The sequence below is a fragment of the Hymenobacter sp. GOD-10R genome (genome assembly GCF_035609205.1).
Taxonomy (GTDB): Bacteria; Bacteroidota; Bacteroidia; order Cytophagales; family Hymenobacteraceae; genus Hymenobacter.
In genome coordinates this window covers 57,672-166,025 of record NZ_CP141185.1, presented here as the reverse complement: position 1 = coordinate 166,025, position 108,354 = coordinate 57,672, and the positions used below count along the sequence as shown (strand labels likewise).

General features: G+C 63.0%; 118 protein-coding genes, 2 pseudogenes and 1 riboswitch (2 of these 121 running past the window's edge). Of the genes and pseudogenes, 66 read left to right on the top strand and 54 right to left on the bottom strand.

The window, feature by feature from the left end; all coding sequences use genetic code 11:
- From SD425_RS27440 to SD425_RS27420, 5 genes and pseudogenes are all read right to left on the bottom strand, one after another.
- On the bottom strand, positions 1-818 hold the 5' portion of the coding sequence (locus tag SD425_RS27440; RefSeq protein ID WP_324679786.1) for a YeiH family protein. It extends 295 nt beyond the left edge of the window; the window shows 818 of its 1,113 coding nt (coding positions 1-818); the start codon lies at positions 816-818; the stop codon falls past the left edge of the window.
- Between the two features lie 85 nt (positions 819-903).
- A pseudogene (locus tag SD425_RS27435) lies at positions 904-1,542 on the bottom strand (LysR substrate-binding domain-containing protein).
- Between the two features lie 117 nt (positions 1,543-1,659).
- Positions 1,660-2,037 carry a hypothetical protein gene (locus tag SD425_RS27430; protein WP_324679784.1) on the bottom strand — a complete coding sequence of 126 codons (378 nt, stop codon included), beginning with the start codon at positions 2,035-2,037 and terminating at the stop codon, positions 1,660-1,662.
- A gap of 142 nt (positions 2,038-2,179) precedes the next feature.
- Entirely contained in the window at positions 2,180-2,554 is a 375-nt protein-coding gene (locus SD425_RS27425; RefSeq protein ID WP_324679782.1) for a hypothetical protein, read from the bottom strand.
- A 169-nt stretch (positions 2,555-2,723) separates the two neighbouring features.
- Entirely contained in the window at positions 2,724-3,638 is a 915-nt protein-coding gene (locus SD425_RS27420) for a LysR substrate-binding domain-containing protein (protein ID WP_324679779.1), read from the bottom strand.
- 86 nt (positions 3,639-3,724) lie between these two features.
- On the opposite strand from SD425_RS27420, the gene SD425_RS27415 reads away from it, so the two are divergent.
- From SD425_RS27415 to SD425_RS27380, 7 genes and pseudogenes are all read left to right on the top strand, one after another.
- A complete protein-coding gene (locus SD425_RS27415; RefSeq protein WP_324679777.1) occupies positions 3,725-4,777 on the top strand; it encodes a sodium:calcium antiporter in 1,053 nt (350 codons plus the stop codon).
- Positions 4,778-5,041: 264 nt separating this feature from the next.
- A riboswitch (Fluoride riboswitch) is annotated at positions 5,042-5,115 on the top strand.
- Between the two features lie 75 nt (positions 5,116-5,190).
- Entirely contained in the window at positions 5,191-6,471 is a 1,281-nt protein-coding gene (locus tag SD425_RS27405; protein WP_416381046.1) for a voltage-gated chloride channel family protein, read from the top strand.
- Between the two features lie 79 nt (positions 6,472-6,550).
- A pseudogene (eno, locus tag SD425_RS27400) lies at positions 6,551-6,796 on the top strand (phosphopyruvate hydratase); the annotation flags it as partial.
- 71 nt (positions 6,797-6,867) lie between these two features.
- The gene (gene crcB / locus SD425_RS27395; protein ID WP_324679772.1) at positions 6,868-7,245 is read left to right on the top strand and encodes a fluoride efflux transporter CrcB; all 378 of its coding nucleotides are present in this window, start codon (positions 6,868-6,870) and stop codon (positions 7,243-7,245) included.
- Between the two features lie 26 nt (positions 7,246-7,271).
- The gene (locus SD425_RS27390; RefSeq protein ID WP_324679770.1) at positions 7,272-7,607 is read left to right on the top strand and encodes a DUF190 domain-containing protein; all 336 of its coding nucleotides are present in this window, start codon (positions 7,272-7,274) and stop codon (positions 7,605-7,607) included.
- Between the two features lie 10 nt (positions 7,608-7,617).
- Complete coding sequence (locus SD425_RS27385) at positions 7,618-8,007, top strand: DUF190 domain-containing protein (protein WP_324679768.1); 390 nt, start codon at positions 7,618-7,620, stop codon at positions 8,005-8,007.
- A gap of 13 nt (positions 8,008-8,020) precedes the next feature.
- Positions 8,021-8,194: a hypothetical protein gene (locus tag SD425_RS27380; RefSeq protein WP_324679766.1), complete on the top strand. Its 174-nt coding sequence runs from the start codon at positions 8,021-8,023 to the stop codon at positions 8,192-8,194.
- A 115-nt stretch (positions 8,195-8,309) separates the two neighbouring features.
- Here the strand turns inward: SD425_RS27380 and SD425_RS27375 are convergent, their stop codons facing one another.
- The gene (locus SD425_RS27375) at positions 8,310-9,347 is read right to left on the bottom strand and encodes a hypothetical protein (RefSeq protein WP_324679764.1); all 1,038 of its coding nucleotides are present in this window, start codon (positions 9,345-9,347) and stop codon (positions 8,310-8,312) included.
- A gap of 98 nt (positions 9,348-9,445) precedes the next feature.
- Here SD425_RS27375 and SD425_RS27370 point away from each other — a divergent pair, with 98 nt between their 5' ends.
- Positions 9,446-9,778 (top strand): YnfA family protein, encoded by a 333-nt coding sequence (locus SD425_RS27370; RefSeq protein ID WP_324679763.1) that lies wholly within the window; start codon positions 9,446-9,448, stop codon positions 9,776-9,778.
- Here the strand turns inward: SD425_RS27370 and SD425_RS27365 are convergent.
- The 5 genes from SD425_RS27365 to SD425_RS27345 all read right to left on the bottom strand — a co-directional run bounded on the left by SD425_RS27365 (position 9,758) and on the right by SD425_RS27345 (position 17,391).
- Positions 9,758-12,988, bottom strand: coding sequence for an efflux RND transporter permease subunit (locus tag SD425_RS27365; RefSeq protein ID WP_324679762.1), 3,231 nt, complete (start codon positions 12,986-12,988; stop codon positions 9,758-9,760). The genes SD425_RS27370 and SD425_RS27365 overlap by 21 nt on opposite strands.
- Complete coding sequence (locus SD425_RS27360; RefSeq protein WP_324679760.1) at positions 12,985-13,914, bottom strand: efflux RND transporter periplasmic adaptor subunit; 930 nt, start codon at positions 13,912-13,914, stop codon at positions 12,985-12,987. The genes SD425_RS27365 and SD425_RS27360 overlap by 4 nt, the downstream gene beginning before the upstream one ends.
- 56 nt (positions 13,915-13,970) lie before the next feature.
- Complete coding sequence (locus SD425_RS27355; RefSeq protein ID WP_324679758.1) at positions 13,971-15,314, bottom strand: TolC family protein; 1,344 nt, start codon at positions 15,312-15,314, stop codon at positions 13,971-13,973.
- A gap of 101 nt (positions 15,315-15,415) precedes the next feature.
- Positions 15,416-16,711: a sensor histidine kinase gene (locus tag SD425_RS27350; protein WP_324679756.1), complete on the bottom strand. Its 1,296-nt coding sequence runs from the start codon at positions 16,709-16,711 to the stop codon at positions 15,416-15,418.
- Positions 16,708-17,391 (bottom strand): response regulator transcription factor, encoded by a 684-nt coding sequence (locus SD425_RS27345; RefSeq protein WP_324679753.1) that lies wholly within the window; start codon positions 17,389-17,391, stop codon positions 16,708-16,710. Before SD425_RS27345 ends, SD425_RS27350 begins: the two co-directional genes overlap by 4 nt.
- Positions 17,392-17,540: 149 nt before the next feature.
- On the opposite strand from SD425_RS27345, the gene SD425_RS27340 reads away from it, so the two are divergent.
- Positions 17,541-17,972 carry a hypothetical protein gene (locus SD425_RS27340; protein WP_324679751.1) on the top strand — a complete coding sequence of 144 codons (432 nt, stop codon included), beginning with the start codon at positions 17,541-17,543 and terminating at the stop codon, positions 17,970-17,972.
- A 68-nt stretch (positions 17,973-18,040) separates the two neighbouring features.
- On the opposite strand, the gene SD425_RS27335 is transcribed toward SD425_RS27340, so the two are convergent.
- The 6 genes from SD425_RS27335 to SD425_RS27310 are packed head-to-tail and all read right to left on the bottom strand — an operon-like array spanning position 18,041 to position 22,772.
- A complete protein-coding gene (locus SD425_RS27335) occupies positions 18,041-18,775 on the bottom strand; it encodes a phosphatase PAP2 family protein (RefSeq protein WP_324679749.1) in 735 nt (244 codons plus the stop codon).
- A 14-nt stretch (positions 18,776-18,789) separates the two neighbouring features.
- Positions 18,790-19,815: a YncE family protein gene (locus SD425_RS27330; RefSeq protein WP_324679747.1), complete on the bottom strand. Its 1,026-nt coding sequence runs from the start codon at positions 19,813-19,815 to the stop codon at positions 18,790-18,792.
- Positions 19,816-19,858: 43 nt separating this feature from the next.
- Entirely contained in the window at positions 19,859-20,608 is a 750-nt protein-coding gene (locus tag SD425_RS27325; protein WP_324679745.1) for a hypothetical protein, read from the bottom strand.
- Between the two features lie 25 nt (positions 20,609-20,633).
- Entirely contained in the window at positions 20,634-21,449 is an 816-nt protein-coding gene (locus tag SD425_RS27320) for a phosphatase PAP2 family protein (protein WP_324679743.1), read from the bottom strand.
- 23 nt (positions 21,450-21,472) lie between these two features.
- Positions 21,473-21,886 carry an EamA family transporter gene (locus tag SD425_RS27315; RefSeq protein WP_324679741.1) on the bottom strand — a complete coding sequence of 138 codons (414 nt, stop codon included), beginning with the start codon at positions 21,884-21,886 and terminating at the stop codon, positions 21,473-21,475.
- A 13-nt stretch (positions 21,887-21,899) separates the two neighbouring features.
- Positions 21,900-22,772 carry an SdiA-regulated domain-containing protein gene (locus tag SD425_RS27310; RefSeq protein WP_324679739.1) on the bottom strand — a complete coding sequence of 291 codons (873 nt, stop codon included), beginning with the start codon at positions 22,770-22,772 and terminating at the stop codon, positions 21,900-21,902.
- A 268-nt stretch (positions 22,773-23,040) separates the two neighbouring features.
- Here SD425_RS27310 and SD425_RS27305 point away from each other — a divergent pair, with 268 nt between their 5' ends.
- The 3 genes from SD425_RS27305 to SD425_RS27295 all read left to right on the top strand — a co-directional run bounded on the left by SD425_RS27305 (position 23,041) and on the right by SD425_RS27295 (position 25,954).
- Positions 23,041-23,565 (top strand): hypothetical protein, encoded by a 525-nt coding sequence (locus SD425_RS27305; protein ID WP_324679737.1) that lies wholly within the window; start codon positions 23,041-23,043, stop codon positions 23,563-23,565.
- Entirely contained in the window at positions 23,558-24,256 is a 699-nt protein-coding gene (locus SD425_RS27300; RefSeq protein ID WP_324679735.1) for a hypothetical protein, read from the top strand. The genes SD425_RS27305 and SD425_RS27300 overlap by 8 nt, the downstream gene beginning before the upstream one ends.
- 834 nt (positions 24,257-25,090) lie before the next feature.
- Positions 25,091-25,954, top strand: a complete 864-nt coding sequence (locus SD425_RS27295; protein ID WP_324679733.1) for a sigma-70 family RNA polymerase sigma factor — start codon at positions 25,091-25,093, stop codon at positions 25,952-25,954.
- Positions 25,955-26,119: 165 nt separating this feature from the next.
- Here the strand turns inward: SD425_RS27295 and SD425_RS27290 are convergent, their stop codons facing one another.
- The 6 genes from SD425_RS27290 to SD425_RS27265 all read right to left on the bottom strand — a co-directional run bounded on the left by SD425_RS27290 (position 26,120) and on the right by SD425_RS27265 (position 30,573).
- The gene (locus SD425_RS27290; protein ID WP_324679731.1) at positions 26,120-26,791 is read right to left on the bottom strand and encodes a hypothetical protein; all 672 of its coding nucleotides are present in this window, start codon (positions 26,789-26,791) and stop codon (positions 26,120-26,122) included.
- Between the two features lie 48 nt (positions 26,792-26,839).
- Positions 26,840-27,526: a hypothetical protein gene (locus SD425_RS27285; protein ID WP_324679729.1), complete on the bottom strand. Its 687-nt coding sequence runs from the start codon at positions 27,524-27,526 to the stop codon at positions 26,840-26,842.
- Between the two features lie 27 nt (positions 27,527-27,553).
- The gene (locus SD425_RS27280) at positions 27,554-28,783 is read right to left on the bottom strand and encodes a hypothetical protein (protein WP_324679727.1); all 1,230 of its coding nucleotides are present in this window, start codon (positions 28,781-28,783) and stop codon (positions 27,554-27,556) included.
- A 41-nt stretch (positions 28,784-28,824) separates the two neighbouring features.
- On the bottom strand, positions 28,825-29,244 hold the full coding sequence (locus SD425_RS27275; RefSeq protein WP_324679725.1) for a hypothetical protein: 420 nt from the start codon (positions 29,242-29,244) through the stop codon (positions 28,825-28,827).
- 31 nt (positions 29,245-29,275) lie between these two features.
- Positions 29,276-29,413 (bottom strand): hypothetical protein, encoded by a 138-nt coding sequence (locus SD425_RS27270; RefSeq protein WP_324679723.1) that lies wholly within the window; start codon positions 29,411-29,413, stop codon positions 29,276-29,278.
- A 248-nt stretch (positions 29,414-29,661) separates the two neighbouring features.
- Positions 29,662-30,573, bottom strand: coding sequence for an ArdC family protein (locus tag SD425_RS27265; protein WP_324679721.1), 912 nt, complete (start codon positions 30,571-30,573; stop codon positions 29,662-29,664).
- Positions 30,574-30,999: 426 nt separating this feature from the next.
- Here SD425_RS27265 and SD425_RS27260 point away from each other — a divergent pair, with 426 nt between their 5' ends.
- From SD425_RS27260 to SD425_RS27250, 3 genes are read left to right on the top strand one after another with little or no spacing between them, the layout of a single operon-like run.
- Positions 31,000-31,302 (top strand): hypothetical protein, encoded by a 303-nt coding sequence (locus tag SD425_RS27260; protein WP_324679719.1) that lies wholly within the window; start codon positions 31,000-31,002, stop codon positions 31,300-31,302.
- Positions 31,299-31,628, top strand: coding sequence for a hypothetical protein (locus tag SD425_RS27255; protein WP_324679716.1), 330 nt, complete (start codon positions 31,299-31,301; stop codon positions 31,626-31,628). Before SD425_RS27260 ends, SD425_RS27255 begins: the two co-directional genes overlap by 4 nt.
- On the top strand, positions 31,510-31,800 hold the full coding sequence (locus SD425_RS27250; RefSeq protein WP_324679714.1) for a hypothetical protein: 291 nt from the start codon (positions 31,510-31,512) through the stop codon (positions 31,798-31,800). Before SD425_RS27255 ends, SD425_RS27250 begins: the two co-directional genes overlap by 119 nt.
- A 217-nt stretch (positions 31,801-32,017) precedes the next feature.
- On the opposite strand, the gene SD425_RS27245 is transcribed toward SD425_RS27250, so the two are convergent.
- The 9 genes from SD425_RS27245 to SD425_RS27205 form a co-directional block, all read right to left on the bottom strand.
- Positions 32,018-32,296: a DUF202 domain-containing protein gene (locus SD425_RS27245; RefSeq protein WP_324679712.1), complete on the bottom strand. Its 279-nt coding sequence runs from the start codon at positions 32,294-32,296 to the stop codon at positions 32,018-32,020.
- A 156-nt stretch (positions 32,297-32,452) separates the two neighbouring features.
- Complete coding sequence (locus tag SD425_RS27240; RefSeq protein ID WP_324679709.1) at positions 32,453-33,136, bottom strand: hypothetical protein; 684 nt, start codon at positions 33,134-33,136, stop codon at positions 32,453-32,455.
- Positions 33,137-33,261: 125 nt separating this feature from the next.
- Positions 33,262-33,675 (bottom strand): EamA family transporter, encoded by a 414-nt coding sequence (locus SD425_RS27235; protein WP_324679707.1) that lies wholly within the window; start codon positions 33,673-33,675, stop codon positions 33,262-33,264.
- Positions 33,676-33,738: 63 nt separating this feature from the next.
- Positions 33,739-34,911 carry an efflux RND transporter periplasmic adaptor subunit gene (locus tag SD425_RS27230; RefSeq protein ID WP_324679705.1) on the bottom strand — a complete coding sequence of 391 codons (1,173 nt, stop codon included), beginning with the start codon at positions 34,909-34,911 and terminating at the stop codon, positions 33,739-33,741.
- 5 nt (positions 34,912-34,916) lie between these two features.
- Complete coding sequence (locus SD425_RS27225; protein WP_324679703.1) at positions 34,917-38,186, bottom strand: efflux RND transporter permease subunit; 3,270 nt, start codon at positions 38,184-38,186, stop codon at positions 34,917-34,919.
- Positions 38,187-38,210: 24 nt separating this feature from the next.
- A complete protein-coding gene (locus SD425_RS27220; protein WP_324679701.1) occupies positions 38,211-39,674 on the bottom strand; it encodes a TolC family protein in 1,464 nt (487 codons plus the stop codon).
- Positions 39,675-39,754: 80 nt separating this feature from the next.
- A complete protein-coding gene (locus SD425_RS27215) occupies positions 39,755-41,137 on the bottom strand; it encodes a HAMP domain-containing sensor histidine kinase (RefSeq protein ID WP_324679699.1) in 1,383 nt (460 codons plus the stop codon).
- Between the two features lie 3 nt (positions 41,138-41,140).
- On the bottom strand, positions 41,141-41,815 hold the full coding sequence (locus tag SD425_RS27210; RefSeq protein ID WP_324679697.1) for a response regulator transcription factor: 675 nt from the start codon (positions 41,813-41,815) through the stop codon (positions 41,141-41,143).
- Between the two features lie 70 nt (positions 41,816-41,885).
- Positions 41,886-42,122 (bottom strand): hypothetical protein, encoded by a 237-nt coding sequence (locus SD425_RS27205; protein ID WP_324679695.1) that lies wholly within the window; start codon positions 42,120-42,122, stop codon positions 41,886-41,888.
- Between the two features lie 161 nt (positions 42,123-42,283).
- Here SD425_RS27205 and SD425_RS27200 point away from each other — a divergent pair, with 161 nt between their 5' ends.
- The 11 genes from SD425_RS27200 (at position 42,284) to SD425_RS27150 (ending at position 56,202) form a co-directional block, all read left to right on the top strand.
- A complete protein-coding gene (locus SD425_RS27200; protein WP_324679693.1) occupies positions 42,284-43,060 on the top strand; it encodes a DUF6577 family protein in 777 nt (258 codons plus the stop codon).
- Positions 43,057-44,172, top strand: coding sequence for a nucleotidyl transferase AbiEii/AbiGii toxin family protein (locus SD425_RS27195; RefSeq protein ID WP_324679691.1), 1,116 nt, complete (start codon positions 43,057-43,059; stop codon positions 44,170-44,172). The genes SD425_RS27200 and SD425_RS27195 overlap by 4 nt, the downstream gene beginning before the upstream one ends.
- A gap of 406 nt (positions 44,173-44,578) precedes the next feature.
- The gene (locus SD425_RS27190) at positions 44,579-44,905 is read left to right on the top strand and encodes a DUF6660 family protein (protein WP_416381044.1); all 327 of its coding nucleotides are present in this window, start codon (positions 44,579-44,581) and stop codon (positions 44,903-44,905) included.
- A 174-nt stretch (positions 44,906-45,079) separates the two neighbouring features.
- Positions 45,080-49,528 carry a CusA/CzcA family heavy metal efflux RND transporter gene (locus SD425_RS27185; protein ID WP_324679686.1) on the top strand — a complete coding sequence of 1,483 codons (4,449 nt, stop codon included), beginning with the start codon at positions 45,080-45,082 and terminating at the stop codon, positions 49,526-49,528.
- Positions 49,529-49,576: 48 nt separating this feature from the next.
- Positions 49,577-50,758, top strand: coding sequence for an efflux RND transporter periplasmic adaptor subunit (locus tag SD425_RS27180; protein ID WP_324679685.1), 1,182 nt, complete (start codon positions 49,577-49,579; stop codon positions 50,756-50,758).
- 13 nt (positions 50,759-50,771) lie between these two features.
- Entirely contained in the window at positions 50,772-51,443 is a 672-nt protein-coding gene (locus tag SD425_RS27175) for an HNH endonuclease (RefSeq protein ID WP_324679683.1), read from the top strand.
- 42 nt (positions 51,444-51,485) lie between these two features.
- Positions 51,486-53,609: a heavy metal translocating P-type ATPase gene (locus SD425_RS27170; protein ID WP_324679681.1), complete on the top strand. Its 2,124-nt coding sequence runs from the start codon at positions 51,486-51,488 to the stop codon at positions 53,607-53,609.
- Entirely contained in the window at positions 53,501-54,319 is an 819-nt protein-coding gene (locus SD425_RS27165) for a DUF305 domain-containing protein (RefSeq protein WP_324679679.1), read from the top strand. The genes SD425_RS27170 and SD425_RS27165 overlap by 109 nt, the downstream gene beginning before the upstream one ends.
- A gap of 122 nt (positions 54,320-54,441) precedes the next feature.
- The gene (locus SD425_RS27160; RefSeq protein WP_324679677.1) at positions 54,442-55,143 is read left to right on the top strand and encodes a ZIP family metal transporter; all 702 of its coding nucleotides are present in this window, start codon (positions 54,442-54,444) and stop codon (positions 55,141-55,143) included.
- Between the two features lie 25 nt (positions 55,144-55,168).
- Positions 55,169-55,435: a hypothetical protein gene (locus SD425_RS27155; protein ID WP_324679675.1), complete on the top strand. Its 267-nt coding sequence runs from the start codon at positions 55,169-55,171 to the stop codon at positions 55,433-55,435.
- Positions 55,436-55,440: 5 nt separating this feature from the next.
- Complete coding sequence (locus SD425_RS27150) at positions 55,441-56,202, top strand: DUF305 domain-containing protein (RefSeq protein ID WP_324679673.1); 762 nt, start codon at positions 55,441-55,443, stop codon at positions 56,200-56,202.
- 101 nt (positions 56,203-56,303) lie between these two features.
- Here SD425_RS27150 and SD425_RS27145 read toward each other — a convergent pair whose 3' ends face one another.
- A complete protein-coding gene (locus SD425_RS27145) occupies positions 56,304-56,906 on the bottom strand; it encodes a TlpA disulfide reductase family protein (RefSeq protein WP_324679671.1) in 603 nt (200 codons plus the stop codon).
- Between the two features lie 150 nt (positions 56,907-57,056).
- Between SD425_RS27145 and SD425_RS27140 the strand changes: the two genes are divergently transcribed.
- The 7 genes from SD425_RS27140 (at position 57,057) to SD425_RS27110 (ending at position 61,781) form a co-directional block, all read left to right on the top strand.
- Complete coding sequence (locus SD425_RS27140) at positions 57,057-57,377, top strand: metalloregulator ArsR/SmtB family transcription factor (protein ID WP_324679669.1); 321 nt, start codon at positions 57,057-57,059, stop codon at positions 57,375-57,377.
- Between the two features lie 71 nt (positions 57,378-57,448).
- Positions 57,449-58,267: a sulfite exporter TauE/SafE family protein gene (locus SD425_RS27135; protein WP_324679667.1), complete on the top strand. Its 819-nt coding sequence runs from the start codon at positions 57,449-57,451 to the stop codon at positions 58,265-58,267.
- Positions 58,268-58,325: 58 nt separating this feature from the next.
- A complete protein-coding gene (locus SD425_RS27130; protein WP_324679665.1) occupies positions 58,326-59,681 on the top strand; it encodes an MBL fold metallo-hydrolase in 1,356 nt (451 codons plus the stop codon).
- A 93-nt stretch (positions 59,682-59,774) separates the two neighbouring features.
- Entirely contained in the window at positions 59,775-60,116 is a 342-nt protein-coding gene (locus tag SD425_RS27125) for a rhodanese-like domain-containing protein (RefSeq protein WP_324679663.1), read from the top strand.
- A 30-nt stretch (positions 60,117-60,146) separates the two neighbouring features.
- Positions 60,147-60,707 (top strand): YeeE/YedE family protein, encoded by a 561-nt coding sequence (locus SD425_RS27120; RefSeq protein ID WP_324679661.1) that lies wholly within the window; start codon positions 60,147-60,149, stop codon positions 60,705-60,707.
- 19 nt (positions 60,708-60,726) lie between these two features.
- A complete protein-coding gene (locus SD425_RS27115) occupies positions 60,727-61,374 on the top strand; it encodes a class I SAM-dependent methyltransferase (protein ID WP_324679658.1) in 648 nt (215 codons plus the stop codon).
- On the top strand, positions 61,371-61,781 hold the full coding sequence (locus tag SD425_RS27110) for a DUF6691 family protein (RefSeq protein WP_324679656.1): 411 nt from the start codon (positions 61,371-61,373) through the stop codon (positions 61,779-61,781). Before SD425_RS27115 ends, SD425_RS27110 begins: the two co-directional genes overlap by 4 nt.
- Here SD425_RS27110 and SD425_RS27105 read toward each other — a convergent pair.
- A complete protein-coding gene (locus tag SD425_RS27105; protein WP_324679654.1) occupies positions 61,716-62,126 on the bottom strand; it encodes a hypothetical protein in 411 nt (136 codons plus the stop codon). The genes SD425_RS27110 and SD425_RS27105 overlap by 66 nt on opposite strands.
- A gap of 12 nt (positions 62,127-62,138) precedes the next feature.
- Between SD425_RS27105 and SD425_RS27100 the strand changes: the two genes are divergently transcribed.
- The 4 genes from SD425_RS27100 to SD425_RS27085 are packed head-to-tail and all read left to right on the top strand — an operon-like array spanning position 62,139 to position 66,258.
- On the top strand, positions 62,139-62,864 hold the full coding sequence (locus SD425_RS27100; protein WP_324679652.1) for a c-type cytochrome: 726 nt from the start codon (positions 62,139-62,141) through the stop codon (positions 62,862-62,864).
- Positions 62,865-62,874: 10 nt separating this feature from the next.
- On the top strand, positions 62,875-64,329 hold the full coding sequence (locus tag SD425_RS27095) for an OprD family outer membrane porin (protein WP_324679650.1): 1,455 nt from the start codon (positions 62,875-62,877) through the stop codon (positions 64,327-64,329).
- Between the two features lie 42 nt (positions 64,330-64,371).
- A complete protein-coding gene (locus SD425_RS27090) occupies positions 64,372-64,914 on the top strand; it encodes a DsrE family protein (protein ID WP_324679647.1) in 543 nt (180 codons plus the stop codon).
- A gap of 24 nt (positions 64,915-64,938) precedes the next feature.
- Positions 64,939-66,258 (top strand): MFS transporter, encoded by a 1,320-nt coding sequence (locus SD425_RS27085; RefSeq protein WP_324679645.1) that lies wholly within the window; start codon positions 64,939-64,941, stop codon positions 66,256-66,258.
- 240 nt (positions 66,259-66,498) lie between these two features.
- Here SD425_RS27085 and SD425_RS27080 read toward each other — a convergent pair whose 3' ends face one another.
- The gene (locus tag SD425_RS27080) at positions 66,499-68,064 is read right to left on the bottom strand and encodes a toprim domain-containing protein (RefSeq protein WP_324679643.1); all 1,566 of its coding nucleotides are present in this window, start codon (positions 68,062-68,064) and stop codon (positions 66,499-66,501) included.
- On the opposite strand from SD425_RS27080, the gene SD425_RS27075 reads away from it, so the two are divergent.
- Positions 68,020-68,613: a hypothetical protein gene (locus SD425_RS27075; RefSeq protein ID WP_324679641.1), complete on the top strand. Its 594-nt coding sequence runs from the start codon at positions 68,020-68,022 to the stop codon at positions 68,611-68,613. The genes SD425_RS27080 and SD425_RS27075 overlap by 45 nt on opposite strands.
- Positions 68,614-68,701: 88 nt before the next feature.
- Here the strand turns inward: SD425_RS27075 and SD425_RS27070 are convergent, their stop codons facing one another.
- Positions 68,702-70,906: a DUF3945 domain-containing protein gene (locus tag SD425_RS27070; protein WP_324679997.1), complete on the bottom strand. Its 2,205-nt coding sequence runs from the start codon at positions 70,904-70,906 to the stop codon at positions 68,702-68,704.
- Positions 70,885-71,085, bottom strand: coding sequence for a hypothetical protein (locus SD425_RS27065; RefSeq protein ID WP_324679995.1), 201 nt, complete (start codon positions 71,083-71,085; stop codon positions 70,885-70,887). The genes SD425_RS27070 and SD425_RS27065 overlap by 22 nt, the downstream gene beginning before the upstream one ends.
- Positions 71,086-71,106: 21 nt before the next feature.
- Between SD425_RS27065 and SD425_RS27060 the strand changes: the two genes are divergently transcribed.
- The 3 genes from SD425_RS27060 to SD425_RS27050 are packed head-to-tail and all read left to right on the top strand — an operon-like array spanning position 71,107 to position 72,384.
- The gene (locus SD425_RS27060; RefSeq protein ID WP_324679993.1) at positions 71,107-71,526 is read left to right on the top strand and encodes a metalloregulator ArsR/SmtB family transcription factor; all 420 of its coding nucleotides are present in this window, start codon (positions 71,107-71,109) and stop codon (positions 71,524-71,526) included.
- Positions 71,523-72,143 carry a mercuric transport protein MerTP gene (merTP, locus tag SD425_RS27055; RefSeq protein ID WP_324679991.1) on the top strand — a complete coding sequence of 207 codons (621 nt, stop codon included), beginning with the start codon at positions 71,523-71,525 and terminating at the stop codon, positions 72,141-72,143. The genes SD425_RS27060 and merTP overlap by 4 nt, the downstream gene beginning before the upstream one ends.
- 7 nt (positions 72,144-72,150) lie before the next feature.
- Positions 72,151-72,384: a GDCCVxC domain-containing (seleno)protein gene (locus SD425_RS27050; RefSeq protein ID WP_324679989.1), complete on the top strand. Its 234-nt coding sequence runs from the start codon at positions 72,151-72,153 to the stop codon at positions 72,382-72,384.
- Positions 72,385-72,466: 82 nt separating this feature from the next.
- Here SD425_RS27050 and mobC read toward each other — a convergent pair whose 3' ends face one another.
- From mobC to SD425_RS27035, 3 genes are all read right to left on the bottom strand, one after another.
- Positions 72,467-74,485, bottom strand: coding sequence for a conjugal transfer protein MobC (gene mobC / locus SD425_RS27045; RefSeq protein WP_324680001.1), 2,019 nt, complete (start codon positions 74,483-74,485; stop codon positions 72,467-72,469).
- A gap of 125 nt (positions 74,486-74,610) precedes the next feature.
- Positions 74,611-75,483, bottom strand: coding sequence for a relaxase/mobilization nuclease domain-containing protein (locus SD425_RS27040; protein WP_324679987.1), 873 nt, complete (start codon positions 75,481-75,483; stop codon positions 74,611-74,613).
- On the bottom strand, positions 75,480-75,803 hold the full coding sequence (locus SD425_RS27035; RefSeq protein ID WP_324679986.1) for a plasmid mobilization protein: 324 nt from the start codon (positions 75,801-75,803) through the stop codon (positions 75,480-75,482). Before SD425_RS27035 ends, SD425_RS27040 begins: the two co-directional genes overlap by 4 nt.
- A 718-nt stretch (positions 75,804-76,521) precedes the next feature.
- Here SD425_RS27035 and SD425_RS27030 point away from each other — a divergent pair.
- From SD425_RS27030 to SD425_RS26955, 16 genes are all read left to right on the top strand, one after another.
- On the top strand, positions 76,522-77,307 hold the full coding sequence (locus SD425_RS27030) for a ParA family protein (RefSeq protein WP_324679985.1): 786 nt from the start codon (positions 76,522-76,524) through the stop codon (positions 77,305-77,307).
- 62 nt (positions 77,308-77,369) lie between these two features.
- Positions 77,370-78,074 carry a hypothetical protein gene (locus SD425_RS27025; RefSeq protein WP_324679984.1) on the top strand — a complete coding sequence of 235 codons (705 nt, stop codon included), beginning with the start codon at positions 77,370-77,372 and terminating at the stop codon, positions 78,072-78,074.
- A gap of 172 nt (positions 78,075-78,246) precedes the next feature.
- The gene (locus SD425_RS27020) at positions 78,247-80,115 is read left to right on the top strand and encodes a sensor histidine kinase (protein ID WP_324679982.1); all 1,869 of its coding nucleotides are present in this window, start codon (positions 78,247-78,249) and stop codon (positions 80,113-80,115) included.
- Between the two features lie 32 nt (positions 80,116-80,147).
- Complete coding sequence (locus tag SD425_RS27015; RefSeq protein WP_324679981.1) at positions 80,148-80,912, top strand: LytTR family transcriptional regulator DNA-binding domain-containing protein; 765 nt, start codon at positions 80,148-80,150, stop codon at positions 80,910-80,912.
- Between the two features lie 223 nt (positions 80,913-81,135).
- Complete coding sequence (locus tag SD425_RS27010; RefSeq protein WP_324679980.1) at positions 81,136-81,963, top strand: hypothetical protein; 828 nt, start codon at positions 81,136-81,138, stop codon at positions 81,961-81,963.
- 51 nt (positions 81,964-82,014) lie between these two features.
- Positions 82,015-82,332, top strand: a complete 318-nt coding sequence (locus SD425_RS27005) for a DUF4134 domain-containing protein (RefSeq protein ID WP_305013227.1) — start codon at positions 82,015-82,017, stop codon at positions 82,330-82,332.
- Positions 82,333-82,342: 10 nt separating this feature from the next.
- Positions 82,343-82,675, top strand: a complete 333-nt coding sequence (locus tag SD425_RS27000; RefSeq protein WP_305021249.1) for a DUF4133 domain-containing protein — start codon at positions 82,343-82,345, stop codon at positions 82,673-82,675.
- A 26-nt stretch (positions 82,676-82,701) separates the two neighbouring features.
- Positions 82,702-85,188 (top strand): TraG family conjugative transposon ATPase, encoded by a 2,487-nt coding sequence (locus SD425_RS26995; RefSeq protein WP_324679976.1) that lies wholly within the window; start codon positions 82,702-82,704, stop codon positions 85,186-85,188.
- 29 nt (positions 85,189-85,217) lie between these two features.
- Positions 85,218-85,865, top strand: a complete 648-nt coding sequence (locus tag SD425_RS26990; RefSeq protein WP_324679974.1) for a hypothetical protein — start codon at positions 85,218-85,220, stop codon at positions 85,863-85,865.
- A gap of 31 nt (positions 85,866-85,896) precedes the next feature.
- The gene (locus SD425_RS26985; protein ID WP_324679972.1) at positions 85,897-86,544 is read left to right on the top strand and encodes a hypothetical protein; all 648 of its coding nucleotides are present in this window, start codon (positions 85,897-85,899) and stop codon (positions 86,542-86,544) included.
- Positions 86,545-86,580: 36 nt separating this feature from the next.
- The gene (locus SD425_RS26980; protein WP_324679970.1) at positions 86,581-86,967 is read left to right on the top strand and encodes a hypothetical protein; all 387 of its coding nucleotides are present in this window, start codon (positions 86,581-86,583) and stop codon (positions 86,965-86,967) included.
- A 45-nt stretch (positions 86,968-87,012) separates the two neighbouring features.
- Positions 87,013-88,125 (top strand): hypothetical protein, encoded by a 1,113-nt coding sequence (locus SD425_RS26975; RefSeq protein WP_324679968.1) that lies wholly within the window; start codon positions 87,013-87,015, stop codon positions 88,123-88,125.
- Between the two features lie 38 nt (positions 88,126-88,163).
- Complete coding sequence (traK, locus tag SD425_RS26970) at positions 88,164-88,778, top strand: conjugative transposon protein TraK (RefSeq protein ID WP_196288826.1); 615 nt, start codon at positions 88,164-88,166, stop codon at positions 88,776-88,778.
- A 9-nt stretch (positions 88,779-88,787) separates the two neighbouring features.
- On the top strand, positions 88,788-89,981 hold the full coding sequence (gene traM / locus SD425_RS26965; protein WP_324679965.1) for a conjugative transposon protein TraM: 1,194 nt from the start codon (positions 88,788-88,790) through the stop codon (positions 89,979-89,981).
- A 12-nt stretch (positions 89,982-89,993) separates the two neighbouring features.
- The gene (gene traN / locus SD425_RS26960) at positions 89,994-90,857 is read left to right on the top strand and encodes a conjugative transposon protein TraN (protein WP_324679963.1); all 864 of its coding nucleotides are present in this window, start codon (positions 89,994-89,996) and stop codon (positions 90,855-90,857) included.
- A gap of 150 nt (positions 90,858-91,007) precedes the next feature.
- On the top strand, positions 91,008-91,553 hold the full coding sequence (locus tag SD425_RS26955) for a hypothetical protein (RefSeq protein ID WP_324679961.1): 546 nt from the start codon (positions 91,008-91,010) through the stop codon (positions 91,551-91,553).
- A 30-nt stretch (positions 91,554-91,583) separates the two neighbouring features.
- On the opposite strand, the gene SD425_RS26950 is transcribed toward SD425_RS26955, so the two are convergent.
- The 8 genes from SD425_RS26950 to SD425_RS26915 form a co-directional block, all read right to left on the bottom strand.
- On the bottom strand, positions 91,584-92,291 hold the full coding sequence (locus SD425_RS26950) for a nucleotidyl transferase AbiEii/AbiGii toxin family protein (RefSeq protein WP_324679959.1): 708 nt from the start codon (positions 92,289-92,291) through the stop codon (positions 91,584-91,586).
- 8 nt (positions 92,292-92,299) lie between these two features.
- A complete protein-coding gene (locus tag SD425_RS26945) occupies positions 92,300-92,650 on the bottom strand; it encodes a DUF6922 domain-containing protein (protein ID WP_324679957.1) in 351 nt (116 codons plus the stop codon).
- A 174-nt stretch (positions 92,651-92,824) separates the two neighbouring features.
- Positions 92,825-93,148, bottom strand: a complete 324-nt coding sequence (locus tag SD425_RS26940) for an antitoxin VbhA family protein (protein WP_324679955.1) — start codon at positions 93,146-93,148, stop codon at positions 92,825-92,827.
- Between the two features lie 65 nt (positions 93,149-93,213).
- Complete coding sequence (locus SD425_RS26935) at positions 93,214-94,305, bottom strand: Fic/DOC family protein (protein WP_324679953.1); 1,092 nt, start codon at positions 94,303-94,305, stop codon at positions 93,214-93,216.
- Positions 94,306-94,392: 87 nt separating this feature from the next.
- Entirely contained in the window at positions 94,393-94,692 is a 300-nt protein-coding gene (locus SD425_RS26930; RefSeq protein WP_324679951.1) for an antitoxin VbhA family protein, read from the bottom strand.
- A gap of 63 nt (positions 94,693-94,755) precedes the next feature.
- The gene (locus SD425_RS26925) at positions 94,756-95,034 is read right to left on the bottom strand and encodes a hypothetical protein (RefSeq protein WP_324679949.1); all 279 of its coding nucleotides are present in this window, start codon (positions 95,032-95,034) and stop codon (positions 94,756-94,758) included.
- A 97-nt stretch (positions 95,035-95,131) separates the two neighbouring features.
- Positions 95,132-96,766 carry a DUF4942 domain-containing protein gene (locus SD425_RS26920; RefSeq protein WP_324679947.1) on the bottom strand — a complete coding sequence of 545 codons (1,635 nt, stop codon included), beginning with the start codon at positions 96,764-96,766 and terminating at the stop codon, positions 95,132-95,134.
- A gap of 99 nt (positions 96,767-96,865) precedes the next feature.
- A complete protein-coding gene (locus SD425_RS26915; RefSeq protein WP_324679945.1) occupies positions 96,866-97,189 on the bottom strand; it encodes a hypothetical protein in 324 nt (107 codons plus the stop codon).
- A gap of 163 nt (positions 97,190-97,352) precedes the next feature.
- Between SD425_RS26915 and SD425_RS26910 the strand changes: the two genes are divergently transcribed.
- The 9 genes from SD425_RS26910 (at position 97,353) to SD425_RS26870 (ending at position 102,641) form a co-directional block, all read left to right on the top strand.
- A complete protein-coding gene (locus tag SD425_RS26910; RefSeq protein WP_324679943.1) occupies positions 97,353-97,613 on the top strand; it encodes a hypothetical protein in 261 nt (86 codons plus the stop codon).
- Positions 97,613-97,963: an ArsR/SmtB family transcription factor gene (locus tag SD425_RS26905; RefSeq protein WP_196288698.1), complete on the top strand. Its 351-nt coding sequence runs from the start codon at positions 97,613-97,615 to the stop codon at positions 97,961-97,963. Before SD425_RS26910 ends, SD425_RS26905 begins: the two co-directional genes overlap by 1 nt.
- Positions 97,964-98,004: 41 nt before the next feature.
- Complete coding sequence (locus tag SD425_RS26900; RefSeq protein ID WP_324679939.1) at positions 98,005-98,469, top strand: DUF6428 family protein; 465 nt, start codon at positions 98,005-98,007, stop codon at positions 98,467-98,469.
- Positions 98,470-98,539: 70 nt separating this feature from the next.
- Entirely contained in the window at positions 98,540-99,313 is a 774-nt protein-coding gene (locus SD425_RS26895; protein WP_324679937.1) for a metallophosphoesterase family protein, read from the top strand.
- A 12-nt stretch (positions 99,314-99,325) separates the two neighbouring features.
- Positions 99,326-99,820 (top strand): GNAT family N-acetyltransferase, encoded by a 495-nt coding sequence (locus tag SD425_RS26890; RefSeq protein ID WP_324679935.1) that lies wholly within the window; start codon positions 99,326-99,328, stop codon positions 99,818-99,820.
- Positions 99,821-99,838: 18 nt separating this feature from the next.
- Positions 99,839-100,945, top strand: coding sequence for an ACR3 family arsenite efflux transporter (gene arsB, locus SD425_RS26885; RefSeq protein ID WP_324679933.1), 1,107 nt, complete (start codon positions 99,839-99,841; stop codon positions 100,943-100,945).
- Positions 100,946-100,970: 25 nt separating this feature from the next.
- Positions 100,971-101,402, top strand: a complete 432-nt coding sequence (locus tag SD425_RS26880) for an arsenate reductase ArsC (RefSeq protein WP_324679931.1) — start codon at positions 100,971-100,973, stop codon at positions 101,400-101,402.
- Between the two features lie 103 nt (positions 101,403-101,505).
- On the top strand, positions 101,506-101,688 hold the full coding sequence (locus SD425_RS26875) for a hypothetical protein (RefSeq protein WP_044518383.1): 183 nt from the start codon (positions 101,506-101,508) through the stop codon (positions 101,686-101,688).
- An 83-nt stretch (positions 101,689-101,771) separates the two neighbouring features.
- Complete coding sequence (locus SD425_RS26870; RefSeq protein ID WP_324679924.1) at positions 101,772-102,641, top strand: DUF4238 domain-containing protein; 870 nt, start codon at positions 101,772-101,774, stop codon at positions 102,639-102,641.
- Positions 102,642-102,728: 87 nt separating this feature from the next.
- Here SD425_RS26870 and SD425_RS26865 read toward each other — a convergent pair whose 3' ends face one another.
- The 6 genes from SD425_RS26865 to SD425_RS26840 form a co-directional block, all read right to left on the bottom strand.
- Positions 102,729-103,925 carry a restriction endonuclease gene (locus SD425_RS26865; protein ID WP_324679922.1) on the bottom strand — a complete coding sequence of 399 codons (1,197 nt, stop codon included), beginning with the start codon at positions 103,923-103,925 and terminating at the stop codon, positions 102,729-102,731.
- Positions 103,926-103,973: 48 nt separating this feature from the next.
- Positions 103,974-105,221: a hypothetical protein gene (locus SD425_RS26860; protein ID WP_324679919.1), complete on the bottom strand. Its 1,248-nt coding sequence runs from the start codon at positions 105,219-105,221 to the stop codon at positions 103,974-103,976.
- Between the two features lie 98 nt (positions 105,222-105,319).
- The gene (locus tag SD425_RS26855; protein ID WP_324679917.1) at positions 105,320-106,210 is read right to left on the bottom strand and encodes a DUF4396 domain-containing protein; all 891 of its coding nucleotides are present in this window, start codon (positions 106,208-106,210) and stop codon (positions 105,320-105,322) included.
- Positions 106,211-106,363: 153 nt separating this feature from the next.
- Positions 106,364-106,996: a DUF305 domain-containing protein gene (locus SD425_RS26850; protein WP_324679915.1), complete on the bottom strand. Its 633-nt coding sequence runs from the start codon at positions 106,994-106,996 to the stop codon at positions 106,364-106,366.
- Positions 106,997-107,193: 197 nt separating this feature from the next.
- The gene (locus SD425_RS26845) at positions 107,194-107,805 is read right to left on the bottom strand and encodes a DUF305 domain-containing protein (RefSeq protein WP_324679913.1); all 612 of its coding nucleotides are present in this window, start codon (positions 107,803-107,805) and stop codon (positions 107,194-107,196) included.
- A 97-nt stretch (positions 107,806-107,902) separates the two neighbouring features.
- Positions 107,903-108,354 carry the 3' portion of a hypothetical protein gene (locus tag SD425_RS26840; protein ID WP_324679911.1) on the bottom strand. Its footprint extends 1,303 nt past the window's final position, so the window shows 452 of its 1,755 coding nt (coding positions 1,304-1,755); the start codon falls outside the window, past its right edge; the stop codon is at positions 107,903-107,905.

Genomic DNA, 108,354 nt, shown 5'->3' with positions numbered 1-108,354 from the left:
GCCGTGCCGATGGCCACCGGAATAATCCAGAGCGCCCGCGCCAGCTTCACCGTCGTAGCTACTTCCAGGGCCTGGTTGCCGTAGGCCGCCGCCGCGCCCACTACCGAACTCGTGTCGTGGATGGCGATGGCGCACCAGAGGCCAAACTGGTTTTGGCTCATGTGCAGGGCGTGGCCAATGGGCGGGAAGGCGAACAGCGCAATGGCGTTCAGCACGAACACCGTGCCCAGGCCCACCGACATTTCCTCGTCCTTGGCCCGCAGCACCGGCCCGATGGCCGCGATGGCCGAACCGCCGCAAATGGCGGTGCCGCACGAAATGAGGTGCACCACGTGTTTGCTCAGCCCCAGCCACTTACCTACGAAGTAGCCCAGAAACAACGTACCGAAGATGGACACGACCGTGAACAGAATCCCTTCTTTGCCCGCCTGCACCGCCGCGTGGGCGTTCATGCCGAAGCCCAGGCCGATAACCGAGAATTGCAGCAGCTTGTGGGTGAAGGCTTTGGTGTGGCTGGTGAAGGGGTTACCCACCGTTTGGGCCAGCACCAGCCCCAGGGCAAGCGCAATGGGCGGCGAGGCCCAGGGCGTGAGGCAAAACACCAGAAACAGCCCGAACAGCACTTGCCGCAGCGTAAACGTGCGCCCAAACAGCTCGCGCGGCGTGTGCAGCGAGCGGAAGATGCCAGTGGTGGTTTCAGGCTCGTCGAGGGTGGCTTCGGCGTGCTCTATCTCGGCCGAAGAGGCGAAGAGCAGCGGCTCGGCGCTGTGCTCGGTGGCCGGCGCGGCGGGGGGAGTAGTATTAGGGTGCTGGGTCATGGGTGAGAGCTGGTTAACTGCTGCAAATTTACGGCAAAGCTCCCTGTTTAGATTATCCCATAATGTTATGAGCAATAACCATTGGTTATGAAAGGCAGTCGCAAGACAGGTCGCACAGCCGGATAAACTGTTGGGCAGCAAGCGGGAGCACCTCGCCCGTGCGCCACGCAGCGGCGAGCGTCCGCGCCAGGTACAGGCCCCGGATGGGTATTTCTTCCAGCTGCCCGCTCACCAGCTCGGCCATCAGGGCGCGGCGCGACAGAAAGCCCAGCGCGCCGGGCGTGGCCAGCAGGTGGGCTTTGAGAGCCTCGTTGCCGGTGAAGTAGCGCGGGGCGGGCAGGTCGGCCAAGCGCACGCCGTGGGTGAGCAGCGCGGCTTCGACCACGGCCAGCGTGCCCGAGCCGTGCTCGCGCAACGCCTAGGGGTGGCCCAGGGCCTCGGGCAATGCCAGCGGGGCGGCGGGCGGCCCGGCCGGCGTGGCCCCGCGCACGGCCACCAGCTCGTCGAATAGCAGCCGCTCGTAGCGCAGGCCGGGCAGCCGCTCGGGGCCTTCCACAAAGCCCAGCGCCAGCTCGCCGCGCAGCAGCGCCTGGGCTACCTGCGCCGAGTTGGCGGGGTGCAGCGCCACGGCTACCGCCGGGTGCCGGGCCCGAAAATCGGCCAGCAGCCGGGGCAGCACGTAGCGGGCCAGGGTGGCGCTGGCCCCGATGTGTAGGGTAGGCATAGTAGAGAAGAAAGAATAACTAGCTTTTTGCCAACTAGTTGCCGGCTGCTTAAAACTAGTAAAGGCACCGGAGGGTGCCTTTACTGCTGGCGCTAGCCCGGCCGGTTGGCCGGCCGGCTAGAGACTGGTTTGCTCGTTTTGCAAGTCGTACACGTCGCCCCCAGCGTAGCGCGGGTCGTCGGCCGCGTAAGCGGCGCGCTCCACGTCCTCGTCTTTGCCCTGGGCGGCCTCAATGGCGGCGGTGTCCTGGTTTTGCTCCACGTGGCCGCGCTGCTTGGCGGGGTCGGCCTGCGCATCGGTCATGCAGTAGTGCTCGGTGTGGGCAGCGTGCTTGCTTCGGAACGCACTGAACTCGTCGGGGTTATCATTCGAGCCATCGTAGGCGTTCTCGCGGTAAGTGCGGGGCGCGGCGGGGTCGGCGGGGTGGCCAAAGTCGCCGTACTGGGGCGTGCCGGCGTGGGCTTCGTCGGCGGGGTTTTCGGGGTGCTGGCTCATGCGAAAAAAAGTTGGCGTGAATGGTAAAGGTGGGGCTGGCATCGGGGCCGCTGAATCGGCCGGCTCCTGCCGTGGGTAGGGTGCGGCGGTGCCCGAGCCACGCGCCGGGGGGAAGCGCGGCCCCGGCGAGCGGCCCGGCCGGCTAAAAGCCGGTTTGCTCGTTTTGCAAGTCGTACACGTCGCCCCCGGCGTAGCGCGGGTCGTCGGCCACGTAAGCGGCGCGCTCCACGTCCTCGTCTTTGCCCTGGGCGGCCTCAATGGCGGCGGTAGCCTGGTTTTGCTCGGCGTGGCCGCGCTGCTGGCTGGGGTCATAAGGGCCGGTCTCGCAGCCGCCGTGGGTGCCTTCGGGGTCCATATAGCCGCCCACGTAGGGGCGGTTGGGATGATGCTCCGGGGTAACAGGCACGTTGGCCGGGTCGCCAAAGGTGCCGTAGTGCGGCGTACCGGCGTGGGCCGCATCGGCCGGCTGCTCGGCGGGAGTGGGCTGCGAATCGGGGGAATCGGCGGGCTGGCTCATGGCAAAAAGGGAAAAAGTGAAGAACTAATGTACAGCAAACTGGCGGCGGCTAGCAGCAAAAGCCACTGCCGCTGGAAAAGCCACTGCCGCTGGCAAGTGATACGGCAAAAGTAGCGGCCCTTATTGAATTTTGGTTATAGCAAATAGTTATTGCTAATAACCAAACTCGCTACCCTGCTTTGCTGACCGCCTGCTGCTGGGCAAAGCTCCAGAAGCGCTGGGCGGTGCGCGTCAGGGGCTGGCCCTGCACCCACACCGCCTCGAACTGCCGGGGCAGCGTGAAGCCTTGCACAGGTATTTCTTCGAGCAGGCCCGCCGCCAGCTCGCGCCGCAGCGCCTGCCGCGACACGAAGCCCACGGCTCCCGGCGCGGCCTCCAGGTAGGTCTTGATGGCCTCGGTGCTGTCCAGGTAAATCGCGGTTTTCAGCTCGCCGAGCTTGATTTTACGCTCGCGCAGGGCCATTTCCAGCACCTCCAGCGTGCCCGAGCCGCGCTCGCGCAGCACCAGGGGGCTGGCCAGTACTTCAGCCAGCGGCAGGGGCCTAGGGGGCGAGCCGGCGGGCGTAGGCTGGCGCACGGCCACCAGCTCGTCGGGCAGCAGCAACTCGTAGTGCAGGTCGCGGTTTTTGGTGCGGCCTTCCACGAAGCCCAAATCCAGCTCGCCGCGCAGCAGGGCCTCGGCGATGCGCTCGGAGTTGACGTTGAGCAAGCTCAGCTGCACCCGCGGGTAGCGCGCCTGGAAAGCGGGTAGCCAGGCCGGCAGCACGTACTGGGCCAGGGTGGTGCTGGCCCCCAGGCGCAGGCGGCCGGCGGCCTCGTCGGGGTCGCGCAGGCCGAGCAACTGCTCGTCGAGCTGCTGGGCCGAGGCGGCCACGGCTTCGGCGTGCAGCAGCAGCAGGCGGCCGGCTTCGGTGAGCAGCACCTTGCTGCCGCTGCGCTCCAGCAGGCGCTGGCCGTACTGGGCCTCCAGCTCGCGGATGTGCTTGGTGACGGCGGGCTGGCTCACGAACAGCTCCTGCGCGGCCTTGGTGAAGCTCAGGTGCCGCGCCACGGCGGCAAATACGCGAAGGCGAAAATCGGACATGGGCGCGAAGGTCGGGGCTGTAGCGCGGACTTTGCGGCGAAAAGGCCGGCCGGCCCGTATGGGCCTTCCACTTCATTCGCTGCTGCATGTTCGCCCACTTATCCATTCCCCTTTTGCTACTTGCCTTCGCGGCGGCCGGGGCGGCCGTCTGGGTGGCCGGCGTTTACCTTGCCAACGCTACCTCGGTGCTGGCCAAGCGCTTCGGACTAGGGCAGGCGCTGGGCGGCTTGCTGCTGCTGGCGGTGGTCACCAACTTGCCCGAGCTGGCCATCACAGTCAGCGCGGCCCTGAGCCAGCACCTGGAATTAGCCATTGGTAACATCTTGGGTGGCATTGCGATGCAGACGCTAGTGCTGGTGGTGCTCGACGTGTTTGGCCTGGGCAAAAAAGCGGCCCTCACCTACCAGGCCGCCTCGCTGGTGCTGGTACTGGAAGGCGTACTGGTGCTGGCCGTGCTGGCGGCCGTGCTGGTAGGCAGCCAGCTGCCAGCCGCCATTATCGTGGCCCGCATAACCCCGGCGGGCCTGCTCATCTTGGGGCTCTGGGTAGTGGGCCTATGGCTGATTGGCAAAGCGCAAAAGGGGCTACCCTGGCAGGCGCACGACGCGGCCCCGGCTGGCAGCCCGCCGCCCAAGCCAGCGGCTCCGGCCCAGCCAACGCCCCCGGCCAGCACCTGGCGCACGGGGCTGGTGTTCCTGGCTGCGGCCCTCGTGACGCTGGTGGCGGGCGTGGTGCTGGAGCGCAGCGGCGACGCGCTGGCCACGCATTGGGGCCTGAGCGGGCTGCTGTTTGGGGCCACGGTGCTGGCGGCAGCCACCTCGCTGCCCGAGGTTTCGACCGGCCTGGCGTCCATGAAAGCGGGCGAATACCAGCTGGCCATCAGCGATATTTTTGGGGGCAATGCCTTTTTGCCGGTGCTGTTTCTGGTGGCCAGCGCGCTCTCGGGCCAGGCCGCGCTGCCCCACGCCGGCAAGGCCGACCTCTATCTCACGGGCCTGGGCATGCTGCTCACCTGCGTGTACGTCTACGGGCTGGTTTTCCGGCCGCAGCGGCAGGTGGCCCGCATGGGCCTCGACTCGCTGGTAGTACTCGGGTTGTATGCCCTAGGTATGCTGGGACTGTTAGCTATCAGTCCCTAACGAATACTAGTGCCCTCCTCACCGCCCTACTCCATGCCCGACCTCGTATTGCTGCGCCACGGCGAAAGCACCACCAACCTGGCCAACGTCTTCACCAACTAGACCGACATGAACCTCACGCCCCAAGGCGTGGCCGAGGCCCACCGCGCCGGCCAGCTCCTGCTTCATTAGCGCCACGCCGGATTCGAGGTGGTCGTAGAAGTTGGCCCGCAGTTGCCATTTTGCCTCGTCACTATAACCCGCTCTTCGCCACTCCGTATAAGGGCGCAGTACGGTGATGGATTTCCACCGCGAACCGCCGGCGCCTGGTGCGCTGCGCTGATGATTCCTACGAGACGGCTGGCCCTAGTGGCTACGCCGAGTAGTTCATCTTAATGTTCGCTCCCGTGGCTTATCCCCCTATTTACTCCCGCTTGGTACCCGCCCGCTTACGGGCCCTCTCCCCTACCCCCACGGTTTGGTTTGTGCTACGCTGGCTGCTGCTGGCAAGCTTGGTCGGCGCGTTGGCCGGTACCGCCTCAGCAGGCTTTTTAGTCAGTCTGGAATGGGTGACGCGCTGGCGTGAGGCCCACTCGTGGGCCCTGGCCCTGCTGCCGGTAGGCGGTCTGCTAGTGGGCCTCGCCTACCACCGCTTCGGCAACCGGGTGGTGAAAGGCAACAACCTGATTTTGGATGAAATCCACGCCCCGAGCGAAGTGATTCCGCTGCGGCTGGTGCCGCTGGTGCTGGGCGGTACGCTGCTCACGCACCTGTTTGGCGGCTCGGCGGGGCGCGAGGGCACGGCCGTGCAGATGGGCGGCGCGCTGGCCGACCAGCTCTCGCGCTGGCTGCCCCGGCGCGAGCGGCACCTGCTGCTCATCGCGGGCATGAGCGCGGGCTTTGCGTCGGTATTTGGCACGCCGCTGGCCGGGGCGGTGTTTGGGCTGGAAGTGTTTTTACTCGGCTCGATGCGCTACGAGGCCATTTTGCCCAGCTTTCTGGCCGCCGTGGTGGCCGATGTGGTGACCCGGGCCTGGGGCGTGGGTCACACGCACTATCCCGAGCTAGCGGCCGTGCCGCTCACGGCCCTGGGGCTGGGCTGCACGCTGCTGGTGGGGGCCCTGTTTGGCCTTGCGGCCCGTAGCTTCGCTACCCTTACCCACTGGATAAGTAAGCAATTTGCTCGCATAAAGTACGCGCCGCTGCGGCCGGTGGTGGGCGGCGTGCTGGTAGCGGGCACCCTGTGGGGCCTGGGCACCATGCGCTACGCCGGCCTGGGCGTGCCGGTTATCGTGGAGGCGTTTGAGCACCCGCTGCCGCCCCAGGATTTTGCCTGGAAGCTGGCCTTGACGGCCCTCACGCTGGGGGCGGGCTTCAAGGGCGGCGAGGTCACGCCGCTGTTTTTCATCGGGGCGGCGCTGGGCTCGGCCCTGGCCGTGGTGCTGCCGCTGCCGGTGGCGCTGCTGGCGGGAATGGGCTTCGTGGGCGTGTTTGCGGGCGCGGCCAATACGCCGCTGGCCTGCCTTTTCATGGGCCTGGAGCTGTTCGGCATGCATGCGGGTATCTACCTGGGCGTGAGCTGCGTGGTGGCTTACCTGTTCTCGGGCCACAGTGGCATTTACACCGCCCAGCGGGTGGGCCAGGCCAAGCACCCGCTGCTGGGCCGGCACCTGGGCCGCCGCCTGGGCGAGCTGCACGCCGCCAAGCAGCCCTGACACCGCCCCGATGCCAGTCCGCCAAGGCTTTCCGCTTTCCACCCCTTCCCCTTCTTTTCTCCCCATGCTCGACCAGCTGCAAACCCTGGACACGCGCCTGCTATTGCTGGTCAACGGCCACCACCAGTTCGTGTCGCACCGCTCGGGCGAGACCGAGGACACCTTCGTGGCCGACCTCACGGTGGCCACCGGCGCGGGCCACCTCAAAACCGGCAGCGGCTCGCGCTCCGAGCGCATCGCCAAGTTCAACCAGCTGCTGCGCATCGAGCGCGAGCTGGGCCGCGCGGGGCGTTTCGCGGGTATTAAAGCCTTTAATAACCAATAAATTACGGCGGCTACCCCGGTGGGCTACTGGCACCAGTAGCCCACCGGGGCCGACTTCTCAAAGTGCACCTTATGTTTCGATTACTAGCCATTATCGCCGTGGGCGGGGCCGTGGGCAGCGTGGGCCGCTATTTGTTGCAGCTGCTGGTGGCGCGGTACTTCGTGCACCCGTTTCCGCTGGGTACGCTGCTGGTCAACGTATTGGGCTGCCTGCTCATTGGCTTTTTCTACGCGGCGGCCGAGCGGGGCACTATCGGCTCGCCCGAGCTGCGGCTGCTGCTCACCACGGGCTTTTGCGGGGGCTTCACCACGTTTTCGACCTTCTCCTACGAAACCATCAGCATGCTCACCGACGGCGAATATGGCTACGTGGCCCTCTACGTGGCCGGCAGCGTGCTGCTGGGGCTGGGGGCCACGTTTGCGGGCGTGGTGGCGGTGCGCTTTTTATAAACTTCTCTTCTTAACCCTTTTATCGCATGGCTACTTTGCAACCGGCGCAGCTGCTGCGCCTCTACGTGAGCGAGCAGGACAAGCACCAGCACCAGCCGCTCTACGAGGCCCTGGTGTACGCGGCGCGGCAGGCGGGCCTGTCCGGGGCCACCGTCACCAAGGGCGTGCTGGGCTTCGGGGCGCAGGGCCAGGTGGAGTCGGCCAAGCTGCTGACCCTGGCCGAAAACCTGCCCCTGGTGCTGGACTTCGTGGATAGCCCGGCTGCCATCGCCCGCTTTCTGCCCGAGGTCGAGCGCCTGTTCAGCGAGGCGGGCAGCGGTGGGCTACTCACGCTGACCGAGGTACAAGCCGCGCATTATTAAGTATTGACCAATGGCTCCTACCCCACCCCTCCCCCCCGCCGTGCGCGAGCTGGGCGAATTGCGTATCTACCTCACCCAGGCCGACAAGCACGCCGCGCCGGGCCTGCGCGGCCGCCTCTTCCCCGACCCGCTGGCCCATGCGCTGGTCGATAAGGCGCACGCTTTCGGCATCTTACAGGCCACTACCCACACCAGCGGCTACGGCTACGTGCTGGGCGGGGCCGTGCGCGCCCGCCACCTCGAAGTAGAAGCGGGCCAGCTGGCCCTGTGCGTGGAACTGCTTGATGAGCGCGCGCGGCTACTCGCTTTCTGCCAGCAGCAGCAGGAGCTGCTGCGGGGCAAAGTCGTGGTGTTTCGCCCCGTCGAGCAGTGGGAAATTGCCGGCAACTTGCCGGGATAGTTGATTTGTGGAGTTGCGCTCGCTCGTTAGCGGGCGGCACTCGGGTACCGAGTTTTTCTATTGCGTCAGGCGGCGCAATTATTTTCTGGGCCAGCGACTCGCCGAAGAAGCCTTGCTTGAGGTGTTGGTAGAGCGAGTGCGGGTCGACCAGCGCGGCGATAGCCTGCGTGAGCAATGCTCCGAGTAGCAATTGAAAGATGGCTGGGTGTTGGCTCTTCAGTTTCAGCACTAGCATGATGGCGGCCGTGAACGGCGAGCGCACGACGCTCGTCTGAAAGCCGACTATGCGCTAGTTTGAGAGGTTAAGGAGCAGGCTGGTACATACGAATGGCCGCCAACTGCCCGGCTCTTTGCGGGGTAGCTAGGAAAAGGCGGTCCAGGGCCGGCGAGTACAGCGAAGTGCCCGCCCCTGGCACCGTGGGCAAGGTTTGAAGCACGCGATAAGCATCGGGCGCTTGCTGGGCGATGACCACCAGGGCCCCGGCCCCGCAGGAAACGTAGAGCCGCGCCCGGCGCGGGTCATAGTAAATGCCATCGGCCGCCGCCGGGATGGGTAAGCTAGCCACCTGCTGGCCGCCAGGGGTAGCCAACACGACTAGCTGCCCCGGTGCGCAGGCCACAAACAGGCGGTGGTGCCCACGGTCCAGCGCCATCGGAATATTCTGGCTAGTACCGGCAACCGGCCAGGCGGCGACGCTTTTCTGCGTTCGGCGGTCGATGACTTCCACTTGATTCAGGGCGGGTTCGTTGACGTAAATAAGCGGGCCATCCAGCTCAAACTGCTTGGCGTAGCCAGCTAGCGGAATCTTGCCCACCACGTTATTACGGACCACATCAATTAAACCCAGGGCCCCGAAGCTTTTGCCAACGCCTACTACCAGTTGCTGGGCCGTGCTGTCGAAGCGCAGGTTGTTGCAGGCCGCGCGAAAGGCGTAGCTGCGCACCCGCCGGTAGGTGGTGCCGTCCAGCTCCGTCACGCGCCCGTCGCCACCCGTCGACACGAACAGGCGGTTGCCGGCGGGCCGGTACACCACCCACTTGGGCTCGTCGAAGCCCGGCAGGCTGGCCAGGGCCCGGCCCGTGCGCACGTCAATTACCTCGACGGTGTGGTTGTCTTCGGCCGCGACGAACAGCCGCTGCCCGGCTGCGTCGAGCGCCATCAGGTCGAAGCCGCCTTTGACGCGGGGCAGCGGCACCGAGCGTTGTAGCCGTAGCAGCGGGGGCGCGGTTGGCTGGGCAACGCCCGCGGGCGTATCGGCCGGGGGTGCGGACTGGCAACTGCTAACCAGCCAGATAAGCAAAACGGCGCTGGCTAGCAGCCGGGGACCTGCATAAATCATAAGCAACTGGGGGAGGAAGTGGCAGTGGGGAGCGTAGCGGGGCGGAAGTAGCGTTCTTTGCCGGGCCGCTGGCGGGTTGCCGGTGGCCCCCGCTGCCTATGCTCGTTCTTCTAAAGGCCCTGGGCCTGTTTCTGCTGGCGGGTTTTTGCGAAATCGGCGGGGGCTACCTGGTGTGGCAGTGGCTGCGGTCGGGCAAGCCGGCCTGGTACGGGCTGCTCGGGGCGGTGCTGCTGGTGGTCTATGGCGGCGTGGCTACCTGGCAGCCCACTTCCTTTGGCAAAACCTACGCCGTGTACGGAGCGCTGTTCATCGTCTTGTCCATTGCTTGGGCCTGGTATTTCGACGGGTTCCGGCCCGACCGCTTCGACGTTATGGGGGGCCTCATCGTCTTGGTGGGGGTAGGCGTTATCCTAGGCTGGCCCCGCAGCTAGGGCCGGGTCCGACTGGCTTTCTTCGGCCAGCTCGGGCGGGCGCACGTGGTGGTAAATCAGTCGCATGCCGGTGGGCAGCACGAACAGCAGCATGGGCAGCGCTACCACGAAGCCGCCGATGACGGCCACGGCCAGCGGCTGCTGCATCTGCGCACCCAGGCCGATGCCCAGGGCTAGCGGCGAGAGCGCCAGAATGGCCCCGATGGCCGTCATCAGCTTGGGCCGGATGCGCAGGGCAATGGCGTAGCGGATGGCCGTGTCCACGTCGCCGGTCTCGCGCAGCGACTCGTAGAACTGGTGCACCGTGAAAATGGCGTTTTCGGCGATGATGCCCACAATCATGATGATGCCGGTGTAGCTGCTCACGTTCAGCGGGATGCCGGCGAAGAACAGGCCCAGCACGCAGCCGGTGATGCCCATCACGGAGATGAAAAGGACCAGGGCCGAAATCAGCCACTCGCGGAACAGGAACAGTAGCACCGCGAACACCAACAGGCTGGCCGTGAGCAAAATCAGCAGCAGCTCGCGAAACGAGGCCTGCTGCTCGGCGTAGGCCCCGCCGTAGGCGATGGTATAGCCAGGCGGCAGCGCCACCTGCCGGCCCACCTGCTGGCGGATGTCCTGAATGGCCGAGCCCAGGTCGCGCCCGTCGAGGCGGGCCGTGATGAGGGCCACCGACTTGAGGTCTTCGCGGCGCAATTCGACTTCGCCGGGCACCACGTCAAGGGCGGCGAAAAAGGGCAGTGGGCGCACGCTGCCAGTGGGCAGGGCGATAACCTGCTTTTGCAATTGAGCCAGGCTGTTGTGGCTGAAATCGACGTAGCGCAGCAGCACCTGGCGCATCTGCTCGCCGTCCTGCACCTGCCCCACTTGGATGCCGCCCAGCGAGCCCGCCTGCGCCGGCGAAATGCTGGCCTGGGTGGTGCCGTTGCTCAGCACCTGCCCGCCCACCAGGTTGCTGAGCTGGGCCTGAAAATCGAGGGGCGTGAGGCCGTAGCGGGCCAGCTTGGCCACGTCGGGCCGGAAGACGATGCTAGGGCCAGCCGCCACCAGGCCGTCGTTGATGTCGGCCACGCCGGGCACCTTCGCCAGCACCTGGCCGAGGTGGGCCGAGAGCTTTTCGAGCGTGGCCTGGTCGTCGCCGAAAAGCTTGATTTCGATGGGCTTGGAGCTGCTCATGAGGTCGCCGAGCAAGTCGGCGATGCGCTGGCCAAAGTCCACGGTGAGGGCGGGCTCGGTGGCTTCGATGCGCTGGCGCAGCTGGGCGATGACTTCGGGCGTGGTCAGTTTGTGGTCGCGCCGAAGCTGGATGAGATAGTCGCCGTAGTTGGGCTGGCGGGTGTCGAAAGCCAGGCCGATGCCGGTGCGGCGCGAGTAGCTTTCGACTTCGGGGTGCCGGGTGATGATGTCCTTTTCGATGCGGCGCAGCACGCGGTCGGTTTCGGCCTGGTCGGTGCCCGAGGGCATGTGGTAGTCGAGCACGATGGTACCCTCGTCGAGGTCGGGCAAAAAGCCCGTTTCGAGCTTGCCCGAGGCTAGCCACGCCCCCACGCCCAGCCCCACCAGTAGCACCAGCGCCAGCAGCGGCCGGGCGAAGAGGCCCGTGAGCCAGCTCAACTTGTCGGCCTGCTCCTGGGCGGCGTTGTGGGCGTGGGCGTTTTTGCCGGCGCGGTAGCCGATGAGCAGGTGCAGCACTGGCAGCAGCAGCCAGGTCACCAGAAACGAGCAGACCATGGTAATCTGCATGGTGTCCGATAATTCCTTGAAGAAGCTGCCCGCCAGTCCGCTCATCAGCCGGAAGGGAAAGTGGATGACGATGGTGCTCAGCGAAGAGGCCACCATGGCCGGAAACAGGCTGCGAATGGCCACCTGCACCACCCGCACTTTGCTGTGCGCGGGGTGCTCCTCGTGGGTGCGGTAAATCTGCTCGATGATGACGATTGCATCGTCAATTATCAAGCCTACGGAAGCCGCGATGGCGCCTAGCGACATGATGTCCAGCGTGATGCCAAACAGGTAGAGCACCAGCAGTGTGAAGCAGACCGTGACCGGGATGGTGAGCAGCACCGCCAGGCTGGCCCGCCACGAGCGCAGAAACACTATCATCACCAGGATGGCTAGGCCCAGCCCTTCCACGATGCTATGCAGCACGCTGTCAATGCTGTCCGTCACGAACACCGACTGGTCGTAGTAGGGCTTGAGCGTCATGCCGGGGGGTAGGAGGCGGCGCAATTCGGCGGCCTTGGCGTGGGCGTCGCGGGCGAAGGTGGCCAGGTCCACGCCCTGCTGTTTCACGAGGTCGATGAGCACCGCGTCGTGGCCGTTGGCGTTGATGAGCACGAACTCCTGCTGCTCCTGAATGTCGACGGTGGCCACATCGCGCACCCGCACTACGCGGCCCGAGTCGGCGCGCACCACCACCTGGCGCAGGTCGTCGGCGGTGCCCAGGCGGGTATCGGTGAGGGTGAGGTAGAGCCGCCGGAAGCTGGCTAGGTTGCCGGCCGAGAGTACAAAGTTGGTACCCGCGAAAGCGGCTTGCAGCTGGGTGGCCGTGAGGCGCTGGCCCGCCAGCTTGGCCGCGTCGGGAATGACCACGAATTCCTTGGCTTTGCCGCCGCGCACTACCACGTTGGCCGCGCCCGGTACCTGCGAAAACAGCGGCCGGGCCAGCAGGTTGCCCGCGTCGCGCAGGGCGATGGGCGAGCGCGAATTGCTTTCCAGCGAGTAGCCCAGCACCGGAAACAGCGACTGGTTCATGGCCTCGGTAGCGATGGTGACGCCGGCCGGCAGCAGTCCTTTTATCTCGTTCACGCGGCTTTCGAGTTGGGCCTTGGTGCTGTACACATCCACGTCCCAGTTGAGGAACACCTGAATCACACACGAGCCGCGGCTGGTGCTGCTCTTCACCACGGTCACGCCTTTCACGCGCTTCACGGCGGCCTCCAGGGGCTTGGTCACGGTTAGCATCATCCGGTCGATGGGCTGCTGCCCGGCGTCGGCGATGAGCGTTATTTTGGGGAAGGTAACTTCCGGAAATAAAGCCGTTTGCATCCGCGAATAGGCAAACAGCCCCGCGGCCAGCAGCAGCAAGCCAATGAGTAGAATCGGCTTGCGGTAGGTCTGGAAATAAGATGTTTCGGCCGACTCGGCTGCCGGGGCGGCGGGCGGCGGCGCGGGCGCGGCGGCCGGGGTAGTGGTAGGCGCGCTCATCGGGTCAGCTTGATGTGGGCGGTGTCGGCTAGCCCGTAGTTACCCGCGCTCAGGATGCGGTCGGTCGGCCCGAAGGTGGGCGTTTTTATTTCGATTTCGGCGGGGTTTTGCACGCCCAGCGTCACGGGGATTTTGACGGCCGTCGAGTCATTGACCAGCTTCATTACCCAGAAGTGGTGCAGCGTTTCGTCGGCCAGCACGCAGGCGGCGGGCAGCGTCTGGGCGTTGGGCTGCCTGGTTTGGGTGAGGCGCACCTGCACGATGAGATTTTCGGGGATGACGCCCGGCGGGTTATTCGGCCGCACCAGGTACACCTCCGACTGGCCGGGGCTGACGCTGGCCAGCGGCGCGAGTACCGTGCCCGTGAGGCGGGTGCTGTCGGGCAGCACGATGGTGCAGCGCGGGTTGCCCTGCGCCAGGGCGTGGTACTCGTAGGGCAGGTTGAGCTGAAACACGAGCTGGCTGCTTTCGGCCACGGTGCACAACGGGGAGCCTTCGAGCAGGTAATCCCCCGACTGCTGAATATTGAGCACGCTCACAATGCCGCTGGCGGGGGCCGTAACGGACACCAGCCCGAAGCCTTTGAGCGAGGGGTCGACGCGCTGAATGGAACCCCCTAGGGCCCGGCGCTCCTTGGTTTCGAGGGTGAAGAGCACCTGGCCGGCCCGCACGCGGTCGCCGAGGCGCACCCGCACGCCCGTGACGTAAGCGGCCACCGGGGCCGTGACGGTGCTCTTGCGCGGGTAGGTGGAAGTGGCCGGAAACGTGCGGTACTGCGTCAGGCTTTGGGTGGCCACCGTGACGGCCTGCACCTGGGCGCGGGGCGGCGGGCCGGCGGCCTCGTCGGTGGGCGCGTTGGCGTGGCAGGCGACAAGCAGGCCAGCCGACAGCCCGCCGAGTAGTCGAAATAAGAGTCGAGAAAGCATAGGGAGAAACCAGATACCCGTGAGAAAATAGCCGGCCCGGTCCGGGCGCGGCCTGGCTACCAGGTCCAGTAGTTATAGGCGTTGATGAGCAGCAGCCGGTTGTTTTCGAGCAGCACCAGGTCGCGGGTGGCCACGGCGTAGTTTTTGAGCACCTGCACGTAGCTCACCACCGAGAGCTGTCCGGCAATGACCTCGCGCTTGTAGGAGTCGAGCACCTGGCGGTAGCTGGCGATTTGCTGGCGGGCCAGGCGCTGGCGCTCGTCCAGCTGGCGCAGCTCGTAGAGGAGACGCTGCTGGCGCACGGGGTTCACGGTGGCGAAGTTCTGGCGGTAGGCGCGGGTGGTTTCGAGCAGCACGCTGGTGCGGTCGCGGCTGAGCTGGCGCTGGTGGCCGTCGAAGAGGTAAAGGCTGAAATTCAGTCCCGCGCTCACCCCGAAGCGCTGCGGCAGGTCGGCCAGGGTCACGGCATTGAGGCCACCGTTGGCAAAGGCGTTGACCACCGGCCGGTAGCGCAGCTCAAACACGCGCTGGTTGGCGGCCAGCGTGAGGCTATCGAGCCGGTAGCGCTCGGTAAAGCCCGAGAGGCCGGGTGCCGGGCTGCCCGCGCGCAGGGGCAGATTGGGTGGGGCCAGCTGCACCTCCGTAGTGTCGCCCAGGCCGCAGAGCACGTTCAAATCGAGCAAGTCGCGGTGGTAGGCCGTGCGGTAGGTGTTGAGAAACAGCTGCTGGGTTTCGACCTCAATGCTGAGCAGGGCGTAGTCGGACTGCTTCAATAGGCTAGCCTCCACGAGCTTGCGCACCAGCAGGCGCTGGCGGTCGAGGATGCCGAGCAGCTCGCGCACGTAGCTGAGCTGGTCCAGGTCCTGCCGGCAGAGGATGTACTGGTCACCCACCAGCTTCTCCAAATCGTGCAGTGAGAGCCGCGCCAGGTTTTGCTGGCTGAGGGCCAGGCCCTGGGCCTGCTGGGCGTAGGCCGCGAAGCGCTGCTGGTTGAAGAGCGGCTGCGTGAGCTGGGCGTAGCCCTGGTAGAGCGCGCCGTTGCTCAGGGCCACGTCGTAGCCCACGTAGTTGGTGCTGTTGTCGGCCGAGTAGCTGAGGCGGGTTTGCCCGTTGTCGCGCGTCAGCACGGGCACGGCGGTGTAGTTGGCCACCAGCGTGCCCGTGGCCTTGGTGTAGAAGGCGCGCAGGCGCTCGGTTTCGAGCTGCGCGGCCTGGCCCTGGTTGCGCACGTCGTGGCTCAGGGGGCTATTCTGGCTAGCCTGGGTGAGGTAAAAATTCAGGTCACGGGTCGGCGCGGGCGGGGTAGGCAGCGCGGGCTGCGCCCAGCCCGCCGGACCGGCTAGCAGCAGCGCCAGCAGTAGCAACGGTCGGCACGACGCTCTGAAATAGCTGATTTTCAAGAATAACATCCGCATAGCAAAACCGGATTGACCGGTTAGGCCGGCAAGCTATCGGGCAATTCTGAGCAGCTTCGGAGCGGGGGCGCCGGAGTACGTGGTCACTACGCCCAGCCCACCGTGAAGCGGTGCCGGTTGGGCGGGGCAAACTCATAGGCCAGCGTCAGCCCGCAGGTATCGCAGATTTGGCGGCTGATGGCTAGCCCCAGCCCTACCCCACCGGCGGCGCTCAGCGCGTCCTTGCGGAAGCGGGCAAACTCGCGGCCAGCCGGCAGTGCCTCGGCCCGGCCGGTGTTTTCCACCGTGAGCTGCCCAGCGGTGAGGGTTACGGCTACCGTGCCGCCCGGCCCGTTGTGCCGGATGGCATTCACCAGCAGGTTACTAACCAGGATTTCTACTAAGGTAGCGTTGGCGCGCAGGGTTACCGGGGCCGCCAGGGCCAGGGTGAGGGAGAGGCCCGCCGCTTCGATTTGCTCTTGCACCTGGGCGGTCAGGCTGGTAAGTACCTGGCTCAGCTCCACCTGCTCGTCGGCGGCGAACTGCTGGTTTTCGAGGCGGGCCAGCAGCAGCAGGCTGCGGTTGAGGCGGGCCAGGCGCTGGGTCACGGCCAGCAGGGCGTCGAGGTGCTGGGCTTGCTCCTCGCTCAGGTCGGGCTGCTGGGCCAGTAGCTCCAGCTTGGTGTGCTGCACGGCCAGGGGCGTCTGCATCTCGTGGGCCGCGTTTTCGGTAAACTCCTTCTGGCTGTGGTAGAGGCGGCGGTGCTGGGTGAGCAGGTCGGTGAGAGCGGTGTTCAACTCCTGAAACTCCAGCGTGGGCGACGCCGCCAGCTCGACGGGTGCGCGCTGGTCGAGCCGGAAGCGTCGCAGCTGCGCCAGCGTTTGGTAAAACGGCTGCCAGAGCCGCCGCGCTACCCGCTGCTGCACCAGCACCAGCCCGCCCAGCAGCACCACCAGCAGCCCCGCCTGCGCCAGCCCGATGGCGACCAGCAAATCTTCGCTTTCCACCAATGAGCTGCGCAGCACCAGCCGGTAGGGCTGGCCCTGGTAGGGCACGGTGGTGGTGAGCGTGCGGTAGGGCTCCCACTCGTTGGCCGCTGCCAAGTAGCGCTTTTCGCCCACGATACGGGTAGGCGGCGCGGCCTCACCGGGGCGCAAAGGACGCAGTTCCAGGTCGCGGTCGAGGCGCTGCCACAGGGCCAGGTCGGCGGGCGAAGCCAGCAGCGGCAGCTTGGCGGCCACCTCGTCGCGGCGCAGCAGCAGGGCCTCGTCCACGTCGACGTAGTAGAGCTGTTGCAGCACGAAATAGAACACGAACGTGCCGGCCACCGACACTAGGCCGGCGTACACGAGCTGCGCGCGGAGCGTGCGCAGCAGCAGCTTTACGGGGCGCGGCGTGCTCATGCGGTGGGCAGCTCGAAGCGGTAGCCCAGCCCGTACACCGTGCGGATGCACTCGCCCAGGCCCACCTCGCCGAGCTTGCGCTTCAGGTTTTTGACGTGGGTGTACACCGGCTCGAACGAGTCGAAATGCTCGGCCAAATCGCCCGACACGTGCTCGGCGATGGTCGATTTCATCACCACCCGGCGCTGATTGGCCAGCAGCAGCAGCAAGAGGTCCAGCTCGCTGCGCGTGAGGGTTAGCGGCTGGCCGTGCACGGTAGCCGTGCGGGCCAGCACGTCCACGGCCAGCGGGCCGGCCTGCACCACGTTGGAGCCGTTGAAGCGCCGCCGCCGCACCAGCGCCGCGATGCGGGCGCTCAGCTCGGAGAGGTGAAAGGGCTTGGGCAGGTAGTCGTCGGCCCCCAGGTGCAGGCCCGCGATGCGGTCGTCGAGGGCATCGCGGGCCGAGGTAATGATGACGCCATCGGCTTGCTGGCGGGCTTGCAGCTGGCGCAGCAGCTCCAGGCCGTCGCCGCCGGGCAGCGTGAGGTCGAGCAGAATGCAGTCGTAGTCGAAGAGCAGCAATTTCTCCTCGGCGGCGGCGAAGGTGCGGGCCACTTCGCACACGTACTGCTGGCCTTGCAGGTGGCTGACGAGGCTGGCGGCCAGCTCGGCCTCGTCTTCTATGATTAACAGTTTCATCGAATGCGGGAGTAAGAAAAACAACGGGGCTAGGGTCTGCTACAGAGGCCGGCAACTAGGTTTCCGGATAACGCGGCATACTCCGATTATCCTCAACATCAGCGGGTAATCTTGGCAGGTAGTTTCTCAACCCCTACCCCATTACCCACATGAAAAAGACCTTGTTGCCAGTACTGCTGGCGGGCCTGGCCTACTCAGCCCAGGCCCAAACCCTCCAGCCAACCCAGGTGCCCGCCGCCGTGGTGGCCACCTTCAACGCAACATTCCCGGCGGTGAAAGCCCCCACCTGGGAAAAGGAAGGCGACCACTACGAAGCCGGCTTTACGCTGAACGGCGCCACCATGTCGGCGTTGCTGAGTCCGGCCGGGGCCCTGCTCGAAACCGAGACGGATATGGCCCCCAGCCATTTGCCCGCCCCGGTGCGCGCCACGCTGGCCCGCGCCTATCCAGGCTATAAAGTAACCGAAGCTGCTACCATCGTAGCGGCCAGCGGCGCTACTACCTACGAGGCGGAGCTAAGCAAGCACGGCAAGCGGCGGGACGTAGTGTTTCACGCCGATGGCACGCCCGCCAAAAAGTAGCCAACCTGGGTAAGCAGGCCGGGCCCGGATGGGCACGGCCTGTTAGGTGGTGTAGCGGCCTTCACCCCCTACCCCCCGCGAATGGTTGGCAGCCCCGGTTGCTGCCCCAACGGCCGTAAGGTGGGCAGATAGCGCGCAAATGCCAGGTAGAGGCTCCCCACCCAGCCGCCGGTGGCAAACCAGCCGGCCAGCACGTCGGACGGATAGTGGGCGGCCAGGTAAAGGCGCGACCACGCCACTCCCAGCGCAAACAGCAGGCCGATGCCCCACCCCACCCAGCGCCAGCGCGTACGCCAGCCCAGAATGCCGGCCGCACTAGCCAACGCCAGCGAAGCCATGACGTGGCCGCTGGGAAAGCTCGGGTCGGGCAGCTGCCGCAAGGCTTCCCCGCATACCTGGTGGTAAAAATCGGGCCGCAGCCGCTCGAAGTGATACTTGGCCAGCAGGTTAAAGGCCATGGTGCCGCCCACCGCGCCCACTGCAAAACCGACTTCGCGGTAGCGCCGCCGGTAGAGTCCCCAGCCCAGCCCGAAGGCCCCCAGCGCGTACACGCTCAGCCATACCGGGCCCTGGAGGTCACTGAGCTGGGCGGCCACCGCGCACAGGGCCGGCGTGGGGCGCTGGTGCAAAAAGTTGAGCACTGGCCGGTCAAACGGAAAGCCGTGGTCGGGCTGGCGGCGGTCTTCGCGCAGCTCGTGCGCCACCTCCAGAAATAGCCCCCAGCTAGCCGCCACCACGGCTAGCAGCAGCAGCAAGGGGCGATGGCGGCGCCACGCCGCAGCAAGGCTATGCAATGCATTCATTAACAGTAGCTAGTTTAGCGACCATATTCGAGCACCCGAAACGTACCGGGCACGATGCTTGGGCGCGGATGCGGGTTCTCGGCCGTGGGTGCCGGGGCGGGGCCCAAGTCGGCAGTGCAGGTGAAGAGGTGGTGCGTGGTGGGGCTCTGGGTCACGGTGCGGGCGCCGGGGGCGGTGGGGATGGTGGCCACCACCCGGTACTTGTCAGGTGCATCTTCGTGGATGACGGTGAGCGTACCCTCGCCGTTGGTGGTCACGATGTTGCCGGCGCTGGCGTCGAAGGCCACACCATCCACGCCCTGGCCGATGGGCAGCACCGCCACCTGCCGGCCGGTCTGGCTGTCGGTCACCACCAGCTTGCCGTTGGCGCAACCACTGAAGAGGCGATGCGTGCGCGGGTTGAAAGCCAGACCGGTAGGCTCGGCCCCGGGCGCCAGGGGGTAGCGGTGGCGCACGGCCAGCGACCGGGCATCGAACTCCACCACCTCGCTCTTGTCTTCCAGATTCACGAAAATGTGGCCCTGGCCGTCGCTGGCGGGCACTTCCACGTCGCCGCCCAGCGCGGCCGTGCCCACTACCCGGCCGCTGGCCGGGTCGAGCACCGAGCTTTGGCCCCCGGCGTTGCTGAAGGCAAATATTCGCTTCGCAAATGCGTCGTAGAACACGGCGTCGGGCTTGGGGCCGGTGGCGATGGCACCCAGGTTGCGGAAGGTTTTGAGGTCGAAGGCCACGCAGTAGTTGTTGCGCCCGCAGCTCACGTAGCCGCGGCCGGTGGCGGGCACCACGGCCACGCCGTGGGCGGCGGGCGTGCCCGTCACGGTGCCCACCACCCGGCGGGTGGCCAGGTCAATCACGTCGACCTGGGCGTTGTGGGCCACGTAGAGGCGTTTGCCGGCGGGGTCAATGGTCATAAAATCCCAGCCGCCATCGCCCGGCACCGGAATGGTGTGCAGCAGGCGGTAGGGCGCGGCAGGGGCTTGGGCGCGGGCCGCGGGCGCTAGCAATAGTGTAAGCGCGGCAGCAGCAAGCAAGTGTTTCATCGAAGATTTGAAAAAGGAGAACGCAGGAAAGACTACCTGCTTTTTAGCGGGCGGGTAGCTCGGCCGGGCGCGCCGCCGGGCGCAACGACTCGTAGGCTACCAGCCCGGCCAGGATGCCAAACAGAATCAGCGACGAGCCCGTGGTGCCAAAGCCCAAGCCGTGCTTTTCAGGCGTCTTGGTCAACAGGTCGCCAAACGTGGCCCCAAAGGGCCGCGTGAGCACAAAGGCCACCCAAAACAGCAGCACGCCCGGCACCCGCGTGACGTAGTGCGCCAGCACCACCACGGCCAGTAGGCTGCCAATGAGCAGCGCCCCGCCCCCAAAGCCCAGGCCCGAGTCGTCGGCCAGAAAATCGCCCAGTGCCGTGCCTAGGGTATTAGAAAATAAGATGGCCGTCCAGTAAAACAGCTCGCCCTTGCGCGTCTTGATGTCATTGACGGATAGGGACTTTTCGCTCTGCCACCACAACCCCAGCGTGAGTAGCAGCAGCGTCACGAGCAGGGCCGCGCCGGCGGCGTAACCCAGGCCCAGGGTGCGGTCCATGTAGTCGGAGAGCGTGGTGCCGGCCGTGCTGGTGGCCAGTATCACGGCCCAGTAGAGCACCGGCACGTAGCGGCGCACGGCCAGCTGCCCCGCCAGCACCACCAGAAAAATGCTGAATAGGATGAGCGAGCTGACGCCGTAGCCCACGTTCAGGGTCATGGAAAGCAGGTCGCCGGCTGTTTCGCCCAGCGTGGTGGCGCAGATTTTCATCACCCAAAACAGTAGGGTGACGGCGGGTATCTTCTTCATAACAAGCAGTCAATGAATAGGTAGCTTAGCGCAGCTGCCAGTGCAGCGTCAGGCCCGTGGCCCCGGCGTAGTAGAGCGGCGCTACCTGCCACGAGGCTGCGCCCAGCGGCTTGCGGCCCCAGCGGTGGCGGTGGGTGAGGTAGGCCAGGTGGGCCGAGAGAATGCCGAAGCCCGCCCCGGCAAACACGTCGGATTCCCAGTGCTTGTCGTTTAGCATGCGCAGGGCGGCCACGCCGGTGGCAATGGTGTAGGCCCCTACCCCGTACCACTGGCTCTTCTCGCGCAGCTCGGTGTGCACGATGCTGGCGGCCAGAAACGCCTGCGCCGTGTGCCCCGACGGGAAGGCCGTGGCCGTGCCATCGGGCCGGGTGATGTTGGTCAGGTTTTTCACCGCGAACACGCTGGCCAGCATAAATACCTCGCTCTTGAGGATGACCAGGCCCAGGTTCACGCGGTCGTTTTTGCTCTCGACGCCGGCCAGCAGCACCCCGCCCAGCTCGAAGTAGGGCGCGAATTGCAGGTAATCATCGACGTGCGTGTGGCGGCCGGGGCCAAAGAGGTGGTTGATGTCGCTCTTAGCATCGTAGCTGGAGTAGAAGCCGTGGCCGTTAATCGTGCTGATGCCGTAGCCGATGAGCACCGCCGGTACGACCGCCGCCCGGAAGCCCTTGCTTTGGAAAAAGCTGCGCTTTTCGTCGGCTGCTACGCCCACCGCCGGGCGCTCGTATTTGTGCAGGGTATCGGCCGCCGCCGGGGCGGGCACCTGCTGGGCGTGGGTCGCGCCCAGCGGGCCGGCCAGCAGCAGGGCCAGGCCCGCCGCTTTTAGAAAGGAAAAGCGCATAGGCTAAAAGGCTTGAAAAGAAGTCAGAAAATCAAGACCAGCGTGCCGCCGATAATCATTGCCGCGCCCAGGCCAGTGTGCCAGGTCAGCTTCTCGCCCAAAAACACTACCGACAGCACAATGGCAATGGCCACGCTGAGCTTATCGACCGGAGCCACCTGCGACACTTTGCCCAGCTGTAAGGCCCGGAAGTAGAATATCCACGACAGTCCCGTGGCCACGCCCGACAAGCCCAGGAAAATCAGGTTGGTGCGCGTGAGCAGGCCAATCTGGTCGAGCCCGCCCCGGAAATAGACAATGCCCCAGGCCAGCACCAGGATAACCACCGTGCGGATGGCCGTAGCCAGGTTAGAGTCGACACCCTTAATGCCAATTTTGGCCAGAATGGCCGTGAGCGCCGCAAACACGGCCGAGAGCAAGGCATAAATCCACCACATAGTAAGCTAATGATTAAGGGTTAGCTGGCAGCTCAGCGAAGCGATACAAGCGGCCCGGCCCGTGCTTGCTGCCGGCTTCGCTCGACACGAACAGGTCGCCAGTGGGCGCAAATGCTAGGCCTTCGGGCTGCGGAAACAGCGCCGGGTCCAGCGTGTGCGCGGCCACGAGCCCGCCCTGCGCATCCAGCTCCACTAGGTCGTTGCCGCGGGCCGAGAGCACGAACACGTGGTGGGTGCGTGGGTGCACCGCCACGGCCGAGGGCGCAAACCGACTCAGGCTACCGGCCTTTTGGGCGGTTTCGCCGGGGCGCACGGCGGCCGGCGAGCGGGCCAGGATGGCCGGAATATCCAGCACGTAGGCGGGGGCCGCGTCGATGTGGTAGGTGCGGGGATTGAGGCGGTACACCGCCCGCTGGGTGGCGGGCAGGCCCGCACCGGGCTCGCCCTTGCAGGCCACCAGCAGCGTCTGAGTGGCGGGGTCGTAGGTGAGGCCTTCCGGCTCGTTAGCGGCGCTCAGGCCAGTGTCGTACGTAGTAGTTACGTGGCCGGCGCGCTTAAACAGCCGGCCGTCGCTGCGCAGGATGAGCCAGCCGCTGGGCACCCGCGCCACGTCCTCGTAGTCGCCGGGGCCCGCAAACTGCACGGTGCTGTCGAGGCGCTGGGTGCGCAGGTTATAGAAAAATAGGCTGCCGGCTTCGTCCTCGATGCAGGCCAGCTGCTGGGCGCTGCCCCACGCCTGCCCGGATAGCTCGCGCAGCTCGGCCGGCACAGCATAGGTGGTGGCCGGGTGGGTAAAGTTGTAGGAGCTACCCGCCGGGGCCCCGCCGGTTGCCGGCCGGGGGTAGCCGGGAACCGCCAGCAGCGCCGCCAGCAAAAAATGTCGCATGAGCCTTACCAGGTAAGTGTGGGATGGTAAGGCAAGACTAGGAGGCAATTCTGAGCTTGTTCGGAGCGCCGCTCGTTACCTGCGCCGATAGTTTGGGCACGTAGGGTTTTTAGGTAGGGAAGGTTTAAGATTCCTAAGTTTGAAAAGTTTTTGCCAAGTACTCGGGCCCCCTAATCAATATGAGCTCAATCACTCAACCCTGCCAAGGCTGAAACTTGTCAGAATGATTTTCAGTTTGCAATTTGCAAACTGAAAATACTAACTACTCATGCGCCATCACAATGGAATGCGACCCCAAGACATAGTCATCCTCTTCAAGATTATGTTGCTGGAAGAGGGCAGCTGGCTCAGCAAGGATTTAGCCCGCTCCTTGTTTCTGAGCCCGACGGAAGTATCCTTTGGCATCAAGCGCTGCCAGTACGCTCGACTGCTGGATAGTACCGGGCGCCGGGTGGCCCGCCGCACCTTTACCGAGTTTGTCCTGTACGGCCTGCCGGTGGTGTTTCCCACCCAGCCGGGTGCCCAGGTCCGGGGCCTGCCCACGGCCCATAGCGCGCCGCCCTTGCTGGCGCAGATTGTGGCCGAACAAGCCTACGTCTGGCCTGATGCCGAGGGGGAGGTTTGGGGAGCAGCTATCGCCCCGCTCTACCCCAAGGTGCCGCAGGTGGCCCGGGAAGATGCGCAACTCTATGAGTTGCTGGCCCTCACCGATGCCCTGCGGGTCGGTCGCCCGCGCGAGCGTCGGCTGGCTATGGATATGCTAAGCGAGATTACCCTCCTGAATCATGTCTAACCAGGTAAATCTGGCGGCCTTGCAAGCCGTGGCCCGCGCTTTGGGGCCGGTGCTGAGCCGGGTGGTATTCGTGGGCGGTAGCACCGCTGGTTTGTACAACACCGTTCCGAAAGCGCCCGAGTCTCGCTTTACGAATGATGTGGACTGCATCATCGAAGTCGTCCCGCGCATGGCCTATTATGCCCTGGAAGAAGAACTGCGTGCCTTGGGCTTTGTCAATGACCAGACGGCAAAAGTTATCTGCCGCTGGCGGGTGGGCAGCCTGGTGGTAGATATAATGCCCCTCAACGAGGACAATATTCTGGGCTTCTCGAATCCCTGGTATCCGGAAGGCTTCGCGCACGCGCTCCCTTACACGCTGCCCGATGAGACGGTTATTCAGATTATGCCAGCCGTTTACTTCGTAGCCACGAAGCTGGCAGCTTTGCGCAGTCGGGGCATGCAGGACATTCGCCTCAGCAATGATTTAGAAGACATCGTGTACCTGGTTGACAACCGCCCCGAATTAGCCACGGAGGTTGCTACCGCTTCTGAGGCGGTGCGGGCTTATATCGCCGCTGAAGTTGGGCAGCTGCTCCGGCACCCAGAAATGCGGGAAGCCATAGATGGCCACCTGCCCTACGGGTCGGGTGATGCGCGGAAGTATCTGATAGAAAAGAGATTGGCCGCCCTAGCAAATACAACACAGTAGGAATGGATGATAAAGCAGCCGTCCTGATAAAATGCAAGGGTTGTACTCCTTGGTCGGGGAACTACGCTTCAACCATCAAATACCTGTTAAACTAAAAAGAAGCGTAGAAAACAGGTTTTAATCTACTAAACTTAACACTCCACTGCCGTCAGCACTTCTTAAGGGAAAAGAATGTGCGTTAGCCCCTGCTGCTATTCGGCATTTCCAACCCGGCTCTGAACCGGCAGATTCGGGTTGCTTGGCAGCGAAGAAATTGCGCGAGGTAGCCTCCCGTATCTACTCCGCAGACTTGGCCACGGCGGCGGAAGTACTGATTCGCAAGAACTGCTGCCAGTGGTGCAGTACCCGTTGCGCCACTGGAGGGCTTAGCGTATAAACCCGCCCTTGTATCAACGGCTTATTCCAGCCTGACTGACTGGGTGAGACAAATCAGCCCATTTTTAGTGGTAAGGTAGGCTTGGCGTTGTTTTCCGTTCCTACTATCGTACGCCCCCTTACTCTGCATCGCAGACCTAGGGCCCCGATGGCACTGGCCGTGTGATGCCTACCACAAAAGCCTGAGGTGGCCGGCCTCTGACCATACTTTTTGAAGCAAGAGGCCTGCACCCATCGTCAGCACTAAGGCCCGCACCGCTAGGCACGCACTCCGCAGTCCTTCGTTGATTTAGTGGCCTACCTGCACCGGCAGTTGCTGGCCGGGACGGGACTTTGCCCCTCACCGTGAACCTTTCCGCCGGCCAGCATCTTGATACCCATTAGACCCGGCCGCAGCGCCAAGTGCCAGGGGTGGGTTCTTCCCCATTCAGAAACCAGAATAAGTAGTAGCGTTACCGCATGAGACAGCTTAAAATCAGCAAACAGATTACCAACCGCGAAAGCCAGTCCCTGGATAAGTACCTGCAGGAGATTGGCAAAGTGAGCCTGGTGACAATTGACGAGGAAGTGGACCTGGCCCAGCGCATCCGCGAGGGCGACCAGATGGCCCTCGAAAAGCTGACCAAAGCCAACCTACGTTTCGTCGTATCGGTGTCCAAGCAGTACCAGAACCAGGGCCTGACCCTGGGCGACCTCATCAACGAGGGCAACCTGGGGCTGATTAAAGCGGCCAAGCGCTTCGATGAGACGAAGGGCTTCAAGTTCATCTCTTACGCCGTGTGGTGGATTCGCCAGAGCATCCTGCAGGCTCTGGCCGAGCAGAGCCGCATCGTGCGCCTGCCCCTGAACCGGGTGGGCTCGCTCAATAAAATTAGTCGCTCATTTTCCGAACTAGAACAGAAGTTCGAGCGGGAGCCCTCCCCCGATGAGATTGCTGAACTGCTGGAACTGAGCACCTCGGAAGTAGTGGACACGCTCAAAATCTCGGGCCGACACGTCTCCATGGATGCACCCTTCGTGCAGGGCGAGGAAAACCGCCTGCTCGACGTAATGGAGAATGAGGACGCGGAAAGCCCCGATGCCGGTTTGCTCAACGACTCCCTGCGCCGGGAAGTCCAGCGGGCCCTCTCGACCCTCACTATGCGCGAGGCCGATGTCGTAACGCTCCATTTTGGGCTGAACGGCCACACGGCGCTGACCTTGGAAGAGATTGGCGAAACGTTTAGCCTGACCCGCGAGCGGGTTAGGCAGATTAAGGAAAAAGCCATTCGACGCCTCAAGCATACTACACGCTCGAAGGCACTGAAACCGTACCTGGGCTAGCGGTTCCGTTCTGCCCGCTGGCGCACTTCAGTAATAGGGATTGAATAATACCCTGGCTTCTCCTTTTGTCGGCGGCCACCGGTTCCCGAGCGCAAGCGCCCCGGTCAGCTGACCGGGGAACTTTTAACCGAGGCCAACTTTCTTTTAGTGCTCAGGCGGGCGGGGCTACCGGCCCTGGGCCTGCTTCCTGGCCTGCATTATGCTACCCACCATCGGGGCCAGTTCGGTAGCACAACTGAACAAACCTAAGTCTACCATTGTGGGCTTAGGGCCGTAGATGCGCTGCATTTCCTTGAACAGCTTCGCTGCTTGCTTCGTGTCGGCATCGAGCCAGTGCGCCACGTCGGCTGGTGTGACCGACTGGCCAGCCAACAGAAATTCCATATTTGGGCTCAGTTCTGCGAAGGGTGCCGGCGCGGGCTGTAACCGTAAGCTCCGGTAAACCGAGCCCTCGTGCTCGGGGCGGGGGTCGGTAGTTACCCACGTATCCGCGGCCTCGGTGCCATAGCCCTTCACCCTGACGGCGGTGAAAGTGCCGGTGGCCGTGCTGCCGGTCTGGCGGCTGGCCTCGGCTACGAGCTGCGGGCTGGTCAGGAAGTCATAGCCGGCCGGGAACTGGTAGGGCAAGCGGTGCTGGGCACTCAGGCGTAACTCGCCCAGCAGGGTGCGGCAAGCACCGTTCATCCAAACGGCCTGCACTTGGCCGTTGATGCTGCTGAACTCGCGGATGGGCGCGGCCGTGTCGGCGTTCCGGGTGCTCATGTGAACGTAAGCGCCAACGCGAAAACCTTTGGCAGCGGCCTTCGCCGTGATTTCCTGGGGGGTTGGGTAAGCCATAACAAAAGGGGGAAAAGAGCTGCTGATTTTGCAATTGTAAAACGATGGCTACGCAGCCAAATCTGCCGGCGCGGCCGTGGTGTTGGCCTCGCTCATGGGGTGATGGGTACCCTTAGCTCCTTCGTAGAAGTAGTGCCACTGGGTCTGGCCGTAGTTCAGGCGGTCCTTGTACAGAGCCAGCCCGCTAACCGTGTGGATGGTGTGGGGGCTGAAAAAATGCACCTGCTGGCCCACCAAAAACCTGGGCGCGGGATGCTGCTTGCCGGTACCGGTGCTCACGTAAGCGAGCTGGCCAACGAAACTGCCCACGGCCTGCCCGCGCCAACGCAGTTCGTCCACCGGGCCGGCCGCGGCCCGCTGCTTCAGGTACTCGACTTCGCGGGCCTGGTCACGCAGACCGATGGTAGCCGCCAGCAGGGCAATGGCCTGCTCGGCGGAGTCGGCAAAATATATCCGGTCCCCCTGCCCCGGCAGCAGTACCTCGAACTGGCCGCTTAGGACCTGCTGGGTATTCGGATTGACGTAGTTAAAGCCCTGGTGTGTATTTTCAGAAAGCAGCTCGTACTGGCCCGCGTCGTCGCTGTGGCGGTCGTTTACCTGGATGGCGTAGTGGTAGCCGTTCCAGTAAATGGCGGTCACCAGGCCCTGCACGTTGCGGTAGCGGGTGCTGCGGACGGTAGCCCCAATGGCAATGCGGCCGGCGTGGGTTTCGATGGCGGGGAGGTTCGGTAACATAAGATTTTGCAATTGTAAAAAGTGAGGCTAGTCGCGCAGCTCGTCGGCCGGGTACTCCGGGTACTCGGGGCTGTCCTGATTGTCGGCCAGCTCGTCTTCCTGCTGGGGCGGGTACTCGGGAATCCAGTCGCCGTGCTCGGCCGGCGCGGGCTCCTGGCCGTTGGGCGTGAACTCGAAGGCATACCGCGCCTGCACCTGGGTCAGCGTTAGCGGGGTCAGGGTGGGGTAATTGTGCCCATAGTGAAAGCGGGGCTCGGTTTCCACGTAGTACTGTCCGCTGGGCTGCTGCCAGAGCGTTACCCGGCCGTTGCCCTCGCCTTCCTCGGCCGTGGCCCGGCGGCCCGAAATGTAGGCGTAGCTGTCGAGCGGCAGCTGGCCCAAATCGAGCTGTACCCGTTCCCACGGGCACTCCCCGCTGCCGTCCATTTCTTCCTCAAACGCTACCCACGTCCGCCACTCGTTTTTCTCCACGATGCGGCCCCGGAACTGTTGGCCCTGCTCCTTCATGGCCTCGGCCAGGGCGCTCAGCGTGTCATACTGGTCGAACGTGTACGCCTCGCGGCCGGGGAGGCGGAACGGGCCAGGGAACTGCGCGGTCAGGTAGTCCACCTGGTCGGCCGTGCCGGCGCGAAGGGCGAAAATCTGCGGGCCCTTGCGCTCGTGGCTGGCCTCGTGAACCTCTAGCTTATGGTGCTCAGGAATCTCCTGCCAGTTGGCAGGGTCGGCCAGCTGGGCGGCGTTCTGCCTGTCCGTGCCGATGAATGCTTCTACTTCATAGAAACCGTAATAGTCGGCCAGTCCACCGTACACCACCGTAATGCGGCCGGTGTGCAGGTGGCGGTAATAGAGCGGGGCCGGAATCACCCGGTACTCCTGCGAGCTGATTCCTACCACTTCGGGGACCTGGGCCGGCGCAGCAGGGCCGGGCGTGTAGGGTTCCAGCTCCCGGCCGAAAAAATGCCCCAGCGTTACGCCGTGCTTCGCCAGATGTTCCGGCATCTTATCCGGCTGGCAAAGCACCCCTAAATAGCCCTCCGCGTGAAAGTACGCTTTCACCTCGGCGGGGCCGATGCCATTCATGTAGATGTGAACGCGGGTACCGATGGCAGGCACCTCGCCCCTACCCGACCATTGGAGGCCAGCCGGTAAGCCGGCGCGGGTGGAGAATCCTACCCACTGCGGGCACTGCTCGGGGGCGCCGGCCCAAGCAAGGGGGCTAATTTGGGGCTGCTTGGCGGCGGGGGCTGGGATTATCATATCGAAGGGGAAAAGGGAGTAGGGAGAAGTTGGGCCGGGGGCTAGGCAGCCAGGGCTAGCTGGCTGCCAAATACCACGCCGGCGCGGGGGCTGCTGCGCTTCCGGCGGCTGGCAGTTTTGGCGTGATGGGTGGTTTCGGTGACCAGTCCCAGAAAGCCGGCGGCGTGGGTGTAGCCTTTCACCTCGGCCCGCTCCGGGTGGCCGTCGCGGTTCACCGTTACCGTCGTCCCGACTGCTGGCACGGGTTGCTGAGCCGACCAATGCAGCCCACCGGGTAGCATCGTTAAGCGGGGCGCGGCCTCAAACTCAGGCACCGGATTGGTCAGCTGCGCCGTGGCATCCTCCCGGGCTTGCCAGGCATCCTCGCGGGCCTGGCGCTGAGCGGCGTGGGCAGCGCGGAGCCGGGCTAAGCGGGCGGCGGGAATGCGACGGGCGGGGCGAAAAGGGGCGGGAGTGTTCATACTAAAAAGGGGTTTGAGGTGAAAAGACCGGCTAAAACCAGGGGGCGGCCTCCCATGCCGCCAGCTCAGCGGCGGATACTACCGGAGGTGAACTGGGCGCTTCGTCGGCGGGGTCAAACCGGTCGGCCCATACTTCACCGGGGGCTAAATCAAAAGCTTCGTCAACCATGGATAAAGAGCTGTTTTATCGTTCGTTGCTTATACTTATTAAACGCAAAACCGTGCAATAATGTTTCAATTTTATTTAAATTAAAGTGATAATTATTGACCATATAAGCAACCACGATGGGTATTGTAGCAGACCAATTTTTCCCTTTTGTATAGCCTTAACAATTGCCTTTTTGCAATTGCAATTTCCTTTTGTTGCCCGCTCCGGTGGCCGCCCGACGGAATAGCTCCACCGGGCGGCCATTGGCCTTACTCCGAAGCGACTTCGGCACTGGGGGCTTCCTCCGTTTCGTAGCTGGGCACGATGCCCAGAATGTGGTTGGCAGCTTTCTGGCCCTGACTGGCGGCGGAAATTATCAGCTGTTTGTCGTTGCGCAGGGCCTGCAGCCAGTTGGCGAGGTAGCTGGCGCTGCTGGGCTCGGTGCGGGTTAAGTCCAGCCCGGCCGCGTGGCTCAGGAAGGAGGCCCCCAACTCGGCCACCAGCTCTTCCTTGGCGTAGGTTTCGCTGCCAAAGGCGGCTAGTTCGGTGAGCGTGGCCCGGTCCAGCCGCTTGGCGTGGCCGGTGGAGTGAGTCAGCTCGTGAAACAGGGTGTGGTAATAGTCCTCGGCCGTGTGGAAGTCGCTGGCCTCGGGCATGGTCACGGTGTCGGTGCTGGTGCGGTACATGGCTTCGCTGCCCTTGTGCAGCACGCGGGGGCCCCCCATGTAACCGGCCAACACCTGCTCGGCGGCCTGCTCGGGCGTGTGCTCGCGGCTGGGCAGCTCGGGAAAACTCCACGCCACGCCGTCAATCTGGGCCACGTTGAACACCGTGGAATATTTCAGAAAAGCCTTTTTCTTCTCCTCGCCCTTACCGTCCTCCTTTTTGGTCACGGTGAAGAAGACCACCGGCATGCCCTTCTCGCCCCGGCGCACCTGCCCGCCCAACTCCTTGGCTTGATTGTAGGTCAGAAAATACGGGTGCTCATACTCCAGCATTCCCAGCAGCAGGGCATTAACGCCCTGATACACGTGCTTGCTGCGGTAGTTGCGCGGCGCGCCGTGGGCGGCATTCCACGGCTGTTTCCACGGGGTAACGCCGTTTTCCAACGCCAGAATAATGCGGTTGGTAATGATTTCGTACACGTCGGGGCGGGGAGCGAAAGGAGCGGGCTTTTTCATGGCTTAATAGGTTGATTTTATGCTTGCTGCTTATACTATTTAAACGCAAAAACCCGCATTAATGTTTCAATAATATGTAAATTAAAGCGTCAATTATTGCGTTTTATATCGGTCTTTTTGGCATGGATTCTGATTTTTCCCTTTTGTTCTTTATTCGTCCCGCTCAGGTATTTTCCGCCCGCTGTCCGCTGACATCGCCATGAATTGGCCGCCCGGCTTTTTTCTTTGGTTCGCGAAAGGGATGGAAGGGGTTCAGTCCGCAGGACCGAAGTCATCGCCGGAGCCCCGCACAGCCCGGCCCAGAGCGGTTCGCCCCACTATCTTCTCTCCGTAAAAGCGGCTACCGCATCGCTCAGCATGGGCATTAGCCGTGGATTTGCTACTTTTGGTAACGCTTTCAGCCGCGTGCTCACTATCCATTAATCCATGACTTCTGCCAGCCAAGCTGCATATCAGGCCCTGCGGGATTACCTGAACTCGCTGCTCAGCCCCACCCATCCCGACCAGGCACTGGTGGAGGTGCCGGCGGCGCTACGGCCGAGCCTGGAAGCCTTCATGCGCGGCAAAACCGAGTACCAGGACGAGGCGAGGCGGCGCATGATTTACGCCCACGACCTGGCGGCCTGGGCCAGCGACCTGATTCACGGTGCGGGCCTGGCCACGCCCCCGCCCCTAGCCACGGTGGACGTGGCGGCGCTGCGGGCGGCCACCTGGCGGCAGGCCGCATGACGTGGGACGAGATTGAGCGCCTGACCCAGCAACTCAGCCAAGTGATGGTTACGGCGCATTCGACGATGATTGAGGGCTCTCGCGTGACGGTGCTCGAAGCCATGGATTTTCTGCTGGGCGACCACGCCTGCGCCCTCGACTTAGCCCGGGAGCGGGCCGACGCGCGGCAGCTGCCCGGCCTTTCTGCGGAAATTGGCGGGGCCTGTCATGCGCAGCACCGGCCGGCTCACCAACACCGCCCTGGGCACCGTGGACCCCACACAGGGCGATTTCCGCCGCAGCAACGTGTTCAACGTCGGGGGCAGCTCGTTTCCCAATGCGCATAACGTGCCCGCCCTGGTCGCGGCCCCAATCGGGGAGTTGCGCGAGATGCTGAAAAAGAACCTCGAAGGCACTTATAGCCAAAACCCGCTGCACCAGATGGGCGGCTACGTGAAGCGCTCGTTAGGGCTGAAAGCCTATTTCAAGGCCGAAAACCCCAAGGGCCGCCGCCTGTAAACGGCGTTCGTGCAGGACCAGCCCCTGGACCCGGAGCGGACCTACACGGCCGCCTTCATCACCTCGCAGGGCGTGCCGCCCCAGTTTGGCTGCAACCGCCAAAAACCGGCCGGCACGCCGTGGCCGCCATGCGCGCGTTTCTGAAGCAGCACCGCCCCCTGGTGGTGCATCCGCACGATACGTTCGTGGTGGTGTGAGCCAGCGCGGTTTATGCTGGCTAGCCCGCCAGCGACTGGCAGGCGGTCAGCTGCCGGCGATGCACCCGAAAGCGCAGCAAGCCTACCGTCAAGACCACTGTCGCGACGGCCAGTGCCGTGTAGCCGAGCCGGCCACCCCGCTCCGGGTGAAACTGTAATAGTGCCAGCCCAAAGCCCACCAATGCCAAGCTGGTGCGCACGTAGGTGAGCAAGGTTCGCTCATTGGCTAGCCGGGTGCGTTGCAGCGCCAGTCGGTCGGAAAGCGAGAGGTGGTCAGTGAAGGCAGGAGTGGGTGGCATAGGAAGGAGGAAAGCATGCAGAGGCCTTGTGCTCAACAACTCAACGGCAGGCACAGTCGCTAGCCAGCTACTGCTCGAAAGTCAGCAGCGCTACTGCTTGCTGTGGCAGAAAGGGCAAGCGCACTAGCCGCTGGGTAGCAAACGCAGCATACCAACTCACCGCACAGCCAAGTGCCCTATGCGCAGCGACAGGGCGAGCGAAAGCTCCAGGCTATTGGGGCGGCGGGTAGCCACAACGGCCCGCATGCCTTCGGTAGGATAGGCGCTGCTCAAGTACTGCACGGGGTCGGGCCCTAGCACCAGGCCGTAGCCCAGGGCCGTGGTGAGGCCCAGCCGCGCGCCCGGCTGCCAGTGCAGGCCAGCGCGCAGGCGGCCCACCACGCAGGAGCGAATGCGGATTTGGGCGGTATCGTCGCGGAAATACAGGTGGTCCTCGTGCGTTAGCAGGGCCAGGGACCCGCGCCCGGCGCAGTAGCTCACGTTGGCCCCGACAAACGTAGCAAATTTTGCTTCCCGCGCTGCGCCCCACAGGTAATACCTCGCCCCGATACCGGCCTTGAAGCCGCTCAGGTCATAGCCCGCCCCCACGGTAGCTTCCAGGTTCCGGACGACCAGGCGGCCGTAGTCCAGGCCGCACCCGTAGGGGGCCCCTACTCCCCCCGTGAGGGTCAGGGTACCCGAGTAAGCAGTAGTCGGGCCAGCGGCCGGCCCGGCTTGGGCCCGGCAGGGTTCGCCGGCCAATACAAAGAGGATGACGGCAAGCCCCCCCACCCAGGCACTGCCCAGGGGACTACCTAGCGGGTGGACCGTGCGCTTGGCTACTACTGCTCGCGAGCACATAGAAAACGCTGAAAAATGGCCTTCATTAAAAATTTTGTACAGAAGGTAAGCGAGTTGCTTCCAAACAGGGCTGCGGCGCGCTAAAATCATAACTAGTAACCAGGGCCACCTGATTTAGTAATAAATCAGATAATCATCAACACCGTGCCAGCCACAATCAGGAGCGCGCCCAGACTGCTGAGCCGACTCAGATTTTCTCCCAGCAGAAAGGCGCTCATCACCAGGGCCAGGGCAACGCTAAGCTTGGTGACCGGCACCACCTGCGATACCTGCCCCAACTGCAGGCCTTTGAAATAGCAGAGCCACGAAATCCCCAGTGTCAGCCCCGAAGCTCCCAGAAACAGCCAGTTGCTGCGGGTGAGGCCCCCCAACTGCCCCAGGCTGCCCCGCCAGTAGACTACCCCCCAGGCCATCACCAGCGCCACGACCAAGCGAATGGCGGTGGCTAGACTCGAATCGATGCCGCGCATACCCACCTTAGCCAGTACGACGGTCAAAGCGGTAAAGACAGCGGAAAGTAGGGCGTAGGTCCACCACATGGTCGGGGCGAGAAGTGTTGGTAGTTAATAGGATTAGCATTGGGGGGCGGAAGTATCCATCTCTTAATGGTTGGCCATGGCTACCTGCACAGGCTCGTTCTTACCGATTTCCTCATTGCCGGCTTTCAGCACTACATCCCCGGCTTTCAGGGAGCCAAATACCTGCACCTGGCCGGCGTTTTCGTCGCCCTTCTGCACGTCAACCAACTCAGTTTTACCACCCGCTACCCGGATGACGTAGGTACGCTCCGCCGTGCTTACCACGGCCGACTTGGGCACGTACAGGCTGCTCTTCGGCGACTTGATGGGGATGTTGGCCGAGGCGAACATCCCCGGCTTCAGCTTTTCGCCGGGGTTGGCAATATCGATTTCGACCGTTTCAGCACGGGTGCCGGGCGTCACGTTGCCGGCCACCCGGTCAATCTTGCCGGTAAAATTCTGGCCCGGAAACGTGCGCACGTTGAACTGCACCGGCGAGCCGGCGTGAATATCCCCCACGTAGGCTTCGGGCACGGCCACGCGCAAACGCAGGCGGCTGAGCTGCTTGAGCCGAAACAGAGGGATAGTGCTCTGCCCACCGGGCCCCACCAGGGCCCCCGGCGAGGCCGTGCGCTCGGTAATCACGCCGGCCATGGGGGCCGTAATGCGCAGATAGGCGGCCATCTGGGCGGCGGCCTGGTAGTGCGAGCGGGCAGCTACCACATTCAGGCTGTCGCTGGTGGCCTGGGTCCGGGCCTGGTCGAGGGCTAGTGGCGACACGGCCCCGGCGGTACGGGCCGTTTGGCGCAGGCGGCGGAAGGTGCCGCGGCTGGCCTGGAAGCTGGCCTGGGCTACGCTTTGCTTAGAGCGCGCCTCACTCAGGGCGGCGGTCAGCTCGGGCGCGTCCAGCTCGGCCAGTACCTGGCCCTGGCGCACGTGGTCGCCAATGTCAGCGCGCAGCACTTTTACGTAGCTGCTTACGCGGGGGAAGATGTCGGTCTGGAAGTAGCTGTCCAGCTCGCCGGGTAAGCTCAGGCTCTGGGCGGGCTGGGTGGCCGTGACGCGCACGGCGTCGTAGCGCACATCGGCCGACACCGGCGAGGTCGTTTTTTCAGTAGCCGCCGACTGGCCCTCCTGGGTGGCATCGGTCGCGTTGCAGCCCCCGAGGGTAGCGGCGGCGGCCGTGAGGCTCAGGCCGGCCAGCCAGCGCAGGGAAAAAGCGGGGAAGTTCATATCAGGGAAAGAATACTGGTTCAAAAAGATTAGGCAAGCACCGGCTGCTCGCGCAGGCTGTGCTCGGTGGCGGGCGCCTCGTTGCCGTCGAAGTTGGCGCTCTCCGGGTCGTCGGGGTCGAGCGACACCGACACGAAGGTGGTTTTGCGCTGCACGGCGGCGAACACGACCGGCAGAATAAAGAGGGCAGCCACCGTGGAGGCCAGCAGGCCGCCAATCACGGCGCGCCCCAACGGGGCCGACTGCTCGCCGCTCTCGCCCAGGCCGGAGGCCATGGGCAACATGCCGGCCACCATCGCAATTGAAGTCATGAGCACCGGGCGCAAGCGGGCGGCGCCGGCCAGGCGGGCGGCGGCCAGGGCGTCGCGGTAGCGCAGACGCAGGCTCTCGGCGTTGGTGACGATGAGCACGGCATTAGCCACCGACACCCCCACCGACATGATGATGCCCATGTACGATTGCAGGTTCAGGGTCTGGCCCGTGACGAGCAGCAGCAAGAGCGAGCCCGCCAGCACCGCTGGTACCGTCACGAGTACTACCCCCGCCACTTTGAGTGACTGGTAGTTGGCGGCCAGCAGCAGGAAAATCACCACGATGGCTAGCCCCAGGCCGGTTTGCAGGCTGCTTAGCGTTTCGGTCAGCAGCTGGGCCAGGCCGCGTAGCTGCACCACCGAGCCCTTGGGCGGCTCACCTACGGCCTTGATGGCTTTTTGCACGTCGCGGGTGGCGGTGCCCAGGTCTTTATGGTCGATGTTGGCCGAAACGGTCACGATGCGGCGCGGGCCGATGCGGTCGAACTCGCCGGGCACGTTGGCGGTGTGCAGGGTGGCCACGTCGCCCAGCGTGGGGCGCAGCTGGCCCGGCACCAACGGCAGGTTTTGCATGTCGGCCTGGGTTTTCATGTCCTGTGAGGCCAGCTGGACCTGCACCTGGTAGGCAAAGCCTTTGCTCTGGTCAAGCCACAGGTTCTTGGCCGTGAAGCGGCTGGAAGAAGTGGCCGCCACCAGCGACTTGGCAATCTGGTCGGGGGTAAGGCCGAACTGCGCGGCCCGCGCCCGGTCCACGTCAATCTGCACCGTGGGGTAGCTAAGGGGCTGGTTTACCCGCACGTCGCGCAGGTAGGGAATCTGCTTGAGCCGGGCCACCAGCTTATCGGCGTAGCCTTTGCCGTCCTGCAGGCTCTTCCCTCCTACCAGGATTTCAATCGGCGTTTGGGCACCCTGGCTCATGATTTTATCGGTCAGCTCGATGGGCTCGTAGCTGAGCTGCACGTCGGGCAGGTGCTGGTGCACGGCCTGGCGAATCTTGTCCTTAAGGTCGTCGAGGTTCTGCACTTTATAGTCCTCGGCTAGGTTCACCTGCAAATCGGCTTCGTGGGGGCCGGCATTGAAGACGTAGAGCGCCGAGGTGCCGTAGGAACTCGGCGTCATGCCCACGAAGGCCGAGGTAATGGCCACGTTCTTCGGCCCCACAATCTGCTGAATGAGGCTGATAACCTCCTTGGTGCGCTCCTCCGTACGCTCGATGCGCATGCCCTCGGGCGCAATCAGGCGCACCTGAAACTGCTTGGAGTGGGTGATTTTGGGCATCATGTCCTGCCCGATAAAGTAGAAGCACACCCCAATGACGGCCGCGCAGACCACGCCGTATACCGTGCCCACCAGCGCCCGATGGCGCAGCAGCCGGTCCAGAATGCCCAAATAGGCCAGCTTGACGCGCTCGAAGCCTTTTACTTCTTTTTGGTGGTGCACCTCGTAGCCTTCCTGGCTTACCTCGCGGGGCTGCTTCAGGTCGGGCAGCAGACTCAACTCGTGCTGGGAGGTGTGCTCGTGACCCTTGAGCCACCAGTTGGCCACTACCGGCACGAAAGTTTGCGACAGGGTATAGGAAGCAATGATGGCAAAACCCACCGAGAGCGAGAGCGGGATAAACATGCCGCGCGGCACGCCATTCATCAGGAAAGCCGGCGCGAACACGGCCAGGATGCTGAGCGTGATGAGCAGCAGTGGAAACGACACTTCCTGGCTGGCGTCCAGAATGGCCCTGGACTTGGTTTTACCCATTTCCTGGTGCTGGTGAATGTTCTCAATCACCACCGTGGCCTGGTCTACCAAGATACCGATGGCCAACGACAAGCCCGAAAGGGTCATGATGTTGATGGTCTGCCCGGTGAGCTGCAACAGCAGAATGGCCGTCAGAATCGACACCGGAATGGTGAGAATCACGATAATCGACGAGCGCAAATCGCCCAAAAACAGGAACACCACCAGGCCCGTAAGCAGGGCCCCTAGCCCCCCTTCAAAGGCCAGGCTGTGCACGGCCTGGCTCACGTACACCGACTGGTCAAACTCGTAGCTGAGCTGGATATTATCGGGCAGCAGCGCCCGCATTTCGGGCAGCTTGGCCTTGAGCGCGTTCACCACGCTCATGGTGGAGGCATCGGCCGACTTCGTGACCGGGATGTAGACCGAGCGCTTGCCGTTCACGAGGGCGTAGCCCACCGGAATGTCGGTGGCGTCCTCCACCGTGGCCACGTCGTGAATGAACACCGTGGGCCCTACCCCCTGCCGCAGCGGGATGTTGAGAAAGTCCGGGATTTTGTCCAACACCGTGTTGCTGGGGGTCATCACCATGTAGTCGCCCATGCCCACCGAGCCGGCCGGTGACACCTGATTGTTCTTGACGATGGCCGACACGATTTCGTCGGGCGTGAGCTGGTAGCTCTTCATCTTCTCGGGGTCGACGCGCACCACCACCGTGCGCTCGTTGCCGCCGAAGGGCGGCGGGGCCGAGGCGCCCGGAATCTGCGAGAACAAGGGCCGGATGCGGGTTGAGGCCAAATCCTGCATCTGCCCCAGCGAGGCCGAGGTGCTGCTGAACACCAGCTCGCCCACCGGCAAAGACGAAGCGTCGAAGCGCACCACCGTAGGCGGCTGGGTGCCGGGCGGCATGTAGGTCATCACGCGGCTCACTTGGTTGGCAACTTCGCCGGCGGCCTGGGCCATGTTCATGTCCTCATAGAAGGTACACTTGACCAGGCACAGGCCCTGCACGTTCTTCACTTCCACGTCCTTGATGCCCGACACGTAGAGCATCTGGTTCTGGTAGCGGGTGGCGATGAATCCTTCCATCTGGGCCGCCGTCATCCCGCCGTAGGGCTGGGCAATGTAGATGGTGGGCAGGTTGAGCCGCGGAAAAATGTCAATCGGGATGCGCCCCAGCGACATCGCTGCGAAGACGATGACCCCCAGCAGGGCCACGATAACGGCAATCGGGCGGGCTAATGCGGTTTTTATCATGAGTAGGTGTTAATAGCGAGTAGCTTATAATTGACCCAGCAACCCGCCCAGGTTGCCGCTGGCGGCGCCTTGCAGCAGCACGGCGCGCCAGAGATTATTGGTGGCCAGGGCTTGGTCGGTTTCGGCCCGATTAAGTACTTCGGTGGCCTGGGTGAGCACGAGCAGGTTGTCGAGGCCGGCGTCGTAGCGGGCGCGGGCCTGGCCGTAGGCCTGGCGGGCGGCCGCCAGCTGCAGCGGTGCTTCCAGGGCCGTTTGGCGGGCTATTTCCACTTGCAGGGTAGCATTGCGCACCTGGGTTGCCAGCTGCAGGGCCTGCTGGTCGTAGTCAGCGCGGGCCTGCTCGGTGCGGATGCGCTGGGCCTGGGCTGCCCGGCCGGAGTGAATCAGCTCGGTGGCGCGCCAGGTAAGGGTAGCGCCCAGCATGTAGTCGTAGGCCTTGAGGGGTAGGCCTGCCCCCGGCGAGGAGTCAATGATAAAATTGCCGTGGTCGTCGGTGGCGTCGTGCACGCCCGAGCCCCGGCCCCAGGTCGAGGCCAGCAGGTTCAGGCTAGGGCGCTTATTGGCGCTGAACAGCTTTTCCTGGGCCTGACTGGCGGCGATGCGGCGGTCGTAGGCGCGCAGCAGCGGGTTGTTGGCGCGGGCCGTGTCGCCAGCCGGCGGGCCGGCCGCCGTCTGGGGCAGGTGGGCGTAGAACTGCATCGAGTCAAGCTGCACTTCCTGGTTAGGCTGGCCCAGCAGGCCGGCCAGGCGGGTGCGCTGCTCGCGGGCCTGCTGCCGGGCGGCCAGCACCTGCAAGCGGGCGCGGGCTACCTCCGCGTTGGCCGTGGCCGAATCGATGCCGGCGCGGATGCCGGAGCGCGTGCCGGCCCGGATGACCGTGGCCAGGGCCTCGGCCCGCTGCACGTTGGCGCGCTGCAGGGCTACCGACTTTTCCGCGCCCAGCGCAAGTAGGTAGGCATCGGCCACTTGGGCTTGGTACTCGAATACGGCCTGGTCGTAGTCGGCCTGGGCCGCCGACACGGCCGCCTCGGAGCGGCTTTCGTCGGCCCGGTAGCGGCCAAACGTCACCGCCGGCCACTCAATGGTGAGGGCGGCCAGGCTCGAAAAGTTGGTGGTCCCGCTGTAGGAAGTCGTCTTAATACCCCCCGAAATCGGAATCGCTACCCCCCCGATAAACGCTCCCCGCACCTGGTTCATGGTCGAGTTCACACCCTGGGCCTGGGCTGTAACCTGCGGTAAAAAGGCCGACCGGTTGGTGCGTACATCAGCCTGGGCGGCGCGCACGGCGGCTTGCTTGGCGCGCAGTGCCGGGTAGTTGTCCTGGGCCAGTTTCAGGGCCACCGGCAGGGTCAGGGGCCGGGGCAGCTGCGGCAGTTCGCGGGGCTGCTGCGCCCGGCTAGGCTGGCTCAGGGCCAGCAGCCCGGCCAGCAGCAAGCCTGGTCCGGCCAGCCGGCAGCCGCGAGAAAAAAAGGCAGAAGTCAGATTCATGCCCCAAACGTCCCCCAACCCTATTATACTGACATTAAAACTAAATTAAAAGTTATTAAAGCCTACTGGTAGCGAGCAGCCTACACGCCCTGGGCGGGCCGCAGGGGTAGCTGCACCTCGGCCACGGTGCCACCGCCAAGCCGGGGCCGCAGCTGCAGTTGCCCCTGGTGCAGCAGTATAATCCGCTGGGCCAGCGTCAGCCCGATGCCAAAACCGGGCACCTCGCCCACGGCGCGGCCCCTGGTGAGGGGCTGAAAGATGCGCTCCTGCTCGTCGGACGCAATACCGGGGCCCCGGTCTTCGATGAGCAGCCGCACGGTGGCGGGGCCTTCCATTTCTAGGCACAGCGTCACGGGCTGGCCACTGGAATACTTGGCGGCGTTATCCACGAGGTTGCCCAGGGCCGTGCGCAGCAGTTGCGCATTACCCAGCAACTGTGGCGTGTGGGGCTGCGCATCCACTTCGGGGCTGATGTCAAGGTCCACGGGCTGGCCGGGGTGCTGGTGCTGGGCGCTACTCACTACGTCGAGCAGTACATCGACCAGCTCCACGGGCTGGCCGTCGAGGGGGGTAGCGCTGTCCAGCCGGGCCAGGTAGAGCAAGCCGTTGGCTAGGGCCGTGAGTCGGTCCAGCCCCGCCACGGCCAGCCCGATGCCCTTCTTGAGGCTAGCCACCTCCGAATCGTAAGCCAGCGACGTTTCCAGCCAGCCTTTGATAGTCGTGAGCGGCGTGCGCAGCTCGTGCGAGGCGTGCGAGATGAAGGCCCGCTGGCTCTCGACCAGCTCTTCCTGGCGGGTTAGCAGGTCATTGAAGGCTGCCGCTAGAGTTCCGGCCTCGTCGCGCGGGTTTAGGGGCCGCAGCCGGAAGGGCTGCGCCCGCGCAGTATCAGCCCTCAGCTGCCGGAGCAGGAAATTTAGCGGCGCCAGCGCCCGCGTGGCAAAAAACAGCCCCAGCGCTGCCACCAGCGCCACGGCCGCCAGGTTGCCATATAGAAAAGAGTTAAAGAGCATTTGCTGCTGGGCGTAGCCTTCTTGGTCGTAGGCCGTGACTATGGCCACGTACTGCCCCTCGGCGTCGGGGCGGCGGTACGCCAGGGCTACCCCTTCTTTGGGATGCGCATGACCGGGGAGCTGGTAGGTAAAGCTCATCTGGCCCCGCTGCCGCACCCGCACCAGCAACCCAGCCGAGGGGGCGTAATCGGTGCCGGGGCTGGCGTAGAGGCGGCGGCCCGCCGGGGTATACACTTGCTCAGCCTGCTCGGGTAGTGAGGCCAGCATGCTACCGGCAATGGAGTCGTCGAGGGCCACAATCTGTCGCGTCACGGCCGCTTTGCGGGCTAGCCGCTCCACGAAGGAGTGGTGCCGAAACTGGGCCGTATTCACATAAACGTAGTACGAGAACGTTAGCAGCAGACCGCTGACCAGTGCCGCGAACCAAAGCAGGAGCTTGTGTTTTATCTGCATTGCCTAGCCCTGCAATAAGTACCCTGCGCCTACCACCGTGTGCAGGAGCTTCTGGCCGAAGCCCTTGTCAATCTTTTTGCGCAAAAAATTGATGTACACGTCGATGACGTTGGTATTGGTGTCGAAGTGCAGGTCCCACACTTTCTCGGCAATGTCGATGCGGCTCACGGTGCGGCCCTTGTTGGTCATCAGGTATTCGAGCAGCGAATACTCGCGGGTGGTGAGTTCAATGCGCTGGCCGGCGCGCGTCACGGTGCGCGCGTCAGTATCCAGCTCCAGGTCGGCCACGCGCAATACCGCGTGCAGCCCACCATAAGCCGCTCCCCGGCGCGCCAGGGCCCGGATGCGCAGCAACAGCTCCCGAAACTCGAAGGGCTTGGTGAGGTAATCATCGGCCCCCGCGCCGAAGCCGGTTTCCTTGTCCTGCAAGCCATCGAGCGCCGTGAGCAGCAGCACTGCCTGACGCGGAGAGTGTTGCTTGATGTAGCGGCACAGCTCAAAGCCATTCATTCCGGGCAGGTTCACGTCGAGCACCACGACGTCAAATGGCTGCTGGTCGAAGAGGCGCTGCCCAATCAGGCCATCAAACGCCACTTTGATATCGTAGCCCTCGCTTTCAATTCCCTTGCGAATGAACGAGGCCAGACTGGTTTCATCTTCTACGAGCAGAATAGTCATCGGGCAAAGGTGCGGCGAACTCGGCTAAGTTCAGCAGATTTTCCAGCCCCGGATTACTCTAGGAACCGCGCTACGCGGCAGGTACCGGGCCCAGAATTTCGCGCAGCTTGGTTTCTTCAAAAGGCAGTCCGTGCAGCGGGGCCAGCGGGCACAGGTCAGCGCCTCCCATGGCCCGGGGTAGCAGTCCCAATGCACTCAGGCACCAGTTTTTGCGAGCCCGCAACAGCCCAGCCTCAATCAATGAAGTACCTGAATAAGGACGATACGAGCCGTCCGGCGAGGCGATATGACGCAAAAAATTATTCATAACGGCCTGAGCCAGCGATTTACTTTGTGCGGCCGACCTGGCCGCTTCCCTATCCTTTACCACGCTGGACCTAGCCGCATTGCGGGTAACCACTCAGCGCATAGGCTTAAAGTGGCCTGAAAGATATGCCACTTTTTGGCATTATTGGCTTATCTTGCATCATGCATTCGTCTGACGAGCACTTCCTGGCAACCGTAGAGGCTCGGCTTCCGGATTGGTTCGGCACTCAGCCCGTGCTTTCCCGTAAGGAGCTGCTGGCGCGGGTGGCCACGCTGAACCCGACGCTTAAGCAGGCCACGCTCGACGTGTACCTGCATCGGCTGACCCAGCGCAACCAGCTGGCGCACGCGGGCCGGGGCGTATATGCCCTACCGGGTGGGGCCTTGGGAGCCGACTTCACCCCGACGGTGCCGCCGGAGCTGGCGAGCCTGTGGCAGGCCGTGGCGACCGAGTTATTCCTAAGCAGTGGCTGCGCGTGGACCACGCAGTGGCTGAACGACTTCGCCACCCACCAACTGATGCGCACGGTGCAGCTGGTAGAAGTGGAGCCCGAGGCGCTGCAATCAACTTACTACGCCCTGAAAGACCGGCTGGGGGGGCGCGTGTTTTTGCAGCCCGATGCCCGCGTGCTGGAGCTGTACGTGGCCGAAACCCCCGACGCCGTACTGGTGCTGCCGCTGGTGAGCCGCGCCCCCGTGCAGCGCGTGGCCGACGTGCCCGTGCCGCGCCTGGAGAAGCTGCTGGTGGACCTACTCAGCGACCCCACGCTATTTCCGGCCTACCAGGGCGAGGAGCTGCGCACCATTTACCGCACGGCCGCCCGCCAGTACCGGCTCGATGCCCGCACCTTGTTTTCCTACGCCAAGCGGCGGGGCAAAGCGCCGGCCCTGCGCGAGCTGCTGCTGGCCATGGGCCTCTCTTCGCTGCTTCCCACATGATTACGACGACTTCTTTTACCCGCGAGTGGATGATGGACCACTGCCAGCAGCGCCCCGGCCTGGACCCTTCCATCCTGGAGAAAATGATTCTGGCCCTCACCCTGGTCGAGCGGTTGGTCGAAACCGGGCTACCCTTCACATTTAAGGGCGGCACCTGCCTGGTGCTCGTGCTGGGCCAGGCCCGGCGCTTTTCCGTCGACGTGGATTTAGTTACCCAGGCCGAGCTGGCGGCCATTGAGGCGGCCCTGACGCAGGTTTGCGCGCAGCCCCCGTTTCGCTCGTTTGCCTACGACGCCACCCGCAGCCACAAGGACGATGTGCCGCGGGGCCACTATTACGTGTTCTACGACTCGGCCCTGGACCAGCAGCTGCTGGCCGAGCACCCGCAGCGGTCCATCGCCATCGATTTGCTGTTTGAGGAGCACAACTACCCGCAGGTGCTGCAAGTGCCGGTAGCCTCCCCCTTCCTGCACCAGGCGGGCGAGCCCCTGCGCGTAGCGGCCCCGAGCGTCGAATCCATCGCCGGCGACAAGCTCACGGCCTTTGCCCCGCGCACCACCGGCATTCTCTACGGCAAGGGCAAGGAGTTGGAAATCATCAAGCAGCTCTTCGACGTAGGGGTGCTCTTCGACCAGGTGCAGGACGTAGCCACCGTGGCCGAGTCGTTTGCCGCCACCGTGGCCAAGGAGCTGCGCTACCGCCACCTGACCGAAACCAGCGCGGCCGATGTGCTGGTAGACGCCCTGCAAACGGCCCTGCTGCTGGCCCAGATGAAACTCAACCGGGCCCCGGCCAAGGAACTGGCCCCGGCCGAGCTGCGCCGGGGCATTGCCGGCTTCCGCAACTTCGTTATCGACGGGGCGTTCCGCGAAGACCAAGCCGTGGCCGCCGCCGCCCGCGTGGCCCATCTCGCAGCCCGGCTGCTCACCCAGGACTATTCCCCCTTACCCCGGCCAGTGCCCGGCGCTGACCCGCGCACCTTCTTCGTGCCGCATCCCGACTTCAACTACCTCAACAAGCTGCGCTCGGTGCCGGGAGACGCACTGTTCTACTGGCACCACACGGTGGTCCTGCTGGAAGGGCACGGAAGCCTGGCGTGGCTGGTTGCGTAAAACCAAGCGCACCCAAGCTGGTAGAGCCAGAGTTCCCATTAAATAACGCCGGGCAGCTAACGCCTTAGTTGAAGTTTTTACCTTATGGTCCGGTTGCAGTAGCTATTTGGCTTGCCGTATTTTCAGGTAACGGGCAACCACCCTGCGGCAGGCCGCATGACGTGGGCCAAGATTGAGCGTCTGACCGAGATGGTGTAGCAACTGCCCACCGTGGACCCCACACAGGGCGACCTGCGCCGCAACAACGTGTTCATCGTCGGGGCCCGCACGGGAAATCCCTGACGTATCAGCTGTCCGCGACGCCCCCCCTGCCTAGCAACTAAAGGCCAATGGGGTGCGTTAATCGGCCAGAATCCCGGCCCCAAAATCCCGGCCTTATACCCGGATTCGCTACCTTTGCCAGCACATGCGCCTGCTAGCCCTGTTTTTTGCCTTCTACTTCGCCTGCCTCTCGTGCCTTTCCTGCACGGACGAAGTACCTGCGTGCAAAGACCAGCTGCAAACCACCGTGGCCGCTTCGCACTCCGACTGCGGGGCCGGCGCGCTGGGCGACTGGTGCTCGCCGCTGTGCCAGTGCCACTGCTGCGGTGGGGCCCTGGTGCCCCTGCCCCTGGCAAACCAGGTGGTGTATTCGCCGCCCGCCGAGTGGGCCACCAGCCTCCGGCACGGCCGGCTGGTCGTGGCTGCCCCGACGCGGGCGCTCGGGTCCGTGTGGCAGCCGCCCCAGGCCTAACCCTTCCCCTTTTTTCCTGCTGACCACCTTCTTCGGGTGGCCCGTCGCCGCGCGTGACGGGCAATTTGGCGCTTGGCGCTGAATCGGTTATGCCCCTGTTGCTCCCGCCGCCCGTGCCGGAGCCAGCGGGCCGCAGGGTTTCACGGAAGCGTTAGACCTAACCCCAACCAGCGGATGTTCGACCGGCTGATTCATTTTTCCATTCACAACAAGCTCATCATCGGGCTGCTGACCCTGGCCCTGGTGGCCTGGGGCGGCTACTCGCTCAGTCGGCTGCCGATTGACGCGCTGCCCGACATTACCAGCAACCAGGTCGTGGTCTATACGGTGGCCCCCTCGCTGGCCGCCCAGGAGATTGAGCGGCTGGTATCTTTTCCCGTGGAGCAGGCCATGGCCACCATCCCCGGGCAGGTCGAGGTGCGCTCCTTTTCCCGCTTCGGCCTCTCGGTGGTCACCGTCGTGTTCGAGGACCAGACCGACATTTACTGGGCCCGCACGCAGGTTTCGCAGCGGCTGCAGGAGGCCGAAAGCCAGATTCCGGCCGGCACGGGCCGCCCCGAGCTGGCCCCGCTCAGCACCGGCCTGGGCGAGGTGTACCAGTACCTGGTGCGCGCCAAGCCGGGCTTCGAGAAGAAGTATAACACCACCGAGCTGCGAACCATTCAGGACTGGATAGTGCGCCGGCAGCTGCTGGGCACGCCCGGCGTGGCCGACGTGAGCAGCTTCGGCGGGCTGCTCAAGCAGTACGAAGTGGCCCTGGACCCCGAGCGCCTGCGCTCGCTGGGCGTCACCGTCAACGAGGTGTACCAGGCCGTGGCCAGCAACAACCAGAACGCCGGCGGGGCCTACCTCGACCAGAACCCCACGGCCGCCTTCATCCGCACCGAAGGCCTGGCCACCTCGCCGGCCGACATCGGCAACATCGTCGTCCGCAGCACGAGCACCGGCCTGCCCGTGCTCGTGCGCGACGTCGCCGAAGTACGCTACGGCGCGGCCGTGCGCTACGGGGCCATGACGCTGAACGACCAAGGCGAAGTGACCGGCGGGCTGGTGCTCATGCTCAAGGGGGCCAACGCGGCCGAAGTCATCCAGGACGTGCAGAAGCGCATGGCCACCATCCGCAAAACGCTGCCCGAGGGCGTGAGTGTCGAGCCCTTTTTGGACCGCTCGAACCTGGTGGACCGCGCCATTCATACGGTAAGCAAGAACCTGCTGGAAGGGGCCCTGATTGTGGTGTTCGTGCTGGTGCTGTTTCTGGGCAACTGGCGCGCCGGCCTGGTGGTGGCCTCGGTCATTCCGCTGGCCATGCTCTTTGCCGTGAGCATGATGCGCCTGTTCGGCGTGTCGGGCAACCTGATGAGCCTGGGCGCAATTGACTTCGGGCTGATTGTGGACGGGGCCGTCATCATCGTCGAGGCCATCATTCACCGCCTGCACGGCGGGCAGTTGCAGGTGCCGGGCAACCGCCTGAGCACCGAGCAGATGAACGACGAAACCTACCACGCGGCCAGCAAAATCCGCTCCTCGGCCGCGTTCGGGGAAATTATCATCCTCATCGTGTACCTGCCGCTGCTGGCCCTGGCCGGCATTGAGGGCAAGATGTTCCGGCCCATGGCCGAAACCGTGGCCTTCGCCATTCTCGGGGCGTTTATCCTGAGTTTGACCTACGTGCCGATGATGTCGGCGCTGGCCCTGAGCCGCTCGACGGAGAACAAAAAGACCTTTTCCGACCGGATGATGGACTTTTACACCCGCCTCTACCACCCGCTGCTCAAGGGGGCGCTGCGCCACCAGGCGGCGGTGCTGCTCACGGCGGCGGGCCTGCTGGTGGGCGGCTTTTTCCTGTTTCGCACCTTGGGCGGCGAGTTCATCCCGACCCTGAGCGAAGGGGACTTTGCGGTGGAGATGCGCGTGCTGACCGGCTCCTCGCTGAGCTACACCATTGAGCAGGCCCAGAAAGCCGGCGGCATCCTCAAAAAGCAGTTTCCCGAAGTCAAGGAGGTCGTGGCCAAAATCGGGGCCGGCGAGATTCCCACCGACCCCATGCCGGTGGAAGCAGCCGACCTGATGATTATTCTCAAGGACCAGAAGGACTGGACCTCGGCCCCTAACCGCGAGGAGCTGGCCGATAAGATGGCGAAGGCTTTGAGCGTGATGCCGGGCGTGACCTTCGGCTTCCAGCAGCCCATTCAGATGCGCTTCAACGAGCTGATTTCGGGGGCCAAGCAAGACGTGGTGCTCAAGATTTACGGGGAGGACCTGCAGCAGCTGGCCGACTACGCCCAACAGGCCGGCCGGCTCGTGCGCCAGGTGCAGGGGGCCGCAGACGTGTACGTGGAGCAGGTCACCGGCCTGCCCCAAATCGTGGTGGCGCTCGACCGCAACCGCCTCGCCCAGTTCGGCCTCAACGTCTCGGACGTGAACCGCACCGTGCAAACGGCCTTCGCCGGCGAAACCGCCGGGCAGGTGTTCGAGCAGGAACGCCGGTTTGATTTGGTGCTGCGCCTGCGCCAGGATTTGCGCAAGGACATCAACAGCGTGCGCCGCCTTTTCATTGCCGCTCCCAACGGCCGCCAGGTGCCCCTGGAGCAGGTGGCCAATGTCGAGCTGCGCGAAGGCCCCAACCAGATTCAGCGCGACGACGCCAAGCGGCGCATCAGCGTGGCCTTCAACGTGCGGGGCCGCGACGTGGAAACCGTCGTAAAGGAACTACAGGGGAAAATAGACCGCCAGCTCAAGTTCGCCCCCGGCTACTACACCACCTACGGCGGCCAGTTCGAGAACCTGCGCCAGGCCACCGACCGCCTGAGCGTGGCGGTGCCCGTGGCGCTGGTGCTGATTTTCGTGCTGCTGTTTTTCACCTTCCGCTCCTTCAAGCAGTCGGTGATGATTTTCACGGCCATTCCGCTCTCGGCCATCGGTGGCATCGCGGCGCTGTGGCTGCGCGGGATGCCGTTCAGCATCTCGGCCGGCGTGGGCTTCATCGCCCTTTTTGGGGTGGCCGTGCTCAACGGCATCGTGCTCATTGGCTACTTCAACCAGCTCAAGGCCGAAGGCGTGACCGACCTGATGGAGCGCATTCTGCGCGGCACCGAAGTACGCCTGCGCCCAGTGCTCATGACCGCCACCGTGGCATCGCTCGGCTTCCTGCCCATGGCCCTGGCCACCTCGGCCGGGGCCGAAGTGCAGCGCCCGCTGGCCACCGTGGTCATCGGCGGGCTGGTGTCGGCCACGCTGCTCACGCTGCTGGTGCTGCCGGTGCTCTACGCCCTTTCGGAACGTGTTAAAGCTGGCGGCCCACCGGTTGAATCGCCGCCCGAAACCGCCCCGATGGCTTCCGCGAAGAGCCTGCCCGTGGCCTCAGTACTGCTGTTGCTTCTGCTCGGCCTGCCCCTGCTGGGCCGGGCGCAGGGTTCGCTCAACGCCGCGCAGGCCGTGAGCCAGGCCCTGCAAACCAACGGCACGGTGCTGGCCGGCACCCGGGCGCTGGAAGCCCAGCAGGCCATTCGCCGCACGGCCTACGACTTCGGCCGTACCACGCTCACCGGCAGCTACGGGCAGTACAACTCCCAGAACCGCGACAACCAGTTCACCCTCACCCAGTCGCTGGCCCTGCCCGGCGTGTACCGCAGCGCCGCCGGCCTGGCCGACGCCCGCATTGCCGGGCAACAGGCCCAGCTGGCGCAGGTGCAGGCCGAATTGCGCCGGCAGGTGCGCCTGAGCTACGAGCAGGCCGTGCACGCCCGCCATCGCCTGCGGGTGCTGCGCGGGCAGGACAGCCTCTACTCGGAATTCCTGCGCTCGGCCAACCTGCGCTTCAAAACCGGCGAGGCGGCCCGCCTCGAACCCGCCACGGCCCTGGTGCAGCAGGGCGAAGTTCGCACCCAGCTGCGGGCGGCCCGCACCGACTTCCGGGTAGCCCAGCGCCAGCTGCAGGCGCTGCTGCAAGTGCCGGCCGCCGTAGCCCTGGCCGACAGCGTGCTGCGGCCGCTCACGCTGCTGGGGGCTGCCCAACTCGCCGACACTGCGGCCCCGGCCCTGGCCGACACGCTGCTCCAGCGTACCAACCCGCAGGCGCGGGTGCTGGCCCAGCAGGTAGCCGAGCGGCGGGCCGAAACCCGCGTGGCGCAGGCGGCCGGGCTGCCCGAATTCACCGTGGGCTACTTCAACCAGAGTATCATTGGCTACCAGCGCCTCGACGCGGCCGGCACGGAGCGCTACTTCGGCGGGGGCTCCCGCTTTCAGGGCGTGCAGGCTGGCGTGGCCGTGCCGCTGTGGCGGCGGCCCCAGAAAGCGCGGGTGCAGGCCGCCCGCCTGCAGGAGCAGGTAGCCCAGGCCGGCTACGAGCGCTACCGGGCCGAGCTGGCCGGCCAGCTCGATGAACTGCTGCTGCGGCGCACCGAGCAGCAGCAGCGCCTGGCCTACTTCGAAAGCACGGCCTTGCCGCAGGCCACGGTCATCACCCGCCTGTCCACCATTGCATACAAAGCGGGCGAAACCGGCTACTCCGAATACCTGCTCAACCTGGAGCGCGCCCGCCGCCTGCGCCTCGACTACCTCGACGCGCTGCTGCAACACAACCAGACCGTTATCGAGCTGGAATTCCTGCTGGGCAGCCAGTAGCCCGGCCCGCGCCGCGCGCCGCCTTTTCCCTTCAACTTCAGAATCATCATGCGCTATATCCCCCTCTCCCTGGTGCTGCTCGGCCTGCTAAGCGGCTGCGGCTCCCCGGAAGCCCCCACGGAAAAAGAAGAAACGACCGCCGCCGCGCCCGGCGGGGAAGCGGCCGAGAAAGGCCCCGCCGACCGCGTCACGCTCACCACTGCCGAGCAGCAGGTGGGCGGCGTGCGCCTGGGCAGCATCACCCAGCGCCCCATGAGCGGGGGGCTGAAAGTGAACGGCGTGCTCGACGTGCCGCCCGAAAATCTGGTATCGGTCAGCGCCCCGCTCGGTGGCTTCGTGGACCGGACCGACCTGCTGCAGGGCTCGCGGGTGCGCGCCGGCCAGGTGCTGGCCGTCATCCGCAACCCCGATTTCGTGCAGCTGCAGCAGGACTACCTCGAAACCCGCAGCCAGCTTAAGCTGGCTCGCGCCGAGTACGAGCGGCAGGGCGAGCTTTACCGGCAGGAGGTCGCGCCCCAGAAGAACTTCCAGCGCGCCCAGGCCGAGTACGAGGCTCTGCAAGTGAAAACCAACGCCCAGGCCGCCCGCCTGCGCCTGGCCGGCCTGCCCATCGGCGGGGCCATCGTGAGCACGGCCACGCTGCGCGCGCCCAAGGGCGGCTTCGTGAAGGCCGTGAACGTGAGCATCGGCCAGAGCGTGACCCCCACCGATGTGCTGTTTGAAATCGTCAACCCCGAGCACCTGCACGTGGAGCTGACGGTGTTTGAGAAGGACATTCCGCAGGTGAAAGAGGGCCAACTGGTGCGCTTTTCCCTCGGCAACGACTCCCTCAGCCGCGAGCGCACCGCCCACGTCTACCTCATCAGCAAGTCCATCAGCTCCGAGCGCACCGTGCGCATCCACGCCCACCAGGACCGCGAGGACGAGCAGCTGCTGCCGGGCACCTTCGTGCGGGCCGTTATTGAAACCAACCGCGTCACCGTGCCCACGCTGCCGGAAAAAGCGGTGGTGCAGTACGGCGCCCAGTCCTACGTGTTCGTGGCCGCCGATTCGGCCGCCGCGGCCGGCCGGGCCACCTACCGTCTCGTGCCCGTGACGCGGGGCGTGAGCGAAGACGGCTACACCGAGTTTCACCTGCCGGCAGCCGAACAGGGCAAACCGCTCCGCTTTGTCGTAGAGGGAGCTTACGCCCTGCTCGGCAAGCTCAAAAACGCCGAGGAGGAAGAATAATACCCTATTCAAAATGGCCAAGAAACACACCAACAGCAGCCGGAAAATCGCGGGCATCAAGCTGCCTGCCCGCATGAAAATAGATAGTTTAAAAACGTCTATCAGGCGGGCTTTTATCAACACCATCGTCCCAGAAGTCCGGCCCACGGCCGCCGAAGAGGCAGCTTGGCGAGTGCAATTGGGCATTGCCCCATTAGCAGTTGATAGCATCGGCTGCATGTACTGCGGCCAACCCGCCACGCAATTCGACCATTTCCGAAACTTAACTGCGACGGACGGCCGCCCCACTGGCTACATCACAGACATCTATAACCTAGTGCCGTGCTGTAGTACCTGCAACAGCTCTAAGGCGGGTACGCGCTGGAAAACATGGATGACGGGTAATGCCGCCAACGCGCCCAATAAACGACTTAGCGCAACCGAACTGGCAGACAGAGTGGCGGTGCTGGACCGGTTTGAGGTGTGGTCAACGCCGCTAGCGACGCAGCTCGATGTGCTGGCCCTTGTTGGAGTAACCGAATGGCAGCAGTACGAAGCTGATGTTGCCGCCGTGGTCGTGCTACTGCAAGCCGCTCGCCAACGCAGCGACCAGTTTCACCTTCGCTTGCAGCAGGCTTACGCCGAGGCGCTGATGCCGACCGTGCAGCTAAACCCAGCCGCTGCAAGCCCGACAGAGCTTCACTAACCATCAAGTTTTGTCCTTACCCTTTCTCACGTGCCTGCTACTATGCCTGAACCTACTTCTTCTAACACCGATGAGCCGTTGAACACGGCCAAGCAGGCGCAGCCCGAAAACGTGGGCGCGCTCAGCCGCGACCAGCTCACGCCCGAAGCCGCCGCCGCGCCCCAGGGCCACGACGTGCCGGGCCACGACCACGCCCCCGCCGACGACGAGGACCACGCCGGCCATGACCACGACCCCGGTGAGTTGGACATAGACGACGACGAGCACGACCACGGCCCGGCCGACAACAACCCCTACCTGGTGCCCGGCATCAGCTTCGCGCTGCTACTCATTGGCATCGCGCTGGACTACTACAAAGTGGGCTTTTTCAGCGGGTACGTGCGCCTGGCCTGGTACGGGCTGGCCTTCGTGCTGGTGGGCTGGAAGGTGGTGAAAGCCGCCGTGCTCAGCATTCCCAGCGGCAACATCTTCAACGAGTTTCTGCTCATGAGCCTGGCCACGCTCGGGGCCTTTGCCATTGGTGAGTACCCGGAGGGCGTGGCCGTGATGCTGTTCTATACCGTGGGCGAGCTGTTTCAGGACGCGGCCGTGAACCGCGCCAAGCGCAGCATCCGGGCCCTGCTCGAAATTCAGGCCACCGAAGTGACGGTGGTGCGCGACGGCAAACCGCTCGTGCTCGACCCCAAAGCGGTGCAGGTGGGCGACGTGATGGAAGTGCGGCCCGGCGAGAAAGTAGCCCTCGACGGGACGCTCAACACCACGGCCGCCAACTTCAACACCGCCGCGCTCACCGGCGAATCAGCTCCCCAAACCAAGCAGCCGGGCGAGGCCGTGCTGGCCGGCATGATTAACCTGGAATCCCTGATTCAGGTGACTGTAACGGCGGCTTTCAAAGACACCAAGCTCTCGAAAATCCTGGCCATGGTGCAGGACGCGGTGGGCCGCAAGGCCAAAACCCAGCAGTTCATCACCAAGTTTGCCAAAATCTACACGCCCATCGTGGTGGGGCTGGCCGTGCTGCTCATCGTGGTGCCCTACTTCGTGGTGGGCGACTACGTGTTCCGCGACTGGCTCTACCGGGCGCTGGTGTTTCTGGTCATTTCCTGCCCCTGCGCGCTGGTTATCAGTATCCCGCTGGGCTACTTCGGCGGCATCGGCGCGGCTTCCAAAGCGGGCATCCTCTTCAAGGGCTCCAACTTCCTCGACGTGCTGCGCGAAATCGACACGGTGGTAATGGACAAGACCGGCACGCTCACCCAGGGCATATTTGCCGTGCAGCAGGTGCAGCCGGCGGCCGGCACCACCCCCGAGCAGCTGCTGCGCCTGGTGGGGGCACTGGAAACCAAATCGACGCACCCCATCGCCAAGGCGGTGGTGGCCCACGTCGGGGCGGCCGCGGCGGGCGTGCCCGTCGATAACGTGGAAGAAATCGCCGGCCACGGCCTGCGCGGCAAGGTGGACGGCCGCGACGTGCTGGCGGGCAACACCAAGCTGCTGGCCAAGTTCAACGTGGCCTACCCGGCCGAAGTCGACCAGGTGGTGGACAGCATCGTGGTGGCGGCCGTGAACGGCCAGTACGCCGGCTACCTCACCGTGGCCGACGCCCCGAAAGAGGACGCGGCCCGCGCCGTGCAGGAGTTGAAAGCCGACGGCATCACCAAGCTGGTCATGCTCTCCGGCGACAAGGACAGCATCGTGCAGCGCGTAGCCAAAGAACTGGGCATCACCGAAGCCCACGGCGGGCTGCTGCCCGAAGACAAGGCCAAATACGTGCAGCAGTACCTCACCGAGGGCCGTAAGCTGGCCTTCGTGGGCGACGGAGTGAACGATGCCCCGGTGGTGGCGCTGGCCGACGTGGGCATTGCCATGGGCGGGCTGGGCTCGGATGCCACCATCGAAACGGCCGACGTGGTGATTCAGACCGACCACCCCAGTAAGATTGCCACCGCCCGCCGCATCGCCCGCGCCACCCACAACGTGGTCTGGCAGAACATCTGGCTGGCCTTTATCGTGAAGGGCATCGTGCTGGCACTGGGGGCCGGCGGCGTGGCCACCATGTGGGAAGCCGTGTTTGCCGACGTGGGCGTGGCCCTGCTGGCCATTCTCAACGCCGTGCGGATTCAGCGCATGGACTTCACCAGCAAAGCAGCAAGCGCCAAACCATAGGCCATCAGGCACTCACTGAAGCACGAAACATGAAGCTTCCACCCTTTTTACTGGTCCTGCTGCTCGGTGTCAGCCTGTTCATCGGCAGCTGCAACTCCAAGCACGACACTGATAAGCACGAGTTGGAGGTGCACGCCGGCGCGAAGCCCAAGCCGGCTCCCGTGGCCGCGCCCCCGGCCCTGGGCGACACCCTGCGGCTGCTCGCGCAGCAGCTCGATACGGTGCGCCGCCTCGGGTGCTGGGACGAGGACTTTGCCCGCTTGATGAGCGTGCACCACGCCGGAGCCCAGCGCCTGGCCGCGGTAGAAGTCGCCAGTGGCAAAGATTCCACCCTGCGCGCCCTGGCCCAGCACGTGCTCAAAGGGCATGAGCGCGACAACCACGTGCTGACGCTGGCCCTGACCCGGCAGCCGCCGGCGGGCCAGGAGTACCGGCCGGGCAACGCCCGGGACCCGTTCGTGCGCCGCATCACGGCCGCGCTGGCTCCCCTGCGCCAGCCGCCGCCCCTGCCCGGCACCGTCGATGCCGATTTTGCCACGCTTATGCAGGTGCACCACCAAACCGGGGTGGCCCTGGCCCAAACGGAGCTGGCCTTTGGCAAGGACGCGGAAGTGAGAAACGCCGCCCGCCAGATTGTGCGCGACGAGCAGGCCGAAATCAAGCAGTACCAGCGCTGGCTCAAGACCCACGCGGCAACTCCTATTCCCTAACACTTTAACCTGCTGCTTCTATGCTGCTTACGATTCCCACCGCCGTCACGCCACCCTGGTCCACCATGCTGGGCTTCTCGCTGCTGCCGGCCGTGGTCATGATTGCCGGCGCCGCCCTGGCCGTGTGGCGGGCCCCGGGCCCGAAGCTGCGCAGCGCCATTCTGCACTTCGCGGCGGGCGTCATCTTCTCGGTTGTGGCCGTCGAGCTGCTGCCCGACATTGTGCAGCACCACGCACCCTACGAAGTGGCGCTGGGCTTCGGGCTGGGCGTGGCCACCATGCTGGGGCTGCGCTACTTCACCCAGCGCCTCGAAAAGAAAGAGGAGCCCGGAGAAGCCGGCAATGAGCCAGCGGCTGGCGCTAGTGCTACGGCGCTACCCGGCGCGGCCTCCCTACCTTGGGGCCTGCTGGTGGCCATCGGCATCGATATTCTCATTGACGGACTGCTGCTGGGCATCGGCTTTGCGGCGGGTGCGAAGGAAGGCACCCTGCTGGCCATTGCCCTCACCATCGAGCTGCTGTCGCTGGGCCTGGCCACGGCCATTGAGTTGCGGCAGGACGGCCACGGCAAGGGCCGGGCCGTCGCGATTGTGGCCGGCACTTCGCTCATGCTGCTGGTCGGGGCGGGCATCGGCACCACGGTGCTGCGCGGGGCCACCGGCAATATGCTGGAAATCGTGCTTTCCTTTGGCCTGGCCGCGCTGCTGTTTCTGGTCACCGAGGAGCTGCTGACCGAAGCGCACGAGGAAACCGAAACTCCGCTGCTCACGCTGGCCTTTTTCGTGGGCTTTCTTCTGTTTCTGATTCTGGGCATGGTTGCCTGACCCACCCTTTTCGAATACGCTACGCATGCACACCGCCAAAATTGACCTGACCCTGGAGCCCACCGGCCGCCACCTGGCTTTCTCGAAGGAAATGCTGGAAGTCGCCCACGTTTTTCGCCGCGTCGGGGGCGAAGCCTCCACCTGGCAGCGAGTTGCCGTTAATGCCCGCTCACCCTTCCTTGACAACGATGCGTTTGCGCCCGGCACCTTGCTGGAATACTACGTGCAGCACGAAACCCAGCAGGGCGAGCCGGAAGCCCGCAGCCACATAGTCAGCACCACCGCAGCCTAATGTTGTTGGGTCAGCGTCCCCCTGTTTTCACCAGGCAGCGCCTATGCGCCGCGCTGCACAAAGCGGCATATCCCGTGCTCTTGGCAGGCGGCCTGCTGTTGGGCAGCTGCCGCAGCGGCCCCGAGGAACCGGCCGACATTCACGCGGCCGGGCCCCCGGCCACCATGATGGCCGCCCTGCACACTATGGCCGCGCATTCCAAGGCCCTGCCGCCCGGTACCGACCTGGACCTGTACTTTGCCCGGCTCATGCGCGAAAACCACCGCGCCGCCGTGGCCATGTCCGCCCTGGAACTGCAGCAGGGCCACGACCCGGAACTGCGGCGCATTGCGCAGGACATTCACCAGGCCCACCAGCAACTCATTTTCGGCCTCGACTCGGCCATTCGGCGCATCCGGGCCCAGCCCCCCGCGTTTCCCACGCACACCATGCAGTCGGACGAGCTAGCGAAATTGCTGGAGGCGGCCACCAATGGTCTGCATCCGGCGGCCCATCGCAGCATCGCCAAGGTAGAAGCTGGCCCCGACTCTCTCAACCACCACCACACCCCCAAGCAGGAAGATGCCGGCACCGGTAGCATCGACCACGACTACGCCGCCCTGCTCATACCCCACCACCAGAACTCCATCACGCTGGCCCACGCCGAGCTGGAGCTGGGCCGTGACGAGGGTCTGCAAAAAATAGCCTTTCTTGTCCTGAAAGACCAGCAGCGAGAAATTGAACTGGTGCGGGCGGGGCGGCAGCATCCTAACCAAGCTAAGCCTTGATGTTGGCGTTACCCTTGCAGGGTATGTCCCTGGCTTATCAGCTTCCGGCGACGTCACAATGACTCACCTCTGAGGAATTCCCCACAGGTGCGTCCGATGGGTTAACGCACCGACTTCGCCAGCTTATCCAGCGCCGCTTTGAACTCGGGCGTGTCGTACTCCGCCATGCCGTCGTGGCGGGCTGCCACCTGCCCGTCAGGGCCGAGGATGACGGTGGAAGGGATGGAGTTGGAATCGAACGGGGCGGGCAGATTGCCGGTGCGCAGGTACACGGGGAAGGTGTAGCCCTGGGCCTGTACGAACTTGCGGGCTTTGGCCGTGTCGTCGTCGAGCGAGAGCATCACGAAGGCCACTTTCGAGTGGTCGACCTTCTTGTACAGCGCTTCGATGCCGGGCATCTCGGCGCGGCAGGGCGGGCACCAGCTGGCCCACAGGTTCACGAATACCACCTTGCCTTTCAGGTCGCTCAGGTTCACGGGCTTGCCGTCGAGGGTGACCATCGGCAGATTGTGCGGGTAGGCGGGACTGCCGGTGAGCAGCACGGGCATTTCGGTGGTAGACTTGACGGGCCCGGCAGCGTTCCAGAGGCCGGTGGCCAGCAGGCCGCGCTGCATGGCCCCGAGTACGAGGGGGCGCAACGGAGTGAGCAGAACCAAAGCAAACAGTACTATTGGCAGCCAGGAGGTGAGATTCTTGCGGGTCATTGCCGGCCAATGAATAATTGAACTGAAAATCCGTAGTGATATTTATGCTGCCGGAATGGGGACGGAGGCAGTAAAAAAATACACTTGCGGGAACAAATGTAAGGACAACACTTGTATGAATGAACAAATGTTCATAAGTTTGTACGAGTTATGACTGCAGCTACCGCTCCTTCCGTTGATATGGGCCTCTCCGTCGAGAAGATGGAGAAGGTGGCCTTCATTCTCAAAACCACGGCCCACCCCACGCGCATCGCCATTGTGCAGCTGCTGGCCGCTCACGATGGTCTCTCGGTGACCGATATCAGCGAGCGGCTGAACGTGGAGCAAAGCCTGCTTTCCCACCACCTCTCGGGCATGAAGCTCAAGGGCATTCTGAGCAGCCACCGCGACGGCAAAAACATCTTCTATTCCCTGAAAATGCGCGAGGTCATCGACGTGATACAGTGCCTGGCCGCGTGCACTTTCCTGTAAAGAGCGCGGCTTTTTTTTGCTGCAACACATGAACAAACTATCATAATTTCATACGTTTCCTCCCACCCGCCATGCTCCATTACTTCGGCTACTTTGCCGCCATCTTCATTGGCCTCTCGCTCGGCATCATGGGCGGGGGCGGCTCCATCCTCACCGTGCCGGTGCTGGTGTACCTGATGGGCGTAAGCCCGGTGCTGAGCACGGCGTACTCGCTGTTTGTGGTCGGCAGCACGTCGGTAGTCGGCGCGTCGGGCTACTTCCGCAAGGGGCTGGTGTCGCTGAAAACCGCCATCGTCTTTTTGATTCCTTCCCTCATGGCGGTGTTTGCGGTGCGCAAGGTGCTCATGCCGGCTATTCCGCACGAGTTGTTCACGGTGGGCGGCATCGTCTTCACCAAAGACCTGCTGGTGCTCGTGGCCTTCGCGGTGCTGATGGTGGTGGCGGCCACCTCCATGATTCGCAGCAAACAGGCTGAAGAAGTACTCGATGAGGAGCTGCACCACAAGCATAAATTCAACTATCCGCTCATTCTCACCATTGGCCTAGTGGTGGGCACGCTCACGGGCTTCGTGGGCGCGGGCGGCGGCTTCCTCATCATTCCGGCCCTGGTGCTCGGGGCGCGCCTGCCCATGAAGCTGGCCGTGGGCACCTCGCTGGCCATCATTGCCCTGAACTCGCTCATCGGCTTCACCGGCGATTTGAGCGCGGGCACCCCCATCGCCTGGTCGTTTCTGCTGGGTTTCCTGGCCTTTGCCCTCGGCGGCATCGTGCTGGGCACCTACCTGGCCCGCTTCATTCCGGGCGCTAAGCTCAAGCCGGCCTTCGGCTGGTTCACGCTGGCCATGGGCACGTTCATTCTGACCAAAGAGCTGCTGTTTCACCACGTTTAATCAATCAATTACCGCTTTTCCGCTCCCGTTTCTTTCACCCGTTTTTTCGTTGCCAACCATGAAAATCGAACAGTTTGAAGACAAGGGCCTGGCCCACTTCTCCTACGCCATCCTCAGCGAGTGCGCCCGCGAAATCGTCCTCATCGACCCGGCCCGCAACCCGCAGCAATACTACGACTACGCCAAGGCCAACGAGGCCAAAATCGTGGCCGTCATCGAAACCCACCCCCACGCCGACTTCGTGTCGTCGCACCTGGAAATCGCGCAGGCCACCGGGGCCGTTATCCGCGTGAGCCAGCTGCTCGGGGCCGATTATGCCCACGAGGGCTTCGACGAAGGCCAGGAGTTCACCGTCGGCAAACTCACCTTCCGGGCCCTGAACACGCCCGGCCACTCGCCCGATTCGCTCAGCATCGTCCTCAGCCGCGAGGGCAAGGACGTGGCCGTGTTCACCGGCGATACGCTCTTCATCGGCGACGTGGGCCGGCCCGACCTGCGCGAAAAGGCCGGCAACGTGACCGCCAAGCGCGAAGAGTTGGCCAAGCAGATGTACCACAGCCTACGCGAGAAGCTGATGCCGCTGGCCGCCGACGTACTGGTGTACCCCGCCCACGGCGCGGGCTCACTCTGCGGCAAGGCCCTGAGCGGGGCCAACAGCAGCAGCATCGGGGCCGAGAAAATCGGCAACCCCATGTTGCGCCCCATGAGTGAGGAGGAGTTCGTAAAAGAGCTGCTGGCCGACCAGCCGTTCATTCCCAAATACTTCGGCTACGACGTGGCCCTGAACAAGGCCGGCGCGCCTGCCTACGCGCCGAGTGTGCAGCAGGTGCAGCGCCTAGCCCCCGGCACGGCACTGGAAGCGGGTGCGGTCATCATCGACTCCCGCCCCGAAGCTGAGTTCAAAAAAGGCCACGTGGACGGCGCTATCAACATCCAGCAGGGCGGCAAGTTCGAAACCTGGCTGGGCTCCATCGTGGGGCCGGAAGAGTACTTCTACCTCATTGCCCCCGACGAGGCGACGCTGGAAGACCTGATTCAGAAAACCGCCAAAATCGGTTACGAGCCGCTGATTAAAGGCGCGCTGGTAGGCACACCGGCCACCGAGGCCACCCTGCCGGTGCTAGACGTGCCGGCCTTCCGCGAGCACCCGGAAAACTACACCATCGTGGACATCCGCAACCGAGTGGAGCACCGCGACGAGCCCATTTTCGCGGGGTCTATCAACATTCCGCTGCCCGAGCTGCGCGAGCGGGCCGGCGAGATTCCGACCGATAAGCCGGTGGTGGTGCACTGCGCCGGCGGCTACCGCTCGGCCGCCGGCAGCAGCATCGTGGCCGATGCCCGGCCCGGCACCGAAGTGCTCGACTTGAGCGAGGCCGTGAAGTCCTTCCAGTTGGCTTCGGCGGCCCACTAATCCCTTTGACGGGTTGGCTCCGGCAGCCGTGCCGGGGCCCCTATCCGCTCATTCTCAAGCTTTCCTTTTCCCTCCCACTCAAATTCCTCCGCCATGTTCGGTTTCAATAAAACTTCCGCCCCTGCTTTTCAAAACCTGACGCCCGCGCAGTTTGCCGAGGGCCTGCGCCAGCCCAGCGCGGTGCTCGTGGACGTGCGCCGGCCCGACGAATTCGCCGCCGGCCACCTGCCCGGCGCGGTCAACATCGAAGTCACCGCGCCCGATTTCGGCCAACGCGTGGCGGCCCTCGACAAAACCAAGCCCACTTACGTGTACTGCCGCAGCGGCGCGCGCTCGGCCAACGCGGCCGGCCAGCTCACCACCGCCGGTTTCGCGCAGGTCAGCAACCTGCTCGGCGGCGTGATGGATTGGCCAGGGCAACTGACGACTAAATAATTAAGCCTCTTCATTTCGACTTCTGTTTTCATGCTTGAACTCCTGCAACAACCCTGGCCCTGGTACGTGGCCGGCCCTTTGATTGGCCTCACGGTGCCCGCGCTGCTGCTCGTGGGGAATAAGGCGCTGGGCATCAGCTCCTCGCTGCGCCACGTGTGCGCGGCCTGCGTGCCGGCCGGCATTCCCTTTCTGACTTATAACTGGCGGGCCGAAATCTGGAACTTGGTGTTCGTGCTCGGCATCGCGCTGGGTGGCTTCATCGGCTACCGCCTCATGGGCCACCCCGACGTTATCGGTATCTCGGCCGCCACGGTGCGGGACCTGAAAGCCGAAATGCACCTCACGGACTTCACCGGCCTGCTGCCCCGCGAGCTGTTTGCCCTCGACAACCTTGCCAACTGGAAAGGCTGGGTGTTCCTGGTGCTGGGCGGCTTCCTGGTGGGCTTCGGCACGCGCTACGCGGGCGGCTGCACCTCGGGCCATGCCATATCGGGGCTTTCTAACCTGCAATGGGTGTCGCTGGTAGCCGTCATCGGCTTCTTCGCCGGCGGCCTGCTCATGACCTGGGTGATTTATCCGATGATGTTTTAATCCCTTGAATCACCGTTTTATGGAAGCACTTGCCCCCACCGCCGTTGATTTCTGGGATGCCCGCTATGAGGGCGAAACCTACGCCTACGGCACCGAGCCGAATGCCTATTTCCGCCAGCAGCTCGATGCGCTGCCGCCCGGCCGCCTGCTGCTGCTGGCCGAGGGCGAAGGCCGCAACGCCGTGTACGCCGCCAAGCGCGGCTGGCAGGTGACGGCCGTGGATTTCAGCGACGAGGGCCGGGCCAAAGCCCTGCGCCTGGCCGTGGCCCAGGGCGTGCGCCTCGACTACCAGGTGGCCGACCTCACGGCCCTGAGCTGGCTGCGCCCCGGCCACTACGACGCCGTGGGCCTCATCTACGCCCACCTAGCCCCGGCCGACCGCCAGGCGGTGCACGCTGCGGCCGCCGCCAGCCTGGCTTCCGGCGGCCACCTCATCCTGGAAGCCTTCAGCCCCCGGCAGTTGGGCCTGCCCTCGGGCGGCCCCAAGACCGCCGAAATGCTCTACGAGCCGGCCACGCTGGCCGCAGATTTTGCCGGGCTGAACATCTTGGAAAACCACGCGCTGGGCGTGGTGCTGCACGAAGGCAGCTTCCACGCCGGCCCGGCCAACGTGGTGCGCCTGCTGGGCGTGCGCGATTCCTCCTCCGAACTCACTTACTGCATATGAAATATTTCAAATACCTGGTGCTGGGCACGTTGTTCGGCATCATTCTCACCAAAAGCGAAGTCATCAGCTGGTTTAGGATTCAGGAAATGTTCCGGTTCCAAGCCTTCCACATGTACGGCGTCATCGGCTCGGCCATTCTGGTGGGCATGATTTCCATTCAGCTCATCAAGCGCAACCGCCTCAAGTCGATGGACGGTGAGCCCATCGTGCTGGCCGACAAGAAATTCAACCACGGCATCTGGATTGGCGGCTTCATCTTCGGCCTCGGCTGGGCGCTGACCGGGGCCTGCCCCGGCCCGCTGTTCGCACAGCTGGGCAGCGGCATCGGCTCGGCCGCCGTGCTAATTCTGGCCGCGCTGGCCGGTACCTGGACCTACAGCGCCCTGCGCGAAAAGCTGCCTTACTAACCGCTTCACTTTTAACGCCTCCCCGCCATGAAACCCACCGATGAACGGGTGCAGCAGCTGCCCCACCTGGCGCGCCTGCTGATGGTGCTGACGGCGGCCGTGGTGCTGGTCATCGTGGTCGTGGTCACGCAGCTCTATGCCCCGCCGGCCGCGCCCGCGCCCGTGGCGGCGGAGGATGAAGCCACCCAGGGGCCGCCCCCGGCGGGCAGCTACCACCGCCCGGTCCCCCCGGCCCCGGACACGGCCACTATTCCGCGCACGGCGGCGGGCCGCCAGATTCGCTACGGCCGGGAGCTGATTGCGCACACCGCGCAGTACCTGGGGCCGCAGGGCTCGGTGGCGCACCTGACCAACGGCATGAACTGCCAGAACTGCCACCTGCAGGCCGGCACCCAGGGCTTCGCCAACAACTATCTGGCCGTGGCTTCGACGTATCCCAAAATGCGGGCCCGCTCGGGTTCGGTCGAAGGAATTGAAAAGCGCGTGGCCGACTGCATGGAGCGCAGCCTCAACGGCCGGGCCGTGCCCGACAGCAGCCGTGAGATGAGGGCCATCGTGGCCTACATCCAGTGGCTGGGGAAGGGCATTCCCAAAGGCAAGAAGGTGTACGGCACGGGCTTTATGCAGCTGGCCTACCTCGACCGGGCCGCCGACCCGGTGATTGGCAAGGCCGTGTTCGCAGCCAAGTGCCAGAGCTGCCACGGCCCCGCTGGCCAAGGACAGCAGCTGGCCGATAACAGCGGCTACCAGTACCCGCCGCTGTGGGGACCGGCCAGCTACAACGACGGCGCGGGCCTGTTCCGGGTCTCGAACTTTGCCAAATACGTGAAGGCGGCCATGCCCTTCGGGGCCACCTTCGACCACCCACAGCTAACCAACAAGCAGGCCTGGGACGTGGCCGCGTTCGTGAATTCACAGCCACGCCCGCACCTGGCGACGCCCCGCGACTGGCCCGACATCCGCAAAAAGCCGGTGGACCATCCCTTCGGGCCTTACGCGGATAAGTTCTCCGAAAAGCAGCACAAGTACGGGCCGTATCAGCCCATCGAGGACGCCCACCCGCAGCCGGCTAAGGCGCAATAACTCCCTGCTCATGTCTCGTTTCGCATGCCTTTTAGGGGCCGGCTTGCTGCTGGCCCCGGCCGCCGCGTGGGCACAACACGCCGAGCCGGCCCTGGCGCGCCCCGTGACCGGCCGCACCCAGCTCACCCCCTACCCCACCCCCGCGCTGGCCGATACCGTGCGGGCGCGCACCCTGTCCGAAGCCTTTAGCCGCGGCCGCTGGCACGGCCGCCTGCGCAACTACACCATGGCTACCTGGAACCAGGGCACCCGCCCCGACTATTTTGCCAACGGCCTGGGCACGGGCCTGCGCTTCGAGACGGCTCCACTTTATGGCTTTCAGCTAGGGGCCGGTGGCTTTGCCTGGGCGAGCGTGGGCTCCGACAACATACTGACCGCCGACGCGGCCACCGGGGCCGTGAGCCGCTACGAAATAGGCTTGTTCGACGTGGCCGACCCCAGCCGGCGCCAGCTCGCCGGGCGGGCCGAGGAGCTGTTCGTGCGCTACCGGTTCCGGCAGTCGGCGGTCACCTTCGGCCGGCAGCTGCTCAACACCCCGCTGCTCAATGCCCACGACGGCCGCCTGAGCCCCGGCTACGCGCAGGGCCTGTGGCTGGAGTTCCGGGAGCTGCCGGCCACCACCCTCACCGGCGGCTGGCTTACGCACATAGGACCCCGGTCCACCACCGGGTGGTATTCGGTGGCCAACGCCCTCGGGCTCTACCCCATGGGCGTGACCGAAGCCGGCCAGCGTGCCAGCTACGCCGGCAACCTGAGTAGCCGGGGCCTGGGCGTGCTGGCCCTGAGCCGGCAGTGGAGCCCGCGCACCACCACCCAGGTCTGGAACTACTACGCCGACAACCTGTTCAACGCCACCTTTGCCGAGCTGACCACCGGCCGGGCCGTGGGCGTGGGGCAGCTCACGCTGGGCGCGCAGTACCACTACCAGCGCACCGTGGGCACCGGCGGCAACGCCGACCCGCGCCTAGCCTACAGCGTCCCCGGCCGCCAGGCCCACGCCCTGAGCGCCCGCCTGGGCTACCAGCGTGGCCCCTGGAGCCTGAGCGCCAACTACACCCGCATCACCCGCACCGGGCGCTTCCTGTTTCCGCGCGAATGGGGCCGCGAGCCGTTCTACACCTTCCTGCCCCGCGAGCGCACCGAAGGCCTGGGCGGCCTGGATGCCGCCGCCGTACTGGGCGGCTATACCTTCGCCCGGGTGCCGGGCCTGAAAGCGGAAGTCGGCTACGGCCACTACTACCTGCCCGACGTGCGCGACACCCGCCTCAACAAGTACGGCCTGCCCTCCTACCAGCAGCTCAACGCCTCGCTCACCTACCCGTTTGCCGGCTGGGCCCGGGGCCTGCGCGGGCAGCTGCTCTATGTGTACAAGGGCGCGCTGGGCAACACCTACGGCGAAGACCGCTACATCGTGAACAAGGTGGACTTCCACCAGCTCAACGTCATTCTGAATTACGACTTTTAGGGCCGCTAGGCCGCTCCCATCCACTCCCAATCCCCTGCTTTCATGCTGACCCTTCGCCCCCTGCTCACCGCGCTGCTACTCACTGGCGCGGCCCTCACAGCCACTGCCCAAACACCCGCTACGATGCCCGCTACTCCCCCCGCCACCGCGCCGGCTACCACTGCCCCCGTGCTCACGCCGCCTAACGCCGCCTTTGCGGCCAAAGCCGCGCAGTTTCAGGGGGCACCGGCCACCAAAGCCCACTACCGGGCCGTGTACCAGCTCGATAGCAGCGACCCCAAGCTCATCAACCAGACGCTGCACAACATGAAAAATGCGCTGGAAGACCCACGCCTGAAGGGCAAGCTGGAGTTGGAGCTGGTGGTGTTCAGCGGCGGCACCGTGGTGTTCAGGAAAGACCAGCCCTACGAAGCCGACGTGCTGGCCCTGCAACAAGCGGGCGTCGTGCTGGCACAGTGCGCCAATTCGCTGAAAGCCTACAAGCTGACCAAGGACGACATGCTCCCCTACATTTCCATCGTGCCTACCGGCAACGGGGAGCTGATTATTCGCCAGGCCGAGGGTTGGGTGCTGGTGCACCCCTAACCAAATCCATTGCCCACTCTTCCAATGAAGACTCCTCAACTCGGTTTGCGCGAAAACTGGCGGCAATTCAGCCTGCTGGTCCTTGTTAACGCCTTCGTGGGCGGCATGGTGGGGCTGGAGCGCAGCATCCTGCCCCGGCTGGCCGAGCAGGAGTTCCACCTGGTGGCGCGCTCGGCCATTCTTTCCTTCATCGTGGTGTTCGGCCTCACCAAGGCCGTGGCCAATTACTACGCCGGGGCCTGGACCAACCGGATTGGACGCAAAAACCTGCTGGTTATCGGCTGGCTCTTCGGGCTGCCGGTACCGCTGCTGCTGCTCTGGGCGCCCACCTGGGGCTGGGTGATTGCGGCCAACGTGCTGCTGGGCCTCAATCAGGGCCTGGCCTGGTCGAGCACAGTAGTGATGAAAATTGACCTCGTCGGCCCGAAGCAGCGCGGCCTGGCCATGGGCCTGAACGAGTCGGCCGGCTACCTGGCCGTGGCGGCCACGGCCTTCGCCTCCGGCTGGCTGGCCACCGAATACGGGCTGCGCCCCTACCCGTTTTACCTGGGCATTGTATTGGCAGTGCTGGGCCTGCTGGGCTCACTGCTGGTGCGCGATACCCGCCACCACGTGGCGCTGGAAGCGGCGCAGGCCCCGGCCACGCCGGCTGGCCCGCCGCTCTCCTTCTGGGACGTGACGTGGCGGCACCCCAACCTGGGCTCAGTCACGCAGGCCGGGCTGGTGAACAACCTCAACGACGGCATGGTGTGGGGCCTGCTACCGCTGCTACTGGCCAGCAAGGGCTTCACCCTGACGCAGATTGGCACCGTGGCGGCCGTGTACCCGGCCGTGTGGGGCCTGGGCCAGCTGCTCACCGGCCCGCTGGCCGACCGGCTCTGTAAGAAAGACCTGCTATTCTGGGGCATGCTGCTGCAAGGGGCGGTGCTGCTGGCCATGCTCTTCACCGATACCTACCCAATGTTTGTGCTGCTGGCGGCGCTGCTGGGCGCGGGCACGGCGCTGGTGTACCCCACGTTCCTGGCCGCCGTGGCCGAGTACGCGCCCCTGACCCAACGGGCGCACAGCGTGGGCATTTTCCGTTTCTGGCGCGACGCGGGCTACGCCATCGGCGCGCTGCTCACGGGCATCTTGGCCGATGCCTTTGGGCTGGGGGCCGCGCTGGCGGCCATTGGCGGGCTCACGGTGCTCTCGGCCCTGGTCATCCAGCGGCGCATGTATTGCTTACCCGTAGCGGATGAAGCCGACCCCGCCCGAAGCTGTTCCCGGCCAGTGCCCGCTGCGAATTATGAACCTGGCCGCGGACCAAGCAATAGTTTCAGGACCAGCTTCAGCGTAGCCTGATACTAGTCAAATAGGCTACTGCCCGGCTGGCTAACGGGCCATGTAGCCGTACTGCGATTGGCTCGCGCCATTCCAAGCCAACAGCGAGTAGCTGCTGACTTGAACCAGTCAGCAGCTACTCGCTGTTGGCGGGCTATGTGTGAGCACCATAAACCAGCGCAGAAACTCCAACGCTTTGGCATTTATTTCGCCGTTGGCATTCTGCTGGTAATAAGCCAATATTACTATCCGTGAGCCCACTTATATGCGGGGGCCAGGCCGACGATTTTCTGGGGGCTGGGGCGTAGCCTCATGCTTCGGGGCAGTGCTTGGGGTGGGATTGCCTAATACCTGCACCGCCTGGCGCAGCTGCTGCACGGCGGGAGAATCTTTCAGATTCACCAGCTTGTCCACCACGGCCAGCACCTTGTCCACGTTTTCGCGGTTCAGGCCCGAAAGCTCCGGTTTCTTCACCAGTTGCCGGCTGACTTCCTGCAACCGGGCCGCGTCCAGATTCGCCGCACTCTCCCGCAGGTCATGCACCAGCTGGCCAGCAGCCTTGATAAATGTTTGCCGGGCCAGGTCGTGGGTCGGGGAATCACTCGGCACCAGCGGTGGGCCGGCCTGGCGCTGCTGCTCCTGCGCGATGGCAAGTTGCCGCCGCTCCGCCGCATCCGCTACCGGCTCGATGACCGTGGCCTGGGGATTTTGCCGCAACGCATCGAGCGCGTCGCTGATGGCGGGCAGTTGCGGTGAATCCAGCCGGTAGCGCAGCGTGAGCTCCGTGGCAATTTCGCGGGGCACATTTGATTCCAGCTTGATGGCGTGGTGTATGGTGAGGCCGACCCGTTCAATATTTTCTCTCAAAGCGGGGAGCAGCGCCACGGCATCGCGGCTTTCCCGCAGTTCTACCACCAGCAGCCGCTCTCCCTGGCTCCGGGCCTGGGCCTGCGCCTCGTGCAGCTGCGTGATTTTGCCGCGGCCCTCGATGGGTGGGTTGTCCCAGTGCTGCTGGCCGAAGCCGTACTGGTCATCGTCGACGCCACCGAGTTCGCGCAGCACCACCCGCTGCAGCTGGTCTTGCTTAAGGTCCTGGTTCCAGTCTTTGCCTTGGCTCTTCACAAGCTCCACGCGGTGCTCAAAGGCCAGCGCCTGGCTGGCCGCCTGGTTGAAAGCGCCCAACGCCTCGCGGCTCATCGGCACGTGAAACTGATAGGTATGAGCTCCTAGCTTGTTGGAGTGAATCAGCTCGTCGCGCAGGGTCTGGCTGCTGGCCGGATTGCCCGGCTCCCCGTTTTCCTGGGCGTACTGCCGGGCCGTCTGGTCGTTGTAGCTTTTGAGGTGTTGGCTGAGCGCCTGCACGCCGGCCGGGTGGGCCGCCGTGATTTCGACGGTCAGCCGGTGCTCGTGTTCCCGGACCACTTTCATCGGGTTCTGCTCGCTGGCCAGACCCGCCAGCAGGCGGGTATCGAAGTGGTGGCCCTGGGTATCGTTGTCAAACGCGGCGCGGACAGCCGGAATATGCTCCTCGCTGAGCAGCCGCTTCAACTCGAAAATCTTGTTTTGGGTGAGCGTGCCGGCCGTCGAGGCATACAGGGCGCTTTCGCCGGGGTGCAGTTGCGCGTAGGACAGCGTATCGAGGGCCGATTCACTAACTACCAGCACCGCCGCCGGCCGGCCCTCGGGCGGCTTGCTCAGCCACAGCGAGCGGGTGAACTGGCTTTCGGGAGCCTGGCCCTTGAAGCCCTCGCCTTTCAATTCCAGCCCCACCACCCGCCCCTCATGGTAAGCTGGGAAAGCGGTGTTGACGTAGGTTCTGGCCGGCATTCCCTCCTTCTGCACCGTGTAGAGCTGGTTGAGAATGCGGCCCGCGAACTGCGGGTTGGCAATCGTGCTTTTGGTAATACCGCGCCCTTCCAGGTAAGCCGTGTTTTCGAGCGGCCGGCAGTGCTGGGTGTAGATGCTGTGGAATTTCTCGCCCGGCGCGGTTTCAGCGATGGGCGGCAGGTCGAGCCGGGGCCGCTGCGCCTCGGGCAGGTTGAGATAGGCGCGAAAATGGTCGTTGACCGACTGCCAGAGGTTGCGGCCCGGCAGCGGACCAAGGCCGGCAATACGGTCGGAGCTGACCCGGTTTTTCATCCAGTCGATGACGCTGCCCTTGTCGCGGTCGTCCTGGGCGTTGAAGTACATCCAGTCGCCGCCCCGGCCTTTGAACACCACCAGCGTGTCATCGCCCTCAAAAACGTGCCATTTGCCTTTGCCCAGGTGCTCGCCTTTTCGGAGGTTGTAGCCGAAGTGGCTCAGAAGCTCGGGCAGCTCAACCTGCTCCTTAATCTTCTGGAAGGTGAGTTCGTGTTGCATGGTAAAGCGGAATAGTTCGGAGAATGGAAGGCAGAAAAAAGAAGCCCGGAAGAGGGCTTCCGGGCTTATAGGGTGAGAAATAGAGGTTTGGAGGGAGGCCCGGCTAGTGGCGGGGTCCCCGGGTTTTCACCTGGGGCGCTTCGGCTTTCACGGGGGCCGGGGCCACGGTCGGGGTGGTGGCTTTCACCGTCTGCTCGGCCCGTGGGGCCTGGCGCTGGCCCAATTCGTGGGCGGCCGGTTTCACCTCGATGCAGGCCTTGGCGGCATTCACCTGCACGGTGCCGTCGAACTTCTGCCCGCCGTTGCCGCTGGCCATGTTGGCCAGCGCAACCACCTTGCCTTCGCGCAGGTCGTGGCTCTGCTCGGGCGTGAGTTTGACGCCGGCCACGATGTCGTGCAGCGTCACTTTGTCTTCGGGCAGCACCACGACCTTATTCATGGCCTTATCCACGGCCACGTAGCCGTTGAACTCGCGGCCCTGCTCGTCCTTGAGGCCCCGAATCAGGCCGGCGTTGCCCTCGGTTTCGAGCCGCTGGCGCTGCTCGGGCGTGAAGGGCTGCCCGCCAATCTCGTTGGGAATAACCAGCTTTTCCTGGGGCAATTCCATTTTAAGCGTGGCCGTCCCGTCGGCCTCGCGATGGAGCACCATCTTGCCCTCGAACTTCACCGGCTCCTGGCCTTCCTTGCCCACTACCTGCATGGGCAACAGGTCAGTTTTCTCGCCGCTGAGCAGCTTTTGCAGCTGCCCGCTGCCCGTTAATTCGGCCAGATTCAGCCCGAGGGAGGCCAGTACTTTCTGTGGCACTTCATCGGCTTTGAACAGTACCACCGGCGGGGCCGGCACCGCAACGGTCTGGCGGGCGGCCTCCACGCCGGGTTCAGCAGACACGGCCGGTGTCTTGGCACCCAGGGCCGGCGAGGCGGGCGAAAGCTCCGGCTGGGCCGCCCCGGCGTGCCGGGTCAGGCGGGCCTGCAAGTCCTGGCGGGTTTTCTCGTAGTCGACTTCCAGATTCTGGCGGGTCTTCGGGCCGCCGTTCAGGTGGGCGTAGAAGTTCTTGAGAAAAGCCGACGCGGGGTTGCCGCTGGTGTCGATGTCAAAAATGCTCTTGCCGTCGCGGATGACCTGCTCGGTGGTTTTGCCCTGCTGCTGGGCCAGCTGCTGCACCCGCTGCCCGGCCGCCGCCTGCTGCACCTGCTCCGGGGCCGTGAGGGCATGCTTGGGCACGGCCGATAGCTGAGCACTGAGCGCGTCCCACTGCTTCACCCCAAAAGCTTCACGCACCTGCTTGCTGCGTTGCGGCTCGTAGTCATCATCGTAGCCCACTTCCTGCCGTCGGGCGGCGGCCTGCTCGGGCTTCTCGACCACGGCTACACCATTCCCCACTTGCCGGAAGCCCTGCAGAGCCGCTTCGAGTTGGCCCAGCTTGTGCGACTCCGGGTCGTAGCTCACCGCGAAGCCGCCGCTGAGCTTGCCGGCCGGGTCGCGCTCCAGCTGCAAAGCGCCCACTGCCACGCCGGCTTCCTTGAGCTGGTCGAGGTAGGCCCGCATTTCCAGCAGCGGGGCCACTTCGTCGCCCTTCTGCTGCCAGGTAATGCGCATTTCCCCAACCGGCTCCGAGCTGGCCGCGGTATCCGGGGCTGGCGCCACGGGCGGCTGCTCGCTGCTTTGCCCCTCCCCTACCGACTGTTGCCGCTCCGGCGCGTCGGTGCTTTCGCCTAATTCCGCTCGGGCTTCACCTCGTAGGGAATCCGCGTAAGTGGCCCGGCTCTCGTCGGGTCCTTGCTGCGCGCGGTTGGCTACCCCTTCCAGTTCCGCTTCCGCTTCGGTGCGAACAGTGCCGGTAGTGGTGGCCACCTCGCTGGCCAGCTCCTCGGCCCGCGTTGTTAATTCGGCTTGCTGGGTAGCTGGTGGGGGCACTTGGCCAAATACCTGCAACCGCTGTTCCGGCTCGGTGGCACTGTAGCCCACCCGACCCTGCTCGGTGATTTTCCAGTTATCGCCCACCTTTTCCAGCAGCGTAGGCTTTTCCACCGTGAGAAACTTGTCCTCCCGGCCGGGGAGCCGGTTGGTGGTAAAGGCCCGCATCAGGGCGTGGTCAAAGGCATTCAGCAGTCGACCATCCGCGCCGGGGGCCGGCAGCAGGGCCGCCTGGTTGGGATTGGCGGGATTAATCTGAATCTCATAGAGGGAGTGCCCGGCGGGTTGCCGCTGCAGGCCCTGGCCGCTGAGGTTGCCGTTGGAAGTCGGCACCGCACTCATGTACCAGCGCTCCGGGGTGGGGGTATTCACTTCATCTTGCTCAGCCATAGGAGGAATGGGTAGGTGAATAAAAGCTGCCCTTCCGGCCGGCGCAGGCGCTGCCAGCCCGGAATTCGACGCTGCAAACCTACCGGCCCCCACCAGGCGCTGGGGAGAAAGTTGACGAATGGTCGGAAATGGGTCACGAGGTGCCGGCACACCACACGAACGGCGGAATGGCGCTGCAAAAACTTCGCTTATTTTAGCACTTGCTTAAACACGCAAGTACTACCTTTGCGAAAACTGTTTTTATGGAAACCAACGCCTGCATCCGGGTTTTTGCCGATGCTGACTACATCCGGCAATGCCAGTCACGCCTGGCACTGGCCGGGCCGTCCCTGCAGGCCACGGCCAGTATCCTGGCGCTGGCGGGCAACGAGGTGCGGCTCAAGCTGCTGTATTTGCTGGCGGCCGAGCAGCAGCTGTGCGTGTGCGACATCGCCGACGTGCTCGGCATGACGGTATCGGCCGTTTCGCAGCACCTGCGCAAGCTAAAAGATGGCGGTGTGGTAACCGCCCGCAAAGTCGGCCAAACGGTTTTCTACGCGCTCAGCGAGCTGCACCTGCCCATGCTGCGCCCGCTGTTATCCGAACGCACCGCCTCCCCTACCCTCCAGCCCGCCCCATGAATTCGCCCCCCTCCACCAGCAAGCCCCTGCTCGGCGCGGGGCTACTCACCGCCCTGGCTGCCTCCCTGTGCTGCATCACGCCCCTGCTGGCCCTGGTCGGAGGGTTGGGCGCTTCGGCAGCGGCCTTTTCCTGGCTCGAACCTTTCCGCCCCTACCTGATGGCGCTCACGGTGGGCGTGCTGGGCTTCGCGTGGTACCAGAAGCTCAAGCCGGCCTCCGCTACCGATGACTGCGGCTGCGCGATAGATGCCAAGCCGGCATTCACCCAATCCCGGCTTTTTCTGGGAATAGTTACCGGGCTGGCGGTGCTGCTGCTGGCCTTTCCCTACTACGGGGCGCGCCTGTACCCGACCTCGCCTGCCGCCGCGCCGGTCCCAGCAACAAACGGGGCCACGCCGGCCTGGCAAACGGCTAATTATCGCATCAAGGGCATGACCTGCGAGGCCTGTGCCCAACACGTCGAGCACGCGGTGCAGCAGCTGCCGGGCGTGCAGGCCGTCACCGTGTCGTATGCGCAGGGCACCGCACAGGTGCGTTTCGACGCGCACAAAAGCCCGACTGCGCAGGTGGAAAAAGCCATCAACGGCACCGGCTACCAGATTGTCACCCGCAACTAATTCCCGTATGCTCTCCCCCGCACTCAAATCCCCGCAGCTTACTTCCACGCTCACCTGCCCGGTCTGCGCGCACCAGCAAACCGAACAGATGCCCACCGACGCCTGCCAGTACTTTTATGAGTGCCCGGGCTGTCATACCGTGCTCAAGCCCCTGGCCGGCGACTGCTGCGTGTACTGCTCCTACGGCACGGTGCCCTGCCCGCCCATCCAGCAGCAAGGTCCGGGCAACTGCTGCGGCTAGATGCCCCCGGATACACGAACGGCACGAAGCCGGGGCGCAAAACCCGACTCCGTGCCGTCCAAGCGGGCCACCTGTCCAGGCCTTACTTTTCTACTTTCTCCTTAATGAGGTGCCGCAGCGTGGGGTCCTGCCCGATGCGCAGCAACTCGCGGGCGCACAGCTCCTTCACTTCAGTTTTCACGCGGTTGAAATTGGCCTTTATCATTTCCTCGGCCTCGTCCTTACCGGTGGCTGGGTTAATAAAGCTGGTGATATCGGGGATGGGTTGGTAGGCCTGGGCTTCGGCAGTCACCGCCTTCACGTCCACCTTGATGCGAGCGTGGAACACCTTCTGGTCGATTTCCTCGCCGAAGTTGTCGGCCACCGCGCCCACGAAGTTGCCCTGCGTGAGGTTGGCAATGGTGCTGGCCGGAATCATGCTGTCCATCTGGGTGGAGAGGCTGGTGCTGGTTTCGCGCATGTTGATGCTCAAACTCTGGCGCTGCTGCAGAATCTTGCCAAACCGCTCGCTCAGCCACTTGCCGCTGTTGCCCGATACCTGCCCGCTGAACACGTTTCCCACCGTGTTCTTAATGACCTCGGCCTCCTTCTGGCCGTAGTCCCGTTCCAGCTGCGAGAAGTCCTGGAAGCCCAGGCAGGTGCTCACCTTGTTGCTCCGCGCCGTAGCAATGAGGTTATCTAGCCCCTTGAAGTAGATGGTGGGCAGCTCGTCGATGATGATGGACGACTTGCGCTTGCCCTTCTGGTTCACCAGCTTCACCAGCCGGGCATTGTAGAGGCCCAGCGCGGCCCCGTAGATGGCCTGCCGCTCGGGGTTGTTGCCCACGCACAACACCTTGGGCTCCTCGTTACTGTTGATGTCGAGCGTAAAGTCATTGCCCGACATCACCCAGTAGAGCTGCGGCGAGGCCAGCCGGCCCAGCGGAATCCGGGCGCTGGCAATCTGCCCTTCCAGCTGCTCGATGGCGTCTTTCTGGAAGGCCGATACGAAGGGCTTCACCAGGTTCTCAATCTCGGGGTACGAGGCCAGCACCGGGAAAATCTCCTCATAGTCGCGGCTCAGAAACTCGATGACGTGCGGGAAGGTGCAGTACTTGCCTTTCTCGAACAGCTTCAGAAACCAGATGATGGCCGCCACGAAGTTGATGGGCGACTCCACGAAAAAGTCGCCCTGCTTCTGAATCCAACTCTTGTTGAGGTTGAGCATAATGGTGGAGGCACTTTCGTAGGCATCCACGATGTCGGTCATCAGCTCGGGCAGCAGCGGGTTGCAGCGGTGGCTCTTGCGCGGGTTGTCGAAGTTGATGACGTAGAAGCCCACCGGCTTATCAAACTTGTCCTGGTGGCGCAGCAGCGTGTTGTAGCAGATGCGGCTCAGGTCGTCAAACTTGTAGTCGTAGATGTACATGCAGAAGCCCTTAGCCAGGTGCTGCCGGATGAACTCGTTAATGATGGCAAAGCTCTTGCCCGAGCCCGGCGTGCCGAGCACCATCGTGGCCCGGAAGGGGTTCACCACGTTCAGCCAGCCGTGGTGCTGCTTGCCGCGCAGCTGGTACTCGGTGCGCAGGTTCACCGAATACTCGTTTTCCATCAACCGCTCCTCCTGCGGGAAGCTTTCGTTGGCCTTGTTGAAAATGTCCTTCATCAGGTCATTATTAAACAGCCGGCTCAGCCAGGCCCCGGCGCTCAGCAGCAGCAGAAAGCCGCCCGATAGCAGCCCGGCGTAGAGCGCCGTCGTCAGCCCCACCCCCAGCGAGAAGCTGCGCACCACGTCCGACCCGTAAATCAGGGCCAGCCCAATGGCCGCGTAGCCCGCCACCGTGGCTCCTTTCAGCTTGTCATTGGCCCGCCCCCGCGTGCCGAGGCAGCTCAGCAGCAGAAAGACCACGGCTAGGGTCTTACTGACCCAGCTAGCCTTAAACAGAAACGTATTCCGGGTAAAGCTCTCCAGTATATGCTCGACTACGGCTGGCGTCCAGCCCATGCTTTTGAAATACCCGAAGCAGTAATAGTAGATGTTGATGCCCATCAGCACAATGGCAAACAGGCGCATAAACTCCATGATTTTCCGCAGTCCTTTCTCGTCTTCCATCGCTTGAATCGCTTGGTGAATCAAGCAACTTACCCCCACCGGCAGCCCCCGGCGCGAATTATTTGACGAGCGGTCCAAAGTCAGCGGTGAGGTGCACGCCGGGCACACGAATGAACCGCCCTACCCCCCGACCGCTACCGGGCGGGCCCCTTCCGGTGAGGGTGCTTCTTCGGCTCGGGCCGACTGGGCTTCGGCAGCACCGCTGGCTGGTCCGCACCCGGCGCACGCGCAACTTCCGGCCCTAACGCCACCTGCAGCCCGGGCGCGGTCAGGGCTTCGCGCAGTTGCGCCCCTTTGTAGCCCACTTCCTGCCCCCGGACCGCCACGCCGTTCAGTTCAAAGCTCACGCCCCGCAGGACGCCGCCCTTGTCGTGGGTATACCGCACTCCAATCAGCTCTTTTTGCAATTGCAAAGCCAACCACTCCTCCCCTCCCTTATCGGCTTGCTCGAGTACCTGCTGCAATGCCCGGCTCACTTGCTCCCGCGCGGCCTCCTTGGTAGGGTCCAGCGCCCGCAGGCTGCGCCGCCGCTCGGGGATAGGGTCCATGCCCAGCTCCTGACTTATCTGCCGCGTAATGGCCGGCTGCCGGTAAAAGTTGTTATCCGTCCGCAGCGCTGGTCCCCCATCAATCGGCACCCGGTTCAGGTAGATGTGAACGTGCGCGTGCTTCTTATCCCGGTGCTCATACACTACCACCTGGTGCCGGTCAATGGGCGCGCCAATCAGCTCACAATACCGCTGGGCGGCGGCCACTTTTTGCGCCCGGCTCACCACCTCCCCCGCCTTCCACGAGAGCACGGTATGCCACACCGGCTTCTGAATCTTTTTGCTCTGCGCCGCCACGGCCCGCATGTCCTGCGCCATTTCTTTGGGAGTACCCGGAATCAGATTTGCCACGACCAGAAGTGGGGCCTCCCCCGGCTCCTTGCCCCGGCCCTGGCGCTGCCCCGCGCCGTAGGTCAGCGCACCCTCAAAGTCGTTGCCAGTGGTGGTCTTTGCAATCATACTAAGTACCCTCTGATTATAGCTAGTGCTTGTACCAACTGCGCTTCATGGGAGCTAAAAGACTTACCCGCCTGCGCCAGTCGTGCTATCTGATTCAGGTTAGTACCGATGCCTACCAGCTGTCGCCGCAGCTCCGGTGGGATACTTTCTTTGACCTCCACGCCCCGGCCCACGTCGCGCAAATAAGCCGATACTTTCTTGTAGCCAGCGGCCGCAGCTTTTGACTGCAAAGCCTTCTTCTCGTCCGGGCTTACCCGCACGTCAATGCGCAAAGTACGGACGGCGTCAACGACATTCTCAGCTTGCTTCTCTGGTTCCATGATGGTTCTGGGGACGTTAGCTTACCCAATTTTACTAAAACTACTCTAGAATTGCGAAACGCTAAATGCTATACGCTAAACTAGCAAGCCAAGCCATGTGAGCCTGCGAACTTGGCGGTGTCATTGATTCGGGCAAACGAAGTTTGTCCGGACAATGACATGGCTTGCTGGACGATGAACGAGCTGGCTGAACGAGGGCGTTGCACGGTGCTAGAGTTAAGGCTAGGGTAATAAGTTATGCCACAATGCAACTTTAACCCTTTGCAACTTTACACCCGAAACCTTACCGATTTTGTCTTCATAAGTCTACATCGGCACATAGCTAATATTGCCACATTACCCCATTGCACCTTTGCCACTATACAACTTAGGTGATGCTAGAATTTAGTTAGTCTGGGCACTTGATTATTTGCACCAACACACCAAAACAACTTTGCAACTTTACCACAGAGCATGTCAATAGAGTTTGCCATAAAGTTGCTTTGCAACAACGCAACTTATTATCTTCGCCACTCAACAACTAAACAACAGTGCAACAGTCAAGCTTTGTTGTCTTGCCACAGTACAACAAAGCAACTTTTATCCTTTGCAACAAAGCAACTTTTATCCTTTGCAACAAAACAACTTTATTGCATTGCACTATTGCAGCTGAGTGGCGGTGCAACAACGCCACTATGCAACTAATAATCAAACGTCTTCAAACCTTCTGGCCCTTCGCATGACTCAACCCCACGTACTCGCATTTGCCACCCAGAAGGGGGGCGCTGGTAAGTCAACCATCGGCACCCACATGGCCTCGGCGCTGTGTTACTACTATGGCTACAAGGTGGCCATGGTGGACTGCGACTACCCGCAGAACTCCCTGCACGCCTATCGCCTCGAAGAGCAGAACCGGCTGCAGTCGGAAGCGCCGTTTCAGGCCCGCCTGCTGAAGCAGGGCATTCCACCGTATCCGGTCATCATTTCCAGCGTGGAGAAGGCCGTGAGCTCCATCGAAGGGTTGTTTGAGCAGGACTACGATTTCATCCTGGTGGATACGCCCGGCACGGTGAACGTAGTGGGGCTCCCCGAGCTGCTTAGGCTAGTGGACTACATTTTCCTGCCGATTGAGCCGGACAAGGGCTCAATTGCCTCCACCATGTCCTACATGGGCATCCTGGGTCAGTTTGTGCAGTCGCGCGATGAAGACTCCAACCTGTTGGGCTTTTATGCTTTCTGGAACAAGTTTGTGAAGTCCGAGAAGAAAGGGATTTACGACAAGACGGAGGAGCTGTTTCAGGAGAAGGGCCTGCCCTTGCTCAAGAGCCGGGTGGAGCTGCTGATGACCTACAAGGAAAACCGCTCCACGATGTTTCCGCTGCCGGAGCGCGACCTCAACCGGCTCGGACTGGGTCAGCTCATCCTGGAAATTCTGACCCTCGTGGTAGGGGAGGGGGCCGTCACGCCCTCGGGTAAAACCATTGCGTTTACAGCCCCGGCCGTCGAGTCAGCCCCCGGCGCGTAGCCCCGCGGTTCATCCGCCGCTGCTTTTCCTCTTAAACTCCAAGTCTGCATCCTCCCTTCGTCATGGCCAAAGCCTCCACCAAGAAACCCAAACTCACCCCGGAAGAACAAATGGCCGAGCTGGCCCGCCTGACGGGCTCCGTCGCGGCTATCAGCCACATGGGGACCAGTCAGCCCTTCGTACTGCCAACTCCGGCCCCGGAGCCTACGCCCACGCCCACGCCGGTGGCTACGGCCCCGGAGCCGGCCGCGGCGCCCGTCGAAGCCGCGCCCCCGGTACCAGCAGCAAAACCGGAACCGTCAGTGCTGGTCGCACCCGTTGCCACCACGGAGCCCGCGCCTCAGCTGGCTGCGGCTCCAGAGCCCACAACCAGCGCAGCCCCAGTAGAACCAAAGGGAGAAACAGCAACGCCCGTGGTGGCACTGGCACCGCCGGCCACTCCGGCGGCGGGGGCACCCGTTGAAGATGACCTAGAAGAAGAGGTGGAAGTGGAAGCTGCGCCGACGCCAGCTGCCACGGGAGACGGCAAGGAAAAACTGGACCTGACTTCCCTCTTTGCGGATTCCGCGGAGAAGAAGACTTTTCAGATTCGCATCACGGCCAGCCACCAGCAGTTTTTCCAGCAGATGGGCCTGCTACTGGGCGGGGGAGCTTCCTCGACCGATGTGATTCACAACATCCTCGCCCAGTTCAAGGCGGCAAACGAGGCCCAGATTCAGAAAGCGTTTCAGCGGCAGCTGCGCCAGATGATGTCGCCCAAAAAGTAAACTTATCCGTTAGGGGCTATTTCGCCGGCGCGGCTCGATTGGAAGCCGGGCGGTTCTTCCATCCCTATTGCAAACTATTCCTCCGCTGCCGGCCCACCTGGGCAGGGTAGGGGAGGGCCCTATTTTCTACCAGCAATGCGTACCAGCAGTCCTCTCATTCCCAGCCCCCAAGGTGCGTCGAAGCGACGTGGCGGGCGGTAAGCGTTTGACCGTGCTGGCCCTGCTGTGGGCCGGTACGGTAGCCCGCGCAACCTGTTTGCCGGCCGAAAACAGCCTGGCCTCGCCTGGGGACAGCGCCACCGTGGACTCGCTGCGCGAAGTGGCCCGGCGGCCACAGCTGCCGGACTCGGTCCGGTTTCAGACGCTGCGCGCCTTGAGCGACGCCCTGTTTGCCCAGGATGAGCCGGAGGCCCGCCGGGTGGGGGAGCAGGCCGTGCAGCTGGCCCGCCACCGGCGGGACTGGCCGGGTGTGGCCGATGGCTTGTACCAGCTGGTGGTGAACTGTGAACGGGCCGCCGACTACGTGGCCGCCATGCAGTACAGCCAGGAGGGCGCCGGCGTGGCCAGGGTGCACCGGCTACCCGACGAGTGGCGCTTCACGCAGTGCATGGGGCTGGTAGCGGTCGATACCAAAGATGTGAAAGGAGGCCTGAAGTACATGCGGCAGGCCTACCAGCAGCAAGGAGCCGTGGGCAACGTTCCACCCCGGGAGCGGGGCGGGCTGCTGCTCAACCTGGCCAACACCTTTCTGGTGATGCAGCGCTACGACTCGGTGCTGCACTACGCGACCCGAGCGCTGCCCTACATGCAGCGCGCCAGGGATGCCCGGGGCCTGGGCTACGTGTACCAGTTCCGGGGCGAGGTGTACGCCATGATTCAGCCCCAGACCGCCGCCACGCTGGATTCGGCGGCTACGAACATGAACCGGGCGCTGCGCATCATGCAGCGTAACGGGTTTCGGCCCCAGATAGCCAGTTCGGCGCTGGCGCTGGCCCGCGTGTACCGGCTGCAGGGGCAGCCGGCCGTTTCGCAGCGGATGGCGGAGCTGGCCCTCACCCTGGCCCGCGAGCTGAAAATGCCCGACTACGAGGCCGACGCGCTGGCCAACCTGGCCTGGGCCCACGCCGACCAGGGCCGGATGCGCCGCTCCTTCGACCTTGACAACCGGGCGCAGGACCTGCGCGACTCCCTGTTCAACGGCGATAAGGCGCAGGCCCTGGCCCAACTGCAGGTGCGCTACGACGTGAAGCTGCTGACGGAACAGAAGCGGGCCGCCGAATTTGAGCAGCGCAGCCAGCGGGCGCAGCTGCACTCGCTGTGGCTGCTGCTGGGCGGGCTGACAACGACCATCGGGGTGGGCAGCTGGCTGTACTGGCGGCTGCGCCGGCAGAAAGCCCTGCTGGCCGTGGCTAACCAGGCCAACTGCCGGTCCGTGGCCGAAAAGGAGGTACTGCTGCAGGAAATCCACCACCGCGTGAAGAACAACCTGCAGCTGGTGAGCGGCCTGCTGGGCTGGCAGGCCAGCACCTTGCCCGAGCCCGCGTTGGTGGCCGCGCTGGATGCTAGTCGGGTAAGAATTCAGAGTATGGCTTTAGTCCATGAATTCTTATATCAAGCCGATAATCTGGCCGAAGTACGCATGGACCAGTACCTGCGCGAACTGCTTGATTCTCTGAAAACGGCGCTTACTACGCCCGAGCAAACCATCCAGCTGAGTGCGGACCTGGCCCCGGTAATCATGAGCCCCAAAGAGGCCAGCACGCTGGGCCTGGTGGTGAACGAATTGGTGACCAATGCGTACAAGCACGCTTTTCGGGGCCTTCCCGAGGGCCACCTGCACGTTTCCTTTACCAGTCGTCCCGACGGCTTTCAGCTCACCGTCGCCGATGACGGGGGCGGAATGCCCGCTGGGGACGCCCCGGTCAAAGCCCACTCCCTGGGTATGCAGCTGGTCCGCACGCTCACCAAACAGCTGAAAGCGAAGCTGGTGGTGACCCGTTCCTTTCCCACGGGCACGCATCTGGAGGTTACTCGTGAATGACGAGGCTCCCGGTGTGGCCCTTATCCCACCCTATGTCTACCATTCTCATAGTTGAAGATGAATTGCTTATTGCCGCTGAGATAGAACGCACGCTGGTTCGGCTGGGGCACACCCCGCTCGAACCCGTCGACAACAGCGATGAGGCCCTGCGCGTGCTGGCCACCCAGCCCGTGGAATTGGTGCTGATGGACATCAACATTGCCGGCGACTGCGACGGCATCGCGGCGGCCCTGCTCATTCGCCGGCAGTTTGCCGTGCCGGTGGTGTTTCTCACGGCCCGCTCCGACGCCGACACCCTGAACCGCGCCAAGCTGGCCCAGCCCTACGGCTACCTGGTCAAGCCCTTCACCGATGATTCGCTGCGAGTGCAGGTGGAATTGGCGCTCTACAATGCCTACCAGGCCGGCCCCACCGGCCCGGTTTTGGATGCCGCCAATGCCGCCGGCACGGAGGTGCTGGGGACGGCCGAGCGCTGCCCCAAGTTCAAGGACTATCTGTTTGTGCGCAAAGGCTCCGGCCACGTCAAGGTGCTGCTCGCCGACATTCTCTACTTCGAGGCCCTGCAGAACTACGTGCGCATGCACACCGTGCGGGAAAGCTTCGTGTTCGACTCCACGATGAAGGAGCTGGAGCAGAAGCTGCCCGACCAGTTTTTCAAGACCCACCGCTCCCACATCGTGAACCTGGACCACGTGCAGGCCTACGAGGAAAGCAGCGTGCTGCTGGGCAAGGAGTACGTGCCGGTGAGCCGCTCGTGCAAGGACGAGCTGAAAAACCGCATCCACCTGGTGGGGTAGCCACCCACCACCAATGGCCATTTCAACGGCACGCAGCCCGGTTTTGCCCCCGGAGCTGCGTGCCGTTCGTGTGTCGGGGCTGCACCTCACCATCGAATTCTAACCATTCGTCAACTTTCTACCCAAGCAGTTTATAGCCCGGATAGGTTTGTAGCGTCAAATCACGGTTTGGCAAGTTCACGCCCGGGCCGGTCGGCCTGGGGTGCCACGCTATTTCCCCGCGATGCTCAGCGCCTATTCCTGGGGCCAGTTTGGCCTTTTCGTCCTGGTTGTGGTTGTTCTCTACTACCTGGTGGTGGGCCTGCTCTACTACCGGGTAGAGCTCACGGCCCTGCTGACGCCGGGCAAAAAGATGGCTGCTGCCCAGCTCGCCGGCGCGGGCGGCAGCGCGGTGGCACCTCCCTCGCTGGTGCGTCCCACCTCGGCCTTTGTCAAAGCTACGCCAGCGGCCACCGAAGCCCGGGCAGAAGCCGATGACGCAGAACGTCCCGAAGCCGGGGCGGACCAGAACCTGCCGGCGGCCGCCGAGCCGCTAGTCAGCGGTGCACTGCCTGACTCCACTGGCACGGCCACTGGCCACGACGAAAGCACCAGCGACACCGCGCCAATGGAGGCGACGGCTGCCGCGGGCGATGAGGCGCAGGTGCTCGACGAAAATCGCACCGAGGAAGCCGACCAAGCCGATGAGCACTTGGCCGCCCTAGTCCGGCGCGAAGCCCATAACCTGGCCCCGGATTCTGTGGCGGCGGATACGGCAGTTGACGGGGTTCTGGAGCCGGAAACCGTGCAACTGCCCCTGGTGGCCGATGGCTACGAGCCGCTGGCCAGCTTCGAGGAGCCGGTAGCCTCGCGGCTGGACATTGCCCCCGTGGACCCGCCCCGGCTGGTGGCCGCCGCTTCGGTTGCCGAATACCTGACCCTGCTGCAAGCCGGCCAGCAGCCCGCGCCGCCAGTCGAGCTCGCCGGCACCACCCTGGCCGAGCAAATGGCCCAGCAGATGGCCCTCAACCACGCCGAACTGGATGACCTCTTCGGACCCGACGATGAGTAGCGCGGCGCTATTTCTCCCTAATCATTGATTCCTGACTCCTTTTCCTTTGCCATGACTAAGAAACCTTTCGTTACCTCGCTGGCCCTCGTGGTCCTGCTATTCAGCTCGCAACTGCTTTACGCCCAGACCGGCGGCGGCAACGGCACGGCCGGCATTCAGGATGCCACCACCCAGGTTACCAGCTACTTCGACCCGCTCACCAAGCTCATGTATGCCATTGGCGCGGTGCTGGGCCTGGTGGGGGCCATCAAGGTGTATGGCAAGTGGAACGCCGGCGACCAGGACACCCAGAAAACGGCCGTGTCGTGGTTTGGCTCGATGATTTTCCTGGTCATCGTGGCCACGGTGGTACGCTCGTTCTTCCTCTAAGCCGCCGCCCATGCCCATTTACGACCTCAATCGGGGCATCAACAAGCCCGTCGAATTCAAGGGCCTGGTGGGCAGCAACATCTACTTCCTGGCCGCCGGCATCGGGCTGGTGTTTGCCCTGTTCGTGACCTGCTACCTGCTGGGCTTGCCGCTGGTGCTCACGGTGCTGGTCACCTTCCTGGCCGGGGGCGGGATGTGGGCCGGGGTGTTCGCCCTGAACCGCCGCTACGGCGAGCACGGGCTGATGAAGGCCGCCGCCCGGCGCTCCTCGCCTAAGTACATCACCAACCGGCACAGCCGCTTATTCCAACGCCTCAACGAGGACCCGACCAGCCGCGCCTAGCGGCTGGTTTGGGTGCTTTCCCGCTTATGAGCAATAAGGTTCTGCCCTCCGTTTCCCTGGAATCCAAGCAGCCCATCTACAAGGTGGAGAAGGATTGCCTTATCTCGAAGAATGCGGACGTGACCGTGGCGTTTCGGCTGGATTTGCCGGAAATCTTCACCCTCTCGCGAGAAGACTACGCCCAGCTGCAGGCGGCTTTCGTGAAAGCCGTGCGCCTGCTGCCCGACCACTGCGTGGTGCACAAGCAGGACTGGTACGTGGAGGATAAGTACGCCCCCGGCTTCGAGGCCGAGCGCACGCTGCTGTCTTCGGCCTACGAGCGCCATTTCAACGAGCGGCCCTTCCTCAACCACTTCTGCTACCTCTACATCACCAAAACCTCGTCGGAGCGGCCCAACTGGGGCAGCACCTCGGGGCTGCTGGCCCGGCGCAACATCGTGCCCAAGGACATGCTCGACACCAAGGTGCTGGAGAGCTTTTTCGACAACGTGGGCCAGTTCGTGCGCACGCTGGAAGGGGTGGGGCCCACCAACGCGCCCTACATCCGCTCGCACCGGCTCACCTCGGATGAGCTGGCCGGCACGGCCGAAAAGGCCGGCCTGCTGGAAAAATACCTGGCGCTGGATTTGTCCGACCAGGCCCTGCAGGTGGACCTGGACCTGACTGAAGGGCTGAAAGTGGGGGCGGAGTTCTGCCAGATGTTCTCGGTGGCCAACCTCGATGACTTGCCCACCTCGGTGGAAACCGACATTCGCTACGAGCAATACAGCACCGAGTACTCGGACTTCCCCATTTCGTTTGCCGCCCCGCTGGGGCTGTTGCTGGGTGCCAACCACATCCTGAACCAGTACGTGTTCCTGGACAACACCACCAAGACGGTCAAAACCTTCGAGCAGAAGAAGGACCGACTCAACTCGCTCTCGCTCTACTCGCGGCAGAACGCCATCAACTTCGAGTATTACAACGCCTTCCTCAACGAGCTGATTGCCCACAAGCGCCGACCGGTGCGGGTGCACTGCAACGTACTCACCTGGGGCCGGCACGAGGAGGAGCTGACCGAAGTGCGCAAGTTAGTGAACGCCGCCTTCAACGCCATGAACTGCAAGCCGCGGCAGAACACGGTGGACATCGCCGCGCTCTACTGGGGCGGCATCCCGGGCAATGCGGGCGACTTTCCGAGCGAAGAAACTTTCTACACCTTCATCGAGCAGGCCGTTTGCTTCTGGGCCTGCGAAACCAACTACCGCAGCACCGGGGCCACCAAGGGCATCAAGCTCTCCGACCGCCTCACGGGCAAGCCCGTGCTGGTGGACATTTCGGATGAGCCGATGAAGAAGCAAATCATCTTCAACCGCAACAAGTTCGTGCTCGGCCCCTCGGGTTCGGGCAAGTCGTTTTTCACCAACCACATGGTGCGCCAGTACTACGAGCAGGGCGCCCACGTGCTGCTGGTGGACACCGGCAACTCCTACAAAGGCCTCTGCGAGCTGGTGGGCGGGGTGTACTTCACCTACGAGGAGGACGACCCGATTGCCTTCAACCCCTTCCTGATATCCGGCAAGCTGGATGTGGAAAAGAAGGAATCCATCAAAACGCTGCTGCAGGCGCTCTGGAAAAAGGACGACGAAAGCGTGAGCCAGTCGGAATATGTCTCGCTCTCCACGGCCGTGAGTTTGTATTACGTGATGCTGGAAGCAAATGAGCTTATCAAGCCGAGCTTCAACACGTTCTACGAGTTTGTTAAAGGACCTTATCGCAAGATTCTGGAGGAGGAAAAGGTCCGGGAGAAGGATTTCGACATCGACAATTTCATCTACGTGCTCAAGCCCTACTACCGGGGCGGCGAGTACGACTACCTGCTGAACTCTGAAAAGGAGCTGGACCTGGTGCAAGCCCCCTTCATCGTGTTCGAGCTCGACAACATCAAGGACCATCCCATTCTGTTTCCGGTGGTCACGCTCATCATCATGGAAACCTTCATCTCCAAGATGCGCAAGCTGAAAGGAGTACGGAAAATGATTCTGATTGAAGAGGCCTGGAAGGCGCTGACCACGCCCGGCATGGCCGCCTACATCAAGTATCTCTTTAAGACGGTGCGCAAGTTTTTCGGCGAGGCCATCGTGGTGACGCAGGAAATCGACGACATTATCGGCAACGAGATTGTCAAGGACGCCATCATCAACAACTCCGACTGCAAGATTCTGCTCGACCAACGCAAGTTCATCAACCGCTTCGATGAGATTCAGGCGCTGCTCTCGCTCACGCCCAAGGAAAAGGACTTGGTGCTGAGCATCAACCGCGACAACAAGGCCACCCGGGGCCGCTACACGGAGGTGTTTATCAGCCTGGGCGGGGTCGTGTCGAAGGTGTATGCCATCGAGGTGTCGAAGGAAGAATACGTGACTTACACCACCGAGGAAACCGAGAAAGTGCGGCTGTTCGAGAAGCTCAAGCAGACGGGCGATATGCCTACGGCCATCAAGCTTTTCGCCAACGAGCTGCGCGAAGGGTAGGGCATTTGAACTGAACCAAAGGGGAAAATATGAAAACGAGAATCACGCTCTTAAGCTTGGCCTTACTAGGTTTTGGCATCAACAAGGCTTCCGCGCAGCTCGTGGTTACGGCCCCGGTGCTGGAGGTGCAGTCGGGAGTGCAAACCGGCCTGCAGAATACCATGAAGGGCCTTTCCTCGGCGGCAAACGTGCTGGTGAAGGCTGGCGTGAAGGAGCAGGAACTGACAAAGGTCTTCTCGGAAAAGAACCTGCAGCTGGCCAAAACCTGGTACGACGGTCTACTACAAGTCAGCTCGGCGGTGCGTGGCTACCGGCGCGTGCAATCGGTGTTTGAGAAGCAGGGCCGCATCATTCAGAACTACTCGACGGCCATCGAAACCCTGCGCCAGTCGCCCTACGTGGCCCCGGAGCAGCTTTCGGCCATGACGACGATTTACACCAAGATGCTAACCGAAAGTGCCAATACGCTCTCGGATTTGCAGACCATCGTGAGCCCGGCCATGCTCAAAATGACCGACGCCGACCGGATGCGCTTCATTGACAAGCTCGACGCCAAAATCACCGACCAGCTGGGCCTTATCAACTACTTCACCCAGCGCAACCTCGTGCAGATGCACTTGGCCGAGCAGAAAGCACAGGACACGCAAGCACTCAATGCGCTAATGGGCGCCCGCTAAGGTCTACTTCCACTTTCACAGGCTAACTACTATGAAATCAAGCACTCAACTCCTCGTTGTGGGCCTGGCCCTGCTGGCTGGCCCGGCTTACGCACAAATGCCGGCCGTTATCTCGGCCCCAATTGCCGAAGACCAGTCCCGCAAGCAGGTGGTGCACCAGGGCATTTCGACTACGCTGCTGGGGCAGGGCAAGGTGCTGGCGGGCGACATGACCAAGGTCAGCGGCCAGATTAAGGGCGTTATCGACCAGACCCAAGCCCTGCACGACCAGTGGTACAGCAGCCTGCTGCAAATCAGCGCCGGCGTGCGCAACTACCGCCGGGTGCGGGAAATCTACACCCACCAGAGCGAGATGATAAGCCAGTTTTCAGCCATCATTCCTGAACTGCGCACCAAGCAATTGTCACCGGCCCAGCTCAGCGAAGCCTCGACGGTGTACCAAGGCATTCTGACGGAAAACATTGCCCTGATGGGTGAGCTGGCCGGAGTGCTCAGCGCCAGCAAGGCGAAAATGACCGACCCGGAGCGCATCGAATTCATCGACAACATCGCCGACCGCATCAGCGAGCAGCACAACCTGATGAACTACTTCAGCAGCAAGTGCCGGGCTATTGCGCAACAGCAGGCGCAGCAGGTGCAGGACCGCGAATCGATGCGCGCTTTCATGACGGCCCGCTAGCGCGACAGCTTCCTACCCAATCCCTACTTCCGACTTATGAAAACTTTCCTTTGCCTGCCCTTGGCGCTGCTGGCTATCAGCTGCAGTTCCGAGGTGGCCAAGCCGGACCCACGGGTGGCCACCATTCACCAGCAGCATGAGCAGCTACTGACGCAGCAAAAGCAGTACGTCGCGCTGCTTCCCACGCTCACCGGCCCCGAAAAGCTCAGCCCGGCTCATATCAAGGATTCGGAGCAACGCTTCGACGATATAGTGCAGCAGAGCAAGGAAAACCTGACCGCACTGGACCAACTCGACCCGGCCAAGGCCCAGGACCCGGCGCAAACCACACTGGTCGGGGAATTGGCCGCGAAGGAAGCGGGCATTCTGGCGCGGGGCACCCGGCGGCTGGCCAATGTGCACGACGAGCACTACCTGCCTTAAGCTGCCTTTCCTGACTTCCCATCCCTTCAACTTTCGAACTACCCCATGGACCCAACTTCCATCGACCTCAACATGGCCCTGTATGAGCAAAAGCTCGAAGGGATTTACACCGAGATGCTGACGTTTACCGCGCAGTTCATCAACCTGGGCCGCGCTATTGGTGGGGTGGGAGCATTGCTTTTCATCAGCAGCCGGGTGTGGGGCCACATTGCCCGGGCCGAGCCCATTGACTTTTTTCCACTGCTGCGGCCGTTCGCCATTGGGCTGGCCATTCTGCTATTTGTGCCGCTGTGCTCGGGCCTACGCGGCATCACCATGGCCGTGGCCCACGGCACTGATGCCATTCGCCTCGGGCAACTGGGGGAAGTGAACCGGCTGACGGGTGAGCGGGACCGGCTGGCCGCCGATGCCAAGGCCAAGTCGGATATGCAGATAAACGAGAAGTACGAGGAAGACCTGGGCAAGCTTGGGGCGCTGGACATCGGCCGCAAAGCCACGCTGGCCATGAACCAAGTGCAATACTCGGTCGGGCAAAACTTCCGGGAATGGACCAAATCCATCCTGGAATTAGGGGCGCTGGCGGCCAAGCTGGCCATTAGCCTCATTTCTACTTTCCTGCTGGTGCTGCTCAGCGTGGCCGGGCCGCTGGCTTTCGGCATCGCCATCATTCCCGGTTTTGGCGGCGGGCTGATGAAGTGGTTCGGCTACTTCATCACCATTTCGCTGTGGGTGCCAGTGGCCAACATCTACGCCGCGGTGCTGGCGCACGTGCAGGTCACGATGCTCAATAGCAACATCCAACAACTGCAGGCCGGCGGCAGCGTCGAATCAGCCGACATCGGCTATCTGTGCCTGCTGGTGCTAGCCATCGTGGGCTACCTGATGGTGCCCAAAGCAGCTGACATGCTCATCGACGGCTCAGGCGTAGGCCGCGCCGCTACTTCATTTATCACCACTACCACGGTGGGGGCAGCCGGCATCGCCGGAGCCACGGGCGGCGCAGGTCTGCGCACCGGGGCCGATGGCCTGGGAGCCGCCGTAGGCGCGGGGCAGGGACTAGCCGGCATGGGCGGCAGCAGCAATGCCACGCGGGGCGAATCCTTCGGCCACCGGGCGGGCTCGGCGGTGCGCGAGCGAATCAATCGCCTGCGTGGCTAGGGGAGTCGCTCCTCATTCTTTCACTTTCCCATCCCGCTATGTTCGCGTCACTTAAAACCATCGACTCGGCTTTTCAGCAGGTCAAAACACTGGCGCTGCTCTTCATTGTGGCCGTGCTGGTGCTGGCCGGCACCATTGCATACTTCGCGTTTCAGTCTACCAACGCCGCGGCCAACCGCATCTATGTGCTGGAAGGCGGGCAGCTGCTCACGGCCGGGGCGCAGGATGCGCGGGCCAACCGGCCGGTGGAGGCCCGTAGCCACGTCACGCGCTTTCACGAGCTGTTTTTCACCCTCGACCCTGACCAGAAGGCCATCGACAGCAACGTCAACAAGGCCCTGTACCTGGCCGACAATTCGGCCAAGCGGCAGTATGAGAACTTCAAAGAGAAGGGCTTCTACAACGACTTGATTGCCGCCAACATCAGCCTGGAAATGACCGTGGACAGCGTGGTGGTCACCAACTCGCGGCCGATGGTGGCCCGCTGCTACGGGCATCAACGGGTCATCCGGGCCACCTCGGTGACCAACCGCAACTTCCTCTCCGAATGCTCGCTGCGCGACGTGACCCGCTCGGAAAACAACCCCCACGGCTTCCTGATGGAGAACTGGCGGGTGCTGAAGAATGAGGATTTGAATACCCAGCCCCGCTAATCTGCTCCCATGGAAACCAAACCGCACGACGCGCAATTTCTTCGCACCCGCAAGATGGCAACCTTCCTGCCGGTAGTGGGTGTGCCCTTTCTGGCCGTGATGTTCTACCTGGGTGGCGGTGGGCAGAGTACGCAGGCAGCAGCGCAGAGCACCGCAACCGGCTTCAACACCAACCTGCCCAAAGCGGAAAAGGCCACCATCACTACCAGCAAGCTCGAAGCCTACGCCAGCCCGGTCGATTCCATGCGCAACCGGGGCCTGGTCGATGCTAAACTGGACACGGCGAAAGGTACCGGCCTGGCCTACGGCATTGGAGCCGATGGGAAAGCCGGCCCCAATGGCTCGGTGGATAAATCGGTGGCCGCCGCCCAGCAGCAGCTCATTGCCGCGCAGCAGGCCCAGCTAAATGGTGGTGCCAATACTACCGCCGCCCCGGCGACTCAACCCGGAGCCCTCACGCCGCAGGAACAAATGGAGCTGATGCGCACGCAGCACGAGCGCGACCTAGCCGAGCAAAAGGCCCAGCTACAAATGGCCGCGATGCTGGCCCAGTCGAATAGCGCTGGTGGGGGAGGGGCTGCTCCTCGGGCAGTGGCCGTAGCCCCTAAAAAGAAGAAGCCCAGCACCCGGCTGCGCGCTGTGGACGATGATGCCGTGGTGTCGCGCCTGGGCTCCAACGGACCGGGACGAAAGCGCACAGCCTCTTTTCAGGGCTTTGATGCTGACACCGGCGCGGGCGGCGACGGCAATACGCTACCGGCCGTCATCCACGAATCGCAGGAAGTAGTGAGTGGCTCGCTGGTGAAGATGCGCCTCACTGAGTCCGCCGTCATCAACGGTCACTCATTGCCAGCCAACACTTTCATCTACGGCAAGTGCAGCCTGGCCGGCGAGCGGCTGAGCATTGCCATCGAAACGCTGAAATCGGGCAACAGCGTGTTTCCAGCCGCGCTGGAAGTGTACGACGTGGACGGGCTGGAAGGCTTGCACATTCCCGGCGCCATTACCCGCGACGCCGCCAAGCAGGCCGGCGCGGAGAGCCTGGGGGCGGCTGACATGATGACTATGAGTGCCAACCCCGCGACCGCCGCGGCCGGCGTGGCCGTGAGTGCCGTGAAAGGTATCGGCCAGAAGAAAATCCGCCTGGTCAAAGTCCGCCTGAAAGCCGGCTACAACGTGATGCTCAAAGTAGACAAAGACTAACAACTCCTTCCCATGAAAACCACCCTATTTGCTACCAGCGCACTTTTTCTCAGTCTAGCCGCCGCTCCAATAAGAGCTCAAACGTCGGCTGCCCGAATGCTACAATACTCGGAAGCCAACAAGCTGCCGACCTATCCGCTCTACATCAGCGACCAGAAAACCACCCATTTGGTATTCCCCTTTCCGGTCACCTACGTCGACCTGGGCAGCTCGGGCCTGATTGCGGCCAAGGCCACCGGCGCGGAAAACATCGTGCGGGTGAAAGCGGCGTCGGCCGGTTTTCCGGAATCTAACATGACCGTGCTCACCTCCGATGGCAAGCTCTATTCCTTCGTGGTGAACTACCAGCATGACCCCAAGGTACTCAGCCTCGACCTCGGTGCTGCCGGGTCGGCCTCGTCGGCACAGGGCGAAGCCATTCTGTCGAACTCGCCCATCCCGCAGGGCAATCTGGATGCTTACTCCCGGCAGGCGCTGGCGGCGGGTGGCACTTCGGCCAGCGAGAGTGCCAACCAGCTAAGTGTGCGCGCCGGAAACGTGGGCTACAAGCAGGAAACGCTGTTTTTCCCGCTGCACATCGCCAATAAGTCGAACGTGACTTACGACGTAGACTTCGTCAAATTCTACATTCAGGATAAGCAGGTGGCCAAACGCACGGCCGAGCAGGCCCTGGAAATCACGCCCATATACGTCTTCAACGGCGGGCTGAAAAAGATTGACGCCAAAGGCCAGCTCGAACAGGTCTACATCTTCAAGAAATTCACTATCCCCGAGCAAAAGCAGCTCATCATCGAGGTGTATGAGAAGGGCGGCGGGCGCAACATTAAGCTCAAGCTGGCAAATTCTGACCTGCTCAAAGCTCGCTCTTTTAAGTAGGGGTTGGCCCGTTTACAAAGCAGTCCGCCCGTTCAGAAACGGCCAAACAGGAACACCAAGGCTTCATTCGCCGTTTAGAAGCAGCTAAGGGCATTCGTTTCCCCGCTGGAACAGCGGTGAGGCACGTTGCCTTCCACTATTCGCACTTCTATGTCAGACTACCAAAGAGGACTCGACGAAGGCCGCAACGAGCAGTATTCCTACCAAGCCTCGCGGCAGGTGGGGCAAGGACTTGGCAAACTGATTGGCTGGGTATTGATAGCGGGGTCCCGGGTGGTGGTAGAAGTGCTGCTGGCGGCACCGTTCCTGATGCTGGGTTTCGTTGTAATGGCTCCCCTGGATTTTCTTGGGCCAGTGCTCGGGGCAGTCCGCTTGCTGGGAATCGGTATCATGGCCTACTTGTTTTATGCCGGCCTCTACTGGCTGAAAGGCTTAGTGGTTGCCCAGCATCGCCGCGAGGGTTGGCTCTGGCTACTGCCGTTCTCAATATGCGTAGCGGTTACTTGCCTATTGCCCGGATGGCTGGTTCGGCAGTTTGTCACCAGCTCGTTTCCCACAGCCAGTCCAGTATGGGGCTGGGGCCTCGGGGCAGCGTTTGCCCTGTTTGCCTACGGGCGCTACCGCTTCACCGAAGACATCGCCCCCAGCTTGGCGCTATGGTCTTACCGCCGGGGATATAACTGGGCCTTGCGGTAATGCTCAAGACTATTTTTTCACACTAGGCTGTCACAGTTTTGGCCCTCGACGCTTCGGCTCGGGGGCTTTTTGTTTGTTAACTTCCCGTAGTTGCTCCATTACCGGCATTACCAGCCTTTGCTCCACGATGGGTGGAAACAAGCGGTCGGGGCTGCGCTGCATCTGCTCCAGGCGCGTAGCAATGGCGGGCCAGCGGTAGCCTTGCATTTCGGGCTTCATGTTGAAGTCGATGTCGCCATAGAAAGCCAGGGCGCGGGGCACTTCGGAGGAGGAAGTGTTGAAGCGGCCCTCGTAGGCTTGGCGCATCTGGTTCAGAGTGAGCTTTTCACTCAGTGCGGCCACGTCCACAAAGTCGCGGAGCCGCTCCCCGCTCATCACCACGCCGGCCAGCTTCATGGCGCCCAAGTCTTCGAGCGAGGCCATGCGAATGTTGGAGCCGGGATAGAGCACGGCCGGTCGTAACAGCGGGAAGCCGTAGTTCACCACATCGGTTTTCACTTGGCCGATGACGCCCTGGATGGCAGCTTTGTCCCATTCCGGCTCCTGCGCCCTCATGCGCTGGAGCGCGCCGTCGGCGCGCATCTCATATTCGCTTATCAGCAGGTCTTTGATTTCTCCGTCAATCGGCGTAGGGCCGTCCGAAAAAAGGTCGAGGTCCCGGCTGCGACGGTGGCCCAGATGTAACGCCAAAGCCGTTCCCCCTACCAGGACGAACGGCTTCAGCAAGGGCTCCTGCATGAGTTGCGCTAGGAGTTGAAGGTTTGCGGTATCGACTGCTTGCGCTGGTAGCATCTAAGCGTTTCCTTTTCGATGTGGAAGAACTGGCACACGGCCGCAATAGCGGCGTCCGACATATAGGGTACCGTTTCGACGATTTCCTGCACGCGCGGTCGGCCGTAATATTCCAGCATGGCGGCCCAATCTTCTTTGCTCCCGCGCTGAATGACGCGCTGCACGATGGTACGGACCATGGCCTGCGGGTCGATGGTGTCAGGGTCTACGTCCCAGAGGAGCGTGGGCAGGTGCTCGGCTAATGGGGCCGGCACGACCTGCGGCTCGGGCGTTGCAACTGTAGCAGAAGGGGTATGCTTTTCCATGAGTACAGGATATGTGAGCCGGGGCTAGTAGCCTCTCGTGTGGCAGCAAAGCATATTCCCCAAACTTAGATTGGGGGACTAAAGGGAGACAGGCAGAATCAACTCCTGGTCTATTTAAACACCTTTTTAGGGCCTATGGTTGCGTTAAACCAGCCGGATTTAGTAAAGCTATCATTACGGCAGGCGAGGGCCTACGCTCGATTCATCAAAGTGCAGATACGGCTCGTACTGATAGGCCGACTCCCCTTGCGGGCTGGCTCCCGGCGCATACCTGGCGAAGGGGTCAGGGCCAGGGGCCGGCTGGTACTCGGCATCGAGCGCGGCCGACAACTGCTCCAAGTCAATCTGCCCGGCAATATATTGGTTCTGCAGCTCTACCAGGAGCGCCGAGGGCGGGCGATTTTGGCTCATTGACACGCCAACCGCAAACTTCACCACCTCGCGACGCTGCTGCTTGGTTTGCTCGTTTTCGGAGAAATAGAGGGCCTTTTCCACCATTACAAGATACGTATAAAAGCTCGCACCGGCGTTCTGGGAGGCCCCAAATCAGCTCGCTTTCGAAATCACAACTTAGGGCCTCGACGCTTCAGTTCCGGTGCTTTTTGAACTAGCTCGTCCTTGCTGGCTACGGGTGCTTTCGGTGGTTCCGGGCCGGTGGATGGCGCGGCCTGCAGCGGCGGCCCGACCACCAGCAGCACCACCGTAACCAGGGGCAACGCCTTTAGCAACCGCGCCACGCGCTGGCGCAGCCGGGCATCTTCCATCTTGGCGGGCATTTGCTCCAGTAGCTCGGCTCCGGTTTTCAGGATGGCCAGCCGCGCCGGCTGCTGCGCATCGGCATGCACCACGCCGCGGGTGCCCTGCATAATCTGCCGGGCTATTGCGGTGTGGCGCCCTCCCAGCAGCGCCCGCCAGATGGGCTCCTGGCTCTGCTGTACCTCGCGCATGGCATCCATGCGCTGCAGAAAATCAGACACTGGCACGGGCGCAGCAGGGGCTAGCACCAGCTCCGGGAGAGGCGTGGTAATCTGGCCGAAGAAGGCGCGGAGCGGCTGCAAATCGGCTTCCGGGTTCCCGGTAGGCCGTAGAATAGCGTAGTCCCGGGCCTGGTTATATTGCTTGGGGTGCGACTGCGCGACGAGATTCACGTCGTAGCCGGCATTCTCCGCCAGCACTTGAAAAGCTGCGCCCAGGGTCCGGCCATTGCCCTCCCGAAAGGCGTGGGCGTAATTGTACTGGTCGAAGTAGTAGGCGGCCCGCGCCACGAACTGGTCTTTGTCCAGCCCTTTCAGAAAGCGCTCAGCGGCCAGCTGCTGCCCGATGGCATCCAGGTGCACGGGCAGTTGCTGGTAGCTGCCAAAGTACATGGTGTACAGGCCGGGGCCGTCCTTATCGGCCGAAGTTGACTTGGTGGCTTGGAACTTACCCCAGGCGCGCGTTTCGCCGGCCCAGGGGTACACATCTTGAAAAAGGTGGCGGTGCAACGCCTGCAGGCCCTGGGCATTATGGGGTGCTATTTCCACGTGGCCGGCAAGCACCTCCAGCAGGCGGAAGTGGAAGCGGTTGCCTTCGACCTCGGCCAGCTTGTCCTCATCGGTGATGTTGAGCTTGTTAATCAGGACACCGGTGTGGGGGTCGGTAAAACCGTCAGTCATAAGGGAAAGCCGCGCGGGAACTGGGTAAGCAAGCAAAACGCCCCACCAACCGGCAGGGCGTTAGCGAATAGATTAAGAAGCGAAGGGCTAGTGCGATAAAGAGCGGGCCTTGGCCACGGTGGGTGCCGGCCGTGGCGCCACTGCCAGGATGCCATCGGCGCCCCGCGTGGGTACCGGCGTCTGGGTCTGGGCTTGGTAGTGGGCATCAAGCTGGGCGTTTACCTCGGCCAGGCTCAGCTCGCCGTTGATGTAGCGCTGGCTCAGCTGCTCGGCAAAGGGGCTCAGCTTGCGGTCCTGGGTCGCGTTCAGCGCGGCTGCCCGGTCCGACAGCGCCTGGCGCTGCTCGCGGGTTGCTTCCTTGGGGCCGAATTTTACGAGGGTATCCATGTTGTTTCGCCTGAGTGGTCTACTACGGCAAACGAAAGTTAGGCAAAAATGTGCCAAACCGCCCTACTGCTTCGCCCCGGCCGCCTGCGCATCGGCCAGGGCCGCATCTAACACCACTTGCACGGGCACGGCTAGCAGCTCGGCTACCCGGAGCGCCTCGGCCACGGTCAGGCCGGAGGGGTCGGCTTCGCGCTGCTTGATGGTGCGGTAAGTCATCTGCAGGTGCTCCTGTAGCTCGCGCTCGGTGAAGGAGAAGCGGCCGTGCCGCAGCAGGTAGCTGAACTGCTGGCCCGCCGGCGGGGTAGCGCCGGGCGGAGCCGAGGGAGGGGATGGGGTTTTCATGCAGGCAGTATAACGCTTCCCGGCATTATGGGAGCAGCAGGGCAATCTACTCCCGGCGCGTACCAGCGGACGGCAACCCGCCCGCTGGCAACGGTGCTCAGGCCGCAAGCTGCAGCTGCATTTGGGTGCCGGGCGCGGCCAGCTGCTCCGCCTCGGGCACCAGGGGGTGCGTCTTGGTGGTGGCGGCTTTGGCCTGGCGGGCGCGGTAGGCGGCCATTTCGGGGCCGGGCAGCCACTGCTTGCCGGCGCAGGCCCGGAGGTTGAACTCCTGCCAGAGAAATTCCTCGCGGAAAATTAGGTGCACGGTGCCTTTCTTGAAGGCCCGGATTTCAAAGAATCGGCTGTACACCGTCCATACGCCGTTCGGGTTGGGGTTCTGGTTGCCGTAGCGGTCAAGGGCCGTATCGATGCCCACGCAGGTATCGTAATTCTCGCCCGTCAGGTAGCACATCACCCGGTCGATGTCGGCGTAGTCGTCGCGGCGGCTCCAGTTAACGCGGAAGCCCTTGCCGGAGAAGCTTTCTTCCACCGCGTAGGGCAGAATGACCTTGCGGTTAACCTTCCACTGCGAGTTGGTGACCCAGCCCTCCACGTGCAGGCGGTTTTCCTTGTGGTACTTGGTGAAGGTGTCGAACACCGATTCCACGGCCTGCTCCATAATGGTTTCGCGGTTGTCGAGCACCAATGACACCAGCTCGGCCACGGCCTCGTGGGTGAATTCCTGGTAGCCCTGGGCCTTGCTGAAGGCCGCGAAGTTGCGGCGCACGTCGGCCGTCATCAGCTTCTGGATGTTCACCTTGTCGAGCACCAGCCCCCAGATTTGCTGGTTCATCTCGTCGGCAAAGTTGTTGTAGCTCGTGCGCAAGCTGCCGCGCTCCAGGCTGGCCTCGGCTAGTTTCAGCACGTCCTGGTATTCGCTGCGCAGCAGGCTTTTAGCGTAGAATTTCATGCCCTCGCGGGCCTGCAGGTAGGCAGCGTACTGGGCTTTCAGGCCTTCGTACTCGGCGGCCATGTTACCAATAACGTCGCGGGTGGCCACGGCATTGGCAAACAGGTTCTCATCCAGCTCCGGCCCCCGGCGGCCCCGGCTGCTGAACTCGAACGTGAGGCGGTCGGCCTTGGCGGGTTTGTGCAGCCGGACCAAGCTTACCGCTACGTTGGTGGGGCGCTCAGCTTCGGCAAAAACGGCCCCCAGGGCCTCGCTCGTGCCATGGTCCTCGATGAGGCGGGCCAGCAGCTGCCGGGTTTCGGAGTAGGGATTGACCAGTGTTTCGGTGTTGAGCAGGCACACCACGTCGCCGCCGGCGGCTACCACGTCCCAGGCTTTGAGCAAATGCCGGTCGCCGTTGGAGAAGGGCGGGTTCATGATAATAAGGTCGAAAAAATGGTCGCCCCGGTAGTTCAGGAAGTCGTTGGCAATGACCTTGTAGCCCTTGTCGTGCAGCACGGCGCGTAGCTCGGGGTCGGCTTCGCAGCAATACACGTTTTGCTTGCCGCTGCGGCTGTGGTAGTCCTCCCGGTCCAGCCAGGCCGTCAGCTCGTCCACGATGGCCCCGCTGCCGGCGCTGGGCTCCAGAATGGTTAGCTTGCGCAGGGCTGCCGCGGCCGGGTTGTAGCGGCGGTACCGGTCGCTGCCCGGCTCCTCGTCGCCGGTGGAAGCGGGGTTGAAAAACGGGTCGAGCATGCGCTGAATAACGGCGGCCGGGGTAGGGAAGAACTCAGGATTGAGCATGGCGCTTAAAAGGGATAAGGTGATAGTGTACAATCACTTGCTTATTCTATTAAACGCAATTTCAGACGTTTTTGTTGCTAAAAAGACAACAATATTTAGCTAAAATCCGCTTGCTGTTTTGACTGCACCAACTCCTTCTTCCCCCTTGTTCCTTATAAAAAACTGCCGGCGGTACGCCGGCCCCAGCACGCCGCTGGCGGTACCGGCCCTTGCCGGTTCGGCCAGCAGCCAATGAAAGGAGGGAGGCCCGGCCGGGGCTGCAAAGCGCACCGGGGGCGGGGCCGGTATTCCGGCGCGACCAGCGGGAGCAGAGGAGAGCCGGCCCCGCTCCCGAGTAAGCGCCGCTGCCTGGGCCGGGCCGGCGCGGTGGGGTTTTGCGAGAAGGATAGGAAGAGCGCGAGCAAAGGGAGCGGTGCGCAGCACGGTAGCATAGCGGACTTCTGCATAGTCTGGTCCAGCGGGCTCGCCCTCCCATAATCCCTTAAAACAGCCTGTATTCGGCCATGCGGGGAAAAATTTAAGCTATGTCGTAAACTTACGTCACATCATGTCGTATATTTGCGACATACGTCCATCCTTGCTTCTGATGCCTATGTCTTCCAACGCGGATAACCTAACTCATCCCCTGCTGCGCGTGGTGCTCGAACGGGTGTTGCGCACCGAATGCCTGGTGCTGGAAGGCCTCCGGCTCCAGACCCAGGGCGGCTACAACGGCCTGCCGGGCGGCGGCGGCGAGGAACGCCTGCAGGCCGCCGAAGAGCGGGCCTACCAGCGGGCCGAAACCCTGCTCACTCAATTGCTGGCCGCCGCACCAGCTGTCCCTTCCGCACTTCCTGCTTCCGCCTAATGACTTACGCCAAAACCGCCGCCTTCACCGAAGAGCAACAGTACCTATCTCGCGTGGCCAAAGCCCTGGCCCACCCGGCCCGGGTGGCCATCATCCAGTTTCTGGCCAGCAAGCAAACCTGCATATCCGGCGACATTGCCGCCGAGCTGCCCCTTTCACGCACCACCGTGTCGCAGCACCTGCAGGAGTTGAAGGCGCTGGACCTGATTCGCGGCGAGATTGATGGGCTGACGGTGTGCTACTGCCTCAATACCGAGCTGCTGCACAAGGTGCACCAGCAGTTCACCGCCTTTTTCATCGAGGCTACTAGCGGCGCGGTCTGCGGCCCGGACGATGCCTGCGCCTGCTAGGCCCACTCAACTTTTCATCCTCTTTTTAACAACGAAACGCCATGAAAATCTCTGAAATCAAGAAGTCCCTGGCTGAAGTGGAAGCCATCAATTTCCGCCTACCCACGGGCGAGTACCTGCCCGCGCACTTCCACGTCACGGAAGTGGGCTTGGTCAGCAAGCATTTCATCGATTGCGGCGGCGTGGAGCGCCACGAGACGGTGGCCAACTTCCAGCTCTGGGAGGCCGGCGACTACGACCACCGGCTAGCCCCCCAGAAATTCCTGCACATCCTGGAGTTGTCGCAGCGCATTCTGGGCACCGACGACCTGGACATTGAAGTGGAGTACCAGCAAGCCACCATCGGCAAGTTCGGCCTCACGCGCGAAGGCAACGACTTCGTGCTGACCCAAAAGCAGACGGCCTGCCTGGCGCAGGATGCCTGCGGCATTCCAGCCGCCCAGTCGTTTGCGCTGCCCCAGCTGCAAACGGTCGGCAGCTGCACCCCGGGCGGCGGGTGCTGCTAACACGGCCCAACGGCGCGGCCCCAGCGGGTCGCGCCGTTTGACTTTCTCCCCTTCATTTTTTCTGCATTCGATGACAATTGCGTTTTTCTCCGACGTGCACGGCAACCTGCCGGCCCTGGAAGCGGTGCTGGCCGACATGGAGCAGCGCCGGCCCGACATGATTTTCTGCCTCGGCGACCTGGTGGGCTATGCGCCCTGGCCCAACGAAGTGGTGAACGAGGTACGCCGACGCGGCATCCCCACGCTGGCCGGCAACTACGACCAGGGCATCGGCCTGGCCAGCAGCAACTGCGGCTGCGCCTACAAAACCGACACCGAAAAGGACCTGGGTGCCCAAAGCATCGCTTACACCAACCGCATTGTGGGCGATGCCGAACGGCGCTACCTGCGCCTGCTGCCCAAGCATATGCGCCTGGAGTTTCAGGAGGAGCCCTGCACCCTGAACCTGCTGATGGTGCACGGCTCGCCCCGCAAAATCAACGAGTACCTGTTTGAGGACCGGCCGGAGGCCAGCTTCCTGCGCGTGCTGGCCGAGGCCAACGCAGACATCATGCTCTTCGGCCACACCCACAAGCCCTACCACCGCACGTTTGCCTACGAGGTGGACGGCGAAACCCGCTACCGCCACGCGCTCAACATCGGCTCGGTGGGCAAGCCCAAGGACGGCGACCCGCGCGCCGCCTACCAGCTGCTGCACCTCGACCAAAACACTTCGCTCACCGACCCCGGCAGCGTGCGCTCGGAACTGGTGCGGGTGGAATACGACGTGGAGAAAGCCGCGCAGGCGGTGGAAGCCTCGCCGCTGCCCAATGAGTACGCCGATATGCTGCGCAAGGCTTATTAATCGGAGTTAATTATGACCATTGAACCACTCAGCGAAGCCCATTGGCCGGCAGTAAAGTCCATCTACGAAGCCGGCATTGCCACCGGCAACGCCACGTTTGAAACCCAGGCCCCCGATTGGGAGGCCTGGGACCGGGCGCACCTGGCGCACAGCCGCCTGGTGGCCGTCGATAAGGAAGGCACGGTGCGGGGCTGGGCGGCGCTCTCGCCCGTGTCGAGCCGCTGCGTGTACGGCGGCGTGGCCGAAATCAGCATCTACATCGCCGCCGCCGCGCGCGGTCAGGGCGTGGGTCGGCAGCTGCTGCAAGTACTGATTGCGGACTCGGAGGCCCACGGCATCTGGACGCTGCAGGCCGGCACCTTCGAGGAGAATGCAGCCAGCATTGGCCTGCACACGCAGGCCGGCTTTCGCGTCATCGGCCACCGCGAACGGATTGGCCAGCACCACGGCGTGTGGCGCAATACGGTGCAGATGGAGCGGCGCAGCCCCACTGTCGGCGTCGCTTAACTCAACAGCTTACTTTCTATGACCGCCCTGAACCAACCCCTGCCCACCGCCCCAGAACCCGCCGCGCTGGCCGAAAAGAAACTTTCGGGCCTTGACCGGGGCCTCACGCTCTGGATATTCCTGGCCATGGCCCTGGGCGTGGGCCTGGGCTACTTCGTGCCGGGCATCAACGGGGCCATCAACTACTTCTCGGTGGGCACGGTGAACGTGCCGCTGGCCATCGGCCTGATTCTGATGATGTACCCGCCGCTGGCCAAGGTCAAGTACGAGCAGCTGCCCACGGTCTTCAAAAACACGCGCATCATCAGCCTCTCGCTGTTTCTGAACTGGATTCTGGGCCCGCTGCTCATGTTCTTCCTGGCCATCTGGCTGTTGCCCGACAAGCCCGAATACATGATGGGCCTGATTCTTATCGGCATTGCCCGCTGCATTGCCATGGTGCTGGTCTGGAACGATTTAGCCGACGGCTCCCGCGAGTACGCGGCCGGGCTGGTGGCGCTCAATTCCATCTTTCAGGTGCTGTTTTACTCGGTGCTGGCTTGGCTGTTCATCACGGTGCTGCCGCCCTACTTCGGGCTGAAAGGCTACGCGGTGAATATCGGCATCTGGGACATTGCGCAGAGCGTGCTGGTGTACCTGGGCATTCCCTTCGCGGCCGGCTTTCTCTCACGCACCGTGCTGCGCCGCCTGAAAGGCGACGAGTGGTACGAGAAAGTGTACATCCCGGCCATCAGCCCCATTACCCTGGTGGCGCTGCTGCTCACCATCGTGGTGATGTTCAGCCTCAAGGGCGAAACCATCGTGCAGGTGCCGCTCGACGTGCTGCGCATTGCGCTGCCGCTGGCCCTGTACTTCGGCATCATGTTCGTGCTCAGCTTCGCTGCCGGCAAGTACCTGGGAGCCGACTACGCCGAGAATGCCAGCATTGCCTTCACGGCTACCGGCAACAACTTCGAGCTGGCCATTGCCGTGGCCATCGGGGTATTCGGCCTGAACTCGGGCCAGGCCTTCGCGGGCGTTATCGGTCCGCTGATTGAGGTGCCGGCGCTAATTGCGCTGGTCAACCTGGCCTTCTGGTTCCGCCGCCGCTGGTACGGCGGCAAAACGGTGGCCCCGGCCGCGTAACCCTTCCCTGCTTTAATTCCTTGTCATGTCTGTAAAGAAAAACGTGCTGGTGCTCTGCACCGGCAACTCCTGCCGCAGCCAGCTGCTGCACGGCTACCTCGGCCAAGAGCTAGGCGAGCGCGCCGCCGTGTACAGCGCCGGCGTCGAGGTGCACGGCCTTAACCCCCGCGCCGTGCGGGTAATGGCCGAAGACGGGGTGGACATCTCGCATCACACCAGCAACCACGTCGACGAGTACGCCGCCGTGCCGTTCGACTACGTGCTTACGGTGTGCGACCATGCCAACGAAGTGTGCCCGGTGTTCCCGTCCACCGCCAAGAAGCTGCACCACAACTTCCCCGACCCGGCCAAGGCCACGGGCACCGATGAGGAAATTATGCAGCAGTTTCGCGCGGTGCGCGACCAGGTGAAAGCCTACGCCCACGACTTCGTTCAGGCGCAGTTCCAGACAACTTAAAGTGGCTGAATAACAGTTGTATAGACTGGTAGAGTCTTACGCGGAATTCTTAGCTCAAACGCACGGTTGAGGTAAAGAGAGTTTTTCCCTCTCGCCCTGCTATATGGCAACTAACAAACCGGCCGGCGACGGCCACCGCAACGGCGCAGTGCGCGACCGTTCGCAAGTTTTCAACCCCGTCACGGAGCAATACGTGAAGCGGAACACCACCAACGGCCAGTTCATGGACGTGAAGCAAGATGGTACGCCCTTCAAAGGCGTGCGAAAAGAGAAGGGGGGCAAATAGCACTACTTCTACTCTGCTTTTTCTCAACAAAAAGGCGGCTCCGAAACGGAGTCGCTTTTTTATTTTAATTGTTGCCCCCGCTAATGCAGGTATCACGCCGACACCACTACATTCCCCAGTTCCTCATCAAGAATTTCGCGGATGCGGATGGAATGCTCTACTTGCTTGATAAGCAGACGGGTAGAATAGCCAAGCAGCGGCAAAGCCCGAAGGCCATATTCTTTGAAATGGACCGGAATACGGTTCTCTTTCACGGCCAGCCCAAAGACCATCTGGAAGCCCTGTATGCAGCTTTGGATGACAAGGCCGCCGCCGATTTGCAAAATGTCCTGCTCTCCCGACAAGCTTCTCTCGAAGAAGTGGTGAGCATTGTTGCACTGGCCAGCTCCCTTAAATGGCGCATACCGGCGAGCGACCCGGAGTTTGGCCGACTGAAAGAGGAGTTGAGCCTGGCCGACTTAAAGGCTGAAATCCGGCCCATCGACCAAGCTAAACCAGTGGACCAGAACGCGCTGAACCAGTTGGTGGATTCGGATGCTATCAAAGAGGCCAAGCGTATCTTATTGCCCCTGCTGCCGTTGTTTGACGAGAATAAACTTACCGACATTCACGCCAGCTGGTTTATTCACTCGCAGTCCGATGAACGGTTTCCCTCCGTAATTGGAGACTGCCCCCTACTGGAAAGGCCCAATGCTGACTATAGCAAGCTGGAAGACTTCATCTTTCCGCTAAGCGCTACCGATACGTTTGTTTACAAGCACGGGGCTCAGAAGCGGATTAAAAGCCCAATTTTTACTATCCAGAAGGACTTAGCTACCCTTCACTATTCCACGCGTTACGTTGCGTGCAGGAGCAAAACGCACTTGGAAACCATCGTGCAGATGTACAGCGCAATGCAAGCTCAAAACCAAGTAGGACAGCTCACGAAGCTCTTATTTGACTTCATCGCCTAGTCCCTTTAGCGAAATTCGAAACCCTGAGCAACTATCAGCCAGGTTCACTCCCCACGTTTCGCGCAATCTTTCACAGGATGCGGTTAACTACCCACGCCACCGCCAAGCTCTTCTAAAGCCCTTAGCCTCGGCGTCCGCAACGGTTAAGGCGTAAAACTCACCTGCCTTGTCCAGCTTGGTTCGGTCGTACATCTGGTCAAATGGCAAGTGATAAATCCGCTCACCCGTTGCCGGACTGATGTGGCATTTTATCATCGGAAAAGCTCCCAGCTTCACCTGCTCCCGTACCTGGACTCCTAAAGCCTGGGCAAATTTGCGGGCCGTATCCGACAAATCCGTTGAGGTGCAAAACACCCCCAGAATGTTACTGGCGGACAGTAACTGCGGGAAAAGGTGAAGCTGCTGCTCAGCTAGCTTTTTCTGCGCTGAGTCCAGATAGAATTTGACGGTGGTCCCGAACAGCTGATTGATGTGCTTCTCGTGGATGAGCTTGTGCTTGCTCCAGTACTTGCACTGCACGATGAGGGTGTTGCCGTCTTTACGACAGATTAAGTCCCTTCCCAAATCCTCCTTGCCATTCTCAATACCAAAATAGGTTACAGTATAGCCTTCGCACTCATACAAGTACCCCACGAAGCGCTCGTAGTCACGGCCCAGTTGATAAGGGCTTTTCCGGCCCTGCATGTATCGCTCCAGGGCCCGCTGGTTACGCTCGGTCGTGGAGAGGCTGCTGTATTCTCCGGCCGTCAGAAAAACACTCACCGGGTCGGCCTCCTGCGGTGCTTGCTCGCCAAACGTATCCTTTATTTCCAGCAGCGCCTCCTCTATTTCTCCTTCGCGGAACTCCGTCAGAAATGGAAACAGGCCTTCGTACTGGTTGATGACATACTGCAGGTGCTTTAGCTGAGCAGCTAGAATGCGCTTCTCTTTGCCGACTTCACGCACTGCCTGGGCAGAGGACTTGGCTGGCCGGGGCTTAAAGGCCAAATAGTCAGCAACCTGATTGTTGTTGAGTAAGACCAGGTCCGCAATTGCCCCAGCCAGCCAGGGAAAGCTTTTGCTTTTCTCGGTTAACACTTTTTCCAATCGAGCCACATCAGCGGTACGCTTGTCGAGTATTTTCTCCCGGACATTTAGCTCGGAATTCCTGGTTTGGTAATCCTTGTAAAGGCTGCTCTTTTCCTGCGCCAGCTGCTTATCAAGCCGGTTTTTTCTAATTGCTAGCAGCCCTAATCCAACCAGAAATCCGAGCAACACCAACCATAGATACAGATACTCGGCCATAAATAGTCAAGCTAACTAATAGTCATACCAGAGAACGAACAGGGACGATTACACCGAGCGCGCAATCTTCAGCATTGCCGCCGGCGAGTCGCCAAACTTGCACAGCGCCTCGCAGTGCTGGCGCAGCTCCGAAAACAGGATGTAGCGGATGGTGGCCCCGGCGGCCCGAATGGCGGGGCGCGAGAGTTGGGCCTGCACTTCCTTCTCGCGGGCATCGGGCACCACCAAGTAGAGGGCCGTTTCGTGCTCGGGCATGGAGAAGGCCAGGTCCGTCAGGCGCAGAATGCCGCTGTAGATGCTGGTGCTTTTCTCCACCTCGAAGGCTGCTACCACGCGGTTGGTGCCGGGCGCAAACCACACGATGTCAATCAGGCGGATGGTGCTGGCCACCTCAGCGGGCACGGGCAGTTCGGGGTGCTGGTCGAGGCAGAGAAACGAGAGCTTCTGTCCGCCGCACAGGCGGTTGCGGTCGTTGATAGCCGTGGTCACGTCGCAGCCCAGGGCCTTGCCCACGCGCAGCAGGTGGTGCTGCATCTCGGTGTGCTGATTTTCCTCCTGCGCTTCGGTCTGCACCTCCTTGTGGCGCTTCTGGGCCTGCTGCTGGTACTTGTCGCGGTCTTCGTCGGTGGCAAACTGCTGGTCGCCGGCAATCATCTTCTTCACGCCCACGTCGAAGAGAAGGCCGCTCAGCGCCCCGTAGTCGAGGCTCAGGTGCTGGCGGTGCTCCTGGTTAAGGTCGCGCAGCCGGTCGCGCATGCGCAGGTATTCCGGCCAGGAGCCGAGCTTGATTTTCTCCCCGAACAGGGCATTGAAGCCGTTGACGATGGCCGTGTTACAGGGCGGCATCAAGGTCGGGTGCAGGAAGTACAGGATGCTGGCCACCGCCGGGCCGAGGCCCTTGATTTTGCGGCGGTCCAGAATATCGATTTCCTTGAGCAGTTGCTGCTCGGTGGTGGCTGCCAGGCAGCTTTCCAGAAACTGGCCGAAGGCCCGCTTGTTGTCCTCGTGCTCGTAGATGTCGGGGATGCGCAGCTTGGGTTTCCAGTAGAAGGGGTGGGCCGCGCCCTGAAACACCTGCTTCTGCTCGCTGATGACGCTGAGCACGAATTCAAGCGAAGTGCCCTTAAAATCGTTGCCGAAGCTGCCGGCTTTGATGTCCTTCACCACCTGCTGCACCCCGCGCCGGATGGAGCGGAAAGCCTTCAGGCGCTCTTCGTTGTTGATAAACCAGGTATTGTAAACGGACTCGGAATCAGCTTTGTATTGCTGGATAAGGGGTGGTAGCGCGGCGGACATAAATCGGGGTGGGCCAATGGAACCACTAAGATGCGCAGAACCCCGGGGTCCGCAAGCCGGGACGCTCTAAATCCGCCGTCTCGGCCGGTTGTTGCGGCCTAATGCGTCATCCCGGGCATGGCCATTTGCGGCATATTCATCGGCTGCCCGGGACGCATGGTAAGGTCGCCGTACCGGGCCGCCACGTAGTAACCCGCGGCTAGCATCACCAAGGTGAGCACCGTTACCAGCGCTTTGCGGCCGGCCGAAACCTGGCCGTCGCCTTCCATGCGCATACCTGGCATGGCGTGTCCGGTGTGCGCGCTGGCGGCCAGCGGGGCGGCGTGCGTCATGCCGGCCATGGCCATGCCCGCGTGCTGGTGCCCAGCGGCGACCGGGGCCCCGCCCTTGCCCAGGGCCCGCTCGGTGCCCATGCCGTGCTTGAGCTGGTGCTTGACCAGCCACCAGTTGACGGGGTAGGCCACCACGACGCCCACGAGCGTCGCGGCCGACATCGAGGCCCAGAACCAGGGCGAGGTGGCTTCCATCGCCCGCATGTCGCGGCTCATGAGCAGCACCATGGTGGGCAGCATGCCGGCCATCATGGCGTTCATCGACATCCACTCCGGCAGAAACGAGCTGCGCACGGCTTCTCCGTAGCTCATGTTCATCATGTCCTTCATAAACAGGGCCTGGAAGATAAACAACCCGAATAAGAACCCTGCCGCGTATTCCACCCAGATATCGGTGCCCATGCGCAGGCCAAAGTAGCCGGTGATGGCGGCGGCCACGATGATGCCCGTAGCATCGCCGGCCGCGCAGTGAATCGTGGAGCCCACGGCCTGCTTCCAGAGTGGCGCTACGAACTGCTCGTGGGTACCGGGCGAGGGCTCGCGGCACGAAAACCAGTACACCAGCAGCCCCACCGGTCCGGTGTAGAGCGTGACCAGCACCCAGCCCCACTTCATCACTTTCATCTCCGGGGTGCTGGCAAACAGGTCCCAGGCCACGTAGAGCACCGAGAGGAGCGTGAGGCCGAACCAGGCCCAGAGCAGCCATTCCGGCAGCCAGGGAGTGTTGTGCATTTCCATTGGGAATGGGTGTAAATTAAAAAGCAGCGGGCTACGTAGCCCGCTGCTTTTCAGGTGAAAGGAAGGAGGACATTAGTAGCCTTTGTTGGTCAGCAGCCACTCCTGCATCTCCTTTATTTCCATCATTTGCTCGTCAATTATCTGTCGCGCCAGGGCTTTGGTTTCGGTGTGGCGACCCAGGTCCAAATCGGCCTGCGACGTTTCGATGGCGCTCTGGTGGTGGTCCTGCATGAGTTGGGCAAAATCGCGGTCGGTATTGCCGGTGATAACGCGCAGGTCGTTGGCGCGCATCATCTTATCCATGGCCATCATCTGGCGCGTGTTAAACGCCGGTACGAGTGGCGTTTCTACCCGGTGACCGGCCAGAAACGCGTTAAACTGCGTAATTTCGGCCTGTTGCGCAGCAATGATGCGGGTGGCCAGGTCCCGCATCTGGGTGTCCTTGCCATTTTTCAGTTCCTCCTGGGCCATGGTAATGGCTCCCTGGTGGTGCATCACCATCATCATGGCGTAGTCCTGGTCGGGGTCCTGGGTTTTCATCATGGCATCCATCTTCTTCATCATGTCGTGCATGAGGGTCATCATGGTGTTCTGGTCATGCGCCTGCACTTTCAGGCTGTCAGAATCGTCTTTGCTGCACGAGGAAACGAGCGTAACGGAAGCCAGCAGCAGGGCCAGCAGGGGAAGGCGAAATAGCTTTTTCATAATAGCAGGACGTGGTTAAGTTTTCCTGATTGCTAAAACGGCCTGCTCTAACCCAGGATTTATACCGATGCAGCCCCGGCTTGCATAATTTTCAACTAACCCACGCTGCCCATCACCAGAGCCGCTCGCGACTATCACAAAAAAAGGCAGCCCGGAATGGGCTGCCTTTTCGTGCGTTTGAGCGGTACCGCCGGACGCTACTTGTTACGCGTGAGCCAATCCTGCAACGCCAGGATTTCCTGGCGCTGGTCAGCAATGATGGCCTGCGCCAGGGCGCGGGTGGTGTTCTCGCGGCCGTGCACCAGCAGCGCCTCGGAGTTGTCGATGGCCGCCTGATGATGGTCGACCATTAGTTGGGCAAAGTCATAGTCCGACCGGCCCGTGATGGTGCGCTTATCGCTGCTGGCCATCATTTTATCCATGTTGGTTTTCTGGAGCTGGGTGAATTGTGGCACGAGGGGCTGCCGGGCCGAGTGGCCGCTGAGGAAGGCGTTGAACTGCGTGATTTCGGCCTGCTGCTTGGTGATGATGGTCTGGGCCGTCGTTTTCATTTCCTGGTTGGAGCCGCTTTTCAGCTCCTCCTGCGCCATTTTGATGGCCGCTTCGTGGTGCAGTACCATTTGAGCCGCAAAATCGTGGTCGGGGTCCTGGGTTTTGGCCTGCGCGTCCATCTGCGTCATCATGTCCATCATAATGGTCATGTACACACTCTTGTTATGGTCAGGGTCCATGTCATGGCTTTTGGAGCAGGAAGCCACGAAGAGCCCTAGCAGGGCCAGCATCAGCAAGGGTATACGGAAACGAGGCATGGAAATTATGAATGTTTGATGAAGTTCCATAACACCCCAGCCGGCCGCTTAGATTTTACATATCCGCGCAATTTCCATGCATAATTTCCGGCCTCCTTCACGCTCCCGTTTCATCGTCCGCGCCGCGGTTGATGATGGGCAGAATCTGGTACAGCATCTCCTTCGGGATGCCCAGCATATCGCGCTTTTCCGCGTAGTTCTCTAGAAATAAGGCAAAAGGGTGTACGCTCTGCATCTGCCGCTGCTCGTCCTCGGCTGCGCTCATGCCCTCCCAGGCCGGGGCATTTAGGTACGCCACATACTCTTCCAGTGTGTCTTCAAACACCAGCCGCCCATCCCGGAAGTCCTCGTGGTAGGCCAGCAGCGTATCAACGTCGATGATAATGAGGGGGCGCACGTTGTGCACGGGCAGCCCCTTCTGCGTCAGTTTAGCCAGTTCCTCCTGAAACCAGTCGTTGACGACCACGTTCAGGCCCGGCTGGTTGTAGAGCCGGTCGTGTACCACCAGCACTGGGTATATTATCAACTCCGCCGGGTCGAAATCCCTGT

What these genes read in the sequence shown, in the direction of transcription:
- SD425_RS27320 (WP_324679743.1), bottom strand. Translation starts at nt 21,449, where the DNA reads ATGCGCTTTTCCTTTCTAAAAGCGGCGGGCCTGGCCCTGCTGCTGGCC.
- SD425_RS27370 (WP_324679763.1), top strand. Translation starts at nt 9,446, where the DNA reads ATGCTCGTTCTTCTAAAGGCCCTGGGCCTGTTTCTGCTGGCGGGTTTT.
- SD425_RS26905 (WP_196288698.1), top strand. Translation starts at nt 97,613, where the DNA reads ATGACTTACGCCAAAACCGCCGCCTTCACCGAAGAGCAACAGTACCTA.
- SD425_RS26950 (WP_324679959.1), bottom strand. Translation starts at nt 92,291, where the DNA reads ATGCAGGAGCCCTTGCTGAAGCCGTTCGTCCTGGTAGGGGGAACGGCT.
- SD425_RS27110 (WP_324679656.1), top strand. Translation starts at nt 61,371, where the DNA reads ATGAAATATTTCAAATACCTGGTGCTGGGCACGTTGTTCGGCATCATT.
- SD425_RS27010 (WP_324679980.1), top strand. Translation starts at nt 81,136, where the DNA reads ATGCTCAGCGCCTATTCCTGGGGCCAGTTTGGCCTTTTCGTCCTGGTT.
- SD425_RS26900 (WP_324679939.1), top strand. Translation starts at nt 98,005, where the DNA reads ATGAAAATCTCTGAAATCAAGAAGTCCCTGGCTGAAGTGGAAGCCATC.
- SD425_RS27115 (WP_324679658.1), top strand. Translation starts at nt 60,727, where the DNA reads ATGGAAGCACTTGCCCCCACCGCCGTTGATTTCTGGGATGCCCGCTAT.
- SD425_RS26845 (WP_324679913.1), bottom strand. Translation starts at nt 107,805, where the DNA reads ATGCCTCGTTTCCGTATACCCTTGCTGATGCTGGCCCTGCTAGGGCTC.
- SD425_RS27210 (WP_324679697.1), bottom strand. Translation starts at nt 41,815, where the DNA reads ATGACTATTCTGCTCGTAGAAGATGAAACCAGTCTGGCCTCGTTCATT.
- SD425_RS26875 (WP_044518383.1), top strand. Translation starts at nt 101,506, where the DNA reads ATGGCAACTAACAAACCGGCCGGCGACGGCCACCGCAACGGCGCAGTG.
- SD425_RS27120 (WP_324679661.1), top strand. Translation starts at nt 60,147, where the DNA reads ATGCTTGAACTCCTGCAACAACCCTGGCCCTGGTACGTGGCCGGCCCT.
- SD425_RS26850 (WP_324679915.1), bottom strand. Translation starts at nt 106,996, where the DNA reads ATGAAAAAGCTATTTCGCCTTCCCCTGCTGGCCCTGCTGCTGGCTTCC.
- SD425_RS26975 (WP_324679968.1), top strand. Translation starts at nt 87,013, where the DNA reads ATGGACCCAACTTCCATCGACCTCAACATGGCCCTGTATGAGCAAAAG.
- SD425_RS27030 (WP_324679985.1), top strand. Translation starts at nt 76,522, where the DNA reads ATGACTCAACCCCACGTACTCGCATTTGCCACCCAGAAGGGGGGCGCT.
- SD425_RS26880 (WP_324679931.1), top strand. Translation starts at nt 100,971, where the DNA reads ATGTCTGTAAAGAAAAACGTGCTGGTGCTCTGCACCGGCAACTCCTGC.
- SD425_RS27305 (WP_324679737.1), top strand. Translation starts at nt 23,041, where the DNA reads ATGCGCCATCACAATGGAATGCGACCCCAAGACATAGTCATCCTCTTC.
- SD425_RS27140 (WP_324679669.1), top strand. Translation starts at nt 57,057, where the DNA reads ATGACTGCAGCTACCGCTCCTTCCGTTGATATGGGCCTCTCCGTCGAG.
- SD425_RS27350 (WP_324679756.1), bottom strand. Translation starts at nt 16,711, where the DNA reads ATGAGCACGCCGCGCCCCGTAAAGCTGCTGCTGCGCACGCTCCGCGCG.
- SD425_RS27205 (WP_324679695.1), bottom strand. Translation starts at nt 42,122, where the DNA reads ATGAATAATTTTTTGCGTCATATCGCCTCGCCGGACGGCTCGTATCGT.
- SD425_RS27295 (WP_324679733.1), top strand. Translation starts at nt 25,091, where the DNA reads ATGAGACAGCTTAAAATCAGCAAACAGATTACCAACCGCGAAAGCCAG.
- SD425_RS27195 (WP_324679691.1), top strand. Translation starts at nt 43,057, where the DNA reads ATGATTACGACGACTTCTTTTACCCGCGAGTGGATGATGGACCACTGC.
- SD425_RS27345 (WP_324679753.1), bottom strand. Translation starts at nt 17,391, where the DNA reads ATGAAACTGTTAATCATAGAAGACGAGGCCGAGCTGGCCGCCAGCCTC.
- SD425_RS26990 (WP_324679974.1), top strand. Translation starts at nt 85,218, where the DNA reads ATGAAAACGAGAATCACGCTCTTAAGCTTGGCCTTACTAGGTTTTGGC.
- SD425_RS27375 (WP_324679764.1), bottom strand. Translation starts at nt 9,347, where the DNA reads ATGATTTATGCAGGTCCCCGGCTGCTAGCCAGCGCCGTTTTGCTTATC.
- SD425_RS27190 (WP_416381044.1), top strand. Translation starts at nt 44,579, where the DNA reads ATGCGCCTGCTAGCCCTGTTTTTTGCCTTCTACTTCGCCTGCCTCTCG.
- SD425_RS27040 (WP_324679987.1), bottom strand. Translation starts at nt 75,483, where the DNA reads ATGATTGCAAAGACCACCACTGGCAACGACTTTGAGGGTGCGCTGACC.
- SD425_RS27170 (WP_324679681.1), top strand. Translation starts at nt 51,486, where the DNA reads ATGCCTGAACCTACTTCTTCTAACACCGATGAGCCGTTGAACACGGCC.
- SD425_RS27250 (WP_324679714.1), top strand. Translation starts at nt 31,510, where the DNA reads ATGCGCAGCACCGGCCGGCTCACCAACACCGCCCTGGGCACCGTGGAC.
- SD425_RS27330 (WP_324679747.1), bottom strand. Translation starts at nt 19,815, where the DNA reads ATGAAACACTTGCTTGCTGCTGCCGCGCTTACACTATTGCTAGCGCCC.
- SD425_RS27185 (WP_324679686.1), top strand. Translation starts at nt 45,080, where the DNA reads ATGTTCGACCGGCTGATTCATTTTTCCATTCACAACAAGCTCATCATC.
- SD425_RS27265 (WP_324679721.1), bottom strand. Translation starts at nt 30,573, where the DNA reads ATGAAAAAGCCCGCTCCTTTCGCTCCCCGCCCCGACGTGTACGAAATC.
- SD425_RS27270 (WP_324679723.1), bottom strand. Translation starts at nt 29,413, where the DNA reads ATGGTTGACGAAGCTTTTGATTTAGCCCCCGGTGAAGTATGGGCCGAC.
- SD425_RS27260 (WP_324679719.1), top strand. Translation starts at nt 31,000, where the DNA reads ATGACTTCTGCCAGCCAAGCTGCATATCAGGCCCTGCGGGATTACCTG.
- SD425_RS27235 (WP_324679707.1), bottom strand. Translation starts at nt 33,675, where the DNA reads ATGTGGTGGACCTACGCCCTACTTTCCGCTGTCTTTACCGCTTTGACC.
- SD425_RS27015 (WP_324679981.1), top strand. Translation starts at nt 80,148, where the DNA reads ATGTCTACCATTCTCATAGTTGAAGATGAATTGCTTATTGCCGCTGAG.
- SD425_RS26890 (WP_324679935.1), top strand. Translation starts at nt 99,326, where the DNA reads ATGACCATTGAACCACTCAGCGAAGCCCATTGGCCGGCAGTAAAGTCC.
- SD425_RS27240 (WP_324679709.1), bottom strand. Translation starts at nt 33,136, where the DNA reads ATGTGCTCGCGAGCAGTAGTAGCCAAGCGCACGGTCCACCCGCTAGGT.
- SD425_RS27310 (WP_324679739.1), bottom strand. Translation starts at nt 22,772, where the DNA reads ATGCGACATTTTTTGCTGGCGGCGCTGCTGGCGGTTCCCGGCTACCCC.
- SD425_RS27385 (WP_324679768.1), top strand. Translation starts at nt 7,618, where the DNA reads ATGGCTCCTACCCCACCCCTCCCCCCCGCCGTGCGCGAGCTGGGCGAA.
- SD425_RS27100 (WP_324679652.1), top strand. Translation starts at nt 62,139, where the DNA reads ATGAACTGCCAGAACTGCCACCTGCAGGCCGGCACCCAGGGCTTCGCC.
- SD425_RS26860 (WP_324679919.1), bottom strand. Translation starts at nt 105,221, where the DNA reads ATGTCCGCCGCGCTACCACCCCTTATCCAGCAATACAAAGCTGATTCC.
- SD425_RS27095 (WP_324679650.1), top strand. Translation starts at nt 62,875, where the DNA reads ATGTCTCGTTTCGCATGCCTTTTAGGGGCCGGCTTGCTGCTGGCCCCG.
- SD425_RS27145 (WP_324679671.1), bottom strand. Translation starts at nt 56,906, where the DNA reads ATGACCCGCAAGAATCTCACCTCCTGGCTGCCAATAGTACTGTTTGCT.
- SD425_RS27050 (WP_324679989.1), top strand. Translation starts at nt 72,151, where the DNA reads ATGCTCTCCCCCGCACTCAAATCCCCGCAGCTTACTTCCACGCTCACC.
- SD425_RS26945 (WP_324679957.1), bottom strand. Translation starts at nt 92,650, where the DNA reads ATGGAAAAGCATACCCCTTCTGCTACAGTTGCAACGCCCGAGCCGCAG.
- SD425_RS26865 (WP_324679922.1), bottom strand. Translation starts at nt 103,925, where the DNA reads ATGGCCGAGTATCTGTATCTATGGTTGGTGTTGCTCGGATTTCTGGTT.
- SD425_RS27025 (WP_324679984.1), top strand. Translation starts at nt 77,370, where the DNA reads ATGGCCAAAGCCTCCACCAAGAAACCCAAACTCACCCCGGAAGAACAA.
- SD425_RS27035 (WP_324679986.1), bottom strand. Translation starts at nt 75,803, where the DNA reads ATGGAACCAGAGAAGCAAGCTGAGAATGTCGTTGACGCCGTCCGTACT.
- SD425_RS27135 (WP_324679667.1), top strand. Translation starts at nt 57,449, where the DNA reads ATGCTCCATTACTTCGGCTACTTTGCCGCCATCTTCATTGGCCTCTCG.
- SD425_RS27005 (WP_305013227.1), top strand. Translation starts at nt 82,015, where the DNA reads ATGACTAAGAAACCTTTCGTTACCTCGCTGGCCCTCGTGGTCCTGCTA.
- SD425_RS27180 (WP_324679685.1), top strand. Translation starts at nt 49,577, where the DNA reads ATGCGCTATATCCCCCTCTCCCTGGTGCTGCTCGGCCTGCTAAGCGGC.
- SD425_RS27315 (WP_324679741.1), bottom strand. Translation starts at nt 21,886, where the DNA reads ATGTGGTGGATTTATGCCTTGCTCTCGGCCGTGTTTGCGGCGCTCACG.
- traK (WP_196288826.1), top strand. Translation starts at nt 88,164, where the DNA reads ATGTTCGCGTCACTTAAAACCATCGACTCGGCTTTTCAGCAGGTCAAA.
- SD425_RS27080 (WP_324679643.1), bottom strand. Translation starts at nt 68,064, where the DNA reads ATGCCGGCCAGAACCTACGTCAACACCGCTTTCCCAGCTTACCATGAG.
- SD425_RS27325 (WP_324679745.1), bottom strand. Translation starts at nt 20,608, where the DNA reads ATGAAGAAGATACCCGCCGTCACCCTACTGTTTTGGGTGATGAAAATC.
- SD425_RS26935 (WP_324679953.1), bottom strand. Translation starts at nt 94,305, where the DNA reads ATGACTGACGGTTTTACCGACCCCCACACCGGTGTCCTGATTAACAAG.
- SD425_RS26955 (WP_324679961.1), top strand. Translation starts at nt 91,008, where the DNA reads ATGTCAGACTACCAAAGAGGACTCGACGAAGGCCGCAACGAGCAGTAT.
- SD425_RS26995 (WP_324679976.1), top strand. Translation starts at nt 82,702, where the DNA reads ATGAGCAATAAGGTTCTGCCCTCCGTTTCCCTGGAATCCAAGCAGCCC.
- SD425_RS26985 (WP_324679972.1), top strand. Translation starts at nt 85,897, where the DNA reads ATGAAATCAAGCACTCAACTCCTCGTTGTGGGCCTGGCCCTGCTGGCT.
- SD425_RS27390 (WP_324679770.1), top strand. Translation starts at nt 7,272, where the DNA reads ATGGCTACTTTGCAACCGGCGCAGCTGCTGCGCCTCTACGTGAGCGAG.
- SD425_RS27365 (WP_324679762.1), bottom strand. Translation starts at nt 12,988, where the DNA reads ATGAGCGCGCCTACCACTACCCCGGCCGCCGCGCCCGCGCCGCCGCCC.
- SD425_RS27430 (WP_324679784.1), bottom strand. Translation starts at nt 2,037, where the DNA reads ATGAGCCAGCACCCCGAAAACCCCGCCGACGAAGCCCACGCCGGCACG.
- SD425_RS26980 (WP_324679970.1), top strand. Translation starts at nt 86,581, where the DNA reads ATGAAAACTTTCCTTTGCCTGCCCTTGGCGCTGCTGGCTATCAGCTGC.
- SD425_RS27245 (WP_324679712.1), bottom strand. Translation starts at nt 32,296, where the DNA reads ATGCCACCCACTCCTGCCTTCACTGACCACCTCTCGCTTTCCGACCGA.
- SD425_RS27420 (WP_324679779.1), bottom strand. Translation starts at nt 3,638, where the DNA reads ATGTCCGATTTTCGCCTTCGCGTATTTGCCGCCGTGGCGCGGCACCTG.
- traN (WP_324679963.1), top strand. Translation starts at nt 89,994, where the DNA reads ATGAAAACCACCCTATTTGCTACCAGCGCACTTTTTCTCAGTCTAGCC.
- crcB (WP_324679772.1), top strand. Translation starts at nt 6,868, where the DNA reads ATGTTTCGATTACTAGCCATTATCGCCGTGGGCGGGGCCGTGGGCAGC.
- SD425_RS27360 (WP_324679760.1), bottom strand. Translation starts at nt 13,914, where the DNA reads ATGCTTTCTCGACTCTTATTTCGACTACTCGGCGGGCTGTCGGCTGGC.
- SD425_RS27425 (WP_324679782.1), bottom strand. Translation starts at nt 2,554, where the DNA reads ATGAGCCAGCCCGCCGATTCCCCCGATTCGCAGCCCACTCCCGCCGAG.
- SD425_RS27085 (WP_324679645.1), top strand. Translation starts at nt 64,939, where the DNA reads ATGAAGACTCCTCAACTCGGTTTGCGCGAAAACTGGCGGCAATTCAGC.
- SD425_RS27090 (WP_324679647.1), top strand. Translation starts at nt 64,372, where the DNA reads ATGCTGACCCTTCGCCCCCTGCTCACCGCGCTGCTACTCACTGGCGCG.
- SD425_RS27340 (WP_324679751.1), top strand. Translation starts at nt 17,541, where the DNA reads ATGAAAAAGACCTTGTTGCCAGTACTGCTGGCGGGCCTGGCCTACTCA.
- SD425_RS27255 (WP_324679716.1), top strand. Translation starts at nt 31,299, where the DNA reads ATGACGTGGGACGAGATTGAGCGCCTGACCCAGCAACTCAGCCAAGTG.
- SD425_RS27220 (WP_324679701.1), bottom strand. Translation starts at nt 39,674, where the DNA reads ATGAATCTGACTTCTGCCTTTTTTTCTCGCGGCTGCCGGCTGGCCGGA.
- SD425_RS26920 (WP_324679947.1), bottom strand. Translation starts at nt 96,766, where the DNA reads ATGCTCAATCCTGAGTTCTTCCCTACCCCGGCCGCCGTTATTCAGCGC.
- merTP (WP_324679991.1), top strand. Translation starts at nt 71,523, where the DNA reads ATGAATTCGCCCCCCTCCACCAGCAAGCCCCTGCTCGGCGCGGGGCTA.
- SD425_RS26930 (WP_324679951.1), bottom strand. Translation starts at nt 94,692, where the DNA reads ATGGATACCCTCGTAAAATTCGGCCCCAAGGAAGCAACCCGCGAGCAG.
- SD425_RS27130 (WP_324679665.1), top strand. Translation starts at nt 58,326, where the DNA reads ATGAAAATCGAACAGTTTGAAGACAAGGGCCTGGCCCACTTCTCCTAC.
- SD425_RS26895 (WP_324679937.1), top strand. Translation starts at nt 98,540, where the DNA reads ATGACAATTGCGTTTTTCTCCGACGTGCACGGCAACCTGCCGGCCCTG.
- SD425_RS27175 (WP_324679683.1), top strand. Translation starts at nt 50,772, where the DNA reads ATGGCCAAGAAACACACCAACAGCAGCCGGAAAATCGCGGGCATCAAG.
- SD425_RS27415 (WP_324679777.1), top strand. Translation starts at nt 3,725, where the DNA reads ATGTTCGCCCACTTATCCATTCCCCTTTTGCTACTTGCCTTCGCGGCG.
- SD425_RS27275 (WP_324679725.1), bottom strand. Translation starts at nt 29,244, where the DNA reads ATGAACACTCCCGCCCCTTTTCGCCCCGCCCGTCGCATTCCCGCCGCC.
- SD425_RS27155 (WP_324679675.1), top strand. Translation starts at nt 55,169, where the DNA reads ATGCACACCGCCAAAATTGACCTGACCCTGGAGCCCACCGGCCGCCAC.
- SD425_RS27070 (WP_324679997.1), bottom strand. Translation starts at nt 70,906, where the DNA reads ATGGCTGAGCAAGATGAAGTGAATACCCCCACCCCGGAGCGCTGGTAC.
- SD425_RS27225 (WP_324679703.1), bottom strand. Translation starts at nt 38,186, where the DNA reads ATGATAAAAACCGCATTAGCCCGCCCGATTGCCGTTATCGTGGCCCTG.
- SD425_RS26925 (WP_324679949.1), bottom strand. Translation starts at nt 95,034, where the DNA reads ATGAAAACCCCATCCCCTCCCTCGGCTCCGCCCGGCGCTACCCCGCCG.
- SD425_RS27290 (WP_324679731.1), bottom strand. Translation starts at nt 26,791, where the DNA reads ATGGCTTACCCAACCCCCCAGGAAATCACGGCGAAGGCCGCTGCCAAA.
- arsB (WP_324679933.1), top strand. Translation starts at nt 99,839, where the DNA reads ATGACCGCCCTGAACCAACCCCTGCCCACCGCCCCAGAACCCGCCGCG.
- SD425_RS26940 (WP_324679955.1), bottom strand. Translation starts at nt 93,148, where the DNA reads ATGGTGGAAAAGGCCCTCTATTTCTCCGAAAACGAGCAAACCAAGCAG.
- SD425_RS27200 (WP_324679693.1), top strand. Translation starts at nt 42,284, where the DNA reads ATGCATTCGTCTGACGAGCACTTCCTGGCAACCGTAGAGGCTCGGCTT.
- SD425_RS27000 (WP_305021249.1), top strand. Translation starts at nt 82,343, where the DNA reads ATGCCCATTTACGACCTCAATCGGGGCATCAACAAGCCCGTCGAATTC.
- traM (WP_324679965.1), top strand. Translation starts at nt 88,788, where the DNA reads ATGGAAACCAAACCGCACGACGCGCAATTTCTTCGCACCCGCAAGATG.
- SD425_RS27300 (WP_324679735.1), top strand. Translation starts at nt 23,558, where the DNA reads ATGTCTAACCAGGTAAATCTGGCGGCCTTGCAAGCCGTGGCCCGCGCT.
- SD425_RS27280 (WP_324679727.1), bottom strand. Translation starts at nt 28,783, where the DNA reads ATGATAATCCCAGCCCCCGCCGCCAAGCAGCCCCAAATTAGCCCCCTT.
- SD425_RS26870 (WP_324679924.1), top strand. Translation starts at nt 101,772, where the DNA reads ATGCAGGTATCACGCCGACACCACTACATTCCCCAGTTCCTCATCAAG.
- SD425_RS26910 (WP_324679943.1), top strand. Translation starts at nt 97,353, where the DNA reads ATGCCTATGTCTTCCAACGCGGATAACCTAACTCATCCCCTGCTGCGC.
- SD425_RS27285 (WP_324679729.1), bottom strand. Translation starts at nt 27,526, where the DNA reads ATGTTACCGAACCTCCCCGCCATCGAAACCCACGCCGGCCGCATTGCC.
- SD425_RS27075 (WP_324679641.1), top strand. Translation starts at nt 68,020, where the DNA reads ATGGTAAGCTGGGAAAGCGGTGTTGACGTAGGTTCTGGCCGGCATTCC.
- SD425_RS27335 (WP_324679749.1), bottom strand. Translation starts at nt 18,775, where the DNA reads ATGAATGCATTGCATAGCCTTGCTGCGGCGTGGCGCCGCCATCGCCCC.
- SD425_RS27215 (WP_324679699.1), bottom strand. Translation starts at nt 41,137, where the DNA reads ATGCAGATAAAACACAAGCTCCTGCTTTGGTTCGCGGCACTGGTCAGC.
- SD425_RS27125 (WP_324679663.1), top strand. Translation starts at nt 59,775, where the DNA reads ATGTTCGGTTTCAATAAAACTTCCGCCCCTGCTTTTCAAAACCTGACG.